At 67.3% G+C, this 90,270-nt stretch carries 67 protein-coding genes; 28 read left to right on the forward strand and 39 right to left on the reverse strand.

The genetic code is table 11. From position 1 onward, the window contains the following. Positions 1–1,766: hypothetical protein (locus VN461_09850; GenBank protein HXB55074.1), on the reverse strand; the 1,766-nt coding region annotated here is incomplete at its 3' end. Between the two features lie 554 nt (positions 1,767–2,320). On the opposite strand from VN461_09850, the gene VN461_09855 reads away from it, so the two are divergent. The 4 genes from VN461_09855 to VN461_09870 all read left to right on the forward strand — a co-directional run bounded on the left by VN461_09855 (position 2,321) and on the right by VN461_09870 (position 6,216). Beyond that, positions 2,321–2,542, forward strand: coding sequence for a hypothetical protein (locus VN461_09855; protein HXB55075.1), 222 nt, complete (start codon positions 2,321–2,323; stop codon positions 2,540–2,542). Beyond that, on the forward strand, positions 2,539–5,160 hold the full coding sequence (locus VN461_09860; GenBank protein ID HXB55076.1) for a glucosidase: 2,622 nt from the start codon (positions 2,539–2,541) through the stop codon (positions 5,158–5,160). The genes VN461_09855 and VN461_09860 overlap by 4 nt, the downstream gene beginning before the upstream one ends. Before the next feature lie 17 nt (positions 5,161–5,177). Further along, a complete protein-coding gene (locus tag VN461_09865) occupies positions 5,178–5,501 on the forward strand; it encodes a hypothetical protein (protein ID HXB55077.1) in 324 nt (107 codons plus the stop codon). Between the two features lie 397 nt (positions 5,502–5,898). Beyond that, complete coding sequence (locus VN461_09870; GenBank protein HXB55078.1) at positions 5,899–6,216, forward strand: hypothetical protein; 318 nt, start codon at positions 5,899–5,901, stop codon at positions 6,214–6,216. Between the two features lie 5 nt (positions 6,217–6,221). Here the strand turns inward: VN461_09870 and VN461_09875 are convergent, their stop codons facing one another. The 5 genes from VN461_09875 to VN461_09895 form a co-directional block, all read right to left on the reverse strand. Further along, positions 6,222–8,000 carry an ABC transporter ATP-binding protein gene (locus VN461_09875; protein ID HXB55079.1) on the reverse strand — a complete coding sequence of 593 codons (1,779 nt, stop codon included), beginning with the start codon at positions 7,998–8,000 and terminating at the stop codon, positions 6,222–6,224. After that, the gene (locus tag VN461_09880) at positions 7,997–10,273 is read right to left on the reverse strand and encodes a hypothetical protein (GenBank protein ID HXB55080.1); all 2,277 of its coding nucleotides are present in this window, start codon (positions 10,271–10,273) and stop codon (positions 7,997–7,999) included. The genes VN461_09875 and VN461_09880 overlap by 4 nt, the downstream gene beginning before the upstream one ends. Positions 10,274–10,324: 51 nt before the next feature. After that, positions 10,325–11,710, reverse strand: a complete 1,386-nt coding sequence (locus tag VN461_09885; protein ID HXB55081.1) for a M23 family metallopeptidase — start codon at positions 11,708–11,710, stop codon at positions 10,325–10,327. Positions 11,711–11,862: 152 nt separating this feature from the next. Then, positions 11,863–12,033 carry a hypothetical protein gene (locus VN461_09890; GenBank protein ID HXB55082.1) on the reverse strand — a complete coding sequence of 57 codons (171 nt, stop codon included), beginning with the start codon at positions 12,031–12,033 and terminating at the stop codon, positions 11,863–11,865. Continuing rightward, positions 12,030–12,365, reverse strand: coding sequence for a hypothetical protein (locus VN461_09895; GenBank protein HXB55083.1), 336 nt, complete (start codon positions 12,363–12,365; stop codon positions 12,030–12,032). Before VN461_09895 ends, VN461_09890 begins: the two co-directional genes overlap by 4 nt. Before the next feature lie 274 nt (positions 12,366–12,639). Between VN461_09895 and VN461_09900 the strand changes: the two genes are divergently transcribed. After that, positions 12,640–13,458 carry a class I SAM-dependent methyltransferase gene (locus VN461_09900; GenBank protein HXB55084.1) on the forward strand — a complete coding sequence of 273 codons (819 nt, stop codon included), beginning with the start codon at positions 12,640–12,642 and terminating at the stop codon, positions 13,456–13,458. 19 nt (positions 13,459–13,477) lie between these two features. Here VN461_09900 and VN461_09905 read toward each other — a convergent pair whose 3' ends face one another. After that, entirely contained in the window at positions 13,478–14,977 is a 1,500-nt protein-coding gene (locus VN461_09905) for a VCBS repeat-containing protein (GenBank protein ID HXB55085.1), read from the reverse strand. A 621-nt stretch (positions 14,978–15,598) separates the two neighbouring features. Here VN461_09905 and VN461_09910 point away from each other — a divergent pair. The 9 genes from VN461_09910 to VN461_09950 all read left to right on the forward strand — a co-directional run bounded on the left by VN461_09910 (position 15,599) and on the right by VN461_09950 (position 27,726). Next, positions 15,599–16,555, forward strand: a complete 957-nt coding sequence (locus VN461_09910; GenBank protein ID HXB55086.1) for a glycosyltransferase — start codon at positions 15,599–15,601, stop codon at positions 16,553–16,555. 7 nt (positions 16,556–16,562) lie between these two features. Beyond that, complete coding sequence (locus VN461_09915; protein ID HXB55087.1) at positions 16,563–17,912, forward strand: glycosyltransferase family 1 protein; 1,350 nt, start codon at positions 16,563–16,565, stop codon at positions 17,910–17,912. 99 nt (positions 17,913–18,011) lie between these two features. Further along, a complete protein-coding gene (locus VN461_09920) occupies positions 18,012–18,866 on the forward strand; it encodes an ABC transporter permease (protein HXB55088.1) in 855 nt (284 codons plus the stop codon). A 291-nt stretch (positions 18,867–19,157) separates the two neighbouring features. Next, positions 19,158–20,567, forward strand: a complete 1,410-nt coding sequence (locus tag VN461_09925) for an ABC transporter ATP-binding protein (GenBank protein HXB55089.1) — start codon at positions 19,158–19,160, stop codon at positions 20,565–20,567. 183 nt (positions 20,568–20,750) lie between these two features. Next, on the forward strand, positions 20,751–21,506 hold the full coding sequence (locus VN461_09930; GenBank protein HXB55090.1) for a class I SAM-dependent methyltransferase: 756 nt from the start codon (positions 20,751–20,753) through the stop codon (positions 21,504–21,506). Continuing rightward, complete coding sequence (locus VN461_09935) at positions 21,503–22,420, forward strand: NAD-dependent epimerase/dehydratase family protein (GenBank protein ID HXB55091.1); 918 nt, start codon at positions 21,503–21,505, stop codon at positions 22,418–22,420. Before VN461_09930 ends, VN461_09935 begins: the two co-directional genes overlap by 4 nt. Before the next feature lie 4 nt (positions 22,421–22,424). After that, the gene (locus VN461_09940) at positions 22,425–24,467 is read left to right on the forward strand and encodes a glycosyltransferase (protein ID HXB55092.1); all 2,043 of its coding nucleotides are present in this window, start codon (positions 22,425–22,427) and stop codon (positions 24,465–24,467) included. 189 nt (positions 24,468–24,656) lie between these two features. Further along, a complete protein-coding gene (locus VN461_09945) occupies positions 24,657–27,035 on the forward strand; it encodes an FG-GAP-like repeat-containing protein (GenBank protein ID HXB55093.1) in 2,379 nt (792 codons plus the stop codon). A 16-nt stretch (positions 27,036–27,051) separates the two neighbouring features. Then, on the forward strand, positions 27,052–27,726 hold the full coding sequence (locus VN461_09950; GenBank protein ID HXB55094.1) for a DUF4974 domain-containing protein: 675 nt from the start codon (positions 27,052–27,054) through the stop codon (positions 27,724–27,726). A gap of 112 nt (positions 27,727–27,838) precedes the next feature. On the opposite strand, the gene VN461_09955 is transcribed toward VN461_09950, so the two are convergent. The 4 genes from VN461_09955 to VN461_09970 form a co-directional block, all read right to left on the reverse strand. Then, positions 27,839–29,029 (reverse strand): glycosyltransferase family 1 protein, encoded by a 1,191-nt coding sequence (locus tag VN461_09955; GenBank protein HXB55095.1) that lies wholly within the window; start codon positions 29,027–29,029, stop codon positions 27,839–27,841. A gap of 29 nt (positions 29,030–29,058) precedes the next feature. Beyond that, positions 29,059–30,831 carry a glycosyltransferase gene (locus VN461_09960; protein ID HXB55096.1) on the reverse strand — a complete coding sequence of 591 codons (1,773 nt, stop codon included), beginning with the start codon at positions 30,829–30,831 and terminating at the stop codon, positions 29,059–29,061. Next, complete coding sequence (locus VN461_09965) at positions 30,824–32,008, reverse strand: glycosyltransferase family 2 protein (protein ID HXB55097.1); 1,185 nt, start codon at positions 32,006–32,008, stop codon at positions 30,824–30,826. The genes VN461_09960 and VN461_09965 overlap by 8 nt, the downstream gene beginning before the upstream one ends. 235 nt (positions 32,009–32,243) lie before the next feature. Beyond that, a complete protein-coding gene (locus VN461_09970) occupies positions 32,244–34,082 on the reverse strand; it encodes a hypothetical protein (protein ID HXB55098.1) in 1,839 nt (612 codons plus the stop codon). 319 nt (positions 34,083–34,401) lie between these two features. Here VN461_09970 and VN461_09975 point away from each other — a divergent pair, with 319 nt between their 5' ends. After that, positions 34,402–35,520: a methyltransferase domain-containing protein gene (locus tag VN461_09975; protein HXB55099.1), complete on the forward strand. Its 1,119-nt coding sequence runs from the start codon at positions 34,402–34,404 to the stop codon at positions 35,518–35,520. 37 nt (positions 35,521–35,557) lie between these two features. Further along, positions 35,558–38,350 carry an FG-GAP-like repeat-containing protein gene (locus tag VN461_09980; GenBank protein ID HXB55100.1) on the forward strand — a complete coding sequence of 931 codons (2,793 nt, stop codon included), beginning with the start codon at positions 35,558–35,560 and terminating at the stop codon, positions 38,348–38,350. Positions 38,351–38,516: 166 nt separating this feature from the next. On the opposite strand, the gene VN461_09985 is transcribed toward VN461_09980, so the two are convergent. The 4 genes from VN461_09985 to VN461_10000 form a co-directional block, all read right to left on the reverse strand. Beyond that, positions 38,517–40,136, reverse strand: a complete 1,620-nt coding sequence (locus VN461_09985) for a sulfatase (protein ID HXB55101.1) — start codon at positions 40,134–40,136, stop codon at positions 38,517–38,519. Positions 40,137–40,231: 95 nt separating this feature from the next. After that, complete coding sequence (locus VN461_09990; protein HXB55102.1) at positions 40,232–40,561, reverse strand: hypothetical protein; 330 nt, start codon at positions 40,559–40,561, stop codon at positions 40,232–40,234. A gap of 528 nt (positions 40,562–41,089) precedes the next feature. After that, a complete protein-coding gene (locus VN461_09995) occupies positions 41,090–42,499 on the reverse strand; it encodes a sulfatase (protein ID HXB55103.1) in 1,410 nt (469 codons plus the stop codon). Between the two features lie 256 nt (positions 42,500–42,755). Further along, positions 42,756–43,709, reverse strand: coding sequence for a phage tail protein (locus VN461_10000; protein HXB55104.1), 954 nt, complete (start codon positions 43,707–43,709; stop codon positions 42,756–42,758). Positions 43,710–44,176: 467 nt separating this feature from the next. Between VN461_10000 and VN461_10005 the strand changes: the two genes are divergently transcribed. Continuing rightward, a complete protein-coding gene (locus tag VN461_10005; GenBank protein HXB55105.1) occupies positions 44,177–46,864 on the forward strand; it encodes an FG-GAP-like repeat-containing protein in 2,688 nt (895 codons plus the stop codon). Between the two features lie 421 nt (positions 46,865–47,285). Here VN461_10005 and VN461_10010 read toward each other — a convergent pair whose 3' ends face one another. The 6 genes from VN461_10010 to VN461_10035 all read right to left on the reverse strand — a co-directional run bounded on the left by VN461_10010 (position 47,286) and on the right by VN461_10035 (position 55,427). Beyond that, complete coding sequence (locus tag VN461_10010) at positions 47,286–48,800, reverse strand: hypothetical protein (GenBank protein HXB55106.1); 1,515 nt, start codon at positions 48,798–48,800, stop codon at positions 47,286–47,288. Between the two features lie 243 nt (positions 48,801–49,043). Next, positions 49,044–50,804: a hypothetical protein gene (locus VN461_10015; GenBank protein HXB55107.1), complete on the reverse strand. Its 1,761-nt coding sequence runs from the start codon at positions 50,802–50,804 to the stop codon at positions 49,044–49,046. Between the two features lie 11 nt (positions 50,805–50,815). Further along, positions 50,816–51,697 carry a branched-chain amino acid ABC transporter permease gene (locus VN461_10020; GenBank protein HXB55108.1) on the reverse strand — a complete coding sequence of 294 codons (882 nt, stop codon included), beginning with the start codon at positions 51,695–51,697 and terminating at the stop codon, positions 50,816–50,818. Positions 51,698–51,702: 5 nt separating this feature from the next. Further along, positions 51,703–53,487, reverse strand: a complete 1,785-nt coding sequence (locus VN461_10025) for an ATP-binding cassette domain-containing protein (GenBank protein HXB55109.1) — start codon at positions 53,485–53,487, stop codon at positions 51,703–51,705. Then, complete coding sequence (locus VN461_10030) at positions 53,484–54,236, reverse strand: ABC transporter ATP-binding protein (protein HXB55110.1); 753 nt, start codon at positions 54,234–54,236, stop codon at positions 53,484–53,486. Before VN461_10030 ends, VN461_10025 begins: the two co-directional genes overlap by 4 nt. After that, positions 54,237–55,427: an ABC transporter substrate-binding protein gene (locus VN461_10035; protein ID HXB55111.1), complete on the reverse strand. Its 1,191-nt coding sequence runs from the start codon at positions 55,425–55,427 to the stop codon at positions 54,237–54,239. 131 nt (positions 55,428–55,558) lie between these two features. Between VN461_10035 and VN461_10040 the strand changes: the two genes are divergently transcribed. Further along, positions 55,559–56,089 carry a putative metal-dependent hydrolase gene (locus tag VN461_10040; GenBank protein ID HXB55112.1) on the forward strand — a complete coding sequence of 177 codons (531 nt, stop codon included), beginning with the start codon at positions 55,559–55,561 and terminating at the stop codon, positions 56,087–56,089. Positions 56,090–56,167: 78 nt separating this feature from the next. Here the strand turns inward: VN461_10040 and VN461_10045 are convergent, their stop codons facing one another. The 5 genes from VN461_10045 to VN461_10065 all read right to left on the reverse strand — a co-directional run bounded on the left by VN461_10045 (position 56,168) and on the right by VN461_10065 (position 62,309). Next, positions 56,168–57,406, reverse strand: coding sequence for a hypothetical protein (locus VN461_10045; protein ID HXB55113.1), 1,239 nt, complete (start codon positions 57,404–57,406; stop codon positions 56,168–56,170). A 125-nt stretch (positions 57,407–57,531) separates the two neighbouring features. After that, a complete protein-coding gene (locus tag VN461_10050) occupies positions 57,532–58,008 on the reverse strand; it encodes a DinB family protein (GenBank protein HXB55114.1) in 477 nt (158 codons plus the stop codon). 90 nt (positions 58,009–58,098) lie between these two features. Continuing rightward, complete coding sequence (locus VN461_10055) at positions 58,099–58,953, reverse strand: maleylpyruvate isomerase N-terminal domain-containing protein (GenBank protein ID HXB55115.1); 855 nt, start codon at positions 58,951–58,953, stop codon at positions 58,099–58,101. Positions 58,954–58,968: 15 nt separating this feature from the next. Next, positions 58,969–61,350: a TonB-dependent receptor gene (locus VN461_10060; protein ID HXB55116.1), complete on the reverse strand. Its 2,382-nt coding sequence runs from the start codon at positions 61,348–61,350 to the stop codon at positions 58,969–58,971. Positions 61,351–61,364: 14 nt separating this feature from the next. Beyond that, positions 61,365–62,309 carry a hypothetical protein gene (locus VN461_10065; GenBank protein HXB55117.1) on the reverse strand — a complete coding sequence of 315 codons (945 nt, stop codon included), beginning with the start codon at positions 62,307–62,309 and terminating at the stop codon, positions 61,365–61,367. Positions 62,310–62,413: 104 nt separating this feature from the next. Between VN461_10065 and VN461_10070 the strand changes: the two genes are divergently transcribed. Further along, a complete protein-coding gene (locus VN461_10070) occupies positions 62,414–64,180 on the forward strand; it encodes a bifunctional diguanylate cyclase/phosphodiesterase (protein HXB55118.1) in 1,767 nt (588 codons plus the stop codon). A gap of 9 nt (positions 64,181–64,189) precedes the next feature. Here the strand turns inward: VN461_10070 and VN461_10075 are convergent, their stop codons facing one another. The 4 genes from VN461_10075 to VN461_10090 are packed head-to-tail and all read right to left on the reverse strand — an operon-like array spanning position 64,190 to position 68,103. Beyond that, a complete protein-coding gene (locus VN461_10075) occupies positions 64,190–65,014 on the reverse strand; it encodes an ABC transporter ATP-binding protein (GenBank protein HXB55119.1) in 825 nt (274 codons plus the stop codon). Next, complete coding sequence (locus VN461_10080) at positions 65,014–65,784, reverse strand: ABC transporter permease (GenBank protein HXB55120.1); 771 nt, start codon at positions 65,782–65,784, stop codon at positions 65,014–65,016. Before VN461_10080 ends, VN461_10075 begins: the two co-directional genes overlap by 1 nt. After that, positions 65,784–67,391 carry a phosphate ABC transporter substrate-binding/OmpA family protein gene (locus VN461_10085; GenBank protein ID HXB55121.1) on the reverse strand — a complete coding sequence of 536 codons (1,608 nt, stop codon included), beginning with the start codon at positions 67,389–67,391 and terminating at the stop codon, positions 65,784–65,786. The genes VN461_10080 and VN461_10085 overlap by 1 nt, the downstream gene beginning before the upstream one ends. Before the next feature lie 28 nt (positions 67,392–67,419). Continuing rightward, positions 67,420–68,103, reverse strand: coding sequence for a hypothetical protein (locus tag VN461_10090; GenBank protein HXB55122.1), 684 nt, complete (start codon positions 68,101–68,103; stop codon positions 67,420–67,422). 98 nt (positions 68,104–68,201) lie between these two features. Between VN461_10090 and VN461_10095 the strand changes: the two genes are divergently transcribed. Further along, positions 68,202–69,017: a hypothetical protein gene (locus VN461_10095; protein ID HXB55123.1), complete on the forward strand. Its 816-nt coding sequence runs from the start codon at positions 68,202–68,204 to the stop codon at positions 69,015–69,017. Positions 69,018–69,026: 9 nt separating this feature from the next. Here the strand turns inward: VN461_10095 and VN461_10100 are convergent, their stop codons facing one another. Next, positions 69,027–69,668, reverse strand: coding sequence for a M15 family metallopeptidase (locus VN461_10100; protein HXB55124.1), 642 nt, complete (start codon positions 69,666–69,668; stop codon positions 69,027–69,029). A gap of 517 nt (positions 69,669–70,185) precedes the next feature. Here VN461_10100 and VN461_10105 point away from each other — a divergent pair. The 4 genes from VN461_10105 to VN461_10120 all read left to right on the forward strand — a co-directional run bounded on the left by VN461_10105 (position 70,186) and on the right by VN461_10120 (position 77,198). Continuing rightward, positions 70,186–70,911, forward strand: a complete 726-nt coding sequence (locus VN461_10105; protein ID HXB55125.1) for a hypothetical protein — start codon at positions 70,186–70,188, stop codon at positions 70,909–70,911. Between the two features lie 119 nt (positions 70,912–71,030). Further along, positions 71,031–73,967 carry a two-component regulator propeller domain-containing protein gene (locus tag VN461_10110; protein ID HXB55126.1) on the forward strand — a complete coding sequence of 979 codons (2,937 nt, stop codon included), beginning with the start codon at positions 71,031–71,033 and terminating at the stop codon, positions 73,965–73,967. Positions 73,968–74,171: 204 nt separating this feature from the next. Further along, the gene (locus VN461_10115; GenBank protein HXB55127.1) at positions 74,172–74,981 is read left to right on the forward strand and encodes a nuclear transport factor 2 family protein; all 810 of its coding nucleotides are present in this window, start codon (positions 74,172–74,174) and stop codon (positions 74,979–74,981) included. Between the two features lie 111 nt (positions 74,982–75,092). After that, positions 75,093–77,198: a class I SAM-dependent methyltransferase gene (locus tag VN461_10120; protein ID HXB55128.1), complete on the forward strand. Its 2,106-nt coding sequence runs from the start codon at positions 75,093–75,095 to the stop codon at positions 77,196–77,198. Here the strand turns inward: VN461_10120 and pxpB are convergent. Together pxpB and VN461_10130 are read right to left on the reverse strand one after the other, a co-directional pair. Then, the gene (gene pxpB, locus VN461_10125) at positions 77,193–78,794 is read right to left on the reverse strand and encodes a 5-oxoprolinase subunit PxpB (protein HXB55129.1); all 1,602 of its coding nucleotides are present in this window, start codon (positions 78,792–78,794) and stop codon (positions 77,193–77,195) included. The two genes, VN461_10120 and pxpB, sit on opposite strands and share 6 nt — an antisense overlap. Positions 78,795–78,799: 5 nt before the next feature. Continuing rightward, on the reverse strand, positions 78,800–79,567 hold the full coding sequence (locus VN461_10130) for a 5-oxoprolinase subunit PxpA (protein ID HXB55130.1): 768 nt from the start codon (positions 79,565–79,567) through the stop codon (positions 78,800–78,802). A 145-nt stretch (positions 79,568–79,712) separates the two neighbouring features. Here VN461_10130 and VN461_10135 point away from each other — a divergent pair, with 145 nt between their 5' ends. After that, complete coding sequence (locus VN461_10135; protein ID HXB55131.1) at positions 79,713–80,639, forward strand: ABC transporter substrate-binding protein; 927 nt, start codon at positions 79,713–79,715, stop codon at positions 80,637–80,639. 2 nt (positions 80,640–80,641) lie between these two features. Then, the gene (locus VN461_10140; GenBank protein ID HXB55132.1) at positions 80,642–81,154 is read left to right on the forward strand and encodes a DinB family protein; all 513 of its coding nucleotides are present in this window, start codon (positions 80,642–80,644) and stop codon (positions 81,152–81,154) included. A gap of 61 nt (positions 81,155–81,215) precedes the next feature. Here the strand turns inward: VN461_10140 and VN461_10145 are convergent, their stop codons facing one another. The 6 genes from VN461_10145 to VN461_10170 all read right to left on the reverse strand — a co-directional run bounded on the left by VN461_10145 (position 81,216) and on the right by VN461_10170 (position 87,278). Next, positions 81,216–81,926 (reverse strand): ATP-binding protein, encoded by a 711-nt coding sequence (locus tag VN461_10145; GenBank protein ID HXB55133.1) that lies wholly within the window; start codon positions 81,924–81,926, stop codon positions 81,216–81,218. Positions 81,927–82,061: 135 nt separating this feature from the next. Then, entirely contained in the window at positions 82,062–82,829 is a 768-nt protein-coding gene (locus VN461_10150; GenBank protein ID HXB55134.1) for a 3-hydroxyacyl-CoA dehydrogenase, read from the reverse strand. Between the two features lie 14 nt (positions 82,830–82,843). Then, entirely contained in the window at positions 82,844–83,683 is an 840-nt protein-coding gene (accD, locus tag VN461_10155; protein HXB55135.1) for an acetyl-CoA carboxylase, carboxyltransferase subunit beta, read from the reverse strand. A gap of 17 nt (positions 83,684–83,700) precedes the next feature. After that, a complete protein-coding gene (locus tag VN461_10160; GenBank protein ID HXB55136.1) occupies positions 83,701–83,928 on the reverse strand; it encodes a hypothetical protein in 228 nt (75 codons plus the stop codon). Between the two features lie 43 nt (positions 83,929–83,971). Beyond that, on the reverse strand, positions 83,972–85,774 hold the full coding sequence (locus VN461_10165; protein ID HXB55137.1) for a serine/threonine-protein kinase: 1,803 nt from the start codon (positions 85,772–85,774) through the stop codon (positions 83,972–83,974). 97 nt (positions 85,775–85,871) lie between these two features. Beyond that, positions 85,872–87,278 carry an APC family permease gene (locus VN461_10170; protein HXB55138.1) on the reverse strand — a complete coding sequence of 469 codons (1,407 nt, stop codon included), beginning with the start codon at positions 87,276–87,278 and terminating at the stop codon, positions 85,872–85,874. 134 nt (positions 87,279–87,412) lie between these two features. On the opposite strand from VN461_10170, the gene VN461_10175 reads away from it, so the two are divergent. Continuing rightward, positions 87,413–89,755, forward strand: a complete 2,343-nt coding sequence (locus VN461_10175) for a protein kinase (GenBank protein ID HXB55139.1) — start codon at positions 87,413–87,415, stop codon at positions 89,753–89,755. Beyond that, on the forward strand, positions 89,748–90,270 hold a 523-nt coding region (locus VN461_10180), incomplete at its 3' end, for a hypothetical protein (GenBank protein HXB55140.1). The genes VN461_10175 and VN461_10180, both read left to right, overlap by 8 nt.

Raw genomic sequence — 90,270 nt, forward strand, 5'->3', positions numbered from 1 at the left:
CGTCCCACCCAAGTCGTGTTCTCGCGCACGGGCTCCAGCCGGCCCCGCAGGCGGGCGATCTCCGTCCCCTCCAGGCGGATGACGACCTGCCCCCGGATCCGGTCCACGTCGACCTCGCAGGCCTGGAACCGGCGGGGCTCGATGGCGACGGGGGGAGACTCCTGTTCGGGGCCTTGCGCGGGCTGCAGAACGAAGCTCCATCGGCCCGGCCCTACGGCCCGGGCCCAGACCACGTCGTGCGCCTCGACGAAGCCGGAACTCAGCAAGGGCTCCCGCTCGGCCGCCGCCCGCTCGGGGAACGCGATCCGCATCCGGGCGATGTTGCGGCCGTCGCGCACGAGGAGCCGGCCGAGCCCGACCCGCAGGGGCTCTGCGCGGCGCTCCAGCGAGCGGAAGAGCTCCGGGTTCTCCAGCCGAAGCGTGCCGTCGTACCCGGTCAGGCTCAGGGCCACGTTCACGAGGCAGGCCCAGGCCATGGTGAGCGCGCCGACCGCACGCAGGGCCAGGCGGCGGCGGCCGCTCCAGCGCTGGTCGGCCAGGAACCAGAGCAGGAGAGCGAGCACGATCAGGAAGCTTATGAAGTCGACCTGGTATCGCATGCTGGCGATTGGCGCTACCACGCTGGTGAGGACAGGGAGCCCGACCCCGACCCCGAGGAGCAGAAGCATCCTCTGGCGGAGGAGGGGGAGCCCGGGGACGGGCACGCCCCGGAGGAGCCAGGGGGCGGCGACGAGGATGAGCAAGTAGGGGGAGTGCAGGAGCAGTCCCGCATTTGGGTCGGGACCCCAGTAGCTGTGGGGCAGCGTTCCCGGATACCACCGATCCAGGAAGAAGCACGGAAACTCCAGGCTCATGGCGAGGGGAGCCACGAAGTAGAAGTAGAGACCGGGGACGAGGCCCCGGATCTCGTACCAGGGCAAGGGATCGTGGCCCACGAGCTGATAGCGCAGCCCGAACTCCGTAAAGGAGCCGAAGCGGGCATAGTTGTAGAGAACGACTAGAAGAAGACAGCTGCCCAGGGGGGCCAGCGTGACGAGCGCCCTCACCCAGAGCCGACCCCCGGCCGTGCGGAGGGCCGGCCAGGCGAGCAAGAGGATGAGCGGTGCCACGAGCAGATGGTTCGGCCGGCTGGCCACGGCCAGGCCGAGGAAGAGACTCCCACCAACGATCCGCGCCCAGGGCCGCGCGGCGGGCCCCGCGGGCGCCGTCGTCATCAGGTAGGCGCTGCCCAGGAGGAAGAAAGAGCCGGCCGTGATCGCGACCTGATAGACCTCCACGCCGCGGAGGATGAAGGGGCAGACGTTGACGCAGCCGAGCACCAGCACCCCCGCCGTCTGCATCCACAGGGGGGTGGCGGGAAGGAACCTGCGCGTGAGGTGCCTGAGCAGACCCATCGCGAACAAGAAGCTGCCCGAGGCGAAGATCGTGGCGGCCAGGCTCTCCGGCAGGTCGCCGAGGCCCAAGAGGCGCCAGGGAACGAAGAGGGTGACCGCGGGGCCGGCCCCGAAGTAGAGGTAGTACTTGCCGTGGTAGAGCGACGCGTCGTGCAGTCGGTAGTGCGCATTTTTGCCCCAATGGTAGGGCTCGGTGATCTCGAAGAGCCCCCGATCCGGCTCGACCAGCAGGTGCAGCTGCCCCCGAAGGAAAGCGCGGGTGAGGAGGTTGTAGTAGCCTTCTTGCGGCCGACCCAGGCCGAAGGGCAGGCCGTTGGAAGCGGTCCAGGCGTAGAACCAGGGGACGAGGACGCACACGGCGGCGACCGCCACCGGCCCCAAACGGATCGACTGTCCCGACCCGTTCCGGCGAGGGGCCCGTGAGTCTGCCGCCGGTTCTGGATCGAGAGAGGGGGGAACGTCAGGGGCCGGCATGCGCTCTTCGGTCTTCGGGCTCGGCAACGGCCTATTGTCGATGAGGGGGCCAAGGTTTCCAAGCGGATGCCCGTTCATAAGAGCGGACGGGCTCGTCGCCCCCGGGAGCGGCTGGACCTCGGCCTATGGTCGAAGCAGCCGGCGATTCTTCCCGGGGGTATCGTTGACAACCCCCTCGGCAAGAAGGAGTATCACGCGAGTTTGTCCCTGTCTCGCATTCCCGGCATGCCCCCGCCCCCCCCTTTCTCCTATGGCAGAGTCTCGTCCGGCTCTGCGGCGTCTCCCGTCGAACCCCTGATCTCGTCGCCCCGGGGTCGAAACTGACGCCCGAGCGGACAGCGGGCAAGATCCAGGCCGCCCGCGCGATTGCGGTTTCGGCCGACCTGATCCAGCTCGGCCTGTTTCCGATCTTCGGGGAAGGGGTTCTCTCTCCCTGGAACGACGCCCTCGACGTGGTGGTGGCCCTCGTCCTCATGCGCCTCTTGGGCTGGCATTGGGCTCTGCTGCCGAGCCTGGTGGCGGAGATGGTGCCGGGCTTGAATCTCGTTCCCACCTGGACCGCGGCTGTGCTCTTCATCACCCGCGGAGGTGCGGAGCCGGCGCCGCCCGCTTCACTCCCGGGGGGCACGGATGCGGAAGCCCGCGCCGGGCGGGACGACCTCCGGAAGCCATGAGCGAGGAAGATCGGCTGGCGGAGAGCCGGGCCCGCAAGGCACACTGGAAGCGATGGGGCCCCTATCTGGCGGAGCGCCAGTGGGGGACGGTCCGCGAAGACTACAGCCCGGACGGCTCCGCCTGGGACCATTTCCCTTTCGACCACGCCCGCTCCCGCGCCTACCGCTGGGGGGAGGACGGTCTGGGCGGGATCTGCGACAGCCATCAGCAAGTCTGTTTCGCGCTCGCCCTCTGGAACGGTCGTGACCCCTTCCTGAAGGAGCGCCTATTCGGCCTCGGCGGGCCGGAGGGGAACCACGGCGAGGACGTCAAGGAGTGCTACTTCTACCTCGACTCGACGCCCACGCACTCCTACATGAGATACCTCTACAAGTATCCCCAGGCGGAGTTCCCTTACGCCTGGCTCCGCGCGGAGAACCGTCGCCGGGACAAGAAGAGCTTCGAGTTCGAGCTCCTGGACACGGGCATCTTCGAGGATGACCGGTACTTCGACGTCTTCGTGGAGTACGCGAAGGCGGCCCCTGCGGACCTCCTCGTCCACATCGAGATCGTGAACCGCGGACCGGACCCCGCCACCCTGGACCTCCTGCCGACGGTCTGGTTCCGCAACACCTGGTCCTGGGGGTCCGGGGAACGCCGGCCCCGGATTCGGTCAGAGGGCGAGACCCTCACTTTCGAGCACCCCCGCCTGGGCGCGTACTGGCTCGCCTGCGAGGGCCGTCCGTCCTTCCTCTTCACCGAGAACGAGACCAACCGGCGGCGGCTCTGGGGGGTGGAGAACGAGTCGCCCTATGTGAAGGACGGCATCAACGACTACATCGTGCAGGGGTCGGCGGAGGCCGTGAACCCGGCCGGCCGGGGTAGCAAGGCGGCCGCGCGCTACCAGCTGAAGCTGGAGCCCGGGGGTTCGACCGCGGTCCGGTTGCGCCTGGCCTCCTCTCCCGCACCGGGGGAGCCCTTCGGCCCTGGGTTCCAGGAGACGCTGGCCCGGCGGCGGGAGGAGGCCGACGCCTTCTACGCCCAGCGGACTCCGGGCGGCCTCTCCGCGGACGCGCGGAACGTGCTGCGCCAGGCCTTCGCGGGCCTCCTCTGGAGCAAGCAGTCCTACAACTACGACGTGACCCGCTGGTTGCACGGGGACCCCGCGGGGCCGGACCCACCCCCGGAGCGTCGTCGGGGGCGGAACCACGAGTGGACCCACCTCTACAACTCGGACGTGATCTCCATGCCGGACAAGTGGGAGTACCCCTGGTACGCGGCCTGGGACCTGGCCTTTCATTGCATTCCCCTGGCCCTCGTGGACCCCGACTACGCCAAGGAGCAGCTGATCCTGCTCCTGCGTGAATGGTACATGCACCCCAACGGCCAGCTTCCCGCCTACGAGTGGGCATTCTCGGACGTGAATCCCCCCGTCCACGCCTGGGCGGCCTGGCGCGTCTACAAGATCGACAAGAAGCGCCAAGGCAAGGCGGACCGCAACTTCCTGGCCCGGGTCTTCCAGAAGCTGCTCCTCAACTTCACATGGTGGGTGAACCGCAAGGACGCGGAGGGCAACAACGTCTTCCAGGGCGGGTTCCTGGGCCTCGACAACATCGGAGTCTTCGACCGGAGCGCGCCTTTGCCCACGGGCGGCCACATCGAGCAGTCCGACGCCACGAGCTGGATGGGGATGTACTGCCTCAACATGCTGGCCATCGCCTTGGAGTTGGCCCGCGAGGATCCCGTCTACGAGGACGTGGCCAGCAAGTTCTTCGAACACTTCGTCTACATCTGCCGGGCCATGAACGACATCGGGGGGGAGGGGCTCGAGCTGTGGAACGCGGAGGACGGCTTTTACTACGACGTCCTGCACCTGCCCGGGGGTCGCCACTTCCCGCTCAAGGTGCGCTCCATGGTGGGTCTCATCCCGCTCTTCGCGGTGGAGATCCTGGACTCGCACATGGTGGACCGCCTGCCCGGCTTCAAGCGGCGCATGCAATGGTTCCTGGAGAATCGGCCCGACTTCGCGGTCCAGGTGGAGATCGCCACCGGCCCCTCCGGAGTCCGCCGCTTCCTCTCCCTGGTGAACCGCGACCGTCTCCGCAAGGTGCTGGGATACCTCCTGGACGAGAATGAGTTCCTCTCTCCCCACGGGATCCGCTCCCTTTCCCGTCATCACCGCGACCACCCCTACGTGCTGCACCTGGACGGAATGGAGCACCGCGTGGACTACGAGCCGGCGGAGTCCCAGACCGGGGTCTTCGGGGGGAACTCCAACTGGCGGGGCCCCGTCTGGTTCCCCGTCAACTTCCTCCTCATCGAGTCCCTCCAGAAGTTCCACCACTTCCTGGGCCGCTCCTTCACCGTGGAGTTCCCCACCGGCTCCGGGCGCAAGCTCGACCTCGGGGAGGTGGCGGGGGAGCTCTCCCGGCGCCTCACCCGCATCTTCCTGCGCGACGCGCGGGGGCGGCGTCCCCTGTACGGGGGCACCGAGAAGTTCCAGACCGACCCCCATTTCCGCGACCTCATCCTCTTCTCCGAGTACTTCCAGGGAGATGACGGGGCGGGGCTAGGGGCCAGCCACCAGACCGGATGGACGGGCCTCGTGGCCAAGCTCATCCAGCAAAGCGGCGAATAACAAGGAGAGTGGATCCCATGTCCAACGGCAACACCATCCATAAGCCCGACGCCAATCCCGTCCTGGCCCTCGTCCTGAGCGTGCTCCTCGTCGGCCTCGGGCACCTCGTTCCCAACGGCCAGCAGCGCAAGTTCCTCTTCAACCTCCTGGCCACCCTGGCCGGGACCTGCGCCTGCCTCGTGCCCGGGATCGTGATCGCGGTCTTGAGCATCATCGATGCGTACCAGACCGCCCTGCGCCTGCAGAACGGCGAGACCATCCCCGAGAACGAGTACACTTTCGCGCCCTACTTCAAGGTCGTGAAGATAATCGATAAGACCGCCACCTGCTCCGGGGCCTAAAGCGCGTCGTGCCGTCCCGGGATCCGCGCCCCCTAGGATCCGGCTCCGCGCGGTGCGGTTGTCGGTCGGGGGTCAGGAAAATTGATTCGCGTCGGAGAATTGGAGACGAGACACGCGACTGGGGTGCGATCCACGAGGCGCTGCCCGGTAAGCCCGGCGCGACTCGTCAACTGCTCCTCGAGCGCAATGGAAATCGAATCAAGGTCCCGGCCAGAGTGACGGCTCTTCATCTCTGACGAAAGCTCATGGTCGCGATGCTTGTGGTGGCCATGATCTCGAGCGACAGCTCGTCGGTTCTCCGCCCGCCCGGGCACGGCCGGGGAGGATGTGCTAAAATCCTCTCTGAGCCGCGTGGGCTATCCAGGCCCCTCCACGAGCCCGAGAACGAGGGTGTCCGGTGACCAAGCCCGTGGCCGTTCAGTACCTGGGCTTTCACTCCACGGCCGAAGCCCGCGAGTACACGCTGCGGGTGGGGGGGGGAGACGAGTCGCGCGACTTCACGGTCTTGATCCCCCACACCGCGTTTGCCGCCCGCCGCGCACGCTACCAGGACGCGCCCGACATCTGCTTCTCCAAACTGCAGCGAGAGCTGGCCGCCAACGCCGACCTGCTGCCGGCCGAGTTCGTAGTGACGGAAGCCGACCTTATCGGCTACCGGGAATCGCAGACGCGGAGGACCGAGCGTCGGCCCCGGGCTCCCAAGGTCCCGCGCTGATCCGGTCAGCCCGCGGTGACTAGGCGGGCGGGCGCATCCCCGATCCTCCGCTCCCCGATCTGCTGTCGCCACATCGCGTAGTAGAGCCCCTTCTCCTCCAGCAACTCCGCGTGGCGTCCCGACTCCACGATTCGCCCCCGCTCGAGCACGAAGATCCGATCCGCGTGCAGGATGGTGGAGAGTCGATGGGCGATGAGCAGGGTCATGACGTCCCGGGACCGCGCCACCTCCCGTATGGTCCGGCTGATCTCCTCCTCGGTCAGGGAGTCGAGGGAGGAGGTGGCCTCGTCGAAGAGAAGCAGGTGGGGCCGGCGGAGGAGAGCGCGGGCGATGGAGAGCCGCTGCTTCTCGCCCCCTGAGACCTTGACTCCCCCTTCCCCGATGACGGTGTCGAGCCCGCGATCGGCCCGGGCCAGGAGGCTGTCGCAGGCGGCCTTGGAGAGGACCTCCCGGCACTCCGCGTCGCTGGCTCCCGGACGCACGAAGAGCAGGTTCTCGCGGATGGTGCCCGAGAAGAGCTGGGGATCCTGGGTGACGAGGCCGATGCGCTCGCGGAGGGTGTCGAGGTCCACCCGGGGGCCGGGGTGGCCGTTGTAGAGGATGCGCCCGCGCTCCGGCGTATAGAGGCCTACGATCAGCTTGACGAGGGTGGTCTTGCCTGCCCCCGAGGGTCCCACGAAGGCGATGGTCTCGCCGCGCTCAAGAGCGAAGGACACGTCGACGAGGGCGGGGGCGGCCGCGGCCTGATGGGTGAAGCCCACCCCTTCGAAGGAGAGGTGCGTCAGGGCGGCGACGGCGATGGGGTCGGCGGGCCGGGGCTCCTCCGGGGTCTCCAGGATGCTCTGGAAGTTGCGGAGGGAGACCTCGGTCTCCCGGTAAATGTTGATTACGTTCCCCAGCTCCTGCAGGGGGCCGAAGATGAAAAATGAGTAGATGAAGAGGGAGAAGAACTGCCCGACCGTGATCTCCCGGGCGAAGATCAGGTAGAGCATCAAGAACATGATGCTGGTGCGCAGGGCGTTGACCGCGGTGCCCTGGATGAAGCTCAGGCCGCGGAGGTAGCGCACCTTCTTCAGCTCCAAGGAGAGGATCTTCTCGGTGGTGGCGTTGAGCCGGTCCACCTCCTGGCTGGCCAGGCCCAGGCTCTTCACGAGTTCGATGTTCCGCAGCGACTCCGTGGTGGCGCCGGCGAGGGCGGTCGTCTCCGCCACGATGACCCTCTGCACCTCCTTGATCTTGCGGGAGAGGACCGAGCTCAGGATGCCGAGCAGGGGCACGGTCAGGAAGTAGACGGGGGCGATGATCCAATGCACGCTGAAGGCGTAGATCACAACGAACACGATCCCCACCAGGGAGGTGAAGAGGACGTTGATGGCGGCCGCGATGAGCTTCTCCACGTCCGAGCGGACCTTCTGCAGCTTGCCCAGGGTCTCCCCGCTGCGTTGGTCCTCGAAGACGGCGTAGGGGAGGGAGAGCGAATGGCGGATGCCGTCCGAGTAGAGCTGGGCCCCTAGGCGCTGGGTGATGACGTTGACGAAGTAGTCCTGGAAGTTCTTGGCCACCCGGGAGACGAGGGCCACCCCCACCGCCGCCGCCAGCAGGAGGCTCACCCCCCGGAAGAACTGGCCGGTGGTGTACTCCTGGTAGCGGGTCGCGTAGCCGTCGATGACGTAGCGGAAGATCAGGGGGTCGAGCAGGGAAAAGATCTGGTTGATGGCGGCGAGGAGCAGGGCCACCGCCAGGAGGCTCCAGTACTGGCGCAGGTAGGCGAAGAGCAGTGTCATGGGTTTGCAAGCCTCCGGATCTGGATCTCGTCCACGCCGAGGGCGAGCGCGGGGGGAGGGCTGAGCACGACGGTCGCGAGCCCGGGGGGTAGCGAGGTCTCGACCTTCAGCTCGGTCCGGCCGTCCAGGGGCAGCACGAGCTGGGGCCCGGCCTCGACCGCGGACCGGACCGTGCGGTGATCGAAGTCGTCGGGGGTGAGGAAGACGGTCAAGGCCTGTCCGCCCGGCGCGGGCGGGTAGGGGCGGAGCTTCAGACTGAGCTCTACCCCGGTCTCGATCGGCGAGTAGAGGATCAGCTTCGTCCGTCCCCCTTGGATCGTGAACCGGGGCGGGCCCGGGACTCTCTCCTCGACCGGGCCGCCGGGGTTCACGACGTGTATGAGGAGCGGCCGCTCGGAGGGAAGCAGGCGGGCAAAGCCACCCCCCAGGCTCTCGAACCCGCCCGTTTGGAAGGGAATGAAGCCGCAGAGGAGGGGGACGACCCCCGCCTCGCCGATCCGGCCGAGCAGCTCCCGGTAGAGCGCAGCGCCCCCCTTGGGGTGGAGGCCGATGGACGGGCTCTCCGTCCAGTCGCCGACGATCGGCCGTGGGTAAGCGAGCAGGGCGGTGTAGGGGGCGAGCCAGCGGTGCGCGCTGACCGGCCGCCCCACCACCAGAAGGGTGCCCGGGGGCAGCTCCCGGATCCGGCGCTGCACGACCCCCGCCTCCGCGAGCGGCCGTTCCGCCCGGATGATCTCCCTCATGCTGAGCCCGAGCGACTCGCTCCAGGCTCCGTGCACCCAGAGTGAACTCAGGGGCACGGCCAGGAAAAGAGCGGGCGCGAGGCGCGGGCCCCGAGAGCGCAGGAGCTGCCGGAGGGCCGCCACCTGAAAGAGGAGCACGAAGGGAAAGGCCCACTGCATCAGCTTGAAGACGTTCCAGGTGTGGCCGATGAGGCCGGTCCAGGGGTCGTGGACCCAGAGCGCGTAGTAGGCAAGGGCGCCGGCGAAGGCGAGGGTCGCCGCGGCCAGCACCCGGGCCCGCGGTTGCCGCCATGCGTGGAAAAGCCCCGCCACCGTCAGGCCCAGGCCCAGCGGGGCGAGGGCCGCGAGCGCGGCGCTCAGGAAGGGAACCCGTACGCTTGTCGCGTGAAGGCCGAGGACCCGCACGCCCATGGCGAACTCCAGGAACTGGAGGACGCTCAACGAAACGTGGCCCCCCGCATCGGAGCCCGCGAAGCGGAAGAGACGCCCAACGGCTCCCCGAAGGTCGGGGAACCCCAAGATCAAGACCAGCAAGACGATGATCCCTAGGTGGGCCAGGGTCCGCCGAGGCGGGCCGTGGCGCCGGGCCCGCATAGAGCAGGCGGCGGCGTAAGCGATCCCGGCCGCTCCCAGCGCGGGGACGAGCGGCAGGTAGACGTTCAGGAGAAAGGCCGCGAGCAGGGCCACCAGGATGGCGGTGTTCAGCCGCCAACGCCGCTCGTGGATGCCGCGGGCCAGCACGGCCAGAGCCAGGAGCAAGGCGGGCAGCGCGCAGGTCTGCTGCAGGAAGCCGTTGTGATGCCCCCAGTAGCCCGGGTGAGCCATCACCGCGAAGGCCAGGCTGGCTCCCCCGGCCCAAGCGTGCCCCCACAGGAAGACCCAGCGCGCCACCACGAAGAGAGCGGCCGTCTGGAGGACCATCCCCCAGGCACTGACCGCCGGATACACCAGCAGGGAGAGGGGGGCCCCCGAACCCGCCTGCACGAGGGCCAAGAAGTGCGCGATCCCCAGGGGATAGCCCTCCTGCTGCCACAAGAACGGAATCGCCGTGACGGGCGAGGCGGGGTCCCAGAGGCACGGGCTCCCGAAGCCGTGGGTCTGCAGCCACTCGCTGAAGGCGCAGTACGTGTAGGTGTCGTTGCCGATCGAGAACCCGCCCGTCCGCAGCACGGGCAGAAGTGAGACGAGGGCACTCGCGAGCGTCACCCCCAGGAGCCCCGCCCAGGCGGAAGCCGGGCCGCGGGGCCGGAAGACCTCGAGGAGGGCTCGTCGGTAGGCACAGACCTCGAGCAGAACCAAGTGCAGGGCGGCCAGGACGAGCGCGATCACGGGGGCGGGCAAGCCGAGGAGGGAGAGCCAGCCGAAGCCAAGCGTCAGAAGTGCGGTCCCCAGAACGGCGGAAGCGGCGGCGCCCGCGGGAGTGAGCGGCCGGAGCAGGTCGAAGCCCAGGCTGCCCGTGAGGAGGCGCCCGGAGACGAAGGAGGCAACGCCCACGGCGCCCACGATCAAGAGGGAGCCGGAGAAGGTCATGGAACCGCGTGTGCCTTTCCCCCGGGGCGGGGCCGCCGGGCGTCTACGATGTCACGGCTCGAAGGGCAACGCCGACCCCAGCTTTCCCACCAGGCGGTCGTGAATCCAGTGGGGGTCCCACCACTCGTTCGGGTTCACAGGCAGCCCGCCCAGGAGCATGGTGAAGTGCAAGTGGTCGCCGCCCGCCAGGCCGGTGGCCCCGGTTCGCCCGAGGGTCTGCCCCCGCTCCACCTCCTGGCCTTTCGTGACGTCGATGACGGAGAGGTGGCCGTATAGGCTCATGAGCCCGTACCCATGGTCGATGACCACCGAGTTGCCGTAGATGCCAAAGTACCGCGCGAGCACCACCACCCCGTGGTTGGCGGCGGGGACGGGCGTCCGGTGGGTGACGGCGAGGTCGAAGCCCAGATGATACTGGTGGTCCACCTCCTGGCCGCGGTATACGTAGGTGCGCCGGTCCGCAAAGGCGGACATGACCTTTGCCTTGGGCATGGGCAAGAAAGGCCGCTTCCAGAGGAACCGCGGCGCACTTCCCTTGGCCAGGGCCTTGAGCTCCTCCGCGTTGGCCTGGCGAAGATCGCGGTTGATGACCAGGAACGTGTCGAACAGATCCTCCCGGTCGCGGAGACTGGGAGTGTTGCTCCTGATCTCGGGCACCACTTTCCTCAAGAAGGAGTCGCTGATGGGCAGCCGCGCCTTGCTGAAGGGCTTGGGGGTAAAGCGGTCGACGAAGGCCAGCTCGGAGGCATTGCCGACGTCGTCCACCACCTTGAGGCGGACCTGCTCCCGGTCCTTGAGATCGTAGGGCACGGCCCAGAGCGCGAAGCGGTCCTGCGGTCCCCCGCCCGGGAGCGGGAAACCGGGGAACCACCATTCCCCCACCCGCACGCCGTCCTCGACGGCCGTCTCGCCCGCACGGTACACGACCGCCTCCGCGCCGCCCTGGGCGACGTAGTGCTGGCTGGAGACTACGGCCAGGGAGGGAGGGGTCAGGCGGACAGGTAGCCTCAGCTCCTCCACCACCGGCGCCGGGTGACGCAACCAGGCTCCCACGCGAAGGGCGGTGGCGCGGAGGATGGCCTCCCCCGCCTGCAGGTCCTTCACGGTGTCCGTTCCCACCTCCACCTTGATCTCATCTCGTTCCGTGCGCGGCCCCCAGAAGGTCCAAGGCGCCTGAGGCGTGTAGGTCCGCCGGGCCAAGACGAGCGTGCGGTCCCCCTGCTTGAGCTCCAAATGCACGGAGCTCAATCCCCGCCCGCCTTCTTCGGCGGTGAGTTGCACCACCGTCCGTCGGCCTAGGGCGGGCCGGTCCGCCCGAAGGGTGAGCTTGGGGAGCGGTCCCACGCGGAGGGCGATGATGGCGCCGGCGCTCACAAGCGCGGCCAGGGCGAGGCCAAGCAGGAGCCTGGGAAAAGCGCTTGCCCGGCCGCGGCTCATGGCGTGCCTCTCATCGGTGCCCGGGCCATCTAGCGATCATAGCGCACGAGCGGCCCCGGGGCCGTGTCCCGCGGGCCAGGGAGGTCTCCCGGCTCGCCCTTCGCGGGCGGAGAGTGGCTCCTTTCCGAAGCGCGAAGATGGACCGGAGTCGCTCAGGAGGGGGGCAGGGCCTCCAAGACCCGGGCACAGAAAGCAGCGATCGCGGCCTGCTCGCTGACCGGGGTGTCGATGAACGAGGCCCGCTCGAGGGCGTGACGCAGGAGTCGCACCTCCCGCGGGTCCAGGACTAGGCGCACGAGGTCAGCGTCGCGCTCGATCTTCATGGTCTCTCCTTGGAGGCGGCATGGCGGCTCATGGGGGGCAGAGGTGCGGGGGCGACCAGAGAGGCCATGTTCGTGATGTGGCCCCGGCCCAGCGCCACCATGCGCGCCGCCGCGCGTGCGTGGATCACGCCCATGGCGTCGACGTCGACGATCAGGTCCGCGTAGGCGAAAGGCGCGAGGTGAGAGTCGAAGGCCCGCGACTCCTCGTGGAGCTTAGCGTCCTCGGGGGTCGTGGCCGCTGGGGGGTGGCCGGCGCCGGGGGGCACCCCGACGACCGTGCACCCGCCGCCGTTCGCGGTACCGGTCGAGATCGTCGCATGGGATGCGGTCAACCACCCTCCGTGTGACCGCGTGGCCCTCGCCGCGCAACCTCTGGGAGTCTAACCCTGTTCGGCGTCGATCAGCGAAACCTGTGATCCCTGATCCCGGGTGATCACGATCAGGTGAACTTGCCGCGCGCCGCTCAGTTGTGACAATCTTGATCGACCCGAGGGACCGATTGATCGACCGCGCTCGCAAGCCGATCCTGATCACGAGTGGCGCCGGCGCTCACTTCGACCTCCGTGCCCGAACGCCCCTCGAAGAGAGGCTCCGCCGCACCGTCGGGTGGTACCGGTCCACGTGTTGAAGTACCCGGACCCGGGAAGCAGCACGGAGGATTTGTACGACCTCGCCTACCGGTGGGGCTGGGAGACACCCGAGCTGCGGGAACTCGTCTACCTCTGCTACAAGACGCCCGACCTTTCCGACAATGCCCGACGTTACTTCGCGAGCGAAGAGCTCCGCGAAGCCGTGCGGATCCTGTCTGAGCTCTCCCACCCACCGTCCAGGGATTGCCGGATCCTCGACTTTGGCTGCGGAAATGGCGTGGCTTGCTACGCCCTGAGCCGCTCCGGGTACCGGGTCCTGGGGGTCGACGCGTCGGAAGGGGAGCTGGCCGGGCTGGGGGCCGCGCGCAAGGTTCGCGGGCTCGACGGTGTCGACTTCACCGTCCGAGCATCGCGAGGGACGAAGCTGGATCTCGAGGACGCCACCTTCGGTGTCGTCTGGTTACGGGAGGCGCTCCACCACATCCAGGACCTACCGGGATTCCTGGCCGAGGCGGCGCGGATCATCGAGCCGGGAGGAGTCATCTGCTGCCTGCGCGACGTGGTCGTCTGGAACGAAGAGCAGCGTGCGGATTTCTTTGCCAACCACCCCTTCCATCCCATAACGAACGACGAGGGGTGTCATGCCCTCGGCGCGTACCTGGACGCCTTCGACGCTAGCGGTCTCGATGTCGTGCGGCTGCTCGAGCCTTACAGCTCGCCGATCAACACCTACCCGGACCCCTTCCGGCCCGGAGTGGTGTTCAACCCCGAAGCGGCCCGGCAGCGGAAGTCCGGATATGACCTCTACTCATTCTTCGCCCGCAAGCCCCAGTAGTCCACCTCCAGAACGGCTTTCAGTAGTTGACGGGGGTGAACCCGGTACCGCCAAAGGCGAACGAGGCGGTCGTGCCCGTCGTCGACTGCTTGATGAACCAGAGCCCGCTGGCCTGGTGGTAGACGGCGATGTCCGCCTTCCCGTCGCCGTCGTAATCCGCGGGCACGGGGGTATAGGCTGAACCGCCGAAGCCCTGCACGATGTTGGGCGCCCCGCTCGAAGGCCGGATGTACCAGAGGCCACTCGCCGGGTTATAGACGGCGAGATCGGCCTTGCCATCGCCGTCGTAGTCGCGGGGCACGGGCACGAACCCGGGGCCGCCAAAGCCGGTGGAGGTAACCGAGCCCGTCGAAGACTGCTTGATGAACCAGAGCCCGCTGGCCTGGTGGTAGACAGCTAGGTCCGTCTTTCCGTCTCCGTCGTAGTCCTTCGGCACGGGGGTGTAACCGGTGCCCCCGAACCCGACGTTGCCGACCGTGCCTCCCGTCGTGCTCGTCGCGATATACCAGAGCCCGCTGGCCTGATGATAGACAGCGAAGTCCGTTTGTTGGTCCCCATCGTAGTCGGCGGGCACCGGTGTGAAGCCGGGGCCCCCGAAGCCGGCTGAGTAGGTCGCCCCGGTCGAAGACTTCCGGATGAACCACAACCCGGAGCTCTGGTGGTAGACCGCTACGTCGGGGTAACCGTCCCAATCAAAGTCACCCGACACGGGGGTATAGCCCATGCCCCCATAGCCCACCGAGAAGGTCGCCCCGGTCGAGGACAGCTTTCCGTACCAGAGGCCGCTCGCTTGGTGATAGACGGTGGGGTCCGCACGGAGGTCGTAGTCGAAGTCTTCCCCCCCCTGGCCAAGGCGCGAGCCGGGCGGCTTGGCGCCGATGAAGATACCCTCGCTCGGGAAAGCCCAAGGATCGCCCGATCCGTCGATGGCCTGGACGGCCGCCTGGAGATACGTGCTGGTCGCGATGCCGCTCATCTGCTGGAGAGAGCGCAACGGGAACTGGATCTCCATGCGATAGCCCACGGGCAGGGGCCAAGGCCCCAGGTGTTGAGGATCGGCAGAATCAAGGGTCCAGCCGTAGGTCCCCTGGCTCACCGCCTGTGGGCACCCGATCAAGTTGATTGTCGCGCCGGAAGGGGAGTAACCGTAGCAGTAGACAGGGTGTCCGGCGCTTATCTCGAATTGTGTAGACGGTGGGAGCAACACCTCTATGTGCACGAAGGTGCTTGCGCAGGCGTTGCCGGTCGTACCCACGAACACATGGGCGTAATAGACATCACCGACGCGGGGGTAGGTGACATCGATGTTGCCTATCCAGCCGACGAACTGGGAGGTCTCGGTCTCTACCGTTCCCGTGATGCAATTAAGGTGCGAGGTAGAGCTGAGAGCGCCGTCCAGCCACTGCCGCGACGGGCCTGCCCCATAGGGTCCAGTGGCGAAGGCGTCTGAAGCCGCGAGGAATCCCAGGGCTGCGATCAGTAGCCCGAGGAGCTTATGACCGACGAGACGACTGGACATGGTTCCCTCCTGGAGGGACCCCCGCTCCCAATGCAGGGTTTTGGTTTCCCAGCCGCTTGGAGCGTCTGGATTCGTGGTTCCCTTGACACGGAGTCGCTCAAGAGCCCTTCCACATCGATGAGCTCAGGCCTTCCCCTATATGGACACGCGCCAAAACAGGAGAAACTCGCTCATAAGAATTTGCAATTGACCCCCGCCTGCCTGACGTTCGACTAATGTCTGGCCGATTCCCCGGTAGGCCGCCCCCATCCCGTCGTCCAATTGGCTGACCTGAGCTGCTTCTAGGCGAAACACCCGAATATGGGGCCCCCCTCGTCTGCCCCCTGATGGCGAGAGCCGAACCCTGCTACTCCCCGTTAGCCCCGGCCTGGGCCCGCCTACTGGCCCCGGAGTTGTGACAGGACCGGCCCTGAGGCAGCCGAGTACGCGGTAAAGCCTGCGCCTCGGTCAGGTATCGACCGGGGCCGGATCTCGCCCGCCGAGTGCTTATCGACTTGTGCCGGTCTGTTGCTGCCGTATACTTCAGTAACGCGAGACGTTTCTCTCGAGAAGGACGCGCCAACTCGAGAGAGAGCGATGCCGTTCAGGCTTCTGGGGGATTGCCTCCACGAGGGGAGCATCATGTCTGCAGCCGCTCCGTTGGTCAGTGTCGTTATTCCCAGTCTCAACCAGGGGAGATATGTCGGGGCCGCGATCGACAGCATACTCAAGCAGGACTACCCGAACATCGAGACGATCGTGATCGACGGAGGGTCCGCTGACAACACCGTGGATGTCCTCAAGAGCTACCAGGGAAGAATTGTTTGGAAGTCCGACAAGGACCGCAACATGACGGAGGCGGTCACCAAGGGAATTCGCCTCAGTCATGGCGCTTACATCAAACCTCTTGCCTCTGATGAAGTCCTTTACGAAGGCGCGATCACGCAACTGGTCAACGCGGCTCGCTCTGCACAAGCCGCGGTGGTTGTGGGAAACGGCTCTATCATCGATGAGGCCTCTAATGACGTGGCGCCCATTGACAACGGATCCGGCCTTACCCTCGAGGAGGTAGTAACGCTGGTGAGGAAGATGCCTTTGGCGTGCTCCCTGTTCGAGAGGCGGATCTTCGAGGAGTTCCCTTTGGACGAGGACCTATCGTTGCTGTGGGACTTCGATCTCTGGGTGCGAGTCTTTCCGCGTGTCAAGATCGCTTTTATCTCTCAAAAGATCGGGAAATGGCGGCGTCACCCAGAAGCAAAGTCGGTCATGCTGGAGGTGGCTGACCAGATACTCGTGGAGAGAAGACACGTCTTGGACAGGTTCTTTTCGGCGAACCCCGACCATCGTCACCTCCGAAAGCCCGCCTACGTCGGCGCGTCTTGGGACTGGGCGTTGGTGCACATCAACGCGACAAGGGTGCGGGAAGCCATGACCATGCTGCGCGCGTGTTTCGGAAGAGCACCGCTGGCGACGCTTTCCTACGACAAGGGCATCATTCCTCGGGCCATCTATGTGATGACGAGAAAACGGTTGGCAAAGCCGATGGCAACAGCAACCCCGCTCGGACAGTCCGCGGTGCGAGAACGAATTCCGCAGTGAGGAGCTGTTGACCTCCAAGTCGACCCCTCTTCGCATCGCCATCAACGCACAACTAGCGCCGGCGTGGGGAACGGGAGGAATCTACGGCATCCTCACCGGTCTGGTTGCCGCGTTGGGGCAGCTCACAGACGGGCCCGAGGAATACGTGGTGATCGGCCCCCGAGAGGATCCGGAGTGGTTGGCGCCTTACCTGGGCCCTAAGCAGCGAATCCTCCCCGGGCCCGCGCCACGCGACCTCTGGCCGGCGATCAAGAGCTCCCTCGGGCCCTTGCGTCCTCTGGCCGGGCGGGCTTGGAGGGCCCTGCGTGGGTCCCCTCCCCCCCCGGCCCCCGCCCTCGTTCCTCACCTGCAGGTCTCCAACGGCTTTTATGAGCGACTCGGGTGCGGGGTCATCCATTTTCCGTCGCAGGCGCTGACCCTTTGCGCCCTCCCCATGGTCTACAGCCCCCATGATCTGCAGCACCTGCACTATCCTGAATTCTTCTCGCCCACGGACATCGCCGCGCGCGAGGAGGTCTACCCCTTGGCCTGTCGCGTCGCCCACACGGTAACCGTCGCCGCGCAGTGGGTGAGGGACGACGTCGAGAGGCACTACCAGATTTGCCGTCGCAAGCTCGCCGTGATTCCCTGGGCGGCCCCGACCGTCTTCCAAGAAGCCGCCTCCGAGGAAGTGCGGGCGAGGGTTCGTGATAAGTACCAACTGACGGAGCCGTTCGCATTTTTTCCCGCTGCCACCTGGCCCCACAAGAACCACCTGCGACTCCTTGAGGCTGTCGCCCTGCTCCGGGACCGCCACCGCCTCGTCGTACCGCTCCTTTGTTCCGGGAGCCAGCTCGAAAGGCATTGGCCAGCCATCGAAGAACAGCAGCGGGCCCTCGGTCTCGTGGAACAGGTCCGCTTTCTGGGCGGTGTCCCGGCCCGCGAGGTGCGCGCGCTCTACTCCCTGGCCCAATTTACCGTCTTCCCGAGTCTGTTCGAAGGCGGGGCTCTGCCCCTCTTGGAGTCCTGGCTGGAGGGCACCCCCGTGACCTGCGCACGGTCGACAATGCTTCCGGAGCTCGCGGGCGCGGCCGCCCTGCTGTTCGACCCGAACTCTCCCGAGGCCATCGCAGGGGCGATCGCCGCCATGGCCAAGGATCCCTCGCTGCGCGCGGACCTCTCTCGAGCCGGGCGCGAGCGGCTTCGTGAGTTCACCTGGGAACGCACGGCCAAGACTTATCGCGCCGTCTACCGCAAGGCTGCCCGGCGAGCGCTCAACGAGGAGGATCGCGCTCTCCTCCAGGTGGCCTCCGGGGAGAGCGATCACGGACGTTCGGCAATGCCGCGGCCAGGCCAATCCTCGACGGTCGCGAACTAGGGATTCGCTGAGGAGCTCAGGCCGGCTCGTGAGGATCTCGACGCCGCAAGTCGTGCAGACGAACGCCATGTTGCCATCGCCAATTGACGCGGGTACTCGATGGCGACTCTGATTACCCCCCGCGCCGACCGCGTGTGGCGCTTCCTCAATCCCTTTGGCTTCTCCCGAAGCCTCTGGGGCCACCGCAATCTGATCCTTCAGTTCACGGTGCGTGAGGTTCAGGGGCGCTACAAGGCATCGTCGCTGGGGCTCTTCTGGTCCTTTCTCCACCCCCTCCTGCTGCTCCTCATCTACACGTTTGTCTTCGGGGTTGTCTTCCGAGCCCGATGGCCCCATTTGCGACGGACGGGCGACCTTGCCGAGTTCGCCCTTGTGCTGTTCTGTGGGCTCATTCCCTTCAACCTTCTGGCCGAGTGCGTGAGCCGCGCCTCGAGCCTGGTCGTCGCCGTCCCCAACTACGTGCGGAAGGTTCCATTCCCGCTTGAGGTCCTGCCCGTCAGCGCAGTGGGCTCGGCCTCCTTCCATGCGGCCATGAGCTTGGTCGTGCTCGTTGTCATGCGCCTGGTCACCCAAGGAACGATCGCGCCCACGCTGGTCCTGCTCCCCTTGGTGGTCATCCCGCTCCTCTTCCTGTGCCTGGGCCTAACCTGGTTCATAGCGAGCCTGGTCGTGTTCATCCGGGACCTGGGCTACGTGGTGCCGCTAGCCCTTCAGGTGCTGCTCTTCGCCACGCCGATCTTCTACCCGCTCGACGCGGTCCCCGAACGCTTCCAGCCGATGCTGCGTGGAAACCCATTGGCCCTGATTATTGAGGACTTCCGCCGTGTGGTCCTGTGGGACCTTCCGCCCGACTGGGGCCGGCTCACGGGCTCTGCGTTGGTTGGGGCGGCGGTCATGCTCCTCGGGTACGCGTGGTTCATGAAGACCAAGCGCGGTTTTGCCGACGTCCTCTAGCCCAGCGGTCGGCCGGGTCGGTCGCGGCCGACGAACGGGGGACTCCGGACGTCCGGGATCGCTTCCCGGCGTTCTCTCCACAAGGAGAGCACTTCGTCAGATCCTTGGTCGTGAAGATCGAAAGTCGAACGCTCGCTGCGGGGGCGGCATCGGGACGTAACCCGACGCCGCCACGATCGCACCCTTCTACAGTGGATTCGCCTGTAGTCGCGATCGCCCTCTCCTCTGGGTTCGGCGGCGTGACCTAGTCTTGCCCTTATGAGATCATCGCCGACGATGGCCTCGGAGCCGATGATCGGCGTGAGAGTGGCGGCCGAGCCCGCGGTTGCAGCCCAGGGAACGCTCGCGCTCACCCTGCGTGACGTCGGAAAAGCGTATCGGATCTACGACCGGCCCCAGGACAGGCTGAAACAGATGATACTCGGCCGCTTCGGATGCAGCTGGGGCCGAGACTTCTGGGCCCTCCGCGGCGTTTCCTTCGAGCTGCGTCGTGGCGAGGCCATGGGTGTCATCGGGCGCAACGGGAGCGGCAAGAGCACGCTCCTCCAGATCCTCGCTGGGATCCTCGCGCCCACCACGGGTGAGGTGCGGGTACCCGGCCGCGTGGCCGCGCTGCTTGAGCTGGGCAGCGGCTTCAACCCCGAGTTCACGGGTCGGGAGAACGTCTTCCTCAACGGCGCCATCATGGGCCTCGGCCATACTGAGATGAAGCGCCGCTTTGACGAAATCGCTGCCTTTGCCGACATCGGGGAGTTCATCGATCAGCCCGTCAAGCTCTATTCGAGTGGAATGTTCGTCCGCCTCGCCTTCGCCGTTGCAACCAGCGTTCAGGCGGATGTCCTCCTGATCGACGAAGCCCTCGCCGTCGGCGACGTGTTCTTCCGGCAGAAGTGCTACCGCCGCTTGGAGGCCCTCCGCGATGGCGGCGCCTCCATCATGCTCGTCTCGCATGCCGTCAGCGAGATCGAGGAGTTTTGCCGATGCGCCCTGCTGCTCCATCACGGCGACGTAGTGTTCCAAGGATCCGCGGCCGAGGCCGTCAAGCGCTACTACCTCGTGGAGCAGCAAGAGCGCCTCGTGGAAGCGCCGCCTGCCCTGCCCCGGGGCGCGGTGCCGCAAGAGTACGAGAGCGAGCGTCTAGAATGGCCCGAGCCCGCAGCCTTCCTCGACCTCACCGGGGTCGCGCAAGTCTCGAATGGCTGGGCGCGCTGTACCGGGGTGGCGCTATGCGACGTGCAAAGACGCGCCTGCCACGCCTTCCGGCAGGGAGAGCTGGCCCTCTTCTTCTATGAAGTCGAGATCTTGCGCGACATCGAGGCGCCAATCGGAGGGGTGGTAATCCAAAACTCGAGAGGGGTGATCGTCCACGGCAAGAACACGCTGCAGTACGACTCGATGGTGCCACTCGCCGTCCCTCAGGGCACCCGTTTGAGGTTCCGTCAGGAGGTCACGCTGGACATCTTCCCGGACGAGTACACCTTCGAGATTGGCATCGCCACGATCTCTCGTCGAGACTACGACTTAAGGGCCGCTTACGCCCACGACGATCTCTACGCAAGGGTGACCCGGATCTGCGTGTTGCCCGCCGTGGGTCGGTTCGGGGTCGCACTCAACGCGCCCAGCAGACCGATCCAGCTGCGCCATCACGGCGTTGCCAATCTGGCGGGGAGGTGCCAGGTAGCGGTCGCGAACGGAGGCTGAGCGGGCGAGCCAACGGATTTGGGGCGGGAGCCCGGCCAGACGTGGTCGTCGACGGGAAACCGCTCCGTTTCGGGCCACGTCCGGAGTCTCTCCAACGCTCTACCGCTCTTGGCTCGAGGCCATCTCCAGCTGGCGGGTCAAGGCGTCTTCCGCCCGCTCTTGGGCCCGCCCTTCGGAGGGTCGATGCAGCGTAACCCGTCGGTGACGTTCCATCGCAAGGTCCAGTGGTTCGACCCCGTGCTCATGACGGCGGGCGCCGTGATTCGGCTTGCCGCGCGCCCACCCATCCTGCGGGCCGTTCTCTCAACATTGGGTGTCCTTCAGCCCGACGACTATCTCGAGTTCGTGACCGAGTACATTTCGCGCGGCACGGAGCGGCTCGGCGAGAGCTGGGGATATGCGGATCTCCTGACCGTCCTCCAGGCGGCGGCCTCCGTGCTGGAGCCGGAGGCCTACCTCGAGATCGGAGTGCGAAGGGGGCGGAGCCTGTCCGTGGTCGCCGCCGCCTGTCCCACCGCCGACCTCTACGGCTTCGACTTGTGGATCCCGAACTACGCCGGGATGCAGAATCCGGGACCCGAATTCGTGCGCACCGAGCTGTCCCGCGTGGGCCATCGCGGCCGGCTCACCCTCGTTACGGGCGAGTCGCAGCAGACCGTTCCCGCGTTCCTCGCTGATCACCCGGAACTCTACTTCGATCTCATAACCGTCGACGGCGACCATGCGGCCTCGTCTGCCACCCAGGACTTGCGTAACGTCCTCCCGCGCTTGAAGCTCGGCGGGGTGGTCGCCCTCGACGACATCGCCCACCCCCAGCACCCGGAGCTGGCCCGCTGCTGGGAGGAGGTCGTGGCGAGCAACCCCTCTTTCGACACCGCCCGCTACTCCGAACTCGGCTACGGGGTCGCGGTGGGCGTGAGGCGACGCTCAGACCCGTGAAAAGGAAGGTCCTGATCACCGGGGCCAGTGGGTTCATCGGCGCCCGGTTGTGGGAGCGGCGAACCGCCCTCGGTGACGAGGTTGTGGCCTGCGTGACCTCGGAGCCTCCGAATTGGGCTCCCCTGTCCGGGAGCCGCCACCGACTCCGCCTCCCGGAAGGCGACATCGGCCGCATTCTCGCGGAGGAGCGGCCAGAGCACGTTGTACACTGCGCGGGAAGCTCGTCCGTCGCGGATTCCGTTCGGAATCCGACGGCAGACTTCGAGAAGAACGTGACCGTCACCGAACACCTGATAGGGGCGGTGGCCGCCTGCTCCCCACGCTCCAAGGTCACTTTCGTGTCGAGCGCGGCCGTTTACGGCGACCCCGCCCGCCAGCCGATCGACGAGCGCGCGCTACCGGCGCCGATCTCGCCGTACGGCGTCCATAAGCTCAGGGCAGAGACCGCCTGCCGGGAAGGGCACGACCGCGAGGGAGTGCCGTTGGCGATCTTGAGGATTTTTTCCGGCTACGGCCCGGGCCTTCGCAAGCGACTACTCTGGGACATCTACCAGCAGTGGCTGCACTCCGCGCGGGTGTCCCTCTATGGCAGCGGTGAGGAAACGCGGGACTTCATCTATGCTGACGATATCGTCGAGGCAATCGGAGTGGTGATGGAGGCCGCACCTTTCCGCGGGGAAGTGTTCAACGTCGCTTCGGGGCGCGAGACGTCGGTGCGGGCGGCCGCTCGCCTCCTCCTCGAGGCGCTGGGGGGCGACAAGGAGCTCGAGTTCAACGCACAGGTCCGCCCCGGCGACCCGCGGCGGTGGCAGGCGGATGTGGGGGCCATCCAGGCCCTGGGCGCCAGGCCGGGGGTAGCGATCGAGGAAGGGATCCAGCGCTACGCGCGGTGGCTCCGGGCCGGAGCAGGGTGAGAGGGTGCGAGTAGGCATTCCTCTAATCCAAGCCGACCTCTCGGGCGCGGGGGGTTGGATCGCCGGTCTCTACTACGTTCGGAACTGCCTGAGTGCTCTGGCCACCCTCCCCGAGCGCGCGAGGCCCCGCGTCACCGTCTTCCGGCCCTCCACCCTCCGGGAACCCCTGCTCCTACCCGAGCACGCTGGCCGCTCGGCGTGGGTCAGCGAAGTCGTGGTGCCCGTGGAGGCGCTGGAGGGGGTTGGCTCTGCTCTCCAGGAGATTTACGACCGCCACCCCTGCGATGTGGTCTTCCCCGTCTCCAGCTTGCCCCTGGCGGTGATGCCCGCGGGCGCGATCGGATGGATACCGGACTTCCAGCACCGACACCACCCCGAGTTCTTCGCCGAAGGGGAGCGTCGCGAGCGCGAACTATTCCAGTCCTTCCTCCTTGCCTACTGCAAGCGCATAGCCTGTAGCAGCCGGTCAGTCCTGAACGACGTGCAGCGCTTCTACCCAGACTTGAAGGCCAAAGGCGTGCTCCTCCGCTTCCCCGCCACTCTTCCTCGGCAATCCCTAGTGGGAGCGCCGGCCTCGGCACTCCTCGGCCGGGGCATCCATCGGAAGTACGCTTATCTGCCCAATCAGTTCTGGGTGCACAAGAACCACCGGACGGTGTTCGAAGCGTGGCGGCTCCTCCATGACCGCGGTCTGGACTGCCTGCTCGTGTGCTCGGGGGAGAGCTATGAGCATCGGCTTCCCGGCCATTTCGCCGAGCTTCAGGCGTATCTCGAGGACAACGGCTTGCGTGATCAGGTGCGGATCCTCGGCTTTGTCGACCGAGCGGAGCAGATCCAGATCTACCGGGGCGCGAGCGTCGTGCTCCAGCCGTCTTTGTTCGAGGGCTGGAGCACGACCATCGAGGAGGCGAAGGCGCTCGGCAAGCCCCTGATCGTCTCCGACATTCCGGTTCACCGCGAGCAATGCGGGGCGCAGGCGCGCTACTTCCGCAAGGATGACCCCGGGGAGCTGGCCGACCTTCTTCAGGCGGGGTGGTCCCGGCTCCCCGAAGGGTACGACCCGGGAGCGGAGGCAAAGGCACAAGGGCACGCGCGACGGCAGGCCCGCCGCTTCGGCGGAGAGCTGCTTTCCGCTTTCGAAGATGTCGCCCAGAATCGACAGGCCGGCGCGGCCGTGGCCGCCGAGAAGCGGTTGATGCAGCCTCTCGTCGTCGACCTGACCCGTAGGCTGCATGTGGTGGAGGCGGATCGGCGGGCCCGCCTCAAGGTTATCGGGCATCAAAGCGACGAACTGGCCCGCATTCCGGGCCTCGAGGCCGAGGTCGAGCTCCTGCAGACGCAGCTGGACGAACGTCTGGAGGTCATCGAGCGCCAAGGCGCGGAGCTTGGCCGCATCGCGACGCTTGAGGCGAACATCGGCTTCGTCCGAAAGCAGCTCGACGAGCGCCTAGAAGTTATCGAACGCCAAGCCGCAGAGCTCAGCCGCATCCGCGGGCTCGAGGCGGATGTGGCCTTCCTGGGTACGCAGCTCGACGAACGCCAAGAGGTTATCGAGCGCAAAGCGACCGAGCTCAGCCGCCTCCCCGCGCTCGAGGCGGACATGGCGTTCCTGCGCAAGCAGCTCGACGAGCGCCAGGAGGTCATTGGGCGCCAGGCCGAGGAGCTCGGCCGCCTCCCCGGGCTCGAGGCGGACATGGCGTTCCTGCGCAAGCAGCTCGACGAGCGCCAGGAGGTCATTGCCCGCCAGGCCGCGGGGCTCGGCCGCCTCCCCGGGCTCGAGGCCGATGTGGCGTTCCTGCGTACGCAGCTCGACGAGCGCCAGGCCGCGGGGCTCGGCCGCCTCGCCGAGCTGGAAGCCGAACAAGCGGGTTACCTGGAGTCGCTCCGCCAGCGAGACCGCCAGCTGGCCGAGCTCTCCGCCTTACTTGATGAGGCACGTCCCCGCACCCTACTCGGACTGACCTGGCCTAGGGAGGTGAGGCGGAGCCGCTTGGCGCTTGATCGGGCACGTGCGCTTCTCACCGAGGCCCTCCGGCGAGACGCCTAGAGTCCTTGACCTCGCCCAGGGCGATTCTCCCGACCAAGGGAACTCTTGATCCCATGCCTTCTACGGAACAGGCTGGTGTTCAGTGAGTTATTGCTGATCGGTAATCGGGTGTGTGCGTCGTCACTTGACCTCTGTCAATCGACCGTTAACCTCGATGTGTCCGCCGTCTCCCCTCCAGGAGGACTTATTGTGCTGGGCGTGCGCCGAGCCGTAAAGATCCGGAGTGTCGGCATCTTTCTCGCGATGGTCAGCCCGGCCTTCCCGGCCCGCGCGGCGACGTTCTGCGTGAGCACCACGGCTGAGCTCAACAGCGCGCTCACGACCGCCCAAGGCAACGGGGTCGACAATGCGATTCAACTCGTGCAAGCCACGTACACGGGTAGCTTCCTTTTCTCCGCCAACCACGGCTTGACCGTGGGCGGTGGCTACGCCCCGGGGTGCGGCTCGCGCGTCGTGAATCCTGCCAATACCGTCCTTGATGGCAACACCGTCGGTCAGACCCTACGCCTGTTCAGTACCGTTCCGGTGGCTTTTGCGGTCGACGGCGTCACCATCAAGAACGGTCGCGCACTCTCGACAACCGACCCCTCGACCATGAATGGCGGCGGGCTCTGGGCCGTCGCCGGCAACACGACCCCGGGGGGAAGCGTCACCCTGACCAATAGCATCGTCACTGGCAACCAAGCCTACCAGGACGGGGGCGGGGTCTACGTCCTCAAGGCGAACACCGTCACCCTGACCAACAACACCATCCAGAGCAACAGTTCCGGTTTTGGGGGCGGGTTCTATGCGGTTGAGTCCAAGAACATCACCCTCACTGGAAACACGATCATGAGTAACACCGTCGCCTTCGCAAGTCCTCCTCCCGGCGGAGCTGGTATCTACGTGGACACCACTTATCCGCTCACGGGCGAAACGGGCAAGAGCTCAACCGTCACCCTGAAGCAGAACACGATCAGCTCCAACCAGGGGCAGGGAATGTTTGTCTTGGGGTCCCAAACCGGGCTCTCCACGGCCGCCGTGACCGTGGTGGGTAACAGCTTCGACCATAACAGCGCGGTCAGCGGGGGCGCAATCGCCATGAGCTACGGCGACACGTTCGTGGGCTCGCAGAACGTGTTCTCCAGCAACACGGCCAGCAGCAATGGCGCTGGCCTAGCCTTTTTCTTTACCCACGTTGTGAGCCTGACCGACAACGTGATGTTCGCCAACATCGCCGGTGCCAATGGCGGGGGTTTCTATGCCCTCCAACAAAACACCCTGAATGTAATCAACAACACCCTCAGCGGAAACAGTGCCACCTCCGGCGCCTCGTTCGGAGGGGGTATCTGGCTCCGGCTCGTCGCCGACACCGACGTGGCCAACATCTACAACAACGTCGTCTGGAGCAACACGGCCGGCTCGGGGGCGTCCGGCGATCTGGCCATCGACAACGACGGCAACACCAACGGTGTCTTTTCTCCCGTCAACCTGTTCAACAACGACTTCAACCAAGCGGCCAGCGGATTCTTCATCACCCAAGCCGGCTTCAGCATCCCCCCCAGCAATCTGAACAACCAGGACCCGAAGTTCGTGAACGTCGCCGCTAACAACTACTCGCTTCAGGCCTCCTCGCCTTGCATCAACACGGGCACCAACAGCGCGCCCGGCCTGCCCCCGCTGGACGGCGCCGGGTCCTTCCGGATCTCCGGCCCTGCGGTGGACATCGGCGCCTTCGAGTTCGGCGCCCTCGCGTACCATAAGCGGAGGCTCGTGGACTTTGACGGCGACCTCATCTCCGACATCACCGTCTATCACTCGGCGTCCGGGCTCTGGTACACGCGTCAGTCCTCCACGGGGACGACGGTGTCGATGGGTTTCGGGGGGACGGGCTATACACCCGTGCCGGGAGACTACGACGGCGACGGGAAGACTGACTTTGCGGTGTTCCACGATGCCACGGGGCTCTGGTTCATCAAGTACTCGTCGACGGGTGCGGTGGTGACGGTCGGATTTGGGGCCTCGGGGTACATTCCAGTTCCCGGGGACTATGACGGCGACGGAAAGACAGACATCGCGGTCTACCACCCGCCGTCGGGGCTGTGGTTCGTTCAGCAGTCCAGCACGGGGACTACCTTCTCCATGGGCTTTGGGGGCACCGGCTATACGCCCGTGCCCGAGGACTACGATGGCGACGGAAAGACAGACCTCGCCGTCTACAACGCCAGCTCAGGCCTGTGGTTCATTCGCCCGTCGTCCACGGGAACGACTTTTTCGGTCGGGTTCGGTGGCTCCGGTTACACGCCGGTCGCGCTCGACTACGACGGGGACGGCCGGGCCGACATCGCGGTCTACCATCCCCCCACCGGCCTGTGGTTCGTGCGGCAAACGACGACGGGGGCCACCTTCAGCCTCGGGTTCGGGGGTACCGGCTACGTCCCCGTCCAAGGCTACTATGACGCGGACTGGGCACGGGGGGATCTGGCCGTCTACAATTCCGCCTCCGGCTTGTGGTTCATACGCCAGTCGTCCACCGGCACGACCTTCAGCCTCGGCTTCGGGGGTTCGGGCTTCACGCCCGTGAACTGAGGTAGACTGTTCTCCCATGAGATGCCGAGGCTTGGCCCTGGCCCTCCTTCTCCTCGGGGTGGGCCGCGCGACCGCCGAGGTTGACATCCACTCGGCCGGCGGCCGCGTGGACCTCCGGGTGAGCACGGCTCCCCTTTCCGATGTCCTCGATCGCCTCTCGCGGGAAACGGGAACGAAGGTCGTGTACGAAGGCCCTCCCCCCCGTCAGCTCGTTTCTGTTTCGCTCCAGAAGCGGACGCCGGTGGAGGCCGTCCTCAGCCTCCTGGAAGGCACGGGGATCAGCTTCGCCCTGCGGATGGATCCCAGCGGAACGGGGTGCCACACGCTCATCATCGTTTCCGCCCCCCAAGGAATCGCGACCACGGCCCCGCCCCCGGCGGCCCCGCCGCCAGAGATGGTTCCGCCGAATGCCGCCCCCGAGGAGAGCGTCCCCGCGGAGGCCTTCACCCCGCCCCCGGGGATGACGGTCTCGCCGCCCCAAGTTGTGCAGCCCCCAGGTCAGCCCGGGAGCTCTCCGGAAGCCAAGGCCGTCCCCTTCCCACCGGGCTTCAACACCGCCCTGCCCAACTTCCAGAGCGGCCCGCCCATGCCCAGCGGGCCCGTCCTGCCGAGCGTTCCCGGAGGGCCGGGAAGCGCGCCCCGCGCCGGGCGGCCCCTCCTCGCTCCCGAGAAGGCGGAGCCGGATTCCTAAGCAGCGGATGGGAAGACTGATTTAGCGGTAGACCATCCGCCGAGCGGGCTCTGGTTCGTGCGCTCGTCGCTCAACGGAAGCACTCTCACGACCGGCTCCCGAGGCCCGGCCTTTAGACCCGTGAACTAGACCCGCGCCGTCGCCACCGGAGCCCGAGGAGGGTCCGACGGCACGGCCCGTAGACCCAGCGCTTCCAAAGGAAGTCGCGGTACTCATACGCGCGCGCCGCCTCCGAGAAAGCCCTAAGGTGCGCGCAAAGCTGGCGGTCCGCCGAGAACTCTCGGGCGCGCATCCTCCCCTTCGCCACCAGCTTCTCCCGGAGGTCCGCCTCGCACCAGACCCTCTCGATGGCGTCCGCCATGGAATCGGGCGAGTTGGGGTCGAAGAGCACGGCGGCATCACCGGTGACTTCTGGTACGGAGGTCGCGTCGGCGGCGGTGATGGGGCAGCCTGCAGTCATCGCCTCGAGCAAGGGGATACCGAATCCCTCGAAGAGGGAAGGGAAGACCAGCATTCGAGCGCGCCGGTAAAGGTAGGCGATCTCCTCGACCTGAACGTAGCCCAGCTGCGTGACCTGCCTTCGGATGCCGTACTCAACCGCTTTGGCCTCCACCGGATAGCCGTTGGCGTTCGGGAACCCCGTCAGCACCACGTTGACGACCAGACCCTTTTTCTCTTTGAGTATCTTCAGGGCTCGCAGCAAGCCATCGTGATTCTTGTGCTTCCAGAAGTTAGCCGGATAAAAGACGAACTCTTCGGGGAGAGGCTCCGCGGGAGGACGCGCGATCTCCCCGCTGCGCTCAAATCGCCGGTCGGCGCTGATGGGCGCCACGATCACCTTCTCCGGCGGGAGGCCATGGTGCTGCACCATCGTTCGCTTCGAGAACTCCGATAGGGTGAGGACCCGGTCCGCCATGCGCGTCGACTCGGGAAAATGGAGGTCGCGCTCAAAGAGGTCCTCCTTCGTGAAAAACTCCGGGTAGAAGACCTCCTGGATGTCGGGCAGCGAGACGACGGTCGGCTTCGGAAGCGGGCGTGGATAAAGGGCACTCAGGGGGCAGAAGTACAGATCGATCTTGTCGAGGTTGGACAAGACCTCGCGCTGATCGGTCAGGAGCACCGCCCCCTCCTTCCAGCGCTCCGTGCCCAGGTTGGCCAGCTCGCCCGCGTTTTGCTCGTACCAGAAGAAAACGTACTGGTTCTCGGTGTCGTTCTCCAGAAGATTGCGGAAGAGGGTCAGGAAGTACTGCTTGATGCCGCCGATATTTGGCTGCAGCAAGAAGCAATTCACCCCGATTCGCATTCCGCGGCCTCCGGCGGGCAGCCCTTGGGTCATTGCACGGGTTGCAACACGATGGGCACGGGCCGGACCTTCCGGGCGACCAGGTTGATGTCGCGGCCCTCTTCTAGGCGCAGCACTTCGAAGCCGAGCTGTCCGAGGCAGTAGTGCACAACCTCCTTGGAGAGGAAGTAGAACTGGTGCGACGGCCTCGTCCCGCCATAGCACCAGGCGACTTCGTCCAGCAGCCGGGAGAAGCCCTTTTCCGTCGTGCAGGTCGCTACGGTCATGACCATGTGGCCGCCGACCTTCAAGCTCGCCGCCGCGTTGAGCCAATATGCGATCAGAGTGTGTAGCTCCACGTGCTGCATCGAGTCGATGGAGAAAAACAGGTCGACTTCGCCCAATAGGCCCAGCCTCGCTACCGCCTCCTGGATCTCGTAGCAGTTGCCCATCTTCAGGAGCTCGAACTGCACCGCGCCCTTCCCCCCGTGCTTGGCGAGGCGGGCCTCGGCGAGCTTCATGAACATCTCCGAGACATCAAAGCAGAGTAGCTGGGCCACGCGGTCGACGACGCGCAGCGTGTACTTGCCGGAGCCGGGGCCGACCTCGACCGCCACCCCCCGGCCGTCGGGGGGGAGGCAAGGGTGCAGGAAGGAGGCAGCATAGGCATCCCACTCCGCCTCGGTACCCCACTCGTCGCCGGGGTAAACGAGGTCGAGCCGGCCCTGGTTGGTGGGCTCGAGCTTGGCGTACGTCTCCCAGCGCTTGACGTAGTCATCCCAGTCGTCGGCGTAGCTTCTTGGCCTCTCCATGGCCCTCCCCTCGTCTCTGGTTCCGCGATTCTGGGCCGCCGGGGGGCGCCGCCGCTCCCGGTAGAGCCGCCAGCATTGACGCATCACCCCGAGGCTCAGGCAGGTTGCGGCGAGCCACTCGCCGAAACACTCCGAGGGGCGGGTGTCCCCTTTCGCCACGCACCGCCAAAGCCGGAGGGGGCCTGCCAGCACGGAGGACAAGTGCCACTTCGCGGCGCCCCAGAGGAACGGTGCTTCCAGCCTCCGCACACCATCCATGACGACGATCTGGGTCATCCCCTCGATGAACTCGCGCTTGAGAACGTAGGGGAGGCGAAGCTTGCCTTCTCGGATCAAGTGTGTAGCGGCAGCCCGCGGCTCGTAGACGATGAGCCCCCCCGCCGCCCTCACCCGCGCCCCGAGCAGGCTGTCCTCACCCCCGAGCGCGAGGCGGCGTCCGGCCTTGAACCCTAGTTGCTCGCTGAAGCCGCCGAGGCGGAGGAGCTCCTCTTTGAGGATCGCGAAATTTGCACCCACGGGCAGGTCGGAGTCCGGGAAAGGCACGGCGTTCTCTCCGATGTCGTAGGTACCGAGAATCGTGATCCGGCTTGACGGATACCACCGGGGCTTCGGCACCTCCCATTCGGGGAGGATTCTCCCCCCGACCATCGTGGGGGCGGGTTCTCGGGCGAACGCCTCCCGGTAGCCGGCGAGCCACCCGGCCCGGGCCTGGGCATCATCGTCCAGGAACGCGAGGATTCGCCCGGCCGCCTCTCGGGCGCCAACATTGCGCGCCTGGCTCAAGCCGAGGGTTGGGATCCGGAAGTACCGCAGGTGCGGCAGGGGTCCGAGGTGCTCCCGGATCCGGGACTCCAGCGGCCCATCCCCATCCTGGTCGATAACCAGGATCTCGCAATCCGCCGAGCCATCCTCCACCACACTCCGGATCGCACGGAGGGCCAGCGTCTCTCGGCGGTACGTGCAGATGATCACGCTGATGATGGGTGTCCCCCCCCGAGGGTCGCTAGACATATCGGTAGCGATACCGCTTGTTCCGGTAGGCCTTCACTATCTCATCCCAGCACCTGCGCAGAAGCGCGAACGCCCTTGGCCCCAGGGCCAATGCCAGCAGGACGAGCCATGCCAGCGGATGCAGCCACATTCCCGGGCGGCCGACCACGGAGGCGCCGAGGAAGTGGTTGGCCTGCTCGCGGTTGCCCCTTTCCAGCGCGGTCAGGGCAGCCAGGAGGTAGGCCCTCCGCCCGCCCTCCCCGGACCTCCGCCGCAGCGCGGCGACATCCTCCGGAGGCAGGTCCCGCCAACGCTCGAAGAGCCTCGCTTCCGCCCCGCGCGCCACCTCGAAGTCGAGGCCGGCGTGGAGGGCGTGGTTGAAATGGAAGAAGGTAAAGTAGCGGGTCATGCTCCGGGGGGCGTTGTGGCGCCGGAAGATCTCCATGTTGTCGAGCCAGAAGACGGTCGGGCTGGAGAGGGACTTGGTGCCGACGATCATCCGGAACCTTCCCAGCTTGACCGGGATGTGGCAGAGCGAGAGGCCCGCGCTGCCCGCACGAAGCCAGAACTCGAGGTCCATCGAGTAGTGGAAGGTCTCGTCGAGCAGCCCGATTCGGTCGTGGACCCGGCGTCGCCAGAAGGTGGCTTGCTGCATGATGTAGTTCGTGAAGTCGTTCCACAGCGGGTGGTACGACCTCAGAACCGAGTAGTCGTAGGGGCGCGAGAGCCATTCCCAGAGCAGCTTTCCGCGTTCGTCGATGACATCCCCGTCCCCATACACGAAGTCGTTCTGTGGGTGGTCGGCGAAGTGCCGGACCACCGCCGCGAAGCCACCGGCGATGTGCAGGTCGTCCGAGTTGAGATAGGAGAGGATCTCTCCGCGCGCCATGGCCAACCCCTTGTTGATGGCGTGGGTCTGCCCCCGATCCTTCTCCGACAGCCACCTGAAACTCACGCCCTGGCATCGGGGCTCAAAGGTCCCGCTCGCGACCAGCTCCGCGCATCGTCGAATGATATCTACCGAGCCGTCCGTCGAGCCTCCGTCGATGACCAGATAGTCGATGAAAAAGTCGCCCGCCTGGGAGATCACACTGTGGATCGTCTCCTCGACAAACGCGGCGTGGTTCAGGCATGGAGTGACAACGGAAACGGTTGCAGGCGTGCCGCTCCCCGGTTTGGCGTCGCCGGAATGGCTCAAGCGCGAACCAACGATCGGCTGAGAGTCTGGTCCAAGCTATCTTGAAGGCACCCGGACTCGCTTGAGCCTCCCCCTCGAGTAACCGCGGCCGCCGAGGGGTCGGTCACGCTCGCGCCGGAATGACGGAGCCGCTTCTTGAAGTGGATCGTGCTTGGATCGTCGGCCTTGTAGGGAGGCATCAGAGGCCGCCGGCTGACCAGATACGGGGGAGGGACCAAGCGTTTGCCCGCGACGATTATAGCCCCGGCCCCACCGCGGTCGGAAGTCCTTGTCCCTGGTCGCCTTTGGCCTTATCCAGCAGCATCCAACGGTCTCCCTCCAACCCTCCCATCCCGACGACGCGCCAGCCAGCCGACTCCGGGGAGGTGATGAACGGGCGGTGGAGGGTGTCCGTCTCCAGGTGTTTCCAGAGGTTCTCGTTGACATACAAGAGGGTGACTCCATGGGCGGCGAGAACGTCCGGAAGGGGGGCCGCCCCCTGCGCCTCGCTCAGGATTGAATAGTCGAAATTCAAGGCAGGGTCGCGCAGAAAGTCCCGCACTAAGTACCCGTTCAGCTCCATGACCCGCTCGTTGATCAGGAACCGCGTGGTCGGACGGCGAAAGACCTCGGCGAAGGGGGCCAGTCTCTCGTAAAGGGCCAGAAGAGGCCGTTCACCCGGCCGATAGAAAGTGCGGTACCGGTTGGGGGCCAGCCAGACGATGGTCACCATCATCAGCGGGACGAGGACCGGCCCACACTGCAGCCTCCGCCAGGGGCGCACCAGCACGAACAAGCACATGCCCGCCACTGCCATGAGAAATACGCCCTGGACGAAGAGATACGCCGGGCGCGGCCGCTGAGAGAGAAGGACCGCGGCCCCCACCGGCAGCACCGAAAACATGGCCCACCAAGCCCCTGCTCTCCGCCTCAGCCAGGCTTTCCACCAGTAGCGGCGCTCGCGCAAGAGCCGGTACGAGCCGGCCAAGAGGATCAGGCCGAGGCCGACGCTGGGAAGCAGTGGTCGAGGAGAGCCCAACTGCTGCGAGGGAGCGTAGTCGGGGTTGATCGTGCCGTGGGCCGAGTTGAAGAGGAGGAGCTGAAGGCCGGCGGGCGTGAGGCGAAGGTTCCAGAGGAAGTGTTCTGCCACCGCTTTCGGGTTCGCCCGCAACATCTGCGAGAGCGTGGGTCGTTCCTGGCCAAATGTCTCCTGCATCAAGTCGGTGCATTGCACCCAGGGGTCCTTCCTCCACTCCGGGTGACGCTGCTGGTAGCCAAACGCGAAAACCTGGCACATGTTCAGGACGTGCTTGTCATTAAGGCGGTAGTGGAGCGCCGGGAACTTGTAGACCGCGCGCGTGTACACCAGGCCGACGAGCGACCCGACCAACAGGATCGGAAGACCGTACGCCAACGCGTAGACGGCGCCTCGCGTCCGCGCCACGGGCGGACATCGGAGCCGCGACCGCCATTCCCAGACCAGCCAGGACAGCGCCAGGACGGCGGTGGCAACTATGTATTCATTGCGGACGAGGACCGAGGCGGCGAGAAAGACGCCCAGAGCAGCGCCGCGCGTCCAAGGGTTCCAACCCAGCGCGAGGATGAGCCAAGCCACGAGGATGGGGATCACGGCAAACAGGTGCACGGTGAAGGTGGCGTCGAAGACGATGGGAAGGACCGCCCACCAGGCGGCGACGAGCCAGGCGATGCCCGGCGGCAGCAGCCGGCGGAGAAGGGCCAGGATGAGGACATCGAGTAGTAACACGATGAGAATCCGGTGAAGGGTGGTCGCCGCGTAGGGGTCGGTGGTTGTGAGGCGCATTACGGTTCCGAAGAAGGCCGCGTACAGGGGTGACCAGGCGATGTCGACCAGGGACCTGGTGAGCCAGAGGTAACCCTGGCAGTAGAAGGTAGCCTCGTCACCGGAGGTGAGGTCGCGGTATGACCAGATGCCCCACATCACCTTGGCCTGAAGCGCCAAGAGCGCCATATAGTAGAAAGAAGGGCGGCGACCTAGGTCTTTGAGGGCCGATATCCAGGTCGGAGTGGCCCGAACTCCGGTGAGGCTCTCCCCCGAGCGATGATCACTCCCCATTGTTCCCCGACCGTATTGTGATAGTTAAGGTGCAGCGGCCCGGGCAGCTCACTCGCTGCAGGCCTCCGGGGTAACCCGAGGTCTTGATGCGACCTCCCTGGTCTAGCCGGAATGCAATTCCCAAGGATTGTAGCGCGTAACGAAGAACACCACGGCAGGGGAGGTACGCCGGGCGCGCGATGGTGTGTCCGGACAACAATATATTGATGGCCCGAGTCGAAGGATTTTGGGGCGTGCTTGCCGGGAGGGGTAAGCCCCTTGGGAACCTTACTCATTCGAGTGGGGAGGGAACGTCAAGAACCGGCGGGGGGCGGGGGGTATGGGCCTTCACGACGCCCTAACACGGCTTGGCTCCCAGGCGCTGCTGTGGCTGAAGGGGCCATCTGCCCTGAAGAGCCCGGTGGTGTTCCTAGCCCTTTACGATGCTGATCCAGAGGGGTTGATTGAAGCCGTCATGCGCCTCTACGGCTCGAACCGAGACTACACTTCCCACTACGTGCACCAGCTTGTCCGACACCACCGGGCGAACCCGCTTATTACCTTGTACCTCGAATCGGAAATGGGCGGCCTTGGGCGCGCACGCCAATTCTTGGATGCCCTCGCCGGGTCCTTCCACCGCCCGAATCTCTTCCGCGGGAAGCGCTGCCTGGACGTGGGAGCAAATGCGGGCCAGACTCTTCTCGCCTTTTGCGAGAGGGGCGCGCGGGCGGCGGTGGGAGTGGAGATTGACCAGGCGCGTTACGAGACCGCCCGGTTGAACCTGGATGGGGCCCGGGGCGAGGGATATCAGCTGGAGGTCTACAACAATGACATCCTGAACGGCGCCTTCATCAGAACCTTGTCGACGTTCGACATCATCTTTTGTCTCGATGTCATTGAGCACGTACAAGACCCGCGGCTCCTGGTCCAGAACCTTTCCTCTTTGCTAGCCCAAGAGCCTGAGGGCTTCATCTATCTCAAAGTGGGCAACCCCCTCTGCTACAAGAACGTACTGGCCGAGCCTCACTACCAGATCCCGGGGCTCGTGCTCTTGCCCCACGCGCTGGCGAAGGTCTACTACCAAGCCTCCTTCCCCCACGACGGCCTCAACTACAGCGTCCAATCGTGGCATTCATACCTCGGCTACGAGGAGATGTTCCTGGGCGAGGGCCTCCATTGTCGACCCTTGTACGACTGTCACATCTACCTAAAAGACCTCGACCGGTATCTGCGTCTCGTGAAGCCCACTCTTGCGACCTTGAGCGCGTTCTGCGAGTGGAAGCAGATCGATTCCGGTCTGCGACAAGAAGTAGAGGCCCATGTGCGCGGCTACCTGGCGGAGCTCGTCGATGTGTTCGACCGGTACCGCGCCACGGGCGATCCCGCTCTGGACCGGCAGATTTGGCTCAAGTACTTCCCCGTAGACAGCGAGCTGATCGTCTCGCGCCATTCAGGGTGATCCGGCGGTGACCCTGGGGGATCAGAGCCTTCTCTAGATGCTGGGATTCCTTCCGGTCCTGTTCATCGTGGTGGCGTCCCTCGCGCTTGCGATTGAGGCCCGCGATAGAGAGGACAAAGTCGGGCTCCTCGAGACTGCCCTGATCGCATGCCTGCTCTCTGGTGCCTGGCTGACGGCCGGGACGGAACTGCTGAGTCTTGGGCACAAGCTCCAATTCGGATGGGTACTCGCTTGGTGGGCCGCTCCCACCGCCGCGCTCACGGTTTTCGTCTTCGGCCAGCGCAGACGCCTGTCGGCCTGGGTCTCGAAGCCGTCGGCGATCACGCCACAAACGCGATGGCTCGTCCTCTTGGGCCTGAGCGTTGTCGCCGCCGCCGGACTGGTGGCCGTGTTGTCCCCCGTCAACAACTGGGACTGCCTCACCTACCACCTCCCGCGCCAGATCCACTGGATCCAGCAGCGCAGCGTGGCCTACTTCCCGGCCCGCAATATGCGGCAGGACATTCTGCCGCCCTTCGCTGAATTCGCGGGCACCCACCTCATGATCCTGTCCGGCGGCGACCGGTTTGCGAACCTCGTTCAGTGGTTCGCTTTGCCGATGAGCATGGCGGCCATCTCGCTGATCGCGCGAGACCTCGGTGGTTCTCCGTTTGCCCAGGCCCTCGGGGGCCTCCTGTTCGCCACCAATCCCGGTGTGTACATGTGGGCTACGAACGCCAAGAACGACCTCGTGCTCGCGGCCTGGCTCTCCTGCCTTGCGTGGCTGGTCCTGCGGACGCATCTCGACCGCCGCTGCGGTCGGGGTCGGGCGGCGCTCATCGGGATCGCTCTCGGCCTGTCGCTCCTTACCAAGAGCACCGCGGTCTTTTTCGCGGCGCCTCTCTGCGCTCTCCTTGGCGTCGTCCTCCTGCTCCAGCACGGGCTTTCTAGCTGGAGACAAGCCGCCTGGATTGGAATGGCGGCCCTCCTGCTGAACGCCGGCTACTTCGTCCGCAACGAGCGATGGTTCGGCTCGCTGACGGGCCCCGTCAGCGTCGGAGAAGGCGGCTACGCGGTGTTCGCCCAGACCCGTGAGCCGGCCGCTCTCGTCTCAGGCGTCGTGCGGAACGTGGCCATGCTGTTGGGTACCCCCAGCCCGGCCGTGAACGGAGCGCTCACGAAAGCGGTCGCCGAGCTCCACCGGCTGATCGGGTTCCCGCTGAATGACAGCCGTACCACCCTGCGCCCGGACATGGACTTCAGCGTGGGGGGCACCCTCTACGGCGGAGAGGATGTCATGACGGCACCGCTCCACATGCTGGTCGCGCTCGTTGTTCCCATCGTGGCCGCCGTCAAATGGCGGGGGGCAGGGTCGCGCCTCGGTTGGGTGTTCCTGGCGCTGCCATACCTCGGATTCGTCGGGATAGCCGGCTCCCTCACGTGGAGCATCTGGAACGCGCGCTACTACATCCCCTTCTGGTGTCTGTGGGCCCCGGCGGCGGCCGTCGCGCTGGCGGCCACCTTCCAGGAGAAGCTGCTGACCGCGCTAGCGATGGTAGCGGGCTTGTCTCTGCTCCCGACCGTGCTTTGGAACCCGATTCGTCCCCTGCTTGGCCCCGACAGCATTATCACTGCGGACCCGCTCGAGGCGATGCTCCGGTACCGGACGTCGTTGATTCAACCTTCGCTGGATGTGGCTGCCTTGGCTCGACGGCTCGGGCCTGCGCGCGTCGGTTTCGCACTGACCGGCGACGACCTCGAATACCACCTCCAGAAGATGCTGCTCGAGGCCGTGAAGCCGGAGCCCACGCTCTCCTCCTTCAACGCGTTGGTACCGAGGGGTCTTCTGAAGGACGAGCCCATACCCGACCTCGCGGTGGTGGTCCAGGATCTGTCGGCCGAGATCGTCCATGCCGCGAGCGGCACCGTATTTCTCCCCGTGGCGGAGTTCCCGCCCTACCGGATCTACTTGCCCCAGGGCAGCCGGGCCGCGACGCAGTTGAGGGGAGAGATCGCTACCGCTCATCGTGACGCGGCTCACGACTTCGACGGGGATGGCAGGGCCGACTTCATCACGTTCGATCCCGATGCAGCCCTTTGGTGCATCCGCGGCTCCACCGCGGGCGAGTCCTGCCTCCAACACGGAGCGGCCGGGTACGAGCCGTTGCTCGGCGATTTTGACGGCGACGGCAAGACCGACTTGGCGGTGTTTCACGTAGCTACCGGTCTTTGGTTCATCCGGAACTCCTCGGACGGAAGGGTCGTCCAGATCGCTCATGGTGGCCCCGGTAGCGTGCCCGTTCCCGCAGACTACGACGGAGACGGCAAGACGGACCTGGCCGTCTTCTATCCGGCCGAAGGCCTCTGGTACATCCGACGATCATCGGACGGAAGGGTCGTCCAGATCGCTCACGGCGGCCCCGGCAGCGTGCCCGTTCCCGCAGACTATGACGGAGACGGAAAGGCGGACGTGGCCGTCTTCTATCCCGCGCAGGGCGTTTGGTACATCCGACGATCGTCGGACGGACGCGTCACCCGGGAGGAGTTCGGCGGGCGCGACTACGTTCCCCTGCGCGGCGACTTTGACGGCGACGGCAAGAGCGACCTGGCGGTTGTCGATCCCACCGGTCGCTACTCCTTCATTCGGGGCTCCCGGAACGGAGCGACGTCGACCTTTGACGTTCCCCGCAACATGGGCTGCATGCCGGTCCCTGCCGACTACGATGGAGACGGCCGGACCGACCTCGCCTTCTACTGTCGGGAGAGTGGGATCTGGTGGGTGAGGTCGTCACGCAGCGGTGTCACGTTCACCCGGCGCTTTGGCGGTGCTAAGTTCATAGGCGTGAGATAAGCGAGGTCGTCACCCTGTGCGTCGGTCCCGTCGAGAGGCTCGGCGGGCGGGGTAGGACGGTCTTGGAGAGGGCGGTGGGTCTGACGGCGACAGAGGGCTTGCTCCGGACAAGGACCCTTATTGCACGCGAGCCTTGGCGGTACCGAGGCCGACTACATCGGGAACGCTAGCGGATGTAACCCAGGGATCTCAGCCTGTCCATCGTCTCCTTGGCGAGGGTTTGGCCCTCAGCGTGGCCTACGCGGCCGGCCGTCTGGCGCCGAAGTGCTGCGTCCAGCATGGCGGCGAGCCGCGCGTAGCTTTGGGCGGCGCTCGACGACAGGAGATTGCGACGCTCACCGGGGTCGGCCTCGAGGTCGTAGAGTTCCCGCTTATCGGGGGTGAGTGGGATGAAGGCACGACCGTATTGGGAGACCGTGTCCGCTCGTATTCTCAGAGTGTACTTGAGGTGCTCCGAGCGCACGCTCTTTGCCTCGGTGTCGCCCGCCAGGGATTCGCTATAGGCGAAGCTCGGTGATCCCTGGGCCCGGCCTTCCCACCGGGCCCTCAAAGAAACCCCCTGCATCTGTGTGGTGGGGCCGGATAGACGGACGACATCGAGGATCGTCGGCATGACGTCCAATGCGCTCGAGACCGACCGCATGCGAGTTCCTGCGTGCTGCTCGCTCGGGAGCTTGACAATGAGCGGGACGCGGACGAGTTCGTCGAAGAGCGTGTGGCCATGGCAGTCGTAAAAGGAGCACCAATCCCCGGCGTCGAGCGCTCTTTCGCCCAGCTGTTCGCCATGGTCACTCGTGAGAACGATGAGCGTCCGCTCATAGAGGCCCCTGGTCTTCAGGAACCCGATAAATTCGCCGACCCACCGATCCACGGCTCGGACTCCCCCCGTGTAGAGAGCATCGGAGACCACGGGGTCGAACGCCCCGAAGTCCTTGAGAATCTGGACCGCCCGCGGCGATTCCCGTTCACGAGGCAGCCTTTGGTAAGCACCTTCGATCTCTGCCGCTTTGCTGCGGGGAAGGACGTCCGCGAGGAAGGTCGTTTCAAAATAGGGTGCGTGGACCTCGTAGGTATGCCAGAAGATGAAGAAGGGGCGATCCTTCTGGCCATCGATCCACGAGTACATCGTCCGCATGTCGCGGGAGTCAAGTTTGACCATAGACGTGTCGTAGACAGAAAAGCCCCGACCGAAGCCGATTTGTGGATCGACGCCGCCGCCCCCGGTGAAGGCTGCGGTAGCGAAGCCCTTGCCGGCAAATACCTCCGCCAGCGTCGTTCTCGAGGAGTTGAGCCTCTCGTACTCCCCGGGGCTGGCTCCCTGGATAACCTGCTTTATGCTCCTGATGGACGCGGTGACGCCGTGACTCGTGGGGTAGAGAGAGGTCAACAGGCTCATATGCGAGGGCGTCGTCCATGGGGCGGCGGCGATGTGCGCCTCGAAGAGTACTCCGTCGCGAGCGAGAGCGTCGATGTTCGGGCTTACAACCCGCGCCCTGTAGCCATAGCAGTTGAGGCGGTCCGCACGGAGCGTGTCGAGGGAGATGAGGACAACGTTGACAGCGCCTCGACCCCCGCAGGAGGAAAGAACGAGTAAGAGAAGTGCGGCCGACGCCCTCCGCCCCGTGGCCCTTAGCCACGCAGATTGTAAGACGGGCTTGGTAGCTAGACCCCTACCCGGCGCGTGCTCGGGGTCCGGGAGCCCGCCCGCTAGAACCGAAGGAGATGAGCCTGAACGAGGCCCCGGGCACAAAGAGCTGAATCGCTTGTTACTCCAACTCAGTTCCACTCCAGGCTGGCCCTTTCCGGCCGATCGATGACTAGCGGGGTTGAAGCTGGTGCTAGGAGAAGGTGGTCCCCGTCGTCATCCAACCAGGACGCACTCTAACCAATGGTCGCCCCCGCGACTAGGGCCTGACCATCAGCGTCCCCACCATGCTGGGATGGATGGAGCAGTGGTAGGGGGAACATCCCTGCCACCCCCATCGCTAGGGGAGCGTTGTTCGTGCCAGGGTTGACGGAACCGGTGTCGTAGGCGCCGCCGTCTGCGGCGAGGAATAGCGTGCTCCGAACGTTGTTCAGCCAGAGAGGGTTCGAATAGCCGGGGCCCGGGTTGATGTCCTTCATTGGGTAGGCCGACTGGGCGCTCAGCGGGGCGGCGAGAATGAGAGACAGGCCTAGGGATGATGCGAGACCAACCAAGGGATGACGCATGGGCCTCTCCTCTCGCTGAAGAGTGGAGACGTGGAGTAGGACCAAAGAGAGGGCCTGCCAAAGCCGGGATTCCCGTCCGCCCCATCTGGGGCGCCCACCGACTACTTTGCGCCCCATTTCGAAACCGGTCAAGGAGGCGCACAGGCGCACCCTAGAAATGTCACTGTGCGAAAACTAGGCAGGCCCCCTGACAGGGAAATCGGGAGGCGACATGGAAGAGTAGCGATCTTCCTCCGCGGAAGGCCTCAGGTACATCCGACGACTATCGGACCGGGGCGTGACGCGGGACGTGTTCGGCGGGCCAAGCGTCGTTCCCCGTTGCGGCGACTTCGACGGCGACGGCAAGGGGACGACCTGGCGGTTGTCGAATCCCACGGATCGCTACCCGGAGCCACGGAGCCAGCGCGCGGCTACCGCGCCCTTCGAGAGGAGTGATGGGGTCTGACGGCGACACACGTCTGCTCGGTGAGGAGGACCCCTTATGGCACCCGAGCGGGGAGGTGGCGAGGCCGACCACATCCGGAAGCGTTAACGGACGTAGCCCAGGGACCTCAGCCTGTCAATCGTCTCCTTGTCGAGGGTCTGGCGCTCAGCCTGGCCTACGCGGCCGGCTGTCTGGCGCCGCAGTGCCGCGTCCAGCACGGTGGCGAGACGCTCCCGGGCAGGGTCGGCGTTCGGCAACAGGAGGTTGTGGGTCTCGCCCGGGTCAGCCACCAAGTCGTAGAGTTCTCGCGTGTCGGGCGCCGATGGGATGAAGGCGCGGCCGCTTTGGGCGACGGTTCCCGCTGGTATTCTCACGATGTACTTGAGGTGTTCCGAGCGCACACTCTTTGCCTCGGCATGGCCTGCTAGGGACTCGCTATAGGCGAAGCGCGGCGGTCCCTGTACGCCGCCTTCCCACCGCGACCGCAAGGACTCCCCCTGCATCTGGGTCGTGGGGCCGCGTACAGCGGCAACATCGAGAATCGTCGGCATCACGTCCACGGTGCTCGAGACCGATGGCACACGGACTCCAGCGTGCCGCTCTCCCGGAAGCTTGACGATGAGCGGGACGTGGATGAGTTCGTCGAAGACCGTTTGGCCATGGCAGTCGTACCAGCTCGAATAGCACCAATCGCCGGCGTCGAGGGGCCTCTCGCCCAACTGTTCCCCATGGTCACTAGTGAGAACGATGAGTGTTTGATGGTAGAGGCCCTTCTTTTTCAAACTGTCCACAAACTCTCCGACCCACCGATCCGCGGCCCGGACTCCCCCGGTGTACAGCGCATCGGAGGCGACGGGGTCGAAGGCGCCAAAATCTCTCAGGATTTGGACGGGTTTGGCCGACTCCGGCTGTTCGGCCGGGGGCAGCCTTTGGTACGCGGCCTCGAGGTGGGCGGCTTTCTTGCGCGGAAGGACGTCGGCAAGGAACGTTGTCTCCAAGTAGGGTCCGTGGACCTGGTAGGTGTGCCAGAACAGGAAAAAGGGGCGATCCTGCTGACCATCGATCCACGAGCACATCCTCCCCACATTCTTGGTATTGAGCCGAAACATGGACGTCTCGTAAACGGCAAAGCCTCGATCGAAGCCGATCCGCGGATCGAGGGCCTTCCCGCCAGTGAAGGCGCCCGTTGCGAACCCCTCGCGGGCAAACACCTCGGCCAGCGTCGTCTTCGACGAAGCGAGTCTCTCGTAGTCGCCTGGCCGCTGCGTTGTGTGCATGACCTTGCTGATGCCTTCGAAAGACGCCGTGACGCCATGGCTCGTGGGAACGAGTGACGTAAACAGACTCATGTGGGAGGGCGTGGTCCAAGGTGCGGCGGCGATGTGCGTCTCGAAAAGCACTCCATCCCTTGCAAGGGCATCGATGTTCGGACTCACAATCCTCGTCCGGTAGCCGTAGCAGTTGAGGCGGTCGGCCCGGAGCGTGTCGAGGGAGATGAGGACAACGTTGACCACGCCTCTAGGCGCGCACGAGGACAGAACGATGGAGAGTAAACCGACTAACGCGTTCCGACCCGTGCCACCTACCACGCAGATTGAACGACTGGCTGAGAAGCGAAACAACTATCCGGCGTCAGCTCGAGGTCCGGGAGCCTGCCCGCTAGAAGCGAAGGATGTGAGTCTGAAGGAGACCCCGCGCGCGAAGGGCCGAAGCCGAACCTCCAAGCCTGGGTCAAAGAGACGGTTGGGTTCGGCGTGACAACGTGCGCCTTCAGTTCCACTTCACGCTTGCCGTGTCACAGATCCCCTGGGTGTTCTGGACGTTTACGAGAAACGTCGAGCGCTCGGCGCCCTCAGGGGTTGACTCGCTCCAGGGGTCGATCGCCCACGCCACGAACACACAGGGACCGGTAGGCACGACCGAGGATTCCAGTGCTTGCGGCTCGAGCTTGGACCCCGGGGCGGGGGCGTGTTCGAATCGGAACACAAAATGACGTGCCTCGCTCCCCGTATTCTCGAGGGTCCATTGACAGGCGGTCCGTGCAGCGCAAGGCTGCATCCCGATCGTGCCCGCCTCCCGATCTCCATCCAATGACCGAGGGACCGCACACTCCGGCCCGCAGCCGGGAGGGTTGATGATCCAGGCCGCGACCTTCGCCCCGCTCTTCTTCGGCGAGACCACGGCATCCTTGTCGATGATGGTCGCGGACTTGAGGATCTTGCCCTCGAGCCTTACCTCGACGTTCATCTTGTAGCCCGGGGGCAGGGTTAGACCCACTTCGGGCTTGGTGGCACCCGCGCCCCCTTCGGCTTTGACGGCGTGAACGCCCGCATAAATGAAATGGCGCAGAGGTTGGCCGCCCGCCGGGGGTGTGTTGCCCCGGAGCTCGGGGACGCGGAAGGTCTTGGCGGCCGAGCTCCCGGCCGGACCCTCGCCGAGCACTGTGGCCAGGACGGGATAGGCGCTCACGTCGTAAGAGCGGCCGTCACACTCCAGCCAGCCCCGGCGGTTCAACTCTTCGGTGATCCCTGCCCCCTCGGCCTTGCCGGGTGCGACGAAGGCCCGGATCTCGCCGACAATCCAACCCTCCTTCGATACCAGGGGAGGTCCTGGTCTGGCGGACGCGGGCTTTGTGGGTGGCACTGATTGCGAGGGCTGCGTCGCGCCAACCGCCGAGGCCAGCACGCAAAGCCAACCCGCCAGGGTCAGAGTGTCACTGCGCATCAACGTTCCCTCCGACGGGCCCCTGGCTTGAGCCAAGGTAGCCCGAGCCACAGCAGTCGACTCTTCCGTCGCCACCAATCATCTCATGGGCACAACGACCGCATCGCCATACCCCGCCGTACGGCCGCCTGGTTGGAGGAGGCGGTACGTAGAGCGAGGGTGTGGGCCGGCACCGACCCATCAACTGAGGCCTTGAGCCGCCGCGGCCGGGGGGACGGGAGAGCCGGCTGTGGGAAGAACACCCGGCCCTCACGCGAGACCTGCTCGCTCCGGCTGCGGCCTCTCAGATCGTCTTCGCAACCAGCCCCCTCTAGCATTCTGACCTCTCGTACCACCTCGCGATAACCAGGATGACGGCGGTGAAGGGGGACCCATCTGGCAAGCCCGGACGTGCTACAATCGCCATCCCTCCGCCCCCATTCAAGATGGGAAGAAAGGCAGCTGAAATGAGAACCGGAAGAACGACGATGGTCTTGGGGACGTTGTCGTTGCTTCTCCTTGGCGTCCTCGACGCTCAGGCCCAAAATCTCATTCAGAACCCGGGCTTCACCGGCGGCTTCAGCAACTGGACGATCATTCCTGGTGGGAACTACACCGTAGGCTGGGACGGTACGGTTGGAAATGCCGCCCTTGGTGCGGCCCAGGTCACCCTTACGTCCCCGTCCACCACGGACTTCCTTGCCCTCAAGCAGTGCGTTCCGGTAAGCGGCTCTACGGTCTACGACGTGAGCGGGAGCGGTCGCTATCCCAGCGGGGTCTCCGTGGTACCTGACCTTGCCCTGCTCTTTTCCTACTTCACGGATGCGGCCTGCACCACCAGCGCTGGAGGGTCGGTGGATAGCCTTCAGCTGACAGGCAGCACAACTCCTGCCGACACCTGGGCGACCTCGAACTTTCTACAGGGCATCACGACACCCAGCGGGGCCCACTTCGCGTTGCTCAGGCTCCGGTTCACGACACTCTCGGCCGGTAACTCGTCCGGATGGTTCGACGACATCAGCCTTACCCCTACCCCCGTGGCGGACCTCTCGATCACGAAGACGGACGGGCATGAGTCCGCGGTCCCGGGAACGCAGATCACCTACACGATCGTGGCCTCGAATGCGGGACCGAGCGCGGCGAACGGCGCGACGGTGACGGACACGGTGCCGGGGACGATCACGGGCGTGACCTGGACATGTGTGGCGGCGGGCGGGGCGACGTGCACGGCGAGCGGGTCGGGGAGCATCTTCCAGGGCGTTAACCTGCCCATGGGAGGGTCGGTGACGTACAGCCTGACGGGTACGATAAGTCCTTCCGCCACGGGCACGCTCAGCAACACGGCGACGGTGACGCCGCCGTCCGCGGTGTTCGACCCGAACCAGGCGAACAATACCGCCACCGACACGGACGCCCTAGTGCAGATGGGCGGAGCTTTGCCGGGGCCCCTTCCCCTGTTGCCGGGCAACAACTGGTGGAACCTCGACATCAGCGCTGCCCCCGTGGACCCGAACTCGGCCAACTTCATCACCTTCATCGGCGGCTCCACGCCCGGGCATCCGGACTTCGGGGGAGACGTGTCCCTGGGCAGCGTTAAGATCTACGGGTTCCCCTACGCGGTGGTGAGCGGCACTCAACCCAAGAAAGCAGTTACGTTCGCGACCCCGGGGGAGAGCGACGGCGTCGACCACTCCAGCGGCCTGAGCTTCCCCTTCTACCCCATACCGGACCTGGCGATCACGCAGCCCCACTGGATCGAGGCGGGTGATCCCGGCAATGTAGACATCCGCAGTACCGATGACCGGCACCTGCTGATCGTGGACGCCGACAACAAGTACCTCTACGAGCTCTACAACGTCTTCTACGACACGGGCACCGCGCAGTGGCTGGCCGGCTCGGGGGCCTTCTTCGACCTGAACAAGAACCACCGGCGGCCCGAGACCTGGACCTCGGCGGACGCCGCGGGGCTGGCCATGCTCCCGGGACTCGTCCGCTACGAGGAGGCCTTCGGGGCGGCGGAGATCGGGCACGCCTTCCGGGTCACGTTGCTCACCACGAATGGCTACGTCTATCCCGCGTCCCACTCGGGGGGATCGACGGGCGGCGCCCTTCCCATGGGGGCACGGCTGCGCCTCAAGGCGGGCAAGGACATCTCCTCCTTCACGCCCGAGGTGCAGAGGATCTTCCGGGCCATGAAGAAGTACGGCCTGATCGTCGCCGACAACGGTACCAGCATGTACGTGAGCGGGACTTACGACACCCGCTGGGACAACAGCGTTCTCAACCCCGCTTTCGGCGCCCTGACCGCCAATGACTTCGAGGTCGTCCAGCTCGGCTTCGGCGTCCCCACCGAGCTGAAGCTTGCCGATTTCGACGGTGACCGCCAAACCGACCTCGCCGCCTTCCAGTCGTCCTCGGGGCTGTGGTTCATCAAGCAGTCCTCCACGGGGACGACGACCAGTCTCGGCTATGGCGGCGCGGGGTATGTCCCGGTCCCTGCGGACTACGACGGGGACGGCAAAGCCGACATTGCGGTCTACCACCCGCCGACGGGGCTGTGGTTCATCCGGTCGTCCTCGACGGGGACCGACTCGGTGACGGGATTCGGGGGCTCGGGCTACGCGCCGGTGCGGGGCGATTTCGACGGGGACGGCAAGGCGGACCTCGCGGTCTTCCACGATGCGACCGGGCTCTGGTTCATCAAGAACTCGTCGACGGGGGCGGTGGTGACGGTGGGGTACGGGGGCACGGGGTACATCCCGGTTCCCGGCGACTACGACGGCGACGGCAAGACGGACATCGCCGTCTATCACCCGCCCACGGGGCTTTGGTTCATCCGGAACTCGTCGACCCTGGCCACGACCACGGTCGGGTTCGGGGGCACGGGCTACACCCCGGTGCGGGGGGACTTCGACGGCGACGGCAAGAACGACATCGCGGTCTTCAACAATGCCAGCGGCCTCTGGTTCATCAAGCAGTCCCTGACCAACTCCGTCCTTACCCTTGGCTTCGGGGGGTCGGCCTACACCCCGGTGCCGGCGGACTTCGACGCGGATGGGCAGACCGACATTGCCGTCTACCACCAGCCCACCGGCCTTTGGTTCATCCGCCAATCGACCACGGGGAACACGGTCAGCATGACCTTTGGCGGGCCGGGCTACGTGCCGGTGAACTGATCCTCAAGAACCTGACTTGCTCCGGGCTCACGGGCGTTGCCCCGGGCCCGGAGTGAGAGTCTTCTTGGCTTTAGGCGCGGCCTGCCCTGAGTTGAGCCGCCGGGAACGCAGCTTGCCCTGGCCACGACGGGGGTTCCGCTCCATCGCAGGCGTCAACGTTGCGCGTTCTGCCGGTGCTCGGGGCGCGGGGTGGCAATCACGTCGCGCCTGGCCAGCCGTCCCTCGCGATGTGCCCCTCCAAGGGTTCACCCGGGCGGTCTTCTTGCCGGCACCGAGAACCGAGCCTAGAAAGCGGTCTTAGGAGTCCAGGATTCGGTCCCGGGCGACAGCACGTCGCGGTCCGCTTTGCCCTGGGAGGCGCGGCGGCAAAAGTAAGGGCCGGAGTCGCCTCCGGCCCTTACCCTAGGCTTCGTGAAGGCGTTTAGCGGCCGCCGGAGCGTCCGTTTTCGTCGTGATGATCGCCATCTCCATCGTCCTCGCTGTGGCCGACGTTGGTGCTGGCATCGAGGATGGCTTGATCCGCGTGCAAGCTTATGCGCCCGATGGTGCGGTAGTCGCCCAGGCCATTCTTGGGTTTGGGGGTGTGATAGCCGGCGAAGAAGACGGTCAGGTCACGATGGCCCGAGAGAGTGGCGCTCGGAGCATAGACCCGGCCGGCCAAGAAGCCGCTCGTTTGGCCGCCAACCGGCGTGGTCGCCGGAAAGGTGATGCTGGTGCCGGTGCCGCCGCCAAAGACGGGCCGGCCGCTCGCATCCACGGTCACGGTATAAGGCATAGTGGAGAGGACCGGATTGTTGGGGCCGTTGACCACCTTCCAATTGAGAAGGTCGGTGGATTCGGCGTAGCCAATGAAGCGGAAGGCGTCGGAGTCGCCGTCGATGCAGCCCCCGCCTGAGTAGAGCAGGCCGAACCGGCCCCCCTCCAGCTTGAGGACGGTGCCCGCCGTGGCCAGCCAGCGCGTGCCGGAAGCGGTGACGTCCGTCGGATCGTGCAAACCCAGGAGGGGGCCGTCATCCGTGAAGTGGACGCCGTCCGTCGTCTCGGCCAGGCGCAGGTAGGTGATGTCGTCGTTCACGCCCGTTCCAAAAAGGTTGTTCGCGTAATAGGGGGCCCAGTAGGTGTTGCACTGCTGGGAGGCGGGCAGCGCCGTCGGCCCCGTGATGTCCCCGTTGAGGATCTTCTGTTCGTAGATGATCTTCACGGGCCAGGTTCCGGGGACCACGCCCAGAATGCCATCCGGGTTGATGAGGCCGTGGGTGTGGAACGCGATCTCGGGAAAATCGTTGGTGTCGGTGGGGCCGTCGTCGGCGGCGGGGGCGCCGTTCAGGGGCAAGCCCGGCTGCGGCGTCAGTTCGTGGATGTACAAGTCGTCGACGTCGATGTGGCCGACCGCGCGGTCCAGAGTGTAGAGGTAGGTGTGGCCGGCGATCTTGAGAATGAACTGGTGGCCCTGGCCGTCATCGTCGCCGTTGTCGTCGTTGTTGCCGTCGTTCTTGTTGTCCTTGTCTCCGTCGGGGTCCTTCTGGAGCTGGTTGGGGCACGTGGGGCGAAGCTCGAGAACCTCCTGCTGGAAGTTCCAGGTGATCCCCGCGTCATCGGAAGAGGCGGCCACGACGGCCTCGTTGGTGTCCTTTGGGCGGTAGTCAAAGTAGCCCTGCAGGTGACGGCCATGGCCGTTGATGAACGGGAAGTAGTAGGGCTGCATGCGCTCGATCGCGGGGTTGGGGATCTGCTTGCCGTTCGCATCGCAATAGCCTGCGGACTTCAATCCCACGGCGGCGCCGGACTGTTCGAGCGTCCAGGGGCCGCCGCTCACATAGGTTTCCGTCGGGGCTCCGTTCCGCGTCCAGCGCACGTGGTCCTGCTGGGCCCAGGATGCGGGAGCCATGAGAATCAGGGGAACGAGGGCCGCGGCGGGGAATGGGACCTTGTTCATGGAATCATCCTTTCCGGTTTGTGCGAGATGCCCTGGCGACGGTCCGTCCGTCCCAGAGTGGGGAGAGTCTTTCTGGGCCGGGTGACAGCCAGGTGACGAGGCGGTCCCTTCCCCACGACATTCGGGGAGGTCGAACCTGGTGTGTGATGCGCCTCTCTCCAACCGGCCAGGGATCGCACGCCCGGAACTGTCTCTCGCCGGGTCGTGCCGGTGGGGGGGAAGGCCCGCTCGCGGAGGAGGGTCTTAGGGCGAGGTTCCGCCGGCCTCGGGGAGACTCGGCGTCGCCTGGGGCTGCAGGCGCACGAAGAGGAAATCGCGGTCCGGGCTCAAAAAGCCCTCTTCCCGTCCGCCCGCCGCCAGGGCCAGGCGCAGTCCTTCCCCCCCGTCCTCGTAGGCCTTGCGGTTCAGGATCAGTCCCGCGAAGCCGAAGCCCTCCAGCTCGCTGGCCATATGCTCCGGCGGGAGCTCCTCCACGCGGCGCTGCCACTCCTCCCGCGGCCGCCCTTTGTCGGAGCCGTAGCTGAAGCGGAGGCGGTCGGCAAAGAGATAGGGGCGGAGGTGCTCGTAGTCGACGGCCTTGCGGACGCGGGCCCCCTCCGGATAGTCCACGACGGGGAGCATGAAGAGCATGGCTCCCGCGGGCAGCGCGGCCTCCAGGGACCGCACGAAGGCCCGGTCCGAGTCGATCGTCCGGCGAGCCTCCGCCACCTGTGCGGCCGGGCTCCCCGGGGGGCGCTGATCGAGAAGGGCCACGCCCGTGGCCAGCGCGGCCGCGAGTACGCTCCAGCCCCGCCGGCGCGCGAAGGGCGCTCGCGAAAGACGGCCCACCGACCACAGGAGGACGAGGGCCAGGATCCAGATGCTGTAGCGGCTGGTAGCCCGGAACCAGACGAAGCCGAGGGTGCCCAAAAGGCCGTTCATGCCACCGACAACGGAGTAGGCGAGGATCCAGGCCAGGGCGAGGAGGGCCGGGGGCACCGCGCCCCTCCTCCGTTGGAGGTGACCGCGGAAGGCGGAGACGCACATCCCGAGAAGCCCGAGCAGGCCGGCCAGGCCCAGGTAGGCCGAGCCCATCTCGCCCCGGTAGAGGGCTCCCTGCGCGTAGCCGGCGGCGAGGGGGTTGGGGAGAAGGCCCCATCCGGGCGCGGGCAGCAGGAGCTCGATGGGCTTCAAGGCATAGCGCTCCAGGTTCCCGTAGGGCCGGAGCAGGTTCGGGAGGCCTGGGCCGTGGGCGGCCCGGTAGGCGAGCATATTGGCGTTGTCGAGAAGGACGGCCCCCCCGAGCGCGAGGAGGAGCAGCCAGGGGCCGAGGGCGAGTCTCCGTTTCCCTCCGCGCAGGAAGGGGGCCAGGCCGGCGAGGGCGAGAAACTGGGCGAGGAGGCCCGCGTAGTAGATGTTGTGGAGCCCGGCCACCACCACCACGAGGAGGCCGATCCAGAACCGCGGGGAGGGGACGGGGATCCCCCGCGGGCTAAAGCCCCAGCTCACGACGAGGATCGCGAGGGGGATGGGCCAGCAGTAGCTCAGGGTGAGGTGGTCGAGCCCGCGGTAGAAGAGGAAGGGCGAGAAGGCGAACACCGCCCCCCCCGCCAGGGCCCACTCCGGCCGGGCCCTGAAGTAGCGGGCCACGCCGTAAAAGGAGCAGCCCGCCAGCACGTGGGCGAGAAGGAGGACGAGGTTTGCGGCCGCGAAGAGGCCGAGGCCGCGGGCGAGCACGCCCGCGAGCCAGAGTTGGAGCTTGTGCTGTCTCAGGAAATCGTTCCAGTTCGCGCCGAAGGGCGCGTTCAGCTCGGGGACGGTGATAGGGACGAAGGGCACCACGTGGCCGTCTCGGGCGGCCTTCAAGGTGGCGAGGACGAACCAACCGTCGCCCTGATAGCTCACGGGGGTGGTCCAGGCCACGCGGTTCGTGCGGCCGTAGGCGAGGCACCAGACGAGGGCGAGGCCGGCGGCGAGCAGGCCCGCCAAGAGCAGATCCCGCTTCCAGGCGCGGTGCGCTCGCATGGGAAGCGAGCCTACACCCGTTCCCTGAACTCGCGGCCCAGAAGGCCTTCCGGCCGGACCAGCAGGACCACCAGGATGACGAGGAAGGCGAGCGAGTTCTTGAACTCGATGGACAGGTAGGCTCCGGTCAGGCTCTCGGCCACGCCCAGGAGGAGCCCTCCCGCCAGGGCGCCGGGCAGGCTGTTGAGGCCGCCCAGGGTCGCGGCCGCGAATCCCTTCAGGAACGGGTCCAGCATGAAGAAGGGATCCAGGAAGACCTGGGCGGCCAGGAAGAGGCCCGCTACCGCGGCCAGGGCCGAGGCCAGACCCCAGGTCAGGGCCAGTACCCTTCGGACGGGCAGGCCCAGCGTCTGGGCCGCGGGCAGGTTCTCGGAGAGGGCGCGGAGGGCGAGTCCGAGGCGTGTCTTTTGGACGGCCAGGAACAGGAGGAGGGCCCCGAGAAGCCCGGTGAGGAGGGCAGCCAGGGAGAGGGGGCTCACCAAGATGGGCCCGAGGGCAACGGTCGCGCGGTCGGAGAGGGGAAACGGGAACCGCTCGGGCTCGGCCGGCCACCGGTACAGGACGAGCCCGTGGATGATCTGGGAGAGGGCGAGGGTGAGGATCAGCTGCGAGAACAGGGTTGCCCCCCGGCGCTGGGCGGGGACGAGGACGCCCAGGTAGAAGGCGACGGCCACGAGCGCCGAGGTCAAGAGGCCGCCTGCCGCCGCGACCGCGAAGGCGTGCCCGCTCCGGGCCAGGCTGAAGGTCACGAACGTGCCCAGGGTCGCGACCTCTCCATGGGCGAAATTCAGCACCCGCGTGCCGCGGTAGATGAGGACGAGACCGAGGGCCACGAGGGCGTAGAGGCTCCCGAGGGAGAGGCCGGCGATCAGGAACTGGAGGAGGCGGTCCATGAGCTTCAGCGGAGGGGCCGGGCCTTGAAGTAGAGGGCGAGCTTCCGGCCGCGGCCGGCCAGGCCCAGGGGCTCGAAGAGCATCACGGCGAGCAGGGAGAGCCCGAATGTCAGGGGGACAAGCCAGCCCGCCCCCCCGAAGAGGCTGGGCAAGAGCACGACGAAGGCCGCGCCCAGGACCGATCCCTCCACGAACGTCAGGCCGCCCACCACCACGGCCACGAAGAGGTTGAGCGACTCTGTGATCGTGAAGCTCTGCGGCTCCAGGTGGCCCAGGAACTGAGCGTAGAGAGCCCCCGCCACCCCCGTATAGAACGACGAGATCGCGAAGGCCAGAAGCTTGTAGCGGACGAGGTCGATGCCGATGGCGACCGCGGCCACCTCGCTGTCGCGGATGGCGGCGAAGACCCGGCCCAGGTACGAGGAGACGATGTTGTAGGTGGCGGCCAGGAAGACCAGGAGCAGGGCCAAGTCCACGTAATAGGCGGAGTGGCCGCGCGAGAGGCCGAGGAGGGAGGGCAGGCGGGGCACGCTCAGCCCTTGGCGCCCCCCGGAAAGAAGGGGGGAGGCGGCCAGGATTTGATAGACAGCGATCCCGAAACCCAGGGTAGCGATGGCCAGGTAGGGACCCTTCAGACGGAGGGAGGGGAACCCCAGGGCGGCTCCGGCCAGCGCCGCGAGCAGACCCGCACCGGCAAGCGCGGCCAGGAAAGGCACTCCGGCCCGGCTCAGATGTCCGAAGGTGTAGGCCCCGATGGCCAGGAAGCCTGCTTGGCCGAAGGAGACCAGGCCGCACTGGCCGATGAGGAGACCCTGGCCCAGGACCCCGATGGCGGTCAGCCAGATGATAGTGGCCCGCACGGTCCAGGAGTCGGGGCCGAGCAGGGGCAGGGCGAGGAGGGCCCCGAGCAGGAGGCCGAGCCCCAGCCGTGCCGAGCGCGTGGGGGCAAAGCGCAAGTCCTGGCCGGGGCTGTCGACGGGATTGGGGGTTCCGGGGTCAAGAATCGCCCGCGCGGTCCCCTTGGGCTCCGCTCGGGGCAGAGCCACCGGCTCTTGAGGGGAGTCGGCTAGCCCCAGATAGGCGGTGCGCACGTCGCCCTTGGCCGCGAGGTCCAGAGGCGTTCCTTCGAGGGCGATCCGGCCCCCCTCAAGGATGGCCGCCCGCCGGGCGATCTTCAGGGCCAGGCGGGCGTTCTGCTCGACGAGCAGGATGGCCGTTCCCCCCTGGCCGATCTCGCCCAGGGCCGCGAACAAGGCCTCCGCGGCGGGGTGGGCGAGGTTGAGCGAAGGCTCGTCGAGGAGCAGCAGGCGGGGACGGCGGAGGAGGGCACGGCCCAGGGCCACCATCTGCTGCTGCCCACCGGACAGGGCCTCGGCCTGCTGGCGGGCGCTCTCCTTCAGGGCCGGGAACAAACGAAAGACGAAGTCCAGGTCCGCGGAGGCCTTGCTGCCCCTCCGGCCCCAGAGCCCCAGATCCAGGTTGTCGGCCACGCTCAGCTCGCGGAAGAGGCCCCGGTCCTCGGGAACGAAGGCGATGCCCAGGCGCGCGATCTCCTCCGGCGTTCGGCGCTCGATCCTCTCGCCCGCGAACTCGATCGTGCCTTTGTGGGGCTGGTCTCTAAGAAGACCCGCCACAGTGCGCAGGAGCGTCGTCTTTCCGGCGCCGTTCGGCCCCAGCACGGCCACGATCTCCCCCCGGTCCAGCTCCAAGGAGACCCCGGAGAGGGCGGCCAGACGCTCGAAGTAGAGCGTCTCCAGGTCGCGGATTCTGAGCAGGGGCGTCGAGCTCATCCCTCTCCCAGGTAGGCCCGCGCCACCTCGGGGTGCCGCCGCACGTCCGCGGGCGTCCCCTCCGCGATCTTGACCCCCCGGTCAAGGGCGATCATGCGTCCAGCCAGACGCGAGGCCACGGGCAGATCGTGCTCCACGAGGAGGGTGGCGAGTCCGAGCCGGCCCCCCACCTCGCGGACACACCGCGAGACCTCCTCCTTCTCCTCCGCGTTCAAGCCCGAGAACGGCTCGTCGAGGAGGAGGAGCCGGGGCTCGGTGGCGAGGGCCCGCCCGAGTTCGACCCGCTTCTGCACCCCGTAGGGGCAGTCCGAGGCGCGGTGGTTGCGCCAGGCCTGAAGGCCCAGGAACTCGAGGATCTCCTCGCACCGGCGGCGTTGGCGGCGCTCCTCCTGGCGGCGGCGCAGGAGCGCGTCCAGGAGGCGGCGCTTGAAGTGCCGGTGGCGCCCGAGCATGAGGTTGTCGAGCACGGAGAGGCTCGGAAAGAGGCGCGAGTTCTGAAACGTGCGGGCGATGCCCAGCCCGACCACGGCGTGGGGGAGGACCCCGAGCAGGCTCTCCCCCGCGAACTCGAGGGTCCCCGAGTTGGCGCGGTAGAGCCCGGTGATGCAGTTGAAGAGGGAGGTCTTGCCGGAGCCGTTGGGGCCGATGAGCGCGAGCGCCTCCCCCTCCCCCAGGTCCAGGCTCACCCCCGCCAGGGCGTGGAGACCGCCGAAGCTCAGCCGCAGGTCGCGGACCCGGAGGAGGCTCATCTAGAAAAGGGGGGTGAAGCTCTGGTAGGGCGTGACCACGGTGAAAGATTCCTCGGCGGCGGGGCCCGCGCGCAGGAGGCGCACGCAGTTGAGGCCGTGACGCCGGCCGGGCCCGAAGGTGATGGGTGCGCTCAGGCCTTCCGGGGTCCAGCCCCGAACCCCTTCCAGCCCGGCCACGAACGACTCGCGGGTCAGTTCCCGGCCTCCCCGCCGCAGTCCCTCCACGGCCAGGCTCATGGCCGTGGCCCCGTTCAGGGCGAAGCCCTCCCGCCCCTTGAGCGTGGGGTCCTCTTGGAGGAGCACCTCAAGCACGCGGTCCGCCTCCGGCTCGCCCACCACGGACGCGGTGACGTCAAAGTAGGCGCCTTCCCACAACTCGCCCAAGAGGCGGAACATGACTTGGCGATCGCCCAGGGGAAAGGACGCAAAGACGAGGGGTCGATAGCCGGCCTTGGCCATCTCCTTCACCAGGCTCGCACCGTGGGTGGTGGTTGAGAAGAGGACGACCGCGTCGGCCCCCGCGTCCTTCATCTTCAGGGCATGGATGCTCATCTCGCGGTCCTGCAGCTCGTAGGGCACCTCCGCCACCAGAGAAGCCCCCACCATTTGCAAGCCGCGCCGCACCCCCACGAGGCCGTCCTTGCCGTACTCGTCGTTCTGGTAGAAGACCGCGATCTTGCGCGCCCCCCCCCGGGTTGCCGCCTGCTCGCCCAGGAACGCCCCCTCGCTCTCGTAGTCGGGATACACCGCGAACACCCGCTCGAGCTTGGCCGGGGGCTGCCTCGCCCACACTCGAGGGTTGCCGAAAGGGAAGACCACCGGTATGCCGGCCTCGGCCACGACGTCTTTGGTCGCATTCAGCACCGCCGTGCCCGTCAGGCCGACGACGGCGAAGGCGGAGTCATTCATCTCGGTCAAGTTGGCCACCGCCCGACCGGGAAGATATCCGTCATCTTTCACCACCACCCGGATCCGACGACCGTGGATCCCGCCCCCGGCGTTCACGTGCGCGGCCCAAGCCTGGGCGCCCCGCGAGACGGTGCCCCAGGCGGCGGCGGGCCCGGAAAGGGGGGCCGTCATCCCGAGGACGATTTCCTGGTCGCTGAGCCCGGGGACAGACGGCCTCGAACACGCGCCGGTGGCAGCCAGGAAGAGGGCCAGAGAGACGGTGGACGTCGCCTTCCTGGGCATGAGCTTCCTTCGCGGGCGGGTGCGTGCGGCCCGAGGGACGGGGCGGTTCGGGCGGATTATACGGGCGGCGACAGCGGGGCTACAATTTCTCTTCTGCGCCGTGGTCGGGGTGGAGGACTGGGAGGAGCGACGTGACAGACGATCTGCGGTTTCCCATCGGTGACTTCCGGGCCCCCGCCACGACCACGGAGGCGGAGCGCGTCGCCCTCATCGAGCAGATCGAGGCGGTCCCGGCCCGATTCCGCGAGGCCGTGCACGGGCTGGGGCACGAGCAACTCGAGACCTCTTACCGCCCGGGGGGCTGGACAGTGCGTCAGGTGGTCCACCACGTGCCGGACAGCCACCTCAACGCCTACGTGCGCTTTCGGCTGGCTCTGACCGAGGACGAGCCCACCATCAAGCCGTACCAGGAAGACCGCTGGGCGGAGCTCTCCGATGCGCGGTCCGCCCCCCTTGAGCTATCGCTGGACCTGCTCGACGCGCTCCACCGGCGCTGGACGCGGCTTCTGCGCTCGCTCGCTCCCTCCGACTGGAAGCGCAGCTTCCGCCATCCCGAGCTGGGGCTCATGACCTTGGAGCGCACGCTCGCCCTCTACGCTTGGCACGGCCGGCATCACGTCGCCCACGTGACCTCTCTGCGCGACCGCATGGGCTGGCACTAAGACCTCGAGTCCCTGACCTGCCCCGATGTGGGATGGCCACCTCTGGGCGGCGTCTCGCGATCGCGGCGCGCACCTCTGTCACTGCCTCAGCCGCTTCTCGTAGCTCTGTTCGTAAAGCTGCTTCCAACCCAGACCGATCCAGTCAAACGCCGGATCGTTCGCTTGCGCTTTTGGAGCCATGAACGTTCGCGTGGCGCGGCGGCCGTCAGGAAACGTGAAGATCATTGTCTGGCTTTGGATGGAATACGTACCTCGCTGCATGCGCGGATGCTCATAGAAGCGACTCGGCACGATCAATTGATCGGTCACGCCGTGGTCAATGAACGTGCCGTCCGGGAAAAACTGCAAGTATTGTCCGGCCACAGGCAGACCCCAAATGTACGTGCCAGAGAATCTCTTTCCGGTACAACGGCACATAGGGATGAAAGTGTCCGTACCCACGGGGGAGGTGGGATGCGCAGAGACCTCGTTGCGCGCCGCGACCTCACGGTTCGGCGGGTATCCTGGCCCCCGAAAATCCTGCCAGTCGATAATGATCTTGTCTCCGTCGGCCTGGTAGCGGCCGACCCAGTTCTTGTTCGTACTGCGGGCGTTGCGATAGGCGGTGAAATCAAAGCCAATCATGCCTTCCTCAGGAATGTCCTTAACCACCCAGCCGTCCGGATTGAAATTCAGGCGCCGGACCTTCCGGTTCGGAATGTCGAACCCTACGTAGATTCCGTCCAGCGCTCCTGCGGGCAAGGGGCGAGTCGTTTCGCTCGAGGTCGCGCCCGCTGCCCCCGATCTTGGCGGCGCGCCGGTTTCACCCGTCACTACCTGCCCCGATGGACCAGGGGATGCTTGCGCTGCCAATGACCCGGGCGGCTCGTTTTGTCCGCCCACCGGACCGCCTAACGCCGCAATCAGCGTTGTCGCCGGCGCTGCGGCATTGGTATTCAACAGGCCTCCAGAATCGACATCGGCATCGTTCGAGAGCAGCCAAAAATGATAAATAGCCCGCGACGTTCTGAACTCGGTGATGTTCTGCGGTTGGTTCACCAGGATCCATTGCTGGACTCCGGTGATCTCGGAGCGCGCAACTTGAAAGGAATGGCTCTTGTTCTTGTCCGGCCGTACGACGTCGTAGCGCACGCGGCTGGGGCCGATGTAGAGGTATCCTTTGCACACCCCGCCGAAATGGACGTGCGCCACGGGAAATCGCGCTTCGGCGCCTTGAGCGGTAGAGGCCGCATCGGCGGCCGGAAGGCTCTGTTGCCGCGCCGCCCCGGAAGGAGCTCCCGCCAGCCCTGACATCGTGGCCAAGACCGGCACGTTCAAGACGATGGCTCGAATCCGCAATTCGTTTCCCCCCGCGCAACAAAATCGGTCCTCTCTCGACCAACCCCCCCGGGCCCCCGCAGTCTTCCACGCGGAGCAGCGGCCACGGCCGGACGCGGACGGAGCTACGACCCCGACCACGAGCCCAGCAGCCTCCGGGCCTGGACGATCTGACCCAGATGGTAGGCGTTGTGATCGGCCGCAAGCAGGATCTGGCGCAGGAGGGTGCGCCCCTCCCCGTGGGGAATCTTGGCGGTCAGGTCGCGTTGCGGATCGCGGATGAGGCCACCCAGCTCCTCCAGGTCGGCACGGAAACGCGAGACCGACGAGGACCACATGGCCTCGGTTGGCTCCGCGCGCGTCGGCCAATATCCCTGCGGCCATTCTGGAGACGTCCAGGCCGGATCGAGCGCGTAGCGCAAGATGTCCTCCTGCGCGATCCGTATGTGCTCAAATTCCTCCCAGACGGAGTGGATCTCGGCTTTTGGCCTCCGGGCCCGCAGCTCGGGCTCGAGCCCGGCCAAGGCTTTCTCGACCGTGACGTGGGCATGACCGCCGGTCAGGAGCTGTAGAAGCGCGAGCCGCAAGACCTGATCGTCCATCCGGCACCTCCCTCGATATCTCTGGTGCGGGGAATCGGATTCAAAGGAACGGTTAGGAAGCCTTGAACATGGCATCGCCGGCGAGCACGCCTACCCGACAATGGTCGTCATCCCCAGCACGTGAATTCCCAGGTCCTGGTCTCCATCGACTCGAACGTGGGCCACGGCCGCCTCCCGGGTGATTCCCTTGGTGAAGATGCGCCACGCGATCTCCTGCGGAATCGTGACCCCTGATGTTGGGGGGCCGGATGCCCGATCCCCGAGCCGCCACGAATTGCCCTCCCGATGGAGAAACCAGGTTCCCCCGCACTCTCCGGCGATGTCGAACCGCAGCCATGCTCCTTGATTGCGGACCACATCGCGGTAGGCATGGGGCAGTCCGCGCATGAAGCACTCCAGCACCGGGTGATAGAGCTCGGGGGTCATGATTCCCGGCCGATCCACCGCCAACCGGATCTGTTGCTGATGATGCCATCGTTCGGTGAACTCGCGGGCGGTGTCGAACCAATTGGGCGAAGCCTCCTCGCCCGCCCAACTCACGGCAAATCGTGCGGGCGCTTGAGGGTCCAGCGACTGGTGAAACTCCGCGCTCTGGCGCGAGGCCATTTCCATCATGGAGATGAGAAGAGATGGGCTGAGGCGGCGATAGCACCGCACCCCCTCCTCGTTGAGCCGGTTGACGAGCGCAACGAGATCGGAGGGAGAGCGGATCTCTGCCGGCTCGGGCGCGCCGCCGTCGCGGACGATCGCGAGCTTGCGCAGTTGGGTGTCCAGGAGGTGGGCCGTGACATCCTTGACTTTCCACTTCGGGGAGATCGTCTGCTTCTCCCAGTCCTCCGGGGTGAGCCCGCGAAGGAGCTCGATCAGCCGAGCCTCGATGGTCGGGAAGAGATGCGCGGTCAGGATGGGGCGGGGAGGCATGCCGTCTTGGCTCGTCGTGGCCATGACTCTGCCCGCTTCCTAGAACTCGAGCCGCAGGCCGAGGCGGAACGCGCGCGGGGGCTCGATGGCCGTGGGCCGGCGGAAGGAGGGTCCGGTGGCCACATCCTCCTCCACCTCGTTCGCGGTGTCGAGGAGGTTGAAGGCCTCCAGCACCGCCGCGGTGCGAAAGCGCCCGATGGCGAAGCCCTTCTCCACCCGCGCGTCGAGGGTGAGGGTGTAGGTGAAGCGGGAGCGGCCGTTGGGGATGGCCTGCACCGCCTCCGGCCCCTGGTTGAGGGCGGGGGAGACGACCACGCGGGCGAAGGGTTGCCCGTCCTGGTAGCGGGCCGCGACGCCAAGGCGCACGTCGCCGGGGGCGTGGTACACCCCGGCGATCTTGAGGGTGTAGGCGCGGTCGAAGAAGAGCCGGCCTTGGGAGTAGGTCAGAGCGTTCGGGGTCTCCCCGAGCTCCCCGACCAGGCCGGGGTCATTTTCGGAGGCGCGGAAGCCGCGGTTGTCGCCGGGGCCCGCCGATTTGTAGGCCGTGGCCCCGAGCCGAAGGTACAGCCTTTCCCCCGCCTTCCCCTCGAGCGCGATCTCCACCCCCTCATGGAGCGCGCTTTCGCCCGGGGCGTTGGTGAGCTCATAGCGGTCCTGGCCGAAGCTCTGGGGTCGACGGTTGTAGATCGGGAGCAGCTGGCTGGGGGGACCGAGGATGTCGCCGCCGGGATCGGGCACCGTGAAGACGTCGTAGGCGGCGGGGGGGGCCCCGACGTTCACCGAGGCCAGGAGATCGTGATCGCGACGGTGGATGCCGAGGACCCGCGTCGTCCAGGACGGGCCGAGGCGCGCCTCGAGGCCGACGACCCACTCGTCGGTGTGGGGTACCTTCAGGCCGGGGTCGATGGAGCCCAGGGCGCCTCCCGGCCCCACGCGGGCGATGAGAGGACCGATCTCGCCGGGGTCGAGGGCGTGGTTGCCGCTCGTGTCCTGCCAGCGGTAGACGAGCCCCTGGGGGGCGGCGGGGTCGCCGTAGGCGAGGAGGTCGAGCGACAGGCGGTGGCGGTAGCGGCCGTAGCCGGTGAAAAAGGACAGTCCGCCGTCCTCCCGCACGCGCCAACGGGCGGAAACCCGGGGTACGAGCCCCTGCCCGGTGATGCGGCCGGAGCTCCCCTCCGCCGCGCCCCGGGTGGACTCGAAGCGGAGGCCGGCTTCCACACCCAGCCGGCCAAAGGTCATGCTGTCCGCGGCATAGGCGGCAAGGTCCGTGGCCCGCCAGCGCGACTCGGGCCCCGCCCACCCGTAGTCCCAGACCCGGGCGGGCAGGCCGTCAACCGTCTCCGCGACGAGACCCGGGGGGCTCCCCGGTCGCGTCGACGCGGTCGATCGGGTCCCAGAAACGCCGAAGCGCAGGGCGTGCCCACCACCCGCGAAACGGCGCGGCGGGGGCTCGAGGCGAGCCTCCACTTGCGCGCGCTCGCGCGTGCTCTTGCCGTCGAAGAGCTGCTCCACCGGCCCCACCTGCAAGCGCTCCACGACCGCCGTCGGCGGCGGCCCCGGCGTCTGGGGCTCGAAGCGGCCCTGCACGTAGCCGCCGGTCAGCGACCAGCGCGTCCCCGTCGTCCGCTCCCAGGTCGATTGCAGCATCAGGAACCGGTCGTTCTGTGCGGCGTCGCCCCCGAACCGGGCCCGCCCCGCGTAGGGATGCTCGACGCCTTGCCCGGCGCCCAGAAAGCGCACCTCGTCGCGCGGGGTGGGCGTCCAGACCAGATGCGTCAGGAGCGAACTCAACCGGCCCCCGAGGGGGGTGGGGTCCGACCCCTCGAGGCGCCCCGCGCGGACGAGGGATCCCGACAGGAGCAGGCCGAGCCGGTCCTTGGCGAGGGGTCCCTCCAGGAGGAGCTGGGCGCCGCGAAAGGAGTCGTAGCGGGCGACGGGGGGCGCCGTGCTCGAGGGGGAGGCTTGCCAGGCAACGGGCACGGCATCCGCGGAGAGCGTCCCGTGCCATGAGGTCCCCGGCCGGCGGGGCACGAGGCTCAGGGTCGCGCCCGGGCCGGCCTCCTCCACCGGCATCAGGAAGGAGTCGAGGCTGACCTTCTGGAGGGCGAAGAGCTCGGGCTGGAGGAGGGGCGTGCCCGTCCGGCCGGGGTCGGTGATGTCCAAGTTGCCCAGGCGATAGGTGACCTGCGTCCAGGAACTGCCATGAACGCCCAGAAGGCCCGCCTCGCCCACGTAGAGGCCGCCGTTCTCGATGCGGTCCAGGATGGCGGTGGCCTCCACGGTCTCGAGGAGGGACCAGGGGCTGCCGCTCGAGGGGATGTCGCGCAGCACCTCTTGATCGAAGGTTGCCCCACCCCCCGCTGCTTCCGCCGCCGCCAGGAGGCCAGGGGCCAGGAGCACGGCCAAGCGCGGGGGGAGCACGGCGAAAGGGGGTCCTAGTGGGTGATCTTGGCGCGCGGGGGAGGGGGGGGCGGCGAGGAGGGCACGGCCGGACGTGCCGCCCGCACCGGGGGCGGCGCGTCCCGCACCGCCTCCCGCGTGCCGGCCAGGGAGCCGAGCTCCGCCTCCACGTCCTCCCCCAGGTTCCCCGGCACCAGGAGGTCTTGCTCCGCGGCCAGGATGTCCTCCATGTCGCGGACCCCACGCTCCGTCTCCTCCGCGGAGGAGACGAGGCCGTCCAGCTGCTCGGTGATCGTACGGGGGTCGCGCATGGAGAAGCTCTGGTCGCGCAGGAGCTGAAGCACTTCGAGGACGGTCTCCGTCTGGGCATCGATGAGCTGGCGGTTCTCCAGCGCCTTCTGGTAGCGCTCCAAGCGCTTCCCGAGCACAGTCCGGGTCTTGGCCTTGATCTGTTGGATGCGCTCGGGCCCCTGCGTGATCTCGCGGTCGAGCATGGCGATCCGCTCCTGGATCCGCTCCGGGTCGGTGGTGGAGAAATAGGCCTCATAGCGCGCCACCGAGTAGCGCATGCGCAGGAAGAAGGAGAGGAGGAACTCCAGCTTCTGGACCAGCTCTTCCAAGAGCATCCGTGACGAGGCGTCCAGGCCCTTGTAGTTCTCCCGAATCTCCCCGGCCAGGGTCTCGAGGCCGCGGTAGCGCTGGCGCTCCGCGTCCGGCAGGGCTCGCAGCATTTCCGAGACCTCTCCCTGCTTCTTGACCTGCTTCTCCTCCCGGTCCTCTTCCAACTCGCGGGCCTTGACCAGACGCTGGAAGCGGGGGCTTGAGGCCACGAGGGGGAGGATGGTGAGCTGCACGCCCGCGACCAGGATCAGGGGGAGCGCGCTTCCCGAGAGGAGGGCGAAGCCAAGCGCGGTGCCCAATGTGATGAGGTTGTACTGGCTCTTGAAGGCATGGGCGAGGTAGTTGGGTTCCTCGGTCACGCTGGGCTCTCCGATCGCCCATAACCTACCACCGTTTCGGCGGTGACCGCACCCCCCGCACCCCCCGCCTTGACCGCGGGGCCGGCCCGGGCGTAGCTTGGCACGTGCGCCCGGTTTCCAGCCGGCGGCTCATCCTCGGCTCCGGGCTCTGCGCCGCCCTGGGGGGGGTTGTCCTCAGCCTCGCGGGAGGGGACGTGCCTCCCTCGGTGGCGCCGACCTTCTTCACGTTGACGGTGGCGGGCCTTCTCGCGGGCCTCCTCGGCGCCCGCTCGGCCCCGACCCCGGATCCGCCCTTGGCCCCGACCCCATCCGCCGCGGACGCGAGGCCAGCCGACTCCCCAGGGGAGGAGGCCCCCCCCGCTTCCCCCCCCGGCGGGCCGGAGAGCCCGGAACCAGGGGCGGCGGGCCCGCCCCTCGAGCCCCCGGCCCTCTCCCTGCTCCTGGCCCATGACGCCCTCGAGATCCAGGTCCGCGAGTTGAGCGCGGAGCTGGCGCTCAGCAAGGAAGCCCTTCTCCTGGAGGTCGCGCGTCGTCAGCAAGCGGAGGCGGAGCTCGGCAGCCTTTCCGACCAGGACCCGCTCACCGGCCTCCCCGGTCGCCGCCTCCTGAACGATCGTTTCTCGGTGGCGGTCGCGCATGCCATCCGGCAGAGGCAGAAGCTGGCCCTCCTCCTCCTCGACCTCGACGGTCTCGCCGAGATCAACGAGAAATGGGGACGCGGCGTGGGAGACGACCTCATCCGCAGCATGGGCGCCCTCCTGGAGCGCACCCTCCGCCAGGGCGACACCATCGCCCGTCTAGGGGGCGACGATTTCACGGTCCTCCTACCGGGAGTAAAGAAGGACGAAGACGTGGCCGTGATCGCGGAAAAGCTGCGCCTGGCCCTCCGCAACCCCTTCAGCATCGGGGGGCGCGAACTGACCGCTACCGCCAGCATCGGGATCGCGCTGCACCCCGACGACGGACCCGACATCGAGAGCCTGCTCAGGTGTGCGCACATCGCCCTGGGGAGGGCCAAGGGGAAGGGGGGGGACTCCTACGACATCCACGCTCCCCGCTCCAGCGCGGTCGCGGCCGAGCGCCTGGCCCTGGAGAGCGCGCTGCGCAAGGCCCTCGTGCAGCAGGCTCTCTCCCTCGTCTACCAGCCCATCGTGGCCTGCGAGACGGGGGTCATCGTGGGGGTGGAGGCCCTGCTCCGCTGGCGCAATCCCGACCAGCAGACGCTGGCCGCGGCCGACTTCGTCCCCCTCGCCGACGCCACCGGCCTCTCCGTCCCCCTGGGCCAGTGGGCGCTGCGGAACGCCTGCTTGCAGGCCAAGGCCTGGCTGGACGCCGGCCACACCGGCATCGTGATCACGGTCAACGTGTCCCCCCGGCAACTCCAGCACCCGTCCCTGGTCAAGCTCGTGAAGCGCGCTCTGGAGGAGACCCGCCTGCCCGCCACCGCCCTGGAGCTGGAGGTCCCGGAGGCGGAGCTCGCAAGGAGCCCCCGGCACTCCATCGACCGCCTGGCCGAGCTCAAGGAGCTCGGGTTGCGCATCTCCATCGACGACTTCGGGGTGGGCGACTCCGTGCTCTCCCAGCTCCACCGCTATCCCGTGGACTCGCTCAAGATCGACGGGGCCGTCATCCGCGACATCGCGACCGACCGCAACCGGGAGGCGGTGGCCACGGCCGCCATCGCCCTCGCCCGCGCCCGCAAACTCAAGGTGGTAGCGGAGGGGGTGGAGACGGAGGCCCAGCGGGTGCTGCTCGCGCGCTGGCAGTGCGACCGGATCCAGGGCAATCTCATCGGGCCCCCCGTGGCGGCCGCGGAGATAGAGACCCTGCTCGCGCGCCAGAAGCGAACGGCCCTCGCGGGCCCGCAGTGAGGAGCGCTCTCAGACGGTAAGGCGCAGATTCCCGCCCCGCGCCTGCTCGCGGATCTTCTGCAGGACCATGTGCTCGATCTCCCGAAAGCGGTCGGTCTGCTTCAGCTCCTCCGTCCGGTGGAGGGGGAGGTCCACCGGCACCTCGTCCACGATGGTCCCCGGCCCCGAGGACAGGATGTGGATCTTGTCGGCCAGGTAGACGGCCTCCGGAATGTCGTGGGTCACGAAGAGGATCGTCCCTTCGAGCTCCTCCCAGAGCTCGTTGATCAGGTTCTGCATGCCCAGGCGGATCTGCACGTCGAGGGCGCCGAAGGGCTCGTCCATGAGGATGATCTGGGGCTTCACGGCCAGGGTGCGGGCGATGGCCACCCTCTGACGCATCCCTCCCGAGAGCTGTCCGGGATACTTGCTCTCCGTCCCCCCGAGCCCCACCTTCTTGATCCAGGTGCGGGCGACCTTCTCCCGCTCGTCACGCGGGACCCCCCGGAGCTTGAGGCCGAAGGCCACGTTTTCGAGCACGGTCAGCCAGGGGTAGGAGCTGTAGCCCTGGAAGACCATGCCCCGGTCGGGGCCGGGGCCCAGAATCGGCTGCTGGCGGAGCAGGACCTCCCCGCTGGTGGCGGGAAAGAGCCCGGCCACGATGTTGAGGACGGTGCTCTTGCCGCAGCCCGAAGGTCCCAAGAAGACCCGGAACTCGCCACGGTCGGGAAGGTCGGGCACGATCAGGTTCACGTCCTTTATGGCGTGAAACTCCTGGCCGTCCGGGTTTACGAAGGTCTTGCTGACCTTGCGCAGCTCCAGGATATTGGTGCCGGGGACGTGGGCGGCGGGCATCACGCCCTCCCCGAGAAGAGCCGGTGGTTGATCCAGCGCAGGATCTGGTCCGAGAGCACCCCGATCCCCAGGATGACGAGGACGAGGGCGAATATCTGGTCCACGTGGGAGCGCTTGCCGGCCACGGTGATGAGCGCGCCCAGGCCATAGGGTGCGTTGATGACCTCGGCCAGGATCACGTAAGTCCAGCCGATGCCGTTCATGACCCGCAGGGCCTCGCCGATGCTGGGCAGGCTGGCGGGGATCAGGACCAGGTTCACGATCTGCCAGCGCGACGCCCCCAGGGTGGTCGCGGTCTGGAGATAGACTTCGTCGACCTTCTCCACCGCCTCCACCACCAGGGGCAGCAGGTAAACGACCGTCCCCATGAAGAGGAACGTGATCTTCTGCGTCTCTTCGATGCCGAACCAGACGATGGTGAGGGGGACGAGGGCGGAGATGGGGAGGAACCGCAGGGGCTCCAGAATGGGGGAAAAGAAGTGCTTCAGGGGGGGAAAGGTCCCCATGAGGAGGCCGAGGGGTATGGCCACCGCGGCCGCGAGGACGAAGCCCATGGTGACGCGGTAGAGGCTCCAGCCCGCGCTGCGCACGAGGGCCTCTTCGAAATGCAGAACGGGGAAGGCCCGGAGCACTTCGGTGGGGGAGGGCAGGATGACGGCGGGCACCATGCCGGTGTAGGTCAGCAGGCACCAGGCCCCGAAGAAGGTTGCCACCCCGCCCAGGGCAAGGCTCCGGGCCCGGGTGTTGGTGACCGGCTCCCGGACCTCCATCAACGGGGGATGATCTCGAAGTCGGTGCGCCGGTTCTTGGCCCGGCCTTCCTCGGAGTCGTTGCCGGCCACGGGCTTGTCGGGCCCGTTGCCCACCACGTCGAACTTGTTCCGATCAAAGCCCTTGCCGATCAGGAAATGGGCCACCGCTTCCGCGCGGCCGCGCGAGAGCTTCATGTTGCTGTCGCGGTTCCCCACGTTGTCGGTGTTCCCGGCGATGCGCAGGTAGGCGCTGCCGAAAGTGGCGGCGAGGTCCACGACCTGGGTATCGAGCACGGCCTTGGCGTTCTCATCCAGGGTTGCCGAACCGCTGGGGAAGTAGATGGAGACGGTCTTGGTCAGGATAGAGGTCCCCTTCTGGGGCGGCGTCTTGAACTCGAACTCCGGCTTGGCGGGTGCGGCCGCGGCCTCCGGGAAGAACTCCCCTGCGCCCTCCAGGAAGCGCGTGTCCACGGTCTGGTAGGGTTCGTAGACGTCCTTGATCTCGCCGATCCGGCGCCAGATGCCCTGCGCGGTCTTGTAGATCCCGTGGTAGTTCACGAGTGAGCCCTGGGGGTTGAAGAAGGCGCGGTTCTCCCCGTAGTTCGGGAGCTTCACGTCGGTCAGCATGCTCTTCGCGTCGTCCAGGGAGACCCCGGAGAAGCTCTTGGAGAGGAGGACCGCGGTCTTCTCGGGATTGACGCCGGCCTGGTCCACGCCCTTGAGCCAGCCCGCGACGAAGCGGCGCACATCCTCCGGGTGCTGTTCGAGGAAGTCGCCCCGGGCCACGAAGATATCCGCGATCAGGTTGGTGGCCTCGCGGGTCGAGGTCAGGATGTGGCCGCCGGACCGCTCGCGGGCGGCCACGTACACGTCCGGCGACCAGCTCACCGCGGCGTCGACCTTGCCCGCCTTGAAGACGTTGGCGGCCTCCACCGCGGAGTCGGTGAAGATGAAGGTCACGTCGTGGCTGGTCAAGCCACCCTGGGTCAGCACGTAGAGGGCGAAGTAGTGGGAGGGGGTGGCCTTGGCGCAGGCGATTTTCTTCCCCTTGAGGTCAGCCACGCTCTTGATGGAGGCGTCGACGGCGATGGCATCCCCGCCCCGGCTCCAGTCGTACTGCAGGATGGCCTTGGGGTTCAGCCGCAGGAGGCCGCCGTACTCGAGGGCGTAGGCGTCCACCGTGGACCACATGATGTCGACGCCACCCTTGTCCCCGCCGGCCCGGAAGGCGTCGCGGGACTTGGCGAAGTCGTCGATGACCAGGAGCTCGACCTGGATCCCGAATTCCTTGGAGAAGAGGCAGTCCCGGTTGGGCGGAAACCCGCCGTTGGCCACGATCCCGCCCGCATAGCCGCCCCAGGTCACGATCGCGACCTTGATGGGCCGGTTGAGGCGGGAGCCGCCCGAGGGCGCCCCTTTCGACGCCGGGGGCGGGGCGGGGTTGCTCTCCCCCGTGGGCGGGGGCCCGAAGTCATCCTTTGAGATTGTCCCTTCCGCCCGCTTGTCGGGGGCGACCACGGAGGCGACGCGGTGCAGAACCCCGTAGTGGTAGAGCCCATAACCAATGAGGGCGAGGCCGGAAAGTACGATGAGGATGCGGCCGAGGGGGGTCAGTTGTCGCGCCATGGGCTCGATCTCCGCTCCGGCTCCGGGCTCACGCCCGGTCCGGCTTGTCGGGGGATGGGGAGGGCGACGCCGGAGGTGACGTCGTAATGGGGTTGGGCGCGCCCTCCAGGAAGGGCGCCACCACGTCGTGGAGACGCTCTTCTTCGCGCCGTTTCCGGGTCTGGAGCTGGAGGAAGGTCCGGCTCGCCTCTTCCTCGGCCTTCTTCAGGCCCTCCATCTCCGCGTTCTTCGCCTTCAGTAACGCATCCATCTCGGTCTTGAGGGCGGCGATCCGCGCCTGGGAGCGGGTGCGCAGCTCCTCGAGCTCGCGGCGCTTGCTTTCCTCGAAGGCATCAAGGGCCTTGTCGCGCAGGACCGCGTCCTCGATCACGTCCCGCATGGGCACGCCCGCCGTCTCCAGGGCGGTCAGGACGGCGGCGGCCTTCACGTCCCGGCCGAGGGTGGCCAGGCGCTTGCTCTCCAGCATCTCCCCCACCCGGTCCACGCCGTACCCGTGCGGGCGCAGCTCGATCCCGGCCTCCTTGTAGACGGCCGCGAAGTCCGCCACATCCGCCGCGACCTCGGAGCGGGCCACGGGTTTGGGCTCGGAGGCCGCGAAGGCCTCGGGCCCCAGGTCGCGCTCGGAGGCGGGCGCCTCCGCGGGCAACGGGCTATCGGTGTCGGTGACGATCAAGCGGACGCCTTTCCCCACCAAGTCTTTCAGCTTGCTCATGGCGCGCGCTCTCCGGGAGGTACGCGGAAGCTTGTCGCACTCTCCCCCGCCATGTCAAGGTTCGACGGTGTAACATCCCCACCGTGACCCGGCCGCTCGTGAGTCGAGAAGACCTTCTCCCCGTCCTTTCCGCCCACCGGGGCCACGAGGCCCTCCGTGCGGCCTTCGAGGGGGCGACCGAGCCGGGGGCCTTTCTTTCCCTGCTCGGGCGCTATGTCCAGTTCAACTCCGCCTTCGGGCCGGGCCTCGCCAGCCTGGCCGGCCAGATCGCGGCCCGCCAAGGCCTATTCCGCGACCCCGACGAGCCCGTCCACATCCTGGCCGACCGGGCGGCGGAGGTGGCGGCGGACTTCTTCTACGCCGCGGTCGACGAGTTCGACGACCGCGCCACTCCCTGGCGCGACACCCACCGCACCCTGGCCCAGGCCACCGTGAAGGGGGCGGGGCAGTTCTTCGGATACTCCCCGGGGCAGCTGAACGACGTGATCCACATCAACCGGGCGACGGAGGCGGCGCAGGCTCGGGTGTGGGAGGGCTACGGCCTGGGAGAACGGCTCGAGCAGCCCCGGCTCTTCTCCGGGATGGGTTTTCACGTGGGGAGCGAGATCCTGGCCGATGAGGAGTTCGTGATCATCGATCGCGTGCTCCGCGCGCGCCGCCCGGAGCTCGTGGCCGCCCTCGAGGGCATGCGGCTGGAGATCCTGGGGGAGAAGCACAACGGGTACTACTGGATCCGGATCCACACCGGGGTGGAGGCCGAGCACTTCGACGCCGCTCTCAAGGGGGTGAATAAGGCCCTCCGTTTCTACTCAGGGGCCCACGAGGCCGAGGAAGTGAAGCACTGGATCCTCGGCGGCTTTGCCCACTTCGCCCACGTCCAGTCCGAGTTCATGGACTGCCTCCCCGAGCCCTGACCCGCCCCCTCAGCGCGGGGGTGGGGGAGGAAGGGACTCGAAGGGCACGTCGAGGATGGGATAGCGACGGCAGTCGCGGTGGTTGAAGTGCCACCACTCGTTGCGATCGACCACGAACTCTTCCTTCTCCATGGCCGCCCGCAAAAGGTCGCGCCGCGCCCTCTGATCCGGGGTGCCGCCCGGGTAGCCGGGCGACGCCCGTGGCGACATCTCGTCGTAGCCGCTCGGCATCTCCACCCCCTGGCCGCTCAGAAGGTCGAAGAGGGAAAGGTCCACCGCGCAACCGCGGTTGTGGTTCGAGCCCCGAGCGGGGTTGGCCACGAAGGCTCGCTGATCGGGCGGGCTCAGATCCCAGAAGAGCTTGGTCACGGACCAGGGACGGTAGCCGTCGAAGACCAGAAGCCCGAGCCCCCTGGCCTTTAGGGCGCGGTGGACCCGGAGGAGGGCCTCGGCCACGGGTCGCTGCAAGAAGGCGCGGGCCTGGGCGTAAACGGCTCGTCTCGCGAGGTTGTCAGGCGTCGCGTAGCGGATGTCGAGCCGCACGGTCGGGTCGAGGGACACGAGCTCGACGAGATCGGCTCCCCGGGGCGGCTCGGGGGAGGCGCCGGTGACGCCGCACAGAAGAAACGCCAGGCCGTGGAGTACCCCCATGGGGGCACGTTAACCCGAAAGCCCAAAAAAGAATCAGAGTCGGCGTCCTCGGCCCCCCCGTCATCTCCGGCCGGGCGTTCGCCACAAGTGGCCGGGTCTCGCCTGTGTCACGGCTCTTGCTCTTGTCATCTCTGTCGGCGGTGGCGCCGGCTCCCGGGTTCGGCTGCTTGGGTGTGGCTTGGAGTAGACGCTCTTCGATCAAGAACGAGTCACGACCGTGCCGGTATCCACTTCATGATCAAAGACAACGCTCTTTTGCGTGATACCAGACACATCAAGGAGGGGACTTCCGGCACAAACTCTCCCTTTAGGAATCGTGCGACAGAAGCCGCTGGTGGTTGAGAGCGCAGTGGGTGACAGATGGGTCGTCCGGAATCGGGTCACCGGCGTCATGGAACCAGCCAGTTCGGGTGTCCGGCCAACGAGTCGTCAAGGGCTTGCGGTTGGCACGATTCTTGTAATAGTTGACGCCGCCCAAGGGGCGGAGAGTCGGAGGACAAGTAGAATGACAACGAAGGTGAGAACCGCATCCTTGCTGCTGGCGCTGCTGGCTGCGACCGGCGCCGCCCAAGCCCAGTTCCTGCTGCCGCCCCCACCTCCCCCCACGGCACCGCTCAAGCTGAAGGTCGGGGACGCCACCGTGTTCGGGGGGGTCGGCTTCACCCTGATGACCACGTCCAACGGCGACACCCTTCGTGTCGACCTGGCCCTGGGCCCCATGATGGCCTCCGACAAGGCGATCGCTCTGCAGAAGACCATCGCCGTCTTGGACCCCTGGGGCACTTGGAGAGCCGTCACCTCCGCCGCCGAGCTCACCTTCCAGCACCTGATTGCTGGCACCTGGCAGACCGTCGATTCGATCTCCAACATCACGGATACGACGGGCGGAGGGACCGTGCTCGAGACCGCGGGAGCGGCGGTGGACTTCCACATCGACATCGATCCCACGGCCGTCGCCTCCGGCACGAACGCGATGGGGAACCCCTCCTTCCTTTCGGTTTCCCTCACCGATACGCTCTCCTGGACCTATGCGGTTCAACCGGGCGATACGGCCCAGAGCATTCTGAACCTTTTGCAGGCGTTCCTTGCAACTCAGGGGGGCGCCGGGGTAACCGTTTCCCGGCCGTCGCTGACCACGATTTCCATAAAGCTCCAGTACAACATCTCGTCCCTCACCTGGAACCTCACCGACACGGGGCTGCTCTCGCTGTCGCCCACGGTCGCGGGAGTCGTCGACCGCTAGGATCCCAGGCCCCGCCCCCGGGGCCCCCAGACCTCCGCTCCGCCCGGTTCGGCTTGCCCTCCGCAGCGAAGGGGGGAGGTTTGGCATCCTCGGTGCTATGATTCGCGGACGGTTCTGCGATGACGCGCGGTGCACGGTGGATAGCCGGACTGGGTTTGCTGGTCTGGGCCCGGGCGGGGCCCGCGCTGGCCCTAGATCCGAAGCTCTTTATTACCCAATACGGGCACAGGGTCTGGACGGTCGAGCAGGGCCTTCCCCAGAACTCCGTCTCCGCCATCCTCCAAACGCGTGACGGCCACCTTTGGTTCGGGACCCAGGAGGGGCTCGTCCGCTTCGACGGCGTCCGCTTCGTGGTGTTCGATCAGAAGAACACCCCCGCCTTCAAGGACCCCCGCGCCAACACCCTTTACGAGGACCGGGAAGGCAGCCTCTGGATCGGGACTAAGAGCGGAGGCGTGGTCCGCTTCCAGGCCGGTGTCTTCACCCTCTACGACAAGTCCTCCGGCCTCCCGCACAACGCGGTCCGGTCGATCTACGAGGACCAGAGGGGGCGCCTCTGGGTGGGGACGGAGGGCGGGCTCAGCCGCTTCGAGGAAGGCCGGTTCACCTCCCCCCCGGGCCTGAACGCACGCCCCTACGTGGTCATGGCCATGGCGGAGGCCGAAGGGGGGCTCTGGATCGGCACGGACGGGGACGGCCTGCTGCGGTTGACGGACGCAATCGAGGTCTACACCAAGAAACAGGGTCTGTCGAGTGACCAGGTGCGCTCGTTGCACGTGGGCCGCGACGGGACCCTCTGGATCGGGACCCGGGGCGGGCTCGACCGGTTCAAGGCGGGTCATCTGACGTCCGTGCGGCCGCCTCGGGCAGCCTGGGACGCGGTGGTGGCCCTGCAGGAGGATCGGGACGGCAACCTCTGGGTGGGGATGCGGGGCGGCGGCCTTTTGCGGCGCAACGACGCGGGGTGGAGCGCGTTCGCGGAGAAGGATGGCCTGTCCAGCAACGTTGTTCTCTCCGTCTACGAAGACCGCGAGGGCAGCCTGTGGATCGGAACCGAGGGCGCCGGGCTCAACCGCCTGCGGGACGTCAACTTCACGAGCTGGGGCAAGCCGGAAGGGCTGGCCCACGAGATGCTGGTGCCGATCTACGAAGACCGGGAGGGCACCCTCTGGATGGGGAGCTACGGCGGCGGGTTGCACCGGTTCCGAGGGGGCAAGTTCGTTGCCTACACGACCCAACAGGGGCTCTCGAGCAACCTTGTTTTTTCGATCGAAGGAGACCGGCAGGGCAATCTCTGGATTGGCACCGACGGGGGAGGGCTCAACCGGCTCCGGGACGGTGCCTTCAGCCATTACGGCACGCGGGAAGGCCTGGCCAACGATCGCGTGATCGCCATCCTGGAGGATCGGGAGGGAAGTCTTTGGATCGGCACGTACGGAGGCGGGCTCTGCCGCCTCCGGAACGGTCAGTTCACTACCTTCGGGCGTGGCCAGGGCCTCTCCAGCGAGCTGGTGTTATCCCTTTCGGAAGATAAGACGGGTCGGCTCTGGGTGGGCACCGACGGGGGAGGCTTGAACGTCTTCGAGGCCGGTCACTTCAAGGCCTACACCACCGAGCAGGGCCTCGCCCACAACACCGTCTTCCGCGTCTATGAGGATGCGGAGGGAACGCTCTGGATCGCGACCTACGGCGGCCTGAGCCGCTTCCGAGACGGCAAGCTCACGAGCGTGACGCGCAAGGAAGGCCTCTTCGATGAGCGGATCTTCCAAGTCCTCGAGGATGACAACGGCAGCCTCTGGATGAGCGGAAACAAGGGGATCTTTCGGGTGGCCAAGAAAGACTTGGATGCTTTCGCGGCCGGACGCAGCAAGTCCGTGGGCTTCGTGGCCTACGGAGCCGCGGACGGTATGAGAAGCAGCGAGTGCAACGGGAACTCGCAGCCCGCGGGGTGGAAGGCCCGGGACGGCACGCTCTGGTTCCCCACTACCCGGGGGGCGGTCCAGGTGGACCCCGACCGTATCCGCGTCAATCAGCAGCCCCCTCCCGTCGCCATCGAAGAGGTGGCGATCGACAAGGTCGGCTACCGATCCGCGGAGACCCCCCTCGTGGCCCCCGGCCGGGGAGAGATCGAGATCCACTACGCGGGGTTGAGCTTCCTCGAGCCGGAGAAGGTCCGCTTCAAGTACCGGCTGGAGGGCTTCGATCAGGGCTGGGTGGACGCGGGCTCCCGCCGGGTGGCCTACTACACGAACATCCCGCCCGGCCGGTACCTGTTCCGCGTGGCCGCCGCCAACAACGACGGGGTCTGGAACGAGGCCGGCGCCTCCTTCGCCTTCGTGCTGCGGCCGCACTTCTACGAGGCCCTCTGGTTCTACGTGCTCGGCATCATCGGCACGGTCTTCCTGGCCGGCGCCGCCTACTGGATCCGGATCAGCCGCCTGGCCGTCCGCGAGCAGCGCCTGGCCGCCCTCGTCTCCGACCGCACGCGGGAGCTGGAACAGGCGAACCAGATGCTGACCCGCTTCTCCTACCTGGATGCGGTGACGGGGGTCGCCAATCGCCGCAACTTCGACGCCTGCTTGGAGCTGGAGTGGCGGCGGGTGCGCCGGGAGGGCGTGCCCCTCTCCCTGCTCATGGTCGACATCGACCACTTCAAGATCTTCAATGACACCTTTGGTCATCAGCAGGGCGACGAGTGCCTGAAGTCGGTCGCGCAGACTCTAAGGCGTAGCCTCCACCGCCCCGGCGACCTCTGCGCCCGCTACGGGGGCGAGGAATTCGGGGTGATCCTGCCCGGGACGGACATCGAGGGCGCGGTGGCGGTGGCGGAGGGCCTGCGGGGCGCCGTGGAGGCCATGGCCATCGTGCAGGAGGACGGCGAGCCCGGGGTGGTCACGGTCAGCGTGGGGGTGGCGGGGGCGCAGCCCGGCGACGAGGCCTCTTTGGAGTCGCTGCTCCGAGCGGCCGACAAGGCGCTCTATGACGCGAAGCGGTCGGGCCGGAACCGGGTCGGCCTCGCCCCCCCGCTGGAGCCGGCCGCCCCGCGCCCGGCCTAGAGGAGCCGACCGCGGGCCCCGGACCTGGAACCGAGGGACCAAGGTGCCTGCGCGTCGAGACGCCCCGGGTGCGATCACCCTTCGACCAAGTAGAGCCCCAAGGGCGAAGGAACGACGTCTCTACCCCGTCGAAGGTCGCCAGAGGCTCTCCTCGGTTGTCAAAGTCTCTGAGTGAAGCCGCTCCCAAATAGTTGCGGAGGAGAAATGTCGATCGCCGAATTCACAGTGCTGGCGCTATTTGGCGCCCTGGTGCAGCAAGCCGAGACCCGAGAGACCAAGCCCGCGGCCGAGACGCGCCAATGGTTCGAGACTGTCGAACAGCGTCTGATGAATGCGGTCGGATCGGGCGACAAGAGCGTCTGGGAGCGGGTCATGGATCCCTCCTGCGTCGTCACCTCGGAGGAGGGGCAGGTGATGACTCGGCAGGAGTTTCTCGATGACCTGCGCCCGCTACCCCCGGGGCTGACGGGCGACATCGCGGTAAAGGACCTGACGGTGCAGGAGTTCCCTGCCTTCGCGGTCGTCCGGTACCTGGCCGACGAGCGGGAAACCGTCTTCGGCCAGGCGCTCACGACCCAGTACCGCGTCACCGACACCTTCCGGCGTGACCGCGACAACTGGTGGATGGTGGCGTCCCATACCGCCGTGGTGACCCGCGACCCACCCTCCCAGGTCGTCTCGGCCGCTCACTGGCCGAGTTTTGTCGGGACGTATCAACTGCTCCCCGACGGCTGGACCTTCACCGTCGAGTTGCGCCAGGGCCGGCTGTACGGCGGACGCGATCCGAAGAATCTCGGACTCTTCGTCCCGCTGACTCCGGACGCCTTCGTGCTCTCGGGCCGACTTGGTGAATGGCTGTTCGTCGCGGAGCCAGGCGAAGCGGCCAGGATCGTCAGCTTCCGCAAGTTCGAGCCGCTGGTGTGGACCCGGGTAGGCCTTTCGGGGCGCTCAGGGGGCGTTCTCGAAAAGACTTCAGGGGGCATCAGCACCGACAACGGAAGCGCCAGAAACTGACGTAGCGCTGACGAGTTCCGCTTATTATCTGGGCGGCATGGCCCAGAAGAGTCGCCTCCCGCTCGCAGCTCAGGGCTCGGCGCAACGCGCCCTCGTCGCGGACCCCCGGGCGTGAGCCCGCGCGGGTGGCTTGCCGCGATCCGGGAATGGATGGGCGTCGGGGGGGCGCGGCCCTCGCCCCCGCCCCCGACGCCGCCCCGCCCCCCCGCCCTGGCGGAAGAGGAGCTGCTGGCCCGGGCCGAGGAGTTCAACCGCCATGCGGAGGTCTACTGGCAGGACGTGCGCGACGAGCCCTCGGGCCGCGCCCACGTCCTGAACAAACCGTTTGCGAGCGTGGCCGACGCCCCCGGAGTGCTCTACCGTCTGGGGCTCGCCCTCTCGGAGTTGGACCTCGGCCTCGGGCACACGGTCCTCGACTTCGGGGCTGGGAGCTGCTGGCTCTCCTCCTGCTTGAACCGCCTCGGGTGCCGCACCATCGCCCTCGACGTCAGCCCCACCGCGCTCGAGCTGGGCCGCGAGCTGTTCCGGCTGGACAGCCGCCACCGCCCCCAGCTGGAGCCCCGGTTCCTGCCCTACGACGGACACCGCATCCCCCTCCCCGACGCTTCCGTGGACCGGGTGATCTGCTTTGACGCCTTCCATCACGTCCCCAACCAGGACGAGGTGCTCTCCGAGATCCATCGCGTCCTCCGCGGGGGCGGGCGGGCAGTCCTGGCCGAGCCCGGCGAGGGCCATTCCCACGGCGAGCTCTCGCTCTTCGAGGTCGGGCGTTGCGGCGTGCTCGAGAACGAGCTGGAGGTGGGCGAGCTGGACGAGCGGGCCCGCCGCGCCGGCTTCACGGACGTGCGGCTCAAGCCCTACCCCGACCCCGACACCCTCGCCCTGAGCGCCAACGACTACCGGCGGCTTCTGGAGGGGGATCTCGCCGTCTTTCCCCTGCGCGCGCTCCAGGAGAGTCTCCGCCGCTTCTTCTTGGTGACTCTGATGAAGGGGGAGCCGGTGCGGGACAGCCGCAACCCGGGGCGGCTCGCGGCCGAGATCCGGCGCCGCGGGCCCGAGGGGGCCTTGCGGGGACGCGGAGGGGCCCTGCTCGAGCTGCCGCTCACGGTGCGCAACACCGGCGACACCCATTGGCGGCACCAAGTGGACGAAGTGGGTGGTTACGTCATGTTGGCCGGACACCTCCTCGACCCCGACGGCCGCCTCCTGCGCCAGGGCTTCTTCCGGACCCCGCTGCCGGGCCCGGTGTCGCCGGGGGCGGAGGTGGATCTCGTGGCCGAGGTGCCCTTGCCCGCGGAGCTGGGGCGTTACCTCCTGCGGATGGACCTCGTCGACGAGCGCCTCATGTGGTTCAGCCAGGCGGGCTCGCCCACCCTCGACCTGGCCCTGCAGGTGGACGCCCTCGCCCCGGGTACCGATCCCGAGGGCCTGCGCGCTCTGCTCTCGGCCTCCGTGCCCGCGGGCGGTCTGCGGGCCGCGGCCGGGGTGCTCGTGACCTTCCCGGTGCGGCTGTCGAACCGGGGCCGGGAGGCCTGGCCGAACGCGCCCGAGCCCCGCCCGGGCTCGGTGAGTCTGGCCGGGCACCTGCTGGACGGTCAAGGCGAGGTGATTACCCGCGACGTCCTCCACCTCGCGCTCCCCCGGCCGGTCGCGCCGGGTGAGGGGGTGGAGATGGACTGCGTTTTTCGCGCCCCCGTGGCCCCCGGCCGCTATCGACTGAAGCTGGACCTCGTGATGGAGCTCGTCTGCTGGTTCGAGCAGCGGGGCTCCTCACCCCTGGAGGTGGACCTTCTGGTCACGGAGGAAGCCCCCGACAGCACGAACCCCGGCCTCCTGCGCGCGATGATCGAGCTCGCGGAAGCCGCGCCCCCCCGCGCCCGTCCCCAAGCCCGTCTGTCCGTCCGCGTGCGTCTGACCAACATGGGCAACACGCTTTGGCGCTGCCGACCTCCGGGGGGGCGAGGACAGGTGGCGCTGGGCGGTCACCTCCTGGACGAGCGTCGGGAAGTGCTGGCACAGGATCACTGGCGCACGCCCCTGCCCCGGGACGTTCCCCCCGGCGACCGCCTGGAGATCCGGGCCGAGGTCGAGGTGCCCTCGGCCCCGGGCCGCTACGCGCTCGAGCTGGACATGGTGGACGAGGGCATCGCCTGGTTCGGCTCCCTGGGCTCACCCACGCTGCAGATCCCGTTCGAGGTCGCAGGGGGCCCGCTATAGCTCTGGCAGCGCCCGCTGCGCCTCCTCCACGTCCACGGCCGCGAAGCGCACCCGGCTTTGACCGGGCAGGGCCTGAGCCAGGAGGGGCAGGTCGGCCGTGATCACGGTCGCGATCTTGGGATAGCCGCCGGTGGTGGGGCCATCCGCCATCATCACTATGGGCTGGCCGTCGGGCGGAACCTGGATCGAGCCCATCACCATCCCGTCGGAGAGGATCTCGGCCGGACCACGGTGGGAGAGCGGCCGGCCCACGAGCCGGCAGCCCACGCGGTCGGAGGCGGGTCCCACCGTGTAGGGCTCGGCGAGGAAGCTCGCCACCGACTCCGGCCGCAGGTGATCCGCCTGGGGACCGAGAACGACCCTAACCTTCTCCGTGGCGGGGGCCTCCGGGGAACGGATCGAGCGCTCTCCTCCCGGCGGAGGGGGGCCCAGAGCCAGCGCGTCGCGCGCGCGGAGCGGGCGGCCCTCGAGGCCGCCGAAGCCGCTCCCCAGATCGGTCGAGCGCGAGCCCAGGACTAGAGGCACTTCGATTCCGCCCGCCAGAGCCAGGTAGGCGCGGCACCCGGCCCCGCGCCCCGCGAAGCGGAGAATGTTTCCCGGACGGGCGAGCACGCCGGTGCCCACGGGAACCGGCCATGTGCCCAGGTCCTCGCGTTCCAGGACCGCGCCGAGGTCGGCGCCGGCGAGGGCAAAGCGCACGGGGGCCAGGAACCGGAGCACGGGCCCGACCACCGTGCATTCCAGCGCGGGCGCGTCCGGGGGGTTGCCGAGCAGGCGGTTGGCCGCGCGATGGGCAGGGGCGTCCATGGGACCCGCCCAGGTCACCCCGAGCCGCCGATGGCCGAAGCGGCCCCCGTCCTGGATGGTGGTCAGGAGGCCAGGATCGAGCACCTCGAGCACGGGGGCCGCGCTCGCCCGCGGGGGCGCCAGAGGGGCCGCACCACCGGGCAGCTCACGCACGGGCTGGAAGCGCACGCGGTCCCCGGGCAGGATTAGAGCGGGCGGCTGGGCGCCGGGATCGAAGAGGCGCAGGGAGGTGCGGCCCAGGAGGCTCCACCCGCCGGCGGAGGCCACGGGGTAGACGCCGGTCTGCCTGCCCGCGATGGCCACGGAGCCTCCGGGCACCCTGAGGCGCGGCGTGGCCCGCCGCGGGGTCTCCAGAGAATCGGGCAGGGGACCGAGGTAGGCGAAGCCGGGGGTGAAGCCCAGCATGAAGGCCACGTACTCGGGCGCGCAATGTCGGGCGATCAACTCCGCCTCGGAGAGGCCGCGCGCATGGGCCACCTCCGCCAGGTCGGGTCCGTCTTCACCTCCGTAGAGGGTGGGGATCGTGACGAGTCGCCCCGGTGCTTCCTCATCCCTCCCCGCCGCGGCCCGCTCCCGCAGGAGGTGAGAGACCTCCTCGAATCCGCTCCGGTGCGCGTCGTAGAGGACGAGGAGCGACCGGTGGGTGGGGACCGACTCCCGAAAACCGGGGAAGGGCCGCTCGGCCAGCGCGCGGTCCAAGGCGCGCACCCGGGCGTTCAGGACTCCATCCAGCCGGTCCCCGAACTCGAAGGTGAGGGCGGAGTCCCCGACCGGCAGGACCCGCGGCAAACCGGTCAACGATCCAGGGCCCGGACCGCGACCCCCGCCGTTTCCAGGGCTCCGCGCACGGCCCGGGCGAGGGCGACTGCGTTCGGGGTGTCGCCGTGGAGGCAGAGGGTGTCGGCCTGCAGCCGCACCTCGGAGCCGTCCCCCGCCGTCACCACCCCGTCGCGGGCGATGCGGACGGCCTGGGCGGCGACCGTCTGCGGGTCCGTCATCACTGCCCCCCGATGGGCGCGGGAGCGTAGGGTGCCGTCCCGCTCGTAAACGCGGTCCGCGAAAGCCTCCGCCGCGAAGCGCAGGCCCTCGGCCTCGGCCGCGCGCCGCATGACGCCGGAGGAAGCGAGGCCGACCAGGATCAGCTCGCGTCCGGCGCGGGCCACGCCCCGGGCCACGGCCGCGGCCAGTCGCTCGTCCCCCACCGCCTGGTTGTAGAGGGCGCCGTGCGGCTTCACGTGCGTGAGCCGGGTGCCGTGGCTGGATGCGAAGGCGGCCAGGGCGCCCACTTGGTAGACGATGTCGGCCACTACCTCGTCGGGATCGGCGGCGATGACCCGCCGGCCAAAGCCACGCAGGTCCCAGTGGCCGGGGTGGGCCCCCACCGCCACTCCCGCCTGAACGGCCCCCGCGACCGTGCGGTCGATCACGCTGGGATCGCCGGCGTGAAACCCGCAGGCCACGTTGGCGGAGGTCACGAAGGCCAGGACCTCGGCGTCGGCCCCCATGCTGTAGGCGCCGAAGCTCTCTCCCAGGTCGGCGTTGAGATCGATCCGGGCTCCCATGGGTCGGAGACTACGCCTCCTCCCCCCTTTCGTAAAGATCCCGGACCGGCCGCTAGGAAGTCGGTTAAGGAAGGACCCGCTCCGCCGAGCGGGCAACCATACCTGGGGGTTCCGTGCCAAGATACGAGGTGGCGCGGAGGGCGGCATGCGCATCGCATCTCTTCTCGCGAGCGGTACCGAGCTGGTCTGTGCCCTCGGCGCGGGCGACTCCCTGGTCGCGCGGTCCCACGAGTGCGACCACCCGGAGTGGGTTCGGGGCCTGCCGGCTCTGAGCCGACCGACCTTCGACACCAGCCTGGCGAGCTGTGAGATCGACAGGGTGGTGAGGGAGCGCCTGCGCGCTGGCCAACCGCTCTACGAAGTGGACGAGGAGCTTCTGGCCGCCCTGGCCCCGGACGTCCTGATCACGCAAACGCACTGCGAGGTCTGCGCGGTGACCCCGGCGGACTTGACCCAGGAGGCCGCCCTCCGCCTGCGGCGCACGCCCGTGGTCGCCCTCGCGACCGGAACGCTGGATGGCATTCTCGAGGGCTTCTTGAACGTCGCCGGTGTTATCGAGAGGCGGGAGGCCGGCGAAGAGCTCGTGACGGGGATCCGGCGGCGGCTGGCTCTCATCCAGGAAAAAACCCGTCCCCTCCCCCAACCCACGGTTGTCTGCCTGGAATGGATCGATCCCATCTTCCTGATGGGGAACTGGGGGCCCGAACTCGTGGCCCAAAGCGGTGGGACGGAACTGCTGGGCGCGCCGGGCGGGCACTCCGTGGGCGCGCAGTGGGAGGACGTCCTCCGCGCCGACCCTCTCGTGCTGCTCGTGGCGCCCTGCGGCTTTGGAATCGAGCGAACACTTACGGAGATGCCGATCCTGGCCAAGAAGCCCGGATGGAATGATCTTCGGGCCGTCCGCTCCGGACGGGTCGTCGTGGCCGACGGAAACCGGTACTTCCACCGTTCGGGCCCGGGCATCCTCGAGACGGCGGAGATCCTGGCCGAGATCCTCCACCCCCACGAGTTCCCCCCCCGCCACGAGAATAAGGCGTGGCAGTCTTATCCCTCGAGACGCGGGGTCCACTAGAGTTGGAGAGATCCAGCCTCTCGCCTCTGCTCCTGGACAAGGTTCGGGAACAAGTGGAGAGGACGCAGCACCTTCTTGGGCTCATCCCGCGAGACCGGCAGTCGTGGAGGCCGGGTTTTCCCGGTCTCACCGTCGGCGATCTCCTAGGCCATATCCTTGAGTGTCTGGCCGGTTTCTGCGCCGCCCTGTATCAGGCCAACCCGGAGCGCCTGGCCCACTTCCTCGAACTCAAGGCCCTCCCCGTCAACCATTCGTGCGGTGTGGAGGAGGCGAGGGGTCGCATCAGCTCCTACCTGGGCCACATCGAGGAGGGGTTCAGCCTCGTGAGCGACGAACAAATGTCTCGCGTCGTGCCGACCCTGTTTGTCCCCGAGGGAGAGGCGCTCTTCACCATCCTCCTCGGCAACCTGGAGCACCTGACCAACCACAAGTACCAGCTATTCGTGTACCTCAAGATGCTCGAGGTGCCGGTCGCGACCCCCGATCTCTACCGGCTCCGCGGCCAGGGAGGCTAGGGAGGGGCAGGCCCAACTGCGCCCTCAAGCCAGCTCTGGTCGCGGCTCACCAGGGTCGACCTCAATTGCTGGGTTCCCGCCTCCGCGGAGGCCCGGGCTCAACCGTGGCCAGCAGATCTGCGAACACGAACCCGTCACGTGAGACGACCTCGCCCAAAGACACGGGCACCGGATAGCGGAACATGGGCCCATCGAAGGCGAAGGTATGGAATTCACCGTTCTCGCCGCACGGATCCACGCCGGAAGGCAGGCCTTCGAGCAGTTGGGCGTCGAACTCCCGGCCCGCGAAGGAGGCGGGCAGGACGCGGGGATCCACGCAAGTGAGGCGGGCGCGCAGACCGCCCGCGATCATCTCCCGCGCCAGGGCAGCCGTGGGTCGGCCCCAGAGGGGAAAGTGCAGGCTCAGGCCCATCCCTTGAATGTGCCGCTCCCGGTAGCGGCGGATGTCTTCGAGGAAAAGGTCGCCAAAGGCGATGCCCTGGATGCCCTTCCCGCGGGCGTCGACCAGTGCCTCCGTTAGCGCGGTTTCGTAGACCTCGTTGGGGCAGGGATACGGGATCATCACCGTGGTGAGAGGCAGGTCGACGGCCCGGGCTTGTGCTTCCGCCAGCTCCCGCCGCACCGCGTGCATAGCCACCCGGTCGAAAGCCTCGTTGAGGGTCGTGAGGAGGCCGACCACCTCGATGTCCTCGCGGGCTTTGAGAACGTGAAGGCTCCACGCGCTGTCTTTGCCGCTGCTCCAGGCTAGCAGCACCGGCTCACGATGGCTCATGGTTGGCCTCGGACCCGCGGCGGCAAGACGGGGGCCGTTCTCGACGCGGGGAGGGAGCGATCTCGGCCCGCGCTCGTTGTCGGTGAGGCCACGGATCGCGCCCGCTCACTCGTCGTGGCCTGAAAGAGCGGCGTCCTACTTCGGCGCCATCCGCAACGCGCCGTCGAGGCGGATCACCTCGCCGTTCAGCATCTCGTTCTCCACGATGTGGCGGACGAGGGCGGCGTACTCGTCGGGCCGGCCCAGGCGGGAGGGGAAGGGCACCTGCTGCCCCAGCGAGACCCGGGCCGCCTCGGGAAGGCCGGCCAGGAGCGGGGTGTCGAAGATCCCGGGGGCGATGGTCACCACCCGGATGCCGCTTCGGGCCAGCTCGCGGGCGATGGGCAGGGTCATGCCCACGATTCCGCCCTTGGAGGCGGAGTAGGCGGCTTGGCCGATCTGCCCTTCGAAGGCGGCCGCGGAGGCGGTGTTCACGATCACGCCCCGCTCGCCCGCGGGGTTCGGGGAGCCCGCCGCCATGGCGGCCGCGGCCAGGCGGATCACGTTGAAGGTGCCGATCAGGTTGATGCGGATCGTCCGCTCGAAGAGCTGCAGGGGATGGGGCCCGTTCTTGCCCAGCACCTTCTCCGCCGTCGCGATGCCGGCCGCGTTCACCACCCCTTGGAGCCCGCCGAAGCGCTCCACGGCCGTGCCCACCGCCTTCTGGACGTCCTCCTCGCGAGTCACGTCCGTGGGCACGAAGGCCGCCTTCCCTCCGAGCTCCCGGGCCGTCCGCTCCCCGGTCTCGGCGTTCACGTCCAGGATCACGACGTTGCCGCCCGCCCCCGCGAGCATGCGGGCCGTGGCCCCGCCCAGGCCGGAGGCCCCGCCGGTGACGAGGAACGTGCTGCCCGCGATCTTCATGAGGGCCCCCGCTCCTAGTCCAGGAAGAGCTTCAGACTGCGCACGAGCGTCTTCTTCAGCTCCCGGCGGTCCACCACCATGTCCACCATCCCGTGCTCGAGGAGGAAGTCGGACCGCTGGAAGCCCTCCGGCAGCTTCTGGCGGATGGTCTGCTCGATCACGCGCGGCCCCGCGAACCCGATGAGGGCGCCCGGCTCCGCGATGTTCAGGTCGCCCAGCATGGCAAAGGAGGCCGTCACCCCCCCGGTGGTGGGATCGGTGAGGACGCTGAGGAAGGGAACTCGGGCCTCGTTCAGCTTAGCGAGGGCGGCCGAGATCTTGGCCATCTGCATGAGGGAGAGGGTCCCCTCCATCATGCGCGCGCCCCCGGAGCAGGAGACCACGATCAGGGGGAGGCGCTGCTTGCTCGCTCTTTCCACCGCTCGCGTCACCTTCTCCCCCACCACCACCCCCATCGAGCCCCCGATGAAGGCGTACTCCATGGCCGCGACCACGGTCCGGATGCCGCCCAAAGGACCCACCGCGGAGATGAGGGCGTCCCAACTGTTGGTCTTGGCCTTGCCGTCCCGGAGGCGGGCCGCGTAGCTCTTGGTGTCGACGAACCCCAGGGGGTCGGAGCTCACCAGGTTCTGATCAAACTCCTCCCAGGGCGAGTCGAAGAGCATCTCCAGGCGCTCGCGGGCGGAGATGCGGAAATGGAAGTTGCACTTCGTGCAGACGCTCTGGTTCTTCAGGAGGTCCTTCCGATAGAGGATCTCCTTGCAGGAGCTGCACTTGATCCAGAGCCCTTCCGGGACCCGGCTCTCCTGCTCCCGGGGGGGGAGGGGAGTCTGCTCGCGCTTGAACCAGGCCATGCGCTAGCCCCGCCCCCTCAACTGTCCTCCTCCTCGTCCCGGTCGAGCTCGTTCTCGACCCCCAGGATCTTGCAGGCCCCGTCGTAGATCTGCTTGGCCGCGTTCTTGGCGCTCTGAAGCTCCGCCAGCCGCTCCTTGACCTTGGCCAGCTCCTCCTCGATCTGGCCGTTGAGGTCGTTAATCTGCTTGCGCGTCATCTCCAGGGTGTGCTGGTAGAACTTGACCTGATCCTCCGAGAGCGTCATTCCCCCCTGCCTCCTCGGCCCCCCGCTCCCGCGGGAGGCGCCGTCACTTGATCCCGAACTTCTTCAGGAGCGCGTCCAACGACGTCTTTTCGGGGGCGTCTTTCTTGCCCCCCATCTCCGCGGAGGCGGCCCCCAGCGGTCCCGCCTCCAGCTCCGCCCCCAGGTCCGCGGGGTCGGGGAGGGAAGCGCGGTGCTCCCCGGACGAGTGGTCGTCCGGCAGTGCCTCCTCGCGCTCCTGGCGGTCGAAGAGGAGTTCCATGAACCGGCCGAGCTCGTTGGCAGACAGCGGCGGCCGCTCGTGCAGGATCCGCTCCAGTCCCCGGCCCATCTCCGCCGCGTCCTGGAAGCGCCGGGAGGGGTCCCGATCGAGGGCCCTCCGGAGCAGCTTGTCCAGGGTGTCTGCGATCTGCGGGTTCACGGACTTTGGGGGCGCGATGTGGCACTGCCGGACCAGCTCCAGGATGCTCATCTCCGAGCCCCCGCCCGCGGCCAGGAAGGGCTTTTGGTCGGTGACGATCTCGTAGAGCACGATGCCCAGGGAGAAGAGGTCGCTCCGGCAGTCCATCGGCTTGCCCCACGCCTGCTCGGGGCTCATGTAGAGCAGCTTGCCCCGCAGCGCCCCCCGGTCGGTGGTGGAGGCCTTGGTGGCGGCCTTGGCGATGCCGAAGTCGGTGAGCTTCACCTCGCCCTCGAAGGAAATCAGGATGTTCTGGGGACTGACATCGCGGTGGACGATCTGCATGGGCCGCCCCCGGTCATCCCGCTTGCGGTGGGCGTACTCCAGGGCGGAGCACACGTTGCTCACGATCCTGAGGCCGAGCTCGAGGGGGATGCGGGGCCCCTTCTCCTTGGCCCGGCGCATGATGGTGCGAAGGTCCCGGCCATGGACGTACTCCATGGCGATGTAGTAGCTCTTATCGATGCGGCCGAGGTCGAAGATCTGGACGATGTTCGGGTGGGTGAGGCCGGCCACCATCTTGGCCTCGTTCACGAACATGTCCACGAACTCCTTGTTGTCGGAGAGGTGGGGGAGGATCCGCTTCACGGCCACGATCTTCTCGAACCCCTCGACCCCGCTGCGCTTGGCCTTGAACACCTCGGCCATGCCCCCGACCGCCACCCGATCCAGCAGGCGGTAGGGGCCATAGACGTCGTCCCGCCACGTGCCCGCGTCACGGAAGGGCGGACGCTCGGGGGGAGGCTCGGGAGGAGCGGGCCTCCCAAGCGCGTCCTCGGCCAGGGCCGCCAGATCCAGGGCCGGGTCCTCCGAGAGCTGAGGCTGGGGGGGCGCCACCTGGAACTTTGCAGCCGTCCGGCTGGTGGGCGGGGCGAGATCGTCCCCGTCCTCGGGAACAGGCCGGGTCGGGGCCGCAGGGGCGGGAGCCTGCGCGGGGGCGAAGATGGCGTCGATGTTGACGGGGGCCCCCCTCTCGGGGGCGCCCCCGGTGGGATCTTCCTCCCCTTCCAGGGGGTCCAACCGGGCCAGCAAGATGTCGACCTCGGCCTTCACCTCGTCCGGGATCTCGGGCCGCGCCTTCTTGAGCGGGGCTCGCCCCACCTCCTCTGGATCGGAGAAGGCCGTGATCAGCGCCGAGACGTCTTCGGGGAGGATCTCGCCTTTGGGGCCCGCCTGCCCCTTGGGAGGGGCTGCCGGCTCGGAGATCTTGACCTTGATCGGCTCCCGGTGCGTTGGGGATGGACCCCCCTTCTCGGGGGCGGCGGCGTCCACCATGTCCCCGAACAAATCCTGGGATGTCAGCAGGTCCTGGCCCGGGCGGTCCGGGGCGGAGCCGCGCGGGGACGAGGCGGCTGGCTTCTGGCTATCTTTGCTGCGAGTTGCTTTCATCACTGGCTTCGGGCGGCCAAGACGGGCCCGGACGGGCTCGGAAGGACCCTCATGAGGATAGGCCAGAAGGAGCGCTTAAGTCAACATGCGTCTGAAGTTACGGCCGCCGATGGCGCCAGAACCAGTAAGCAGGAAGGCCGAGCGCGGTCAGGAGCAGCCCCAAGCCGGCATTCCGGGGATCGGCAATCGGGATGTAAACCACGAAGAAGAGGGCGACCAGGATGTAGAGGGCGGGCAGCACCGGGTACCCCCAGACCCGATACGGCCGGTGCAGGTTCGGCTGGCGGTAGCGCAGGACGAAGAGCCCCGCCACGGTGAGGACGTTGAAGAGCAGCGACGAAAACGCGGTCAGGGTCAACAGATCGCTATAGGTCCCGGTCAGGGTGAGCCCGGCCGCGACCGCGCCATGCAGGAGGAGGGCCTGGACCGGCGTCCGGTACCGGGGATGGACGGTAGCCACCCCCCGGAAGAAGAAGCCATCCCGTCCCATGGCGTACACCACGCGGGCCCCGGCCAGGGTGAGGCCGTTGACGCAGCCGAACGTGGAGATGAGGATCGCCACCGCGATGAAGGCTCCCCCCGGGGAGCCGATCATGCGCACGGCCGCCTCGGTCGCGATGCGGTTCTCCTTGACCCCCGCCATCTCCGAGATGGGGACGAGGTAGAGGTAGACCGCGACCGCCGAGCAGTACACGGCGGTGACGCCGAGGGTGCCCAAGAACAGGGAGCGGGGGAGGTTGCGCTCGGGGTCCTTCACTTCCTCGGCCGCGAAGGTAATGGAGTTCCACGCGTCGTAGCTGAAGAGGGCCTTGCTCATGGCCCCCGCCAGGGCGGCCAGGAGCCCCATCTCGACGCCCTTGGCCCCGAGCTCCAGGCCCACGATGGGCGTGAAGTGGGCGGTCGAGCCTTTGGCCGTGGCCAAGGCCAGGACCACCAGCACTGCCACCGCCGCCACCTTCGCGATCGTGAAGATGTTCTGGACGGTCGCCCCCGTGCGCAGGCCCGTGATGTTGACGTAGGTGAGGGCGGCGATGACCACGAGGGCCACGGCCTGGGCGGTGCTGAACGCGAAACCGCCCACCTGGAAGAGAACCGTGGCCTCGCCCACCCCGGGCAGGAAGAAGCCCAGGGTCTTAGCGAAGGCCACCGCCACCGCGGCCACGAAGCCGGTGTTGATGGCCAAGAGGAAAGTCCATCCGTAAAGGAAGCCCCAGAGGGGGGTGAAGGCCTCGGAGAGGAACACGTACTGGCCACCCGCCCGGGGCAGGGCGGCCGCCATCTCCCCGTAGGAGAGGGCGCCGAAGAGGGTGAGGACGCCGCCCAGGACCCACAGGCCGAGGAGCAGACCGGGGGTCTGGAGGTAGCCGGCCATGATGGAGGGGGCGAAGAAAATCCCCGACCCGATCACGCTCCCCACGATGAGGGTAGTCGCGTCCAGGAGCCCCAAGCCGCGCACGAGCCCCCCGCCGACCCGGGCCGCCGCGGTCTTGGCCGCCTCACCCATGCGCTCGCCTCCCCCCGAAGATGCGGAGTGGCCGGAGGATAGCATGGAGGGGCCATCGCGCGAGGGCCCAGGGCTCTGCTATAATCCGGCGTCCCTCAAGAACGGGCGCGCTCCTGGAGGGGTGCCGACCCCCCATGCTGGATCTCCTCTTCCCTTACATTCCGTGGATCCTGGGCCTGATCGCCGTCGTCGTCGCCTACCAGAAGCTCTCCCCCAAACTCCGGGTCCGGGTTCCCGGCACGGGCATCAGCAAGGAGGACGTCGTCGGCAAGATCCTGGGGCCCCGGTACGCGGAGGCCAAGCTCCAGAAGACGATCGAGAAGTTCAAGAAGCAGGGCAACTGGTTGGCCGCCGGCAAGATGCTGGAGGACAACGAACATCTGGAAGCGGCCGCGGAGACCTACCTGGAAGGCAACGAAAACTGGGCGGCCGCCTCCCTCTACGAGAAGATGGGCCGGACGGAGCGGGCGGCCGAGCTGTTCCTGCAGGCGGGCGACCACAAGAAGGGGGCCCAGCTGCTGGTGTCGGCGGGGAAGCCGACCCGGGCGGCGGCCCTGTTCCAGGAGAAGGGGAACAACCTCGAAGCGGCCCGGCTCTACGGCGTAGGGGGCGCCTGGGACAAGGCGGCCGAGCTCTACGCCCGCAGCGGATATCCGCTGCGGGCAGCCGAGGCCTACGCGAAAACCGGCGAGTTCCTGAAAGCGGCGGAGAGCTACGAGAAGCACTTCATGGAGAACGTCTCCTTCTCCACGAGCTTCTCCTCCTCCGGGCCCTCCGCGGACCAAAAGGCTGCGCTTTTGGCCGGCCAGCTCTTCGAGAAGGCGCAAGACCCGAAGCGGGCCTTCCAGATCTACTCGAAGGGGGACTTCTTCAAAGAGGCTGCCCGTGTCGCCCAGAGCCTGGGCCAGTTCGCGAAGGCGGCCGAGCTCTACTTGCGGGCCGAGGACCCGGCCTCCGCCGCCGCCGCCTGTGATCAGGGGGGCGATCCCGTGCGCGCGGCCAACCTGCGCGGCGAGGTCGCCTTCAAGGCGGACCGTCAGGCGGAGGCGGCGGCCTTTTTCCAGCAGGGGCACGATTTCCTGCGGGCGGCCGAGCTCTTCGAGTCCGTGAACATGCTGGCGGAAGCCGCGGGGGCCTACGAAGCCGGGGATAGCTTCGCGGCCGCCGGATCCGTCTACATCCGGGCCGGCCTCAAGGACCGAGCGGCGGCGAGCTATGAGCGGGGGGGCGAGCTCGAGACCGCGGCCAAGCTCTACGAAGAGGTGGGGAACGCAACCAAGGCCACCGAGCTCTACGCCAAGGCCGGCCTCACCTTCAAGAGCGGGGAGGCCGCGGCCAAGGCGGGAGAGCGCGACAAGGCCATCGCCCTCCTCCAGCGGGTGGGGGCGAGCGACGAGTACTATCGGGCCGCCACCGAGCTTCTGGCCCGCCTCTTCATCGAGGCGCGCATGCAGGGCCTGGCCATCGAGCGGGTGCAGAAGGCGATCGCCGGGCAACCGGTCTCGTCCGCCAACCTCGATCTGTACTATTGGCTGGCCCTGGCCCATGAGACCTCCGGCAATGGGGCCGAGGCCCTGGGCATCTACAAGAAGATCCAATCTGAGGACCTCCGTTTCCGCGACGTCGAGAAGCGGGTGGCGCGGCTGGCGGCGGGCGGTGTGACCGCCCCCCCCTCCGCCCCTGCCTCCCGGGCCCCCACGCCCTCCGCCCCTCGAGTGCCCCCCCCCGCCCTGCCCAAGGGCCAGCGCTTCACTCCTAAGGAGGAGATCGGACGCGGGCCGCTGGGGAAAGTCTTCCGGGCCGAGGACCAGGTCGACGGCCGCAGCGTGGCCCTCCGGGTGATCCGCGCCGAAGCCCTGAAGGGCGACGGCGTGCTCTCCGGCCTGGTGGCGGACCTCAAGGCCGCGGCTCAGCTCTCCCATCCCAATCTGGTGAAGGTCCTGGGCATGGTGGAGGTGAACGGCGAGCGCTGCCTGGTGACGGAGCTCGTGCAGGGAAAGAACTTTGCGGAGGCGCTCAAGGCCGGGCGCAAGATGAGCTTCGCCCAGGTGCACGGCCTCGGGCGCGTGCTCGCCCAGACCCTCTCCGTCATTCACGGGCGCCAGCTGGTCCACGGCTCCATCCAGCCCTCCAACATCATGGTGGCCTCGGGCGTATTGAAGATCGCCGACCTGGGCCTGGGTCGGCTGGCTCACGCCGCGAACTCCCCCGACAACTATCGGTCTCCCGAGAACCGGCTCGATGCGGGGGGCGACCTCTACTCGATGGCGGCGGTGGTCTACCACCTGCTCACCGGCACCCATCCCAAGGCGCACCCCCAGGGCGTGGGGCTCCCCCTGCCCAGCACGCTCGCCCCCGGCGTCCCGGAGGCCATCGACAAGCTCCTCCTCCGTTGCCTCCACCCCCGCGAGGAGCTGCGCTTCGCCACCGCGGAGGAGATCCTGGTCGAGCTCAAGGACATGGTGAAGATTGGCTAGCTGTCCCCTCTGCCGCCAGCGCAAGGGGAAGCGGCGGTGTCCCGCCAAGGGGGCGGAGATCTGCTCGCACTGCTGCGGCACGAAGCGACGAATCGAGATCGACTGCCCCGACGACTGCGTCTACCTCCGGGGGCCGGTGGCTTGGGCGGGCCGGGAGACGGAGCGGCAGCGGGACCTGCGCCGGCTGGCCCCGCACTTTCAGGAGCTGAGCGACGAACAGAGCCGCCTGTTCTTCATAACCCTCGTCGGGATCACCGCCATCCACTCCCGGCGCACGGACCTGGACGACAAGCTCCTGATCCAGGCCGTGACCGCCTTCCGCAAGACGGTGGAGACGCGGGGTCGCGGGATCCTCTACGACCACCAGGCGGAGGACCTGCGGGCCCAGGGGCTGGTCCACGACCTGCGCGCTCTCTTCGAGGCCCGGGATGAGGAGGGCAAGGCGACCGCCCCCGACGACCGGGACCTGCAGGCCGTGCTCCAATCGCTGGAGTCCGCCCTGGGGGAGTCGATCC

Source organism: Vicinamibacteria bacterium, from assembly GCA_035570235.1.
Lineage (GTDB): Bacteria > Acidobacteriota > Vicinamibacteria > Fen-336 > Fen-336 > DATMML01.

Coding starts and splice junctions, on each gene's coding strand:
- VN461_09875 (HXB55079.1), bottom strand. CDS start 8,000: ATGACACTGCTCTTCGCCTACCTGCGCCAGTACTGGAGCCTCCTGGCG.
- VN461_10160 (HXB55136.1), bottom strand. CDS start 83,928: ATGACGCTCTCGGAGGATCAGGTCAAGTTCTACCAGCACACCCTGGAG.
- VN461_09920 (HXB55088.1), top strand. CDS start 18,012: ATGGCGACTCTGATTACCCCCCGCGCCGACCGCGTGTGGCGCTTCCTC.
- VN461_09930 (HXB55090.1), top strand. CDS start 20,751: ATGCAGCGTAACCCGTCGGTGACGTTCCATCGCAAGGTCCAGTGGTTC.
- VN461_10005 (HXB55105.1), top strand. CDS start 44,177: ATGGTCTTGGGGACGTTGTCGTTGCTTCTCCTTGGCGTCCTCGACGCT.
- VN461_10080 (HXB55120.1), bottom strand. CDS start 65,784: ATGGAGGTCCGGGAGCCGGTCACCAACACCCGGGCCCGGAGCCTTGCC.
- VN461_10135 (HXB55131.1), top strand. CDS start 79,713: ATGCGCATCGCATCTCTTCTCGCGAGCGGTACCGAGCTGGTCTGTGCC.
- VN461_10015 (HXB55107.1), bottom strand. CDS start 50,804: ATGCGAGCGCACCGCGCCTGGAAGCGGGATCTGCTCTTGGCGGGCCTG.
- VN461_10090 (HXB55122.1), bottom strand. CDS start 68,103: ATGAGCAAGCTGAAAGACTTGGTGGGGAAAGGCGTCCGCTTGATCGTC.
- VN461_09950 (HXB55094.1), top strand. CDS start 27,052: ATGAGATGCCGAGGCTTGGCCCTGGCCCTCCTTCTCCTCGGGGTGGGC.
- VN461_10030 (HXB55110.1), bottom strand. CDS start 54,236: ATGAGCCTCCTCCGGGTCCGCGACCTGCGGCTGAGCTTCGGCGGTCTC.
- VN461_10110 (HXB55126.1), top strand. CDS start 71,031: ATGACGCGCGGTGCACGGTGGATAGCCGGACTGGGTTTGCTGGTCTGG.
- accD (HXB55135.1), bottom strand. CDS start 83,683: ATGGCCTGGTTCAAGCGCGAGCAGACTCCCCTCCCCCCCCGGGAGCAG.
- VN461_10115 (HXB55127.1), top strand. CDS start 74,172: ATGTCGATCGCCGAATTCACAGTGCTGGCGCTATTTGGCGCCCTGGTG.
- VN461_09960 (HXB55096.1), bottom strand. CDS start 30,831: ATGTCTAGCGACCCTCGGGGGGGGACACCCATCATCAGCGTGATCATC.
- VN461_10145 (HXB55133.1), bottom strand. CDS start 81,926: ATGAGCCATCGTGAGCCGGTGCTGCTAGCCTGGAGCAGCGGCAAAGAC.
- VN461_09860 (HXB55076.1), top strand. CDS start 2,539: ATGAGCGAGGAAGATCGGCTGGCGGAGAGCCGGGCCCGCAAGGCACAC.
- VN461_10050 (HXB55114.1), bottom strand. CDS start 58,008: ATGGACGATCAGGTCTTGCGGCTCGCGCTTCTACAGCTCCTGACCGGC.
- VN461_09970 (HXB55098.1), bottom strand. CDS start 34,082: ATGGGGAGTGATCATCGCTCGGGGGAGAGCCTCACCGGAGTTCGGGCC.
- VN461_09925 (HXB55089.1), top strand. CDS start 19,158: ATGATCGGCGTGAGAGTGGCGGCCGAGCCCGCGGTTGCAGCCCAGGGA.
- VN461_10170 (HXB55138.1), bottom strand. CDS start 87,278: ATGGGTGAGGCGGCCAAGACCGCGGCGGCCCGGGTCGGCGGGGGGCTC.
- VN461_10150 (HXB55134.1), bottom strand. CDS start 82,829: ATGAAGATCGCGGGCAGCACGTTCCTCGTCACCGGCGGGGCCTCCGGC.
- VN461_09955 (HXB55095.1), bottom strand. CDS start 29,029: ATGCGAATCGGGGTGAATTGCTTCTTGCTGCAGCCAAATATCGGCGGC.
- VN461_10025 (HXB55109.1), bottom strand. CDS start 53,487: ATGAGCTCGACGCCCCTGCTCAGAATCCGCGACCTGGAGACGCTCTAC.
- VN461_10010 (HXB55106.1), bottom strand. CDS start 48,800: ATGAACAAGGTCCCATTCCCCGCCGCGGCCCTCGTTCCCCTGATTCTC.
- VN461_09880 (HXB55080.1), bottom strand. CDS start 10,273: ATGACCTTCTCCGGCTCCCTCTTGATCGTGGGCGCCGTGGGCGTTGCC.
- VN461_10175 (HXB55139.1), top strand. CDS start 87,413: ATGCTGGATCTCCTCTTCCCTTACATTCCGTGGATCCTGGGCCTGATC.
- VN461_09910 (HXB55086.1), top strand. CDS start 15,599: ATGTCTGCAGCCGCTCCGTTGGTCAGTGTCGTTATTCCCAGTCTCAAC.
- VN461_09980 (HXB55100.1), top strand. CDS start 35,558: ATGCTGGGATTCCTTCCGGTCCTGTTCATCGTGGTGGCGTCCCTCGCG.
- VN461_09890 (HXB55082.1), bottom strand. CDS start 12,033: ATGAAGATCGAGCGCGACGCTGACCTCGTGCGCCTAGTCCTGGACCCG.
- VN461_10165 (HXB55137.1), bottom strand. CDS start 85,774: ATGAAAGCAACTCGCAGCAAAGATAGCCAGAAGCCAGCCGCCTCGTCC.
- VN461_09975 (HXB55099.1), top strand. CDS start 34,402: ATGGGCCTTCACGACGCCCTAACACGGCTTGGCTCCCAGGCGCTGCTG.
- VN461_10100 (HXB55124.1), bottom strand. CDS start 69,668: ATGGGGGTACTCCACGGCCTGGCGTTTCTTCTGTGCGGCGTCACCGGC.
- VN461_10130 (HXB55130.1), bottom strand. CDS start 79,567: ATGGGAGCCCGGATCGATCTCAACGCCGACCTGGGAGAGAGCTTCGGC.
- VN461_10075 (HXB55119.1), bottom strand. CDS start 65,014: ATGCCCGCCGCCCACGTCCCCGGCACCAATATCCTGGAGCTGCGCAAG.
- VN461_10035 (HXB55111.1), bottom strand. CDS start 55,427: ATGCCCAGGAAGGCGACGTCCACCGTCTCTCTGGCCCTCTTCCTGGCT.
- VN461_10085 (HXB55121.1), bottom strand. CDS start 67,391: ATGGCGCGACAACTGACCCCCCTCGGCCGCATCCTCATCGTACTTTCC.
- VN461_10000 (HXB55104.1), bottom strand. CDS start 43,709: ATGCGCAGTGACACTCTGACCCTGGCGGGTTGGCTTTGCGTGCTGGCC.
- VN461_09905 (HXB55085.1), bottom strand. CDS start 14,977: ATGTCCAGTCGTCTCGTCGGTCATAAGCTCCTCGGGCTACTGATCGCA.
- VN461_10055 (HXB55115.1), bottom strand. CDS start 58,953: ATGGCCACGACGAGCCAAGACGGCATGCCTCCCCGCCCCATCCTGACC.
- VN461_09865 (HXB55077.1), top strand. CDS start 5,178: ATGTCCAACGGCAACACCATCCATAAGCCCGACGCCAATCCCGTCCTG.
- VN461_09990 (HXB55102.1), bottom strand. CDS start 40,561: ATGCGTCATCCCTTGGTTGGTCTCGCATCATCCCTAGGCCTGTCTCTC.
- VN461_10020 (HXB55108.1), bottom strand. CDS start 51,697: ATGGACCGCCTCCTCCAGTTCCTGATCGCCGGCCTCTCCCTCGGGAGC.
- VN461_09885 (HXB55081.1), bottom strand. CDS start 11,710: ATGAGCCGCGGCCGGGCAAGCGCTTTTCCCAGGCTCCTGCTTGGCCTC.